Below are 115,343 nucleotides of genomic sequence, written 5' to 3' on the forward strand. Positions count from 1 at the left end.
GGCAGAAGTCACGGTTGACCAGCCTGAAGGTGTCATAAAAGACGTCGTTTACCCTGTTGTTTCTCAGAAAATGCTGCAAAATCTGGTTGATGAATTCAAAATCCTTGGGGTTAATACCGAGCAGGAAGTGCACGAATCTATGCGCTCTTCTTATGGCTCTCACTACCGACGAATGCTGATGCCAGTCTTGGATCGGCTGGAGTTTAAGTCAGGAAATACGCGGCATCGGCCGGTTATTGATGCCATTAAGGTTATTCAGGCCCATCGAGACAGCAATCAGCATTTCTATGATGTTGGTAACGTGCCCGTTGACGGCATTATCCAGAAAAAATGGCGGAATATTGTCGTTGTGAGGAGCAAGCTCGGGGAAGAGCGAATAAACCGTATCAACTATGAAATATGTGTTTTACGTGCTCTACGTAAAAGTCTGCGCAACAAAGAGATTTGGGTTGATGGTGCCGATCGTTACCGTGATCCGGCAGAGGATCTTCCTGTCGATTTTGCCACCAATCGGGAAAAGTACTATTCCATGCTGCAAGTGCCTGCTGATGCAACGATGTTTATCGACCATATCAAGGATACGATGCGTCAGTGGCTAAGCACCCTCAATAATGGCCTGACGAAAAATGCCAAACTTCGTCTCAGGGAGCAGGGCAAGAACAGGATCCATCTGACGCCACTGGACAGACAGATTGAACCTCCCAATACAGCGGCATTGAAGCGCGAGATTGCCCAACGGTGGGACGATCTGGAGTTAATCGATATTATTAAAGAAGTCGATTTACGTGAAAACTTCTCAGCGGTATTTCGAACTTCCGCCAGTCGGGAGGTTCTTGAACCGGAAATATTACAACGTCGCCTGCTGTTATGCCTTTTCGGCCTCGGTACCAATGTCGGGTTGAAGCGGGTAGCCAGCCAGCAACCCAGTGTCAATTATGACGAACTGCGTTACGTCAAACGGCGTTTCATTAAAAAAGACGCTCTACGTAGTGCGATTTCACACATTGTTAATGGAATTCTCCATATCCGCCAACCCGCTATCTGGGGGAATGCCACCACATCCTGTGCCTCGGATTCCCGGAAATTCGGCGCCTATGACCAAAATCTGATGACTGAATGGCATGCACGTTACGGCGGGCGAGGCGTGATGATTTACTGGCATGTGGATACGCACTCAACATGTATTTATTCACAACTGCGGCGCTGCTCCTCATCCGAAGTGGCCGCTATGATGGAAGATGTCTTGCGGCACTGTACTGACATGGAAATCAACCACCAGTATGTTGACAGCCATGGGCAAAGTGAGGTGGCCTTTGCGTTCAGCTATGTGCTGGGATTTGACCTGCTACCACGCCTGAAAGGTATTGCCCGGCAAAAACTGAATTTGTGCGAAAAAGAAGATGCTGTTTTGTATCCTCATTTGACGCCGATTTTAACCCGGGGGATCGACTGGGAACTCATTTCGCAGCAGTACGACGAGATAATCAAATATATGGCAGCACTCAGGGTCGGCACAGCCGAACCTGAGGCTATATTGCGGCGCTTCACCCGTAACAATGCGCAACATCCAACCTATAAAGCACTGGCTGAATTGGGTAAGGCGATTAAAACTATTTTCCTTTGCCGTTATTTGCATGATGAGTCTCTCCGCTGCGAAATTAATGCAGGTCTGAACGTTGTGGAAAACTGGAACAGTGCCAATGATTTTATTTTTTATGGCGAGCATGGTGAATTTACCAGCAATCGGACAGCAGAGCAGGAATTGTCGATGCTGTCATTGCATCTGTTGCAAATCAGTCTGGTGTATATCAATACGTTGTTGATTCAGAATATTTTGTCTGAGCCGGCTTGGCGCCAACGAATGACCGAAGAAGACTGGCGTGGACTAACGCCGTTGATATACCAACATGTTAATCCGTATGGCCGAATAGAGCTGGATATGGACCAGCGACTTGCACTGGCAGCCTGATATTGTTTAACGGGCCTGAAACTTTGAGTTGCATCGATGAGTAAAGAAAACGGTGGTTTGTGAGAATCGAATATGTCGTTTTTTGCATGACGTAGTTTCAGGGCTTAGCGATTCTCAAAATCCATTCTTGAAACTCGATTCTTAATTCCCTATGCTCCCAACGGGTTTCGGTAAAAAATCAGCAGGCAGGTGGGGGAAAAATGGAAAATAAATTGCGGTTTGAAGTACAGGAAGATTTCGGCTGTTTCGTTTACCCGGAAGAACGGTTTGCTCCTTTGCTGGATGAGTTCGATGATCTGCTTGATGCCCGTCAGTCTGGCGAGATGAATGATAAACGCTATATTGCCGAACTGAACCGTCTCATTAGGCAGGAGTCTGACCTTATTGATCTTCATGCACACCTGTCATTTGCTTTCCTGGAGCAGGATAAGCCAAAAAAAGCCCTGGATGCTGCCCTGGCCGGGCTGGCGGCAGGTAACCGGCTTATCCCAGAAAGTTTTTCAGGCGCTATTGAGTGGGGATACGTGGATAATCGCCCGTATCTTCGCGCCCTGCAGGGGGCCATGCTGGCGTATGTGCGCTTACGACGCCATAAAGATGCTGCCACGCTTATTGATAAAATGCTGGCTTATAACCCTAATGACAATCAGGGAAGTCGCTATCTGCTGGGCTCGGAAGTATTGCGCGCTGGCAACAAAGAGCGGGCGACGAATATTTTTGATGAGTACGCAGATAATTACCCTCCTTACTACTATGAGCTGGCCCTGCTTCATATTCTCAGTAAAGACTGGGTTAAAGCAGCAACAGCACTTCGACACGGATTCAGTGCGAACAGTTACATCGCCGAAATGCTTTGCGGTAATTTCCACCCACAGCCGTTAGCAATATGGCACGGGAGTAATTTCGCAGAACCAGAGATGGCGACTGACTATATCGAAATGTATGGTGAGCTGTGGTTTCGCCACCCTGAAGCGTTGGCATTTGTACGCTGGTTATTTAACCACTCCAGCATTATGACCGAACGGGCCGCGCTGATGAAATGCACTGAAGACCTTTTCAGTGAACGGGATTTTGGTGCCCGTGGGCGCATTATTGACCATCAGCAGCGGTTACTGAATGGAATTGATCATCGTCTTTCAACGGAGATCGTTAAAAAGGTTAAAAACAGGCAAGGGCAGGAAATCTGGCCGTGGATGCACGCATTCGAATGGCCTGTCGTATGATGATTGGCTACGCGCGAGTTTCCACACAGGATCAGAACCTTGATTTACAAACTGAAGCTCTGACCAGGGCCGGGTGCGAAAAAATTTATGAAGATAAAATCAGCGGTGTACGAACTGAGCGTCCGGGATTAATTCGGACGCTGGAAATGCTTCGTGAAGGCGATACGCTGGTTGTCTGGAAACTCGATCGGCTGGGACGCAGCGTAAAACAGCTTGTTGATATGGTTGGTGAGCTGCACAAACAAGGCATTCAGTTCAAAAGCCTCACGGATGCTATTGATACCGGAACACCTGCTGGGCGTTTTTTCTTCCACGTGATGGCCAGCCTTGCTGAAATGGAACGAGAGTTGATCATCGAACGTACCCGCGCCGGGCTTGATGCGGCAAAGCGACTCGGCCGTAAAGGCGGGCGAAAACCCAAAATGACCAGCAGTAAAATTGAATCGGCTAAAAAATTATTAGCCAGCGGTATCCCTCCCAGGGACGTAGCTAAAGATCTCGGCGTTTCTATTCCAACTCTGTATCGCTGGTTGCCGGCATCAAAGCATTCTTAGGTTGCATGCAGGAAATATCTGGCACTTTCACGAGGAAAAGAATGATCGACTTAACCGCAGAGCAGCACCAGTTGGCGAAGATAGTTCATGACTACGCCAGCCAATTTCCCCCGACAGAGAATGGTGACGCTCAGCTATTGCAGGGCTGTTACGACTATATGGAAGCCTTTAAACGGGTGATGGACAGCGCTTCAAAAGTCCAGATGGACTATATCTGCTTGCAATACCCTGGATATTTGCGCTTTGCAAAGTGGATGGAACGACTGGCTCAGGGGGTTGCTGATGGAGTTATTGAGGTACCGAAAGATCACTAACAACATCATATGTCATGAATTTTTTGGGTTCTGATACTCCACTTGGTTAATAAACATACACATCGTGCGATTTGGCTTCGCGGGTCGAAGTCAAATGTCGTCAAATCGCAGCTTCGCTCCCACTGGGCCATATTGGTGCGCTCTAATACGTTAAAGCGGCCAGTTTGTTGTAAGTGCGTCACCAGAATGGTTTTTGACTGGTTCCCCAAACGATCAACACCATCGGAGAATATCCCGCTCATATAGCTTGAACGGTTGTCAAATTTACCCACAGAAATAGGGTCGCGTGGGCCGTTATATTGCGTGCCGTAAGAGGCGACTTTCGCCACTTCTAACGACCGCGAGGACTCAGAGGCACACCCACTTAATAAAAATACGGTTATTAAGGTGGAGGCTAAAAATATTCTTTTCATCATAAAAGCACTATTCTCGATAAAAGATTGAACAATTATATCTGATACCCTTGGCAGACCTGTTATGGAGCACTTGGGCAGCCAAAAGACTCAGATGGTTAGTTATCCAGGCTGTTCTTTGCAGCTTGTCCTGAATCATGCCCTTCTGCAAAAGAGAGCTCAGTTTATTACCACGGGCTATTTGCAACAGTGCCGCATCAGCCCACTTATTGTGGAGCTAACCTTTACATCGACTGAGCGCTAATCGTAAACCTGCACCAATTTCAGACGGAGAACTGTCCACAGGAAGAACAACGTCCTCAATACCATCACCTTTTGTCCTTCCCCAGCCTTCCAGCTTTTCATGGCGAGTTGGCGAAATAGTGATGAATCCATTAACACAATGGATACCACAGTTTTTCATACCCTTGAACAATGCTCGTTTGGTTTTGTAGCCATATTTTTCCATCAGCATTGCTATCCAGGCAGCGTATTGCTCTTTACCTTTTTCACGATCAAAAAAGGTTCCGCATTCCTTAACTGTCAAAGTTCGGCTGTCTGACAGTGCTTGCAGGATTGTTTCACCGATACTTTGCTCATCTGCATCAGGAGGTAATAAGTGGGATGGGAAAAGGGGATCAGATGAAACCATGCCCAACCCTGATTTAGTTTCTATAAGTAAAAATTCATTAGTACTGTAGCAACCTACCCAATAATCCTGAGCTTTATTAAATTTCATTATTTCACCTGTGTCACAGTAACCTTTACACCCTGACTTTTACCGTATTCAATGGCTCTGTTGATTTCCGTCCATTGCGTTGAAGTAGTATTTGCAGGAACTGCCAACTGAATTTCTCTATTAGTAATCATTGAGGAATTAATTTCTGTCTTTGAAAGAGTGTATGTATCAAACTTCGCCGCTGCATCAATATTCCCTTTGATAGAGCTATATACTTGATTCGGGTTAGCCAGCTTCGCCATTGTCTGCGTATCCATTGATTTGGCACTCACCGCTGTTTTTGTTGATACATCGTAATAGTCAAACGTTTTGAAGTTCTGCGGCAACCGTGAACTTGCAGGAAGCACAGTACCTACATAATCCTCCCATGGCATCCCCTGTTTGATATTACCTTGCCCCCATTGTATCCCTGTTTCGGCCGCCGAGACTGTCACAGTCGCTGTATTACGCCCCATAAACGAGAGCGCCGCTTGTGTCAGATCCTTGAGTAACAGCCCACCGGAGGCCAGCAGCACCTGATTTTCTGGATCAGATACAAATGCCGAGAATTCCGCCCAGCCAGGACTGTTTGCATTAATATTCGCTAGGTCTTGCGAGTTCCAGTACTGAACATAGGCTTTTGCTTGTTCATCCCTCATGACATCAAAACCAAAAACATCGCCTACCCATTCTGGACGTTCTGTGGCTTGCAGGCCTCCGTAGGCAAGCTCTTTATCCCAACCCAGACACGTTGCTGGCTCCGTTACACATTTCGACGATTCAAGTCCGGCACCTTGTTCATCACTAATCTTCTGATATTTTGCAATGATTATTGAGCAATCTCCGCCAGAGGCTTTACACGCCAGCATTTCTTTATCGAACGTAAGAGCTTGTGTTACATTCAGATAGTTATTCTCAACCGCATTCTTCCCGGCCTGCGCTCCGGCAACCGCATCTGCGGTACTGTTGCCCGCTAATCCTCCGGCTAATCCTGCTGCCAGTGTACCCAGCGCGCTGATGGTTTGTCGCTGATCTTCGGTCAGATCATCACGTTTGATACCCGGATAAATCTGCTGGGCAATATACTCGCCCATTACGGCTCCAGACGCGCCCGCCAGCGCACTGTTGCCGTTTATCTGCGCCACGACCGCACCCAGTACCGCGTGCGCCATCAGATTGGCTTCGGTGTTGATCTTGCCGTTAGCATCGGTAGTCATATTGTGAATCACTTCCGCCAGATACGGGGCTGAGGCGCCTGCCAACGCTTTCGCCATATCGCCACCGGCCAGGCCCTGTATGGCCGCCGTTGCGGCCTGAAGACCTTGTTGCAGTGCACTGCCGGTGCCGTATTTTTGCATTTCGGCTTTGTATTCTTTTGTCTCACGCAGAGCTTTAGCATCACCTTTCAACGTCGGATTGGCCTTCAGCGCGGCTTCCAAACCAATGATATCCCCTTGCGTCCTCGCAATATCCATCGCCTGACCACCAATCTCACCAATCAACTGGGCTTCACGCAGGCGGTTTTGTTCTTTCTCTTTGTCAAATATCGGCCCGATACTGCCGTTGGCGTTGTCAGTATCCCGGCTCAGGTCATCGACGTTCTGCTGCTGTTTATCGCTGTCCCGAATGGTGATAGTGCCCTCAGATACCGCCGCCTGCGTGGTGCCCTCGGCATGTCCGTCATTGCCCAGCCCCGACAGCACCACGCCACCCAGATTACTCAACAGGTCAGACCCCACCGGGCCACCGGTGCTCAGGCTGCCGCCCTGATGTTCCGCTTTGAAATCGGCTTTATTTTCGATGTTACTGAAGCCCAACGTACCGGTATCCAGGTTGTTCTTGCTCTTGTCTGCGGTGCTGGCAATCACTGCGCCATTCAGTTGGGTGTGTTCACCGACGGTGATATCAAAGCCACCTTTGCCTGCGAAAATACCGGTCTGCTCCTGTACCGAGTCATAATTGCTGTGTAGCTTATCTTGACTCATGCTCAGGTTGGCAGAGCCACCGCCGCCGACCACCGCCATGCTGACACCGCCACTGGTACTGGTTTGCTTCGCATCATAGTTATCGCTGTCCTGCTGGCTTTGCAGCAGCAAGTCACGGCCGACATCGACCTTGACGGTTTCACCGCTGGCTTGCGCGCCTATCAGCGAAGTATCACGCCCGCTGCTGAGCGACAGCGTGCCGCCACTGTCGACCTGGGTTTCCGTCCAGGTCGTGCCGTTACCGTGTTCATTGCCCTGACCTTTGTTGGCATTGGCAAAGATGCTCAGGCCACCGCCAGCACTACCGAACCCCAGACTGACACCCACACTGCCGCCACTGCTGCTGTTGCTGCCGTCAGTTTTTTTTGTGTTAGCGGCACCCAGCAGCAATATGTCACGTGCCGCATCCAGGGTCGTATCGCCACCGGCTTTGAGCTGGCTGCCTTGCACCACGATATCGCCGCTGTTTGCTGAGTTCCCCTCACCGGTCGCGTTGATGGTCAGGTTGTTGCCCGCCGTCAGGGTTGAACCGGTCACGCTGGTCTGTGCCTGATGTTGCTGCGAGGCCGACTTTTGTGCGCCCAATGAAGCGCTGACGCCGACCATGCTGGCGGTATCGCCTCCTTGCGCCTGCACCAGTTGGCCTGCCTGCACCGCCTGCGCACCACTGAGCGCCGCTTTCACCCCTTGCAGCGCAGACAGTCGGCCATTGCTTTCTTCTCGGGCCTCTTTGGCGGTGGTGACGGCGGTATTGAGGGCGCTGCCAACCGCGCCAGACAGGGCCAGTGTCAGGCCACTCGATTTTTGCTCGACGCTGTGGGTCTGGCTGCTTTGGTTCTCAGCCGCCAAAATCGCGACATTTTTCCCGGTCAGACTGATGTCTTTACCGGCTAACACGTCAGAGCCTTGCACCGTCAGGTCTTCACCGGCGGTCATATTGACATTGCCCAGCACGCTGCCAACGGTGCTGCCCACGTTGGAAATCGATTGACCGGTATCGGTCATTTTGGTGCTGTTGCTGCCGACCGTGACCCCAATCCCGCCGGTGCTCATCAGGCCAGATTTTTTCTGCTCATACAGGTGAGACTCGCTTTCGCTCTGTTGCGCGGTGCCGACGGTAATATTCTCTTTTGCGCGCAGGTTAATATCGTTATCGGCCACCACGTTACTGCCGATGACCGCAATATTTTTGCCACTGACATCCATCGAACCCGCCGACAGCATCGAACCCACCGCCAGTGTCTGGCTAATACTGTCTTCGGTGCGGGTGGTGGTGCTGGACGCCAGATTTTTGCTGATGCCGGTATGGTTGCGCTGTTCGTCATGCTGCTCAGTCTGGGTGGTGAGGGTGATATCGCCGCCCGCCGCCAGTTTTAGCGCGCCATCGGTTTGTACGCCACTGGCGCTGATGTTGATGTCTTTTACCGCATTAAGATTGATATCGCCGGTGGCGTTTAACTGGCTGCCGCGCAGCGTTTCATCATAGAGATTGACCGAACTGGTATGGCGCTTGCTGGAAGATTCGCCGGTGACATTAAGGCTGTCGGTGGCCGCACTGAGGTTAATATTCTGCGCCTGTATATCAATGGTATTGGCATGAATATTAGCGCCGATGGCGGTCAGATTGTTGACGTTAGCGGTCAGCGCACCGCCAACATTCACCTCGCTGCCCAGATGGCGAATATGTTCGCTGGTCGCACTGCCACCGTTATAACTCGAACTTATCTGGTCACGGGCTTGGGTCGTACTGAGCAGCCAGTCGCCGCCAGTATTGACCTGCAAATCCTGACCGACAGTGAGGCCAGCACCTTGCATGATAAAGTCACGCTCAGTATTGATAACCGCGTTATTGCTGACATTGATACTCGCCAGCGGCCCCAGCACGGTTTGGGTCCGCTGGACGGCCCCATTATCACTGCTGAGTTGCTCATTGCCGGTACGCAGTATCACATCGCGGCCGCTATCCAGTTGCAGGTTAGTGGCATTTAACCGCGCGCTGGTCAGGTCAATATCGCTGTTCAACGTACTGAGCAGCATAGTATTGCCAGCCTCAAGTAAGCCGCCACGGTTATTGAGCGTAATGCCCTGCGCCATGCTGATTTGCAGGTCATTGCTGGCTTTTATCGCCCCTGAGTTATTGAAACCTTGAACATCGGTTAAGGCGATATTATTCGCGGCAATCAATGCACCGTTGGCATGCAATTCACCCGGCTTGACGCCCGCCAGATAAACCACCGGCACCAGCACGGTTTGCCCCGCCACTTCGCGGCTTTCCATCAGCACGATATTGTTGGTTAATGCCGCCATTTGTTCCGCACTGAGGTGAGTGCCAAGGGCAATATTGAACGCTTTACTGTACTCGAGGCCCGCCGCAAACAGTTGCTCGAATTGCGCCTGGGCGCTGCGGTAATCACTGGCCACCGCCTGACCGGTCAAGGCCAGAACCTGGTCCCGCACCAAACGCTGTTCATAAGCATTATCCCCCAGACGTTTGTGTATCACGTTAGGGTCACTATTTAACTGCTGGAGCACGTAGTCTGACCCGAGCCAGTTGTTTAGATTGGCAAAGGCTGGATTCGTTTCAATCAGGTACTGGCTGTTGACGGTGTAGTCAGTGCTGAACTGATACAGCCCGCCATTGGGCGGTGTCAGGGAAATGCCGTTAAACTCGATGGCAAGGTCTTTCCCGGAATTGTTGTTACCATTAGGTGGCGCAATGGTACCGGGATTAGCCCCATTGTTGATTGTGGTGCCACTTCCGCTAAGGGTTTGTGCCGTGAGGCTTGACGCATATTGGTGAGTTGTACGCTCACTGACCTCTGGCCCCCAACTTCTGCTCCACAAGCCGCCTTTATAGTTACGGTAATTCCACTGACCGCTGGAGGTGGTGCGTTCGATCAGGCGTTGTGCGCTGCCCCAGCCATCTTGTTGCACAGTGACGCCAGAGAGTGAAATCTCGCCCTGTGCGCTCACTTTACTCCAGAAGTTTTCCAGCGTGCTGACCTGTGGCGTCAGGTTCCCGCCGGCCAGCAGTTGTGCCTCTGGGCTGATTTGATCAATGCGGTTATAGGCAATAGTCGACGTATAATCGGTGCCAATATAATCGCTGTTATCTGCTCCACCATGAGGGGGTTCACTGTAGCGTCCGCCTGGAATATCAGGTTTTTCTTCTGTCCAGACCGCTGACCCATTCACGGTGTCGGCCACAACAAAGTTGCTATTGGCGGTGAGAATATGACGGCGATTGGTCAGTGTCGTGGCGTAAATCAACATATCTTTGCCGGATTCAATCAAACCGGAGATATTGAGCACCTGAGCGGCTTGTTGGTAGAGGCCATTATTGTCTAAAACACCGGCCAGAATGACGTTGCCCATGCCTAAAAGGGTGGTCGTTGGGGCCGTGTCGGTGTCAGTGATGGTATCGCTGTTTTCAATCACCGGAGCCAGTAAGGCCAGGGTGCCATTTTCATCCGTGGCACCGATCAGGGCGTTCGGGCCTGAGTTGGTGATGCGCTCACGTGCCTTGAGTGTGGCTTCGGCACCAATCAGGGTGCCGGTGTTGAACAGGGTGTTGGAGTCAGTATTAAGGCTGCCGGTGGTAAGTATTTCGCGGCTATTAATCACGGCACCCGCAGCTTTGAGGCTGGCTTGCGTCGCAATAATCGTGCCGCTATTCAGTAAGTTGCTCGAATCGGTACTGAGTTTGCCGCCCGCCAACAATTGCCCGTTATTGGTCAAATCGCCCGCTGTAGTCAAGGTGAAATCACGCCCGGCCTGAAGTGTTGAGACCGCCAGATGGCTGAAATCGCTCTGTAACTGAATGCTCAGATCCTCGCTGGCCGTTATCTTGCCCGCGTGATTGTCCAACTGACCCAGATTCAACGACACCGTGTTCGCCGCCAGTGTGCCACTCTGGTTATTGAGGGTTTGGCCTGCATGCGCGTTGGCATTGAGGGTCAGTGCGCCAAGGGATGTGATGTTGGCGCGTTGCGTGCTGATATCACCGCTGTTGGCGGTGATATTCATTTCTCTGGCTTGGGTGTAGCTGTCGGTGAGATCAACCCGGCTGCCGCTTAATGTCATGGCACCTGCGGCGAGGGTTTGCCCTTGCGCTATCAACGCCTGACGGGTGGTCACCACCAAGTCACCGGCCTCCGTCAGGCGGCCATCACTTTGTACGCCAGCGGCCAATAGACTGCTGCTGTTGCTATCCAGGCGCTGTGCATTAACTGCCACATTGCCTTTAGAGAGCAGAGTACCACCTCGGTTATCCAGATCACCGGCCAGATTCAGGTTAAAATCTGTCGTCCCCGTTTGCGCTATCACGCCGCCCACATTGGTGAGTGATTGAGCGTTCAGCGTGACTTTATCTGCAATCAGGCTGGCATTATCGTTACGTAATAGAGCGGCGGTCGAGGCTGACAGGCTCTGACTGGCGAACAGAGTTGCACCAGCAAGATCGATATCCCCACCTTGGGCGGTCAGCGTCAAATCACGGCTTTGCGTTTGGCTGCCGCTAAGATCGAGACTCTGCGCAGTGAAGTGCTGCGCCGTCCCGCTGATATTTTTTCCTTGCGCGAGTAATTTTCCGCTGGCCTCAACACGCAGTGTGCCATCGGTAATACTGCTGTTGTTAGACTTGACGCCTGCACCCAAGACCGAGTTGCGGCTGCTGTTGACTTCAGCAGCACGCAGTGAGGTATCACCCGCCGCTGCGACAGTGCCGGTGTTATTCAACTTGCCCGCGGTGGTGAGCTGGGTATTGCCCTGTGCATAGAGTACACCTGCGTTCTCTATACCGGCGGCGGTATTCACCGCCAGATGTTGAGCACTGTTGATCTGGCCGCTGTTGACCAACATGCCATCTGCCGTGATGGTGATATCACCCGCTGATGCGCCTATCTCACCGGCGTTGCGTACACCAACGCCGCTTTCCGTGCCGATCAGGCGAATTTTACCGGCGTACATGCCACCCAAATTGGCGACATCCACGGCCACAGTGGGGCGCGGGCTGCCATCGGCGGCTTTGGCATTAATGGCCTGGTGCGCGGCATCCACTTGATTGCGGCCGGTGGTGACATTCAGGTCATTGGCCCAGAGGCCCGCATTCACTTTGACGGAACGGGCAATCAGGTCAGTATGATCCTGACGACTGCTGTCCAGACCATTGCCCTGAATGATAATCTCGCCGCGCTCAACGTCGTAGCCAGTGAGTTGGCCGTTATTGAGTTGCGCCTGACCGGTGGTTAATGTCGCGCGGTTGGCGTTGATAAAGCCGCAGCCCTCACAGGTAATGCCGGCCGGGTTGGCAATCACCACCTGCGCTTTACGGCCCGCCACCTCGATATAGCCATTGAGCTTGCTTGGGTCGCGGCTGTTCACTTCGTTGAGGATAATACTGGCCTCGCCCCGCGCCAGCCACGGGTTGCCATCCACCACGCCAGCAATCTGGGTTTGGTTGGGACCGTGGCCGTTATTGAGGATCACCCCGCGATTATCGACATCAAACTGGCTGTAAACGTTACGGGAAACCCCGCCACTGCTCGGCGTTTGGATATTCACCTGTGGCGTACCGTTGGCACTGCTGATAATGGTCGGTTGCTGATTACCCGGCGCACTGCCATCGGCGACAATATTGGCCTGCACGGATAATGAGACGCAGCCCAGTGCCAATAACAGGCTGAAGCTCAATGTTGATAAGGCACTGAGACGGCGGCTCTGAGTATGACCCACACCTGACGAGGGCGACGAAGCCGCCCGACCGGAGGCGGCGATATCGGCGACCACCATCAACAAGCCACGCGCCTTGTTAAATACGATTCGGTACAGGTTCTTATTCATGGTGGCTCTCCCCCCATGTCAGGGTAGTTGTCTCCAGCCCCTTGGATGTTTTCAGTTAGAGGCGACAACTACCCTGACATGGGGGGTCAGGGTTTTAAACTCACAGAAAGTATTCGCCACGATGTCCCTGAACGCTTCCACGACGCTCTCAGCGCACTTATTGGGGAGTTTACGGATAATGACCTGCTTTGTGGCTTTGTCCACGACCGTCAGCAGGAATGACTTCTGGTCTTTGCCAAAAATCGTATCGATTTCAACATGCCCGGGAACCTGTTTGAGTTCAGCCTCAGCAGGCCTGTGCTCAATGCCAACCCTGTCCGGGATGGGCGTGCGTCCGGGCTCACCCGTATCATAGCGATAGCGTTTACCCCGGTGAGGGAGCTGAAGGTAAAGCTTACCGCCAGCCTGTCTGTCCGAACGGATATAGCGGTAGAGGGTATTTTTGCTGACGGCGATATCAAACTGGATTTTCAGTCTCCCACAGATAACCTCAGGGGAGGTATGTACAGCCAGCGCCTGCCGGAGAAAGTCTTGTGTCTGCTGGCCCAGAGGGAAACAGGCATTGTGTGCCGAGGTGGCGCCCCGCCGTTGTCTGGCTAAGGCATCAGCGCGTCTGGAGGAGTAAAGTCCGTTGAAAGCGGGGTCCGTATTACGCCTGAGCTCCCGGCTCAGCGTAGAGCGAGAGACATCCAGTTCTCTGGCAATGCAGGACTGATTAACGCCTTCAGCTTTTCGTTTTTCGATGTAAAAGCGCTCATGCTGAGTCAAATGTTTTCCCTTCATGCAACAGGGTCTCCGACAGGGTCAATACGGCTATTTTATCCGTACCTGACCGGTGGGTCACTTTGTTGCATTTCGTTTGGGAATTGGCGATGGTCTTGTTGATAAAAATAGTAGCAGTAAAAGTCATTATACTGGTGCAGGAATAAAAGTGGCTGTCGATAAGCAAGATGTCGTTGAGCACCAAAACACCCATATAAAGACGGGCACTTTCACACTCAAAAGTCATAAAGATACCCGCATGTTGGGTGCTGATGTCTCGGCAGATATCGCACTCGTTGATGTCGGTGGTGATCTCAATATAGAAAGCCGGAAAGATAAACAAGATATCACGGAGGTATTGGTCAATTTTGCCCTGAGTCATACAAATGATAAAAATAGCAGTGTGATCAGTAATCTATCGAAAATTGGCACCAAGCGCTTTGAGGGGGAAATTAAGAATGTGTTAACCAAGGGTATTAATAAAATGGGTACCGCATACAATAAAAAATTTCCGGCCAAAGATACCATGGGAGGTGTTAGTTTTAGCAAAGATAAGCAAACTGTAGCATTGCCGCCACTATCAAACAAAACTCACTCACGAAACCTCGCAGATAAGACGGCCCGTTTTCTTGGCGATAAATTTAAAACAGGATTAACCGGCCCTGCTGGATTCGCAGGCCATGCTAATTTAGATGTCAATATAGTTAAAAATGATGCCGTCGATCATCTGTCAGGTATTTTTGCGCAAAAAATCGCTGATATTAAGGTGTTAGGAAAAACGACATTGATCGCCGCTCAAATAAATAACGCGGAGAGTAAAGTTATTGCTAATATCAAAGAACTGCACGTGGGGAATATAAGTAATAGCTATCATCAGGGTGGTGGTGGTTTTAATCTTGCATCTACTATCCTGGGTGTCGCCCGTGGCACCCTCGCTGATGCAGATTCAGGGAAAAAGTTACTGATACGCGCACCCTATAATACTAACAAGAATAACAATATTCAGGGCGGAATTTTTAATTATTCAAGCGGAGAGTTTATTATGCCTGACGTCCCTGAGAGTAATTAGCGGTCGGTGATTTAATCTGCTGGCTCGTATTATAACAAAGGCACCTAAAGGTGCCTTTTCACTGATATACCCGCCGCCCTGTATTTTGCCGGGCGACGAGAATCGAGAATATAGATGTAGCTACCAATTACATCCGTTCTACCGTCTGAATACCTAAAGTATCCAGACCTTGCTTCAGTGTTTTTGCTGTCAGCATCGCCAGTTTTAGGCGGCTTTGGCGGATCTCTTCACTTTCTGCATTCAGGATCTGGCAGTGTTCGTAGAAGCTGGAGAACAAGCCTGCTAAATCATACAGGTATGAACACATCACATGTGGTGTGCCTTCACGGGCCACCGTGGTGATGACCTCTTCAAACTGCAACAGGCGGGTAGCCAGTGCTGCTTCACGGTCTTCAGTGATAACCAATGGCAATGTCAGGTTGCTTTCATCAATACCGGCACGCTTAAATACTGAAACCACGCGGGTATAAGCATATTGCATATAAGGCGCCGTGTTACCGTCCAGTGCCAGCATGTTATCCCAGTCGAAGATATAGTCAGTGGTGCGGCTCTTAGACAAGTCGGCATATTTCACCGCACCAATACCAACGGCGTCCACCACCTGCTTCAGTTCATCTGCGGGCATATCAGGATTTTTCTCGGCAATCAATTTGCCGGCACGCTCGATAGCTTCATCCAATAAATCGGCAAGCTTCACTGTACCGCCGGAGCGCGTCTTAAACGGTTTACCGTCTTTACCCAGCATCATGCCAAACATATGGTGCTCAAGGGGTACTGACTCAGGAACATAACCGGCTTTACGAACGATAGTCCAGGCCTGCATCAGATGCTGGTGCTGACGGGTATCGATGTAATACAGCACGCGGTCTGCGCCCAAGGTTTCATAGCGATATTTGGCACAAGCGATATCTGTGGTGGTGTAGAGGTAACCGCCATCCTTTTTCTGAATGATGACGCCCATTGGCTCACCATCTTTATTTTTATACTCATCCAGATACACCACGGTTGCGCCTTCGCTTTCCACCGCCAGCCCTTTGGCTTTCAGATCAGCAACAATACCCGGCAACATGGCGTTATACAGGCTTTCACCCATTACATCATCTTTGGTCAGTGTGACATTTAACCGATCGTAGGCAATCTGGTTTTGCGCCATGGTGATATCCACCAACTTGCGCCACATCTGACGGCAATACTCGTCACCGCCTTGCAGTTTCACTACATAAGCGCGGGCGCGTTGGGCAAACGCTTCATCTTCGTCATAGGTTTTCTTGGCTTGCTGATAGAAAAGCTCCAGATCCGATAAGCCCATATCACTGGCATTTTCGTTCTGCATCTTTTCCAAATAGGCAATCAACATGCCGAACTGGGTTCCCCAGTCACCCACGTGGTTAGCGCGAATAACATTGTGGCCCAGAAACTCTAAAGTGCGCACCGCTGCATCGCCGATGATGGTTGAACGCAGGTGGCCGACATGCATCTGTTTAGCCACGTTGGGTGCCGAGTAGTCAACCACGATAGTTTGCGGTTCTACCGGTGCAACACCGAGTTTCGGTGCCGTCAGCGCATGTTCTACTTTTTCTGCAACCCATTGGCGGTCCAGAAAAATATTGATAAAACCGGGGCCGGCAATCTCAACTTTGCTGGCAATGCCTGAAAGATCAAGCAGCTCGATGACTTTTTCTGCCAGTTGCCTTGGTTGCATGCCAAGTTTTTTGGCAACGGCCATTACACCATTAGCTTGATAATCGCCAAATTGAGCTTTAGCAGATTGGCGAACCTGAGCTTCGCTATCTGCTGGAGCACCTGCTGCAATCAGCGCCTGGCTGACTTTATCTGAGAGAAGAGCCTGAATATTCACCGGGTTACCTTAATTACGCACAAAAGACAGATTAATGACGCACAAGAAAATCTCTGTGCCAGTTAATTCAAACAATGCCAAAGCCTTTCACCACAAAAATGATGGGCGGCAGAGCCGTCTGGCAGAGGGTTAGTCACAAGATGGCAGGATTTATACCATATTTGACCCTCGGCGTCAGCATCAGGCCAGTGGTTGTCGCTAATCTCATGGCTAAATAGATTAACCGGTTATTTTATTAGCAATGGCGAATGCGAAAGAACAAAACGGTTAGATTAAATATGGCTGATTAGCGGTAATAACGGTAGATTATGGCCGCGTTACTGCCCGCAATAACAATTCAAAAGGAGAGCCGGATGCGTAGCCTGAAAGATATTGCCGAATTACAGGACTTATTTACTGACTTACCATGCTTTGAGCAAAAACTGGCTCGCTTCGCCACGCGATTGAATTTGGATTTAATGCAATTTAGCGCTGATCATATTTCGTTACGTTGCCACCAAGTCGAAACCGCGCAACGTTGGCGCAGTGGGTTAGCGCAGTGCGGTGATTTGATGTCCGAGACACTGATTAATGGTCGGGTGATTTACCTGTTCGACTTGGCTCAACCTCTGGTGGTCGGGCCATGGCTGATCGATTGCGTGGAATTACCCTATCCGGGGAAAACGCATTACCCCCATCAGGGATGGGAGCATATCGAGCTAGTCTTGCCAGGGGACCCACATACCTTGAGGTCACGTGCTCGTGCTTTATTGCCAGCCACATTACCGGAGGGTATCAGCGAGAAATTCAGTTCTCCACAAGGGGAACATGAGCGCTTAGCCAACCCGACACTGGCGGTGAGTGATGGTGAGATAACCATTAAGTTCCATCCCTATACTTTGCGGCAAATTATAGCCAGTGAGCGCAATATTTAACGTTAATGGGTTATTTATTTTGATAGCGACTTTCACTTATGGTTATCACTGTGACTGACATCTACTCATAGATTTAAAATGAGTGCCATAGTAAACGCTTAAGTATGTTTTATTAGTTTCTGTTTTTACTTGAGAGCGATCTTCGCTATTTATTCAACAGGTAAATTATTTAGTTCTTATTTATATGCCCGTAAGTAAGCGGGTATAAATACTGTCGCAGTGGCGTTCGTCAAACGGGAGAGAGAATGACTATATTGGAAATTTGTTGCTATAGCGTTGATTGCGCGCAGATAGCAGAAAAGGCAGGAGCCGACCGGATTGAATTGTGCTGCGGTCAGTCCGAAGGGGGCTTAACACCCAGCGTTGGTACATTAATGCAAGCCAATGAAACTGTTACTATTCCGGTGCATCCTATCGTAAGGCCTCGAGGTGGCGATTTTTGTTATAGCAATAATGATTTTGCAATCATCAAAAATGATATCGCGCGAATCCGTGATATGGGATTTGCGGGCGTAGTGGTTGGTGTACTGGATACCGACGGCCACATTGATATGCCACGGATGCGGGAGATAATGTCCATCAGTGGCCCATTGGCGGTCACTTTCCACCGGGCATTTGATATGTGCCAGAACCCAATGATTGCCTTACAGCAATTAACTGACCTGAATGTGGCGCGGATTTTAACCTCGGGCCAGCAGCCAAATGCTGAGCTGGGGTTGGCGTTATTAAAAGATTTGCTTGCTGCAACTCAGGATAAAGGGCCGGTTATCATGGCGGGCGCTGGGGTTCGTTTGACGAATATGCAAAAGTTTATTGATGCCGGTATCCGTGAGCTGCACAGCTCTGCCGGGCGGGCGGTCCCATCGACGATGAAATATCGCAAAGCGGGCGTCACTATGTGTGCTGACAGTGATGTTGATGAGTTTGCCCATTATTGTGTTGATGGTGATGTCGTTGAGGCAATGAAGAGTTTATTAGTGATGGGCCGCCCTCTTTCACAAAGTGCCTAGCTCTTTCAAGCGTGCTGCCAACCGTTGTACACTGCCCCGGCCAATTACGCCGGGGCTGCCTTATTATGGCTTACGCGCGATTAATACCGCTCGGAGGGGAGCAGGGTAGCCTTCTACCGTTTTACTCGGGTCATGTGGGTCAAGAAACTCGGCTAACGATTCGCTGGTCATCCAGTCAGTACGGCGTTGTTCATCGGTGGTGGTCAGCGCCATATCAGCGATCCTGACATCGACAAACCCACACTTTTCCAACCAGGCTTTCAATGCCGGTGCCGATGGAATGAAATATACGTTGCGCATCTGAGCGTAACGGTCACCCGGGACTAACACCTGTTGGCTATCGCCTGCAACGACTAAGGTTTCAAGTACCAGTTCACCGTCGCTGACCAACTGATTTTTGAGCTGATAAAGGTGGTCCAAAGGTGAGCGACGATGATACAGCACCCCCATCGAGAATACGGTATCAAAGGCTGCAAGTTCCGGCAGCTGTTCGATACCCAGTGGCAACACATGCGCTCGCTGATCCCCCCCTAGCAGTTTACGAATAGCTTCAAATTGGCATAAAAACAGCTGCATTGGGTCGATACCGACGGCCAGATGGGCACCTTCGCCAATCATGCGCCACAAATGATATCCACTACCACAACCGACATCCAAAATGCTACGGCCAGCCAGTGGGCTAATATGCGGTAACACCCGTTGCCATTTCCAGTCAGAACGCCATTCAGTATCAATATCCAGCCCATATAGCGAGAATGGGCCTTTGCGCCACGGCATCAGCGCACGCAACATATTCTCCATCCCTTCCCGCTGACCGGCAGAGATCGGGGGGGACATTTCGGCCCGTACACCGTCACGCAAATCCAAGGTGGTCGGTGTAAGTAACGGCAAATGCTCTACCGCATTAAACCAGGTTTTAAACTTGCCGTGTAACGACTCACGCTGCCAGGCACTGAGCTGAGCGGGCAGGGTATCTAACCATGGGCTTAACGGGCCTTTGGCAATCAGCCGGTAAAAATCGCCAAATTCAATCATTGCGCCTCTCCTGCTTTCAGGGCGATCAGAGAACCAAAGTTAAAGCATTGAAACCAGACTTCTGCGTGTTCAAAACCCGCCTGATGCAAGCGTTGTTTATGGGTTTCAACCGAGTCGGTTAACATGACGTTCTCCAGCATGCTGCGTTTCTGACTGATTTCCAGTTCGCTATAGCCATTAGCGCGCTTAAAATCGAGGTGCATATTGAACAGTAATTCGCCAATATCGTTATCTTCAAAATTGAATTTTTCGGATAACACCAGAGCACCTCCCGGGCGTAACCCTTGGTACACTTGGTTAAGTAGCCGCTGGCGATCTGCCGGTTCAAGGAATTGTAGGGTGAAGTTAAGCACCACCATGGAGGCATTTTCCAGCCGAATATCCAGAATATCGGACTCGACAACCTCCACCGGCGTTTCCGCCCGAAAAGCATCAAGATGGCGGCGACAACGTTCGACCATTGCCGGCGAGTTATCCACGGCAATAATTTTGCAACCTTCAGCCTTAATATTACGGCGCATTGACAGGGTGGCCGCACCCAGCGAGCAGCCGAGATCATAAATCTGGCTGTGAGGCTGCACAAAACGTTCCGCCAACATGCCTATCATCGAAATAATATTGGAATAACCAGGGACCGATCGCTGGATCATATCGGGGAACACTTCAGCAACTTTTTCGTCGAAGGTCCAGTCACCTAACTTGGCAATAGGGGCAGCAAATAGGCTGTCACGCAGTGGCTCGATAGCCCCAGCCGGATGGCGTTGTGCGTCGTTTTGAGATTGAGTGTCGCGATTTGGCATGACTGTCATTGGCATTAACAAGAAATTTAAGGTGCATATTATAACAGAAAACCAAACGCATTAGCGTGATAATGCGTGAGAAGAGGTCTGATAGACACAGATGAGCGTGAAGGCGGTAGTCAGCCGCCCAAACTAATAGAACTCCGGCGATGGGGACCTCGCAACGGAACAAGCGATAAGCCTATCAGGTCAGACTGAAAATCTGATCCCAAGGCAAGTAGTAAATATTAGCTATAACCATTAATACCAAAGAAACATAGGTGGCACTCATCCCGGAGCGACGCCAGCGAATTTCGCGATGGCGTAAACCATAATAATGTAGCAGGCGGCCAACTATCAGCATTAATCCACAGATATGGATCATCCACGTTTCAGCACCGTTCATCTCCATCATAATGAGCAAAATGACAGCAATAGGGATATATTCTACGGCGTTCCCATGTACCCGGATAGCGGTTTGTAATTCATAAAAACCGCCGTCGCCATAAGCTACCCGGTACTGGTTTCTCAATTTAACCACATCAAATGAAAGCTTTATCAATAACAGTGCGCCCAACACGACATAAAGCGAGCTAACCATTTTCAACTCCATTGCCCAACCATAGACTGGCGGAATAATGATAACCGCCTGTTGGGTCACTGTCGCTAGAAAAATCGATGGATTGTCATTTCTTGAGGTTCAGTTTAGTGTTTGGAAAGATGAGCTTAAAACAACGTCACTTGTTCAGGCCAGTCAGGTGCGGTTGCTAGCGTCGGTATGCGTGCTGCCAACTGTTGCCATAGCTTTTGTGCTTGCTGCGGCGAGTCACTGTTATCTGGTGTGTGAATGAATAAATAAGGCTGATATTGCTGTTCCCACTGTGGCAGCCTTTGTAACCATGGCGAAAATAGAGCCAAATTATCATCTATTTGGTCGCCACCAATAAATCGCACCAAGGGGTGACTGCCAGTGACGACGGCATGAACAGGGAGGCGGGGTTTCTTGCTTTGTGCATCCCGTACGGCCGCAGTTGCCGGTTTGGCGGCATGAATAGCGCGGCTATCTAATATTACCCGATTGATTGACCGTTGGTGCAAACCTTGATTGAGCGCCAACTCAGCAGCACCTTTGGCAAAAAACTCAGGATGACGCACTTCGACCCCATAATTGAAGCCTGCGGGCAATTTATCGAGAAATTGCCACAAATGGTTCAACGCATTAGGCCCAAATGCTGCGGGCAACTGTAACCACAACTGGCCAATGCGTTCATGCAGTGGAGCCAAACAGTGATAAAAAGCCTGTAGATCTTGCTCACATTCGCGCAAAGCCGCCTGATGGCTAATCGTCGAGGGGAATTTAAAGCAAAAGCGGAAACTGTCCGGCGTCATATCACGCCAGCGCTGTACTATTTCCAGCCGTGGCAATGCATAAAACGTGGTATTCCCTTCAACACAATTAAAGTAGCGGCTATAGTCAGCTAAATCCTTGATACCCAGCCGGTTCCAGGTTGGGTGTTGCCATTGCGGCAGTCCGATATACATATTTTACCCTTCTTACTTGGCGCTACAGCGTTGTTAGCTGCACTCATTCACCCGAATCACTGACTAATGTCAGCTCATCGGGATTCATTCATTTGCTGCCTAGCTGTAACACCAATTAATTTGGGTAAACTTTTCTTACTTGGCGCTACAGCGTTGTTAGCTGCACTCACTCACCCGAATCACTGACTAATGTCAGCTCATCGGGATTAATGAGCCTCATACTGAGGCTCACCCTGCGGGCTAGCATAAATGCTGTTCAAATCGATTCCCGACCGATTTGTCATTCATTTGCTGCCTAGCTGTAACACCAATTAATTTGGGTAAACTTTTATCACTTGGCGCTACAGCGTTGTTAGCTGCGCTGACGTTATAGCGTTACGCGTTAAGGGCCGCAAGAATTTCGCTACTGCTGCGCACGCGGGATATCCGCGGGAAAATATGGGTAAATGCGAACTGCTGCATCTCGCTGCTCGCCGTACTGCAACCATCTTCGGCAATCACCAACTCATAACCGTGCTCCCAAGCGGCACGAGCTGTTGATTCCACACCGATATTGGTGGCAATCCCCGCCAATACGATGGTCTTTATGCCGCGTCGGCGTAATTGTAAATCCAAATCTGTGCCGTAAAATGCGCCCCACTGGTGTTTAGTAATTTTGATATCTTGATCAGCCACCGCGAGTTGTTCTGGGAACGTCCACCATGAGTCTGGCAACCCACCCTCGGGGGCAGGGCTTGGCTGATCTACGGGCTGTTTTAGTGCCTCGGCGAAGGAGTCAGACCAACCCACTCGCACTAAAACCACCGGAGCACCCAGCAGGCGAAACTGCTTTGCCAATTGTGCGTTGGTGGCGATGACCTGTTCAGCCGTATAGGGGCCTTTGGCAAAAGGTAAGATCCCTTGTTGTAGGTCAATCAGTACCAGTGCGGTGGTTTTTGCATCAAGTTTCATTCTGTTACGCCTCAATATCATTATGCGAAAGTCTGGATGAGCGGTTCCACCTGCTGACCCGTTGTTGCTAGCATATGTTATCGGGCGGTCCTTGTGAGGGGATAAATTTGTTAAATGATGTGTTAAAACATCGCTGAAAGGGATTTTGTCATGCCTGAGCTGTGCGTTCGCTCTTATCTATACCATGAAATTCCTTTATAATGGCCCCCATTTTTCAAGACTCTTTAATCCAAAACACCTAAGAAAACAGTCGCACGGACAGTGCATAACGCGTGTGGCATCGGCTGAGTAAAAGGATATTGTATGCGTACTGAGTATTGCGGGCAGTTGAATCTGTCCCATGTGGGCCAAAGCGTTACACTTTGTGGTTGGGTTAACCGTCGTCGTGACCTCGGTGGTCTGATTTTTATTGATATGCGTGATCGCGAAGGCATCGTTCAGGTATTTTTCGATCCAGACCATAAAGCCGCTTTTGAACAGGCTTCAGAGTTGCGTAATGAGTTCTGTATCCAGATTACCGGCACCGTGCGTGCGCGCCCAGATAGCCAAATCAATAAAGATATGTCGACGGGGGAAGTGGAAATCTTTGCCAATGCGCTGAATATCATCAACCGTTCTGAGCCGTTGCCACTGGACTCTAATCAGACCAACACTGAAGAACAGCGTCTGAAGTATCGCTATTTGGATTTGCGTCGCCCGGAAATGGCCGACCGCCTGAAAACCCGTGCAAAAATCACCAGCTTTGTCCGTCGCTTTATGGACAGCCATGGTTTCCTCGATATTGAAACCCCAATGCTGACCAAGGCAACGCCAGAAGGTGCGCGTGACTATCTGGTGCCAAGCCGGGTACACAAAGGCAAGTTCTATGCATTGCCACAATCACCACAACTGTTTAAACAGTTGCTGATGATGTCTGGCTTTGACCGTTATTATCAGATCGTAAAATGCTTCCGTGATGAAGATTTGCGTGCTGACCGCCAGCCTGAATTCACCCAAATCGATGTTGAAACCTCTTTCATGACCGCCGATCAAGTGCGCGAAGTGATGGAGAGACTGGTGCGTGAATTGTGGCAGGAAACCAACGGTGTCGAGCTGGGTGATTTCCCGGTGATGACTTTTGCTGAAGCTATGCGTCGTTTCGGTTCTGATAAACCAGACCTGCGTAACCCAATGGAATTGGTGGATGTTGCGGATCTGGTTAAAGAGGTTGAGTTTAAAGTCTTCTCTGGCCCGGCAAATGATGTCAAAGGTCGTGTCGCTGCACTGCGTGTTCCCGGTGGCGCACAGGTTACCCGTAAGCAAATTGATGAGTACGGCCAGTTTGTCAACATCTATGGCGCGAAAGGCTTGGCATGGTTGAAAGTCAATGACCGTGCAGCCGGCGTTGAGGGTGTACAAAGCCCCATTGCGAAATTCCTCACTGCAGAGGTGCTGGAAGCCATTCTGGCTCGCACTCAGGCTGAAAGCGGCGATATCCTGTTCTTTGGTGCCGATAGCAACAAAATCGTCACTGACGCGATGGGTGCATTGCGTCTGAAAGTAGGTCGTGATCTGGAACTGACCAAACTGGGAACATGGGCGCCGCTGTGGGTGGTTGACTTCCCGATGTTTGAAGATGATAGCGAAGGCGGCCTAACGGCGATGCATCATCCGTTTACTGCACCAAAAGAGATGAGCCCAGAGCAATTGGCTGCGGCACCGACTACGGCTATCGCCAATGCGTACGATATGGTGATTAACGGTTATGAAGTAGGTGGCGGTTCCGTGCGTATTCACCGTACCGAAATGCAGCAACAGGTGTTTGGTATTCTGGGTATCAATGAACACGAGCAGCGTGAGAAATTTGGCTTCCTGCTGGACGCATTGAAATATGGCACACCACCACACGCAGGTCTGGCTTTCGGTCTGGATCGTCTGGTGATGCTGCTGACCGGTACTGATAACATTCGTGATGTCATTGCTTTCCCGAAAACCACTGCGGCGGCTTGTCTGATGACCGATGCGCCAAGCTTTGCTAATCCTGCTTCTCTGCAAGAGCTGTCAATCAGCGTAGTGGCGAAGAAAGGGGCAACAGACGTAGCGGAAGAAGAGAATAAGTAATGAATTATATATACCCAATAGATTTCAAGATGCAGGAAGGCGGCAAGCAAGAGAATCCCGGTGAGCTTACACCGGTAAGTGATTCGGATGATTGAGCGAAGCCAACACACTTGCAGTTTGAAAGATGACGGGTATAAGCGCCCAGAATCAATACTGGCGGTGATCTACGCCAGATCCAGTGGTCGGGTGTTGATGTTGCAACGGCGTGATGATCCTGATTTTTGGCAGTCGGTGACCGGCAGTCTGGAAGAGGGGGAAGCGCCGCGGCAAACCGCACAGCGCGAAGTAAAGGAAGAAGTCGGCATTGATATACTGGGTGAAAACCTTGATCTACTCGACTGCCTGCGTTGTGTGGAATTTGAACTCTTTGTGCATTTGCGCCGTCGCTATGCGCCGGGTGTTACGCGGAATAAAGAACATTGGTTCTGTCTGGCGTTACCCGAAGAGCGGGATGTGGTTATCACCGAACATCTTGCCTACCAGTGGTTAGATGCTGCAGATGCCGCAGCATTAACTAAATCCTGGAGTAATCAGCAAGCGATTGAAGAGTATGTTCTTTATTCAAGCTAGTATTTTTGGAGATACTTATTTATGGCAGGTCATAGTAAATGGGCCAACACAAAACACCGCAAAGCGGCACAGGATGCTAAGCGCGGTAAGATTTTCACTAAAATTATCCGTGAGCTGGTGACTGCGGCACGTCTGGGTGGTGGTGATCCCGGCGCAAACCCACGTTTACGTGCGGCCATCGATAAAGCGTTATCGAATAATATGACGCGTGACACCCTGAACCGCGCAATTGCCCGTGGTGTTGGTGGTGACGAAGATAACAATATGGAAACCATTATTTACGAAGGCTACGGACCTGGCGGCACTGCCGTGATGGTTGAATGTCTGAGTGATAACCGTAACCGTACCGTATCTGAAGTCCGCCATGCATTCACTAAGACCGGAGGTAATTTGGGAACCGATGGTTCTGTTTCCTATCTGTTTACCAAAAAAGGCGTCATTTCTTACGCACCAGGTCTGGCTGAAGATACCGTGATGGATGCGGCATTGGAAGCGGGTGCCGATGATATCGTGGTATATGATGACGGTGCTATTGATGTGTTCACTGCTTGGGAGTCATTGGGCGCGGTGAAAGATGCTTTGGATGCAGCGGGTCTGGTGGCTGAAGGTGCTGAAGTTGCGTTGATTCCATCAACCAAAGCGGATTTGGATGCAGAAACCGCACCAAAACTGCTGCGTTTGATCGATATGCTGGAAGATTCTGATGATGTGCAAGAGGTTTACCATAACGGTGAAATCTCTGATGAAGTGGCGGCAACATTGTAAAACAGCGTCATCTCATCCGGTTGTTCAATGAGTTATGTCATTCTCACTGGCCGCATTCTGTGGCCAGTGTTTTTAGAGGCACCCCCGGTATTGCACAGGTACGGTGCCTTTGCTCATTAATGTTACTCAACATAATATTAATGAGAAGCAATGCAGCGAATAAGGTAAAAAACTGGTATGGCGATCGTATTAGGCATCGATCCCGGTTCTCGTGTCACCGGTTATGGCGTTATTCGCCAGCAAGGCCGTCAGCTCACTTATCTGGGCAGCGGTTGTATCCGCACTGTTGTTGACGATATGCCTACTCGTCTGAAGCTAATTTATGCTGGTGTGACTGAAATTATCACTCAGTTCCAACCTGATTTTTTTGCTATTGAACAAGTGTTTATGGCGAAAAACCCGGATTCGGCGTTAAAGCTGGGGCAAGCACGCGGCGCTGCAATTGTTGCTGCGGTAAACCTGAATTTACCGGTTTCTGAATATGCAGCCCGCCAGGTAAAGCAAACTGTGGTGGGAACCGGGGCGGCAGAAAAAAGTCAGGTTCAACATATGGTGCGTTCACTGTTAAAACTGCCAGCGAATCCCCAGGCCGATGCGGCTGATGCATTAGCTATTGCGATAACCCATTGCCATCTTAGTCAAAATACCTTGCGATTGGGGAATGACCAAATGACATTGGCGCGTGGCAGAATTCGCTAACCCATTACCAGACGCGAACAGGTTAACAGTTATTGTTGGCTGGATATCCATCCAGCCTTTTTTATGCTATAAACAGCCATTATGTTTATACCCGACCGCGGGTAAACGAGGAGAGAGTCAACGTGATAGGGCGCCTCAGAGGTATCATTCTGGAAAAACAGCCACCGTTGGTGCTGTTGGAAACAAACGGTGTTGGCTATGAAGTCCAATTACCAATGACCTGCTTTTATGAGCTGCCGGACTTGGGGCAGGAAGCCATTATCTTTACCCAATTTATCGTGCGTGAAGATGCTCAGCTTTTGTATGGCTTTAATGATAAGCAGGAGCGGGCGCTGTTTCGCGAACTGATTAAAGTTAACGGTGTTGGTCCTAAACTGGCGCTGGCCATTCTCTCCGGCATGTCTGCGCAGCAATTTGTGGCCGCGGTTGAACGGGAAGACATTACCACTTTGGTTAAATTACCCGGTGTCGGCAAGAAGACGGCCGAACGGCTGGTGGTGGAAATGAAAGACCGCTTTAAAGGTCTGAATGGCGATCTGTTCAATAATACCGGCGATATTCAGTTGCCCGCCAGTTCATCGCAAACATCGGATGCCGATATTGAGGCGGAAGCTGCTTCGGCACTGGTTGCTTTGGGCTATAAACCACAGGAAGCCAGCCGTTTGGTGAGCAAAATTGCTAAACCGGGTGCTGACTGTGAAACCCTGATCCGCGACGCTCTGCGTTCCGCATTATAGAGTGAGTCATACAGGATGATTGAAGCAGACCGCCTGATATCGGCAGGTATTATCAGTGATGAAGAGAGCATTGATCGGGCTATCCGACCAAAGCTATTGGCAGAATATGTCGGGCAGCCCCACGTCCGCGAGCAAATGGAAATCTTCATTCAGGCGGCAAAACAGCGTGGCGACGCGCTTGATCATGTCCTGATTTTCGGCCCGCCAGGGCTGGGTAAAACCACATTGGCAAATATTGTTGCTAATGAGATGGGGGTGAACCTGCGAACTACCTCCGGCCCGGTCTTGGAAAAGGCCGGTGACTTAGCGGCGATGCTGACCAATCTTGAACCACACGATGTCCTGTTTATTGATGAAATCCATCGATTATCGCCGGTTGTAGAGGAGATCCTCTATCCGGCAATGGAAGATTATCAATTGGATATCATGATTGGTGAAGGCCCCGCCGCCCGTTCAATCAAACTTGATCTGCCGCCATTTACCCTGATTGGTGCCACCACTCGCGCCGGTTCATTGACCTCTCCACTGCGTGACAGGTTTGGTATTGTGCAACGCCTGGAATTTTATCAGGTGGCAGATTTAGAACATATTGTCGCGCGCAGTGCCAAGTGTATGGGGTTGGAACTGACGCCAGAAGGGGCTCATCAACTGGCGCGTCGTTCAAGAGGGACGCCACGTATCACTAACCGTCTGCTGCGCCGGGTGCGAGATTTTGCTGAGGTCAGAGCCGATGGCGCGATTAACGGCGATGTGGCGATGAAAGCGCTAGATATGCTTAATGTCGATGCCGAAGGGTTTGACTTTATGGACCGTAAGCTGTTGCTCGCCGTGATTGACAAGTTTATGGGCGGTCCGGTAGGGCTGGATAACTTGGCCGCCGCGATTGGCGAAGAGCGGGAAACGATTGAAGACGTACTGGAACCTTATTTGATCCAACAAGGTTTTATTCAACGCACACCACGTGGGCGAATTGCCACCAATCATGCTTACAAACATTTTGGGATTACCCGCGAAGAGTAAATTTTTTGATGCAGGGCTGAGCCAATGCCAGCCCTGATGGAGTGATAGTCAGGCGGTTGCTTGTTCGCCGACAGGTATGTTAATCATTCGATTAAGCCATGGAATGAGTAGCGCCATAACCAGTGCAATGGCCAGTGTGGCGATGCCAATTTTGCCAAAAACATCGGTATAGATAGGCAGTGTTTCGAGTGGGTCTGTTATCCCTTCTGGTGTCGCGGTAAAGGTGGCAACATAACCGCCAATCAGGAACGATGCGGCTTGCGTCAGGAACCACATCCCCAGAATAAAGCCCATCAGATATTGCGGTACCAGTGCCGCCACCATCGCTAAACCTAAAGCACTGATCATCAATTCCCCCAGGCTCTGGAATAAGTAAACCAGAACGATAAACCAAGGTGATGTCAGACCTTGTGCATCAGCAAACCACATCCCCGCGGCGGCCGCTGTCAGAAAACCCAGTGAACATAAAAACATACCTAAAGTAAATTTGGCCGGCATCGATAAGTCACGGTTTTTACTGCCCAGGCGGGTATAAATTGAGGCTAAAATCGGGCTGGCCACCACTACCCAGAATGGATTTAGTGCCTGGAAACTCACCGGATTGATAGTGAAACCAAGAATTTCATGATGAACATTATTGATGGCGAAGAAGTTGAGTGACGTCGGCATCTGTGCATACAGCACGTAGAAGACGATAGCTTCAATCATCAGAATAAAAGCGACATACATTTTATTGCGGCCTAATTTATCCTGCTTAAATGCTTCTTTGAAAAAGATAAATACCACAATCAACGATAAGACGATCAGCACCAGATTGGCAATCACCACATGGTTCATTAACCAAGCACAGAGACATATCATCACCGCACTACCAGCCAGTACCAGTAGCAAGTTTCGCCAATTTAACGGTTTAGCATCAGGCTCGGAACCGATATGACTCACCATATGGCGGCAGCAGAAATAGACCAACAAAGCAAAAATCAAACCAATACCGCACAAATAATAGGTCACGGTATAACCGAAGCGTTCGGCAATAACCGGAGCCAATGACAGTGAAATTAGGGAGCCGATATTGATCGACATGTAAAACAAGGTGAAGGCCCCATCAAGGCGTGGATCTTTGGGGAGATAGCATTTTGACAATAGGCTAGCCGGATTAGCTTTAAACAAACCATTACCGACAGCAATGGTCCCCAAAGCAAAGAAGATTAGATTTGGGTTATATAGTGATAAACCGGTAGCAAAGTATCCGAGAGCCAGCACGATAGCGCCTAATACCATGGTGCGTTTAGTGCCTAATAAATGGTCGCCGACATATCCACCAATCGAAATCAGGCCATAAACCAAAGCGGCAAAAGCCCCAAAAGTGACAAACGCTTGTTCCTGTGAAAACCCTAACTGCTTTACGAAGAAAACAGCAAGAATACCTTGAACACCGTAATAACCGAACCTCTCCCATAGTTCGACAAAGAAAATCATGAAGAATGGTTTGGGTTGCTGAAGTAAACCAGTGGGTGTGGATCTATCCATGAGAACCGCCTCTGCGGAATAATCATTCTGCGTAAATTGGGAGCATACAAGCCCATGCAGAAATGAAAGAGGTATCTGCATAACCATTATATTGCTCATTGATTTGAGTGATAGGCAGGGTATTACACTGCAATTTTATTGTATTTGTGGTTGATCACACTAATTAAAATATAAAATACAGAATTGATGATTGTTGGAATATTTAGCAATAGACGCTAATCGTGAACGAGGTTATTGCTATTAGTGGCGGGAGTTAATGGTTTGAGAACATTAATGGTAAGGGTGGATAGGGGGTTTATTACTCTAACCCCCCTTTAATCGAGCAATTATCCACGCGCCTTTTGTGACAGGCTGAGTACAAACATGACCGCCGCACAAAGTACCACTGAAGGCCCAGCGGGGGTGTCATAGAAAGCAGAGAATGTCAGACCACCGGTCACGGCAACAATACCGATACCGATGGCAATTCCAGCCATCTGTTCGGGGGTTCGGGCAAAACGACGAGCTGCCGCAGCAGGAATGATTAGCAGTGAGGTGATAATCAGCGCGCCAACAAACTTCATCGACAGCCCGATAGTCAGTGCGGTGACCAGCATTAGCAACATCCGTACCCGTTCTAGGTTGACCCCATCAACATGAGCCAGCTCCGGGCTAACCGTCATTGACAGCAGTGCCCGCCATTGCCAACACAGCACCGCTAACACCACAATAACACCTACGGCAATCAACCAGATATCACTCAGTGTTACGGAAAGCAGATCACCAAACAGATAGGCCATTAAATCGACCCGGACATTATGCATCAGACTCACGACCACCAGGCCCAGTGATAATGCGCTGTGAGCCATGATCCCCAGTAGCGTATCGACTGCTAACTGTGGGCGGCGTTCTAACCACACCAAAATCACGGCTAATACCATGGTCATTACAATCACGGCATAAAACGGATTCACATTTAGCAGTAAACCAAAAGCAACACCCAGTAAGGAGGCATGGGCCAGAGTATCACCAAAATAGGACATTCGACGCCAAACGACGAACGACCCCAGCGGGCCGGCCGCTGTTGCCAATAATACTCCTGCTAACCAGCCAGGTAGCAATAATTCAATCATGCCTCACGACTCCCGCTGTTCTTCAAAATAATCTTTCCGTGCAAATCGTGTCGATGATTATGGTGGTGGCGATAAACCGCTAGCTGCTCAGCGCCACGATTGCCAAACATGGCAATAAATTCAGGATGAGTGGAAACAACCTCTGGTGCACCAGAACAGCAGATATGTTGGTTAAGGCATAATACTTCATCAGTTTTGGCCATCACTAAATGCAAGTCATGGGAAACCATCATAACAGCACAGCCTAACTCTTTACGCAGTTGCTCGATTAAGTCGTATAGCGCTAATTGCCCATTAACATCAACACCTTGCGTTGGCTCATCCAGTACCAGTAACTGCGGTTTGTTCAGTAATGCACGGGCTAACAGCACGCGTTGGTTCTCACCGCCAGACAGTCTTTGCATGGGTTGGTCTAATAAATGTGCTGCATGCACACGCTTGAGTGCCGGCAGGATATCCGCCTTTTTGACACCCGGTTTCAAACGCATAAAACGGCTTACAGTGAGCGGTAATGTGGCATCCAAATGAAGTTTTTGCGGAACATAACCGATGCGTAAGCCCGGCTGACGGACAAGCGTGCCGCTGGTGGGAGGAATCAGCCCCAGTACCACGCGAACCAGCGTCGATTTACCGGCACCATTTGGCCCAAGCAGGGTGAGAATTCTTCCCGGTCGCAGTGAAAGGGAGATATCGTTCAGTACCCGCCGGCTACCAAAAGTGACGGATATATTATGTAGAGTTACCAATGTGGACATTATGATTACGTTTGCAGAACCGAGTGAATGTTATAATATTACGCTTTACCCAACAAAACGTCGAGAATTCGTATTATGTTACATAAAAAAAAATGGCTAAAGCGGGCAATGCTAGCCAGCGCAATTTTAATTGCCAACCCATTTAATATTGCCTCAGCGGCGGTCGTTACATCAGTACGGCCATTAGGTTTTATTGCCTCTGCCATTGCCGATGGGGTGTTACCAACGGAAGTATTATTGCCCGATGGTGCATCGCCACACGATTATGCGCTTCGTCCGTCGGATGTCCAGCGGTTACGCAGTGCCGAGCTGGTTATTTGGGTCGGACCAGAAATGGAAGCATTTTTAATAAAACCATTGACACAAGTTGCTGATAATAAAAAGATTGCACTGGCTGAGTTACCTTCAGTTACACCTTTATTGATCAAAGGTGACGAACATGATGAACATGAAGGTGAAACCGCAGGGCATGACCATGATCATGCTGAAGATAATCACAGTGACGAGCACCATCATGGCGAGAACAACATGCATATTTGGTTGTCGCCAACGATTGCGAAACAATCTGCAATCGCTATTCACGACAGATTATTGGAACTTATGCCACAAAATAAGGACAAATTAGATGCAAACCTGCGCCGATTCGAGGATCAACTAGCGCAAAACGAAAAAAATATTGCTACTATGTTGAAGCCTGCCCAAGGTAAGGGATATTTCGTCTTTCATGATGCCTATGGCTACTTTGAAAAACACTTTGGCTTGAGCCCGTTAGGGTATTTTACAGTCAATCCCGAAATACAGCCTGGTGCGCAGCGTTTACATCAAATTCGAACACAGTTGGTTGAGCATAAAGCGGTATGCGTTTTTGCTGAGCCACAATTCAGGCCGGCCGTCATTAATGCCGTTGCTAAAGGAACAAATGTGCGTTCAGGCACCTTGGATCCCTTGGGCAGCGGTATCGTATTAGGCAAGGACAGCTATGTGAACTTTTTGTCTCAGTTGTCGAACCAATACGTGAGCTGCCTGAAGTAAGATTAAAAGGATACTCATAAGTGCAGCAGATAGTCCGAACTATCACCTTGGCGTATAACAATCTCCCTCGACCCCACCGTATTATGCTGGGGTCGTTGACTGTAATGACACTGGCCGTAGCTGTTTGGCGGCCTTTTGTTTATCACCCCGAGCATGAACCTGTCGCTAAGAGCGTGGTATTAGATACCAGCCAAACCCGCATTTTATTACCTGAAGCCAGCGAACCCATCGATCAGCCCACGCCTGATGATGAAATTCCACAAGATGAGCTAGATGCCAAAGATGTTAGTGAAACCGGTGTTCATGAGTATGTGGTTTCAACTGGGGATACCCTGAGCAGCATTCTTACCCAGTACGGCATTGATATCTCTGATGTGTCGCTGTTGGCGACGCAAAACCGTGATCTGCGTAATCTGAAGATCGGGCAGCAAATCTCTTGGACCGTCAATGATACCGGTGATTTACAGAGCTTGACTTGGGAAGTTTCTCGTCGTGAAACGCGGACTTATGACCGTGTTGGCAATAATTTCAAAGAGACCAAAGAGCTACAAAAAGGTGAGTGGAGCAACAAGGTTCTGACGGGTCGCCTTGATGGCAGCTTTGTCACCAGCGCCAGGAAGGCAGGCTTGACGGCTTCCGAGATTCGCGCGGTCACTAAAGCATTACAGTGGCAGCTTGACTTCGCCAAACTGCGTAAAGGTGATCAATTCTCGGTTTTGATGTCACGTGAAATTCTTGATGGCCGCAGTGAGCAAAGCCAGCTGGTCGGGGTGCGTATGCGTTCCGGTGGTAAGGATTACTACGCTATCCGTGCCGATGACGGTAAATTTTATGACCGGCTTGGTTCTGGCCTGGCCCGTGGTTTCATGCGTTTCCCTACCATGAAGCAATTCCGGGTGTCGTCAAACTTTAACCCACGCCGCCTAAACCCGGTAACCGGGCGTATTGCCCCGCATAAAGGTGTGGATTTCTCTATGCCTGTCGGGACGCCAGTGCTCGCCGTCGGTGATGGTGAAGTCGTGATCGCAAAACGCAGTGGGGCTGCGGGTAACTATGTTGCTATCCGCCATGGTCGCCAATACACCACCCGTTATATGCATCTGAAAAAGTTGTTGGTCAAGCCAGGTCAAAAAGTAAAACGTGGTGATCGTATCGCATTGTCAGGTAATACTGGCCGCTCTACTGGTCCTCATTTGCACTATGAATTCTGGATGAATCAGCAAGCCGTTAATCCATTAACCGCTAAATTACCGCGCTCAGAAGGCTTGAGTGGTAAAGACCGCAGTGAATATCTGGCTATCGCCAAGCAGGTCATTCCGCAGTTACAACTGGATTAACCGCTATCCAGTAACCACTATCTACCGGAGTGTTATACCCAGACAGTGGAGTTGCAGGGGGCAGCAAACCTACGAATCCCAATGAACTTAGGTTAAGTGATTCGGGTGAGTGGGAGTAGCTAGCAACCCTGCGGCTTCAAGGATGAAGGGTATACTATTATTAGCCCACAGAATTCCAAGAGTTCCCCCATGCATAAAGATAAACATGACGCCGCTGGCTTTATTCCGGTATTTAAGAAATCTTTCCTCCACCCACGGTTTTGGGGGGTATGGTTGGGGGCCGGTTCTATGGCCGCGATGGCTTATGTGCCACCGAAATTCCGCGATCCTTTGTTAGCAGGGATTGGCCGTCTGGCGGGCAAGTTTGCCAAGAGCGCCCGTCGTCGCGCGCGGATTAATCTTCTTTATTGTATGCCAGAGCTGCCGGAAGCTGAGCGCGAACATATCATTGACCAGATGTTTGCCACTGCGGCGCAACCGTTGATGATGATGGCAGAACTGTGCTTTCGTGAACCGAAGAAAGTACTCTCTCGGGTTCATTGGCACGGTTTGGAGATTCTTGACGAGTTGCAGCAGCAGCAGCGTAATGTCATTTTGTTGGTGCCACATGCCTGGTCGATCGATATACCGGCAATGCTGCTCGCAGAACAGGGCAAACCAGTTGCCGGTATGTTCCACCATCAGCGCAATCCGCTAGTTGATTATTTATGGAATAGTGCCCGTTTGCGATTTGGTGGGCGAATTCATGCGCGTGAAAGTGGCATCAAGCCATTTATCAGTTCAGTGCGCCAGGGGTTCTGGGGCTACTATTTGCCGGATGAAGATTATGGCCCTGAGCAAAGTGAATTTGTTGATTTCTTTGCCACCTATAAGGCGACCTTGCCAGCAGTGGGGCGTTTGATGAAAGTATGTCGTGCGGCAATCGTACCGATGTTCCCAGTCTATAATTATCGCGAACACCGCCTTGATATCTATATTCGTCCACCGATGGATGATTTGGCTGATGCTGATGACGCCTATATTGCCCGCCGTATGAATGAAGAAGTTGAGTTGTTGGTCAAACCCAACCCGGAGCAATATACCTGGATTCTTAAGTTGTTGAAAACCCGTAAAGAGGGTGAGATAGAGCCTTATGTTCGTAAGGATATTTAACAGTCGCTATCGTGATTAAACATAAAAAAGCCCGCACATTTTAGTCGCGGGCTTTTGCATTTATTGGCTACAGCAAACTACTCAACACGTAGGATGCGGCTGGTATTGGTCGTACCAATAGTCCCCATCACATCGCCCTGCGTTACAATAACCAGATCACCTGAGACCAGGAAACCTTTATCTTTCAGTCGGCTGACAGCTTCACTGGCCGCCAGAACACCATCAGTATGGGTATCACAATAAACTGGCGTGACACCACGGTAGATTGCCGTCAGATTTAAAGTATGGTCATGACGCGACATCGCAAAGATAGGCAAACCGGAGCTGATACGGGACATCATCAGTGCCGTACGGCCAGATTCGGTCATGGCGATAATGGCCGTGATACCTTTCAGGTGGTTTGCTGCATACATGGTCGACATCGCGATAGCTTCTTCGACATTGTCGAATTGCACATCAAGGCGGTGTTTAGACACATTGATACTTGGGATCTTCTCCGCACCCAGACAAACTCGTGCCATAGCAGCAACAGTTTCTGCTGGATACTGACCGGCAGCGGTTTCTGCTGACAACATAACAGCGTCAGTACCATCTAGCACGGCGTTAGCAACGTCCATCACTTCCGCACGGGTTGGCATCGGGTTGGTTATCATTGACTCCATCATTTGAGTCGCGGTGATAACCGCACGGTTAAGCTGACGAGCACGGCGGATCAGTTTCTTCTGAATTCCCACCAGCTCTGGGTCACCAATTTCTACCCCCAAATCACCACGGGCAACCATCACTACATCAGAGGCCAGGATGATATCATCCATAGCTTCATCGGTTGCAACCGCTTCAGCACGCTCAACTTTTGCCACGATTTGTGCATTACAGCCAGCATCACGCGCCAAACGGCGGGCATAATGCAAATCTTCGCCAGTCCGTGGGAACGAAACAGCCAGGAAGTCCACCCCGATTTTAGCGGCGGTAATAATATCGGCTTTGTCTTTTTCTGTCAGCGCTTCTGCCGACAGACCGCCACCGAGCTTATTAATGCCCTTATTATTGGAGAGAGGGCCACCGACAGTAACTTCGGTGAACACTTTCATGCCCTGGACTTCAATGACTTTTAATTGTACCCGGCCATCATCCAGCAGCAAAATATCACCAGGAACCACATCAGCGGGTAGGCCTTTGTAATCGATACCGACTTTGTCTTTATCACCTTCGCCTTTTGCCATATTGGCATCGAGCAAGAATTTATCATGTACGTTAAGGAATACTTTGCCTTCCTTAAAAGTAGATACCCGGATTTTAGGACCTTGCAAATCGCCAAGAATAGCAACATGGCGCCCTAATCTTGCAGCGATCTCACGGACTTTATTGGCCCGCAACTCATGATCTTCGGCGCTACCATGGGAAAAATTCAGGCGGACTACGTTAGCACCAGCAGCAATAATCTTTTCCAGATTATTGTCGCGGTCGGTAGCCGGCCCCAGTGTAGTAACAATCTTGGTCCTTCTGAGCCGTCTGGACATCTCTTACTCCGTTGACTGATGAAGCATGGTGTTGTTAAAACAGCGGATAATGAATCCGATAGTAAAATGTAATTAAGATCAAATTTTACGACGACATGCGATACGATAACCCTGTTTTACCACACAGCGCCATGCATGTTATCCGCTTGCGGATGTAAAACGATTGATGCATAAATGGCCCCATCCGAGCACCACCAATACATCAATGACAACATTACAAAAGCGAGCTATTTACCCCTTATCGGTTTTGGTAACGTTTACCGCCGCCATACAAGGACTATTTTCCAATAATACGTCAAATTATTACTCCAGAAGATGCGCTAACACAAAACAAAGCGACTTCTGCCCTTGACGTTATTCACCGCTGTTGACGCGCGGCGAACCTTTATCAAAGCGCGATTCTTTCAAGGCGTCTTTCACACGTTTCAGGTTATCCCTGAATTTTGCTCCACGCCGTAGGGTAAACCCGGTTGCCAGCACATCAATTAATGTCAATTGAGCAATACGGGAGACCATCGGCATGTACATATCAGTATCTTCCGGCACATCCAGCAGCAGTGATAGTGTTGCTTCATTTGCCAGCGGTGTATCACGCGAGGTGATAGCAATCACTGTGGCATCGTTTTCACGGGCTAAGTGGGCCAACTCGACCAGGTTTTTCGTCCGGCCAGTGTGAGAGATCAATACCACTACATCACCCTCACTGGAATTCATACAACTCATACGTTGCATAACGATGTCATCGAAATAAATTACCGGAATATTGAAACGGAAAAATTTATTCATCGCATCGTGAGCAACCGCGGCAGAGGCGCCAAGGCCAAAGAACGAAATTTTCTTCGCCTGAGTCAGTAAATCTACTGCCCGATTAATGGCCGCAATATCTAAATTGTTTTTCGCCATATCCAAGCTGGCCATGGTCGATTCGAAAATTTTTGTCGTGTAAGCAGCTACACTATCATCTTCTTCGACATTGCGGTTCACATAAGGTGTGCCATTTGCCAGACTTTGCGCCAAATGCAGTTTAAAATCAGGGAAACCTTTGGTGTCCAGTCGGCGGCAAAAACGGTTAACCGTCGGTTCGCTAACGTTCGCCATTTTGGCTAGTGTCGCGATACTTGAATGGATGGCAGTTTGTGGGGAGGCGAGGATCACCTCGGCGACTTTCCTTTCTGATTTGCTCAGGAGGTCCAGACTATTTTGGATATTTTCCAGCGTATTCATATATCGAGAGTCACCCATGGGTTTTACCGATTTCATTTAAAGGAGAAATCTATGCCAGTTTAATGAAAATATACTACGAGCTGGGACCCGTTGGCAGTGGCATAGGGTGGGAAGTAAGGTTTTTTCACCAGAATATGACCTGTGTCTAATTTTCATAATGGTAAATAGTTGTCAAAAACGTCATAAAATTACATTTTAAAGTTGCACGGCCTGATTTGGCGCGGCTTGGCACCCTGATGGATGTTTTTTAACCTTTTTTGCTCTGCTTTTATCTGGGTTTACTGGCTATAGTCAAAGAGAGTACATTAGTAATGTAAGAAAATTACAAATATCCTGCAACGAGGAGAATAACATGGCGGTAACTAATACAGCCCAGGCAGCCCAGGCGTGTGATCTGGTGATTTTCGGCGCTAAGGGAGACTTGGCTCGCCGGAAACTGCTGCCTTCCCTTTACCAATTAGAGAAAGCGGGTCACATCCACCCAGATACTCGCATCATCGGCGTAGGCCGTGCCGAGTGGGACAAAGACGCGTACACAGCCGTGGTAAAGGAAGCCCTCGATACCTTTATGAAAGAGAAGATGGATGATGAATTGTGGCAAAAGCTCAGTTCTCGTCTCGACTTCTGTAATTTGGATGTCAATGACAGCAAACACTTTGCCAAATTGGGCAAGATGCTGGATCAAAAAAGTCGTACCACCATTAACTACTTTGCCATGCCGCCCGATACGTTTGGTGCAATTTGTAAAGGATTGGGCGAAGCAGGGCTGAATAAAGAGCCTGCTCGTGTGGTAATGGAAAAACCGTTAGGGAAGGATTTGGTCTCTTCTCGGGTAATTAACGATCAAGTGGCAGAATATTTCAACGAGTGTCAGGTTTACCGTATCGACCACTATTTAGGTAAAGAGACAGTACTGAACCTGTTGGCTCTGCGTTTTGCTAACTCACTGTTTGCTTCTAACTGGGATAATCGCACTATTGACCATGTGCAGATCACGGTTGCCGAAGAGGTCGGGATTGAAGGGCGCTGGGGCTATTTTGATGAAGCCGGCCAGATGCGTGACATGATCCAGAACCATCTACTGCAAATCCTGACCATGATTGCCATGTCACCGCCAGCAGATCTCAGTACTGACCGAATTCGTGATGAAAAAGTGAAAGTACTGCGATCATTGCGCCGTATCGACCACACCAATGTGCGGGAAACCACAGTACGTGGTCAGTATACCGCCGGTTTTGTCCAGGGTAATAAAGTACCCGGCTATCTGGAAGAGGAAGGGGCGAATAAGAACAGCAACACTGAAACGTTTGTTTCTATCCGTGTCGATATTGATGACTGGCGTTGGGCTGGGGTGCCGTTCTATTTGAGAACCGGCAAACGCCTGCCAACAAAATGTTCTGAAGTGGTGGTTTACTTTAAAAATCCGGCACTGAATCTGTTCCGCGAGTCTTATCAGCAATTGCCTCAAAACAAGCTGACGATCCGCTTGCAACCGGATGAAGGTATCGAGATTGAAGTGCTGAATAAAGTGCCAGGTCTGGAGCATAAACACCGTCTGCAAACCACCAAGCTGGACCTCAGCTTCTCCAAAACCTTTAACGAGCAGCATATTGCTGATGCCTACGAGCGTCTGTTGCTGGAGACCATGCGTGGTATTCAGGCACTGTTTGTGCGCCGTGATGAGGTTGAGGAAGCGTGGAAATGGGTCGATTCCATTATGGATGCATGGGCGGCTGATAATGACGCACCTAAGCCATATCAATCTGGAACCTGGGGGCCGGTGGCATCCGTTGCCATGATTACCCGCGACGGTCGTTCATGGAATGAGTTCGAATAAATATTTAGGTTATGACTATACCCTAAATAATTCGAGTTGCAGGAAGGCGGCAAGCGAGAGACAAATCGGTCGGGAAGCGATTTGAACAGTATTTATGCTAGCCCGTAGGATGAGGCTCATTAACCCCGATGAGCTTACATCAGTAAGTGATTCGGGTTATTGAGCGTAGCCAACGTACATGCAGCTTGAAGTATGACGGGTATATTCCCGATAACAGCGCCTCACCTAGGCGCAATAATAAAGAGTCGTTAGCTGGCTCGCATTGTGATTCTTTATGGCAGACAGAAGCAGGAATACATGTTCTGCCTGCCATATTTCAACTGGCACCCTCGGGTGAGTACATGCCAATCGGCATAAGTGGAGATAACAACTGATGAAAAGCTGGAAAACGAGCGCAGAACAGATCATGACCGCAGGCCCCGTGGTCCCGGTGATTGTGATTAATAAGCTCGAGCAGGCGGTACCGTTGGCAAAAGCCCTGGTGGCTGGCGGTGTTCGGGTGCTGGAAGTGACGTTGCGCACCCCTTGTGCTGTTGAGGCTATCCGTGCTATCGCAAAAGAAGTTCCTGAGGCGATTGTCGGCGCAGGTACTGTGCTCAATCCACAGCAGTTGGCTGATGTGGTTGAGGCTGGCGCGCAATTTGCTATCAGCCCAGGGCTGACTGATGAATTACTTAAGGCAGCCACTGCAGGCTCAATCCCATTAATTCCTGGGATCAGCACCGTTTCAGAACTGATGCTGGGTATGAGTTATGGCCTGCGTGAGTTTAAATTCTTCCCGGCAGAAGCTAACGGTGGTGTTAAAGCATTGCAAGCCATCGGCGGCCCATTCTCGCAAGTGCGTTTCTGCCCAACCGGCGGCATTACCCCGAATAACTACCGTGATTACCTGGCGCTGAAAAGCGTATTGTGTATTGGCGGTTCATGGTTGGTTCCGGCAGATGCGCTGGAAAAAGGGGACTACGCTCGTATTACTGAATTAGCCAAACAAGCCGTGGCGGGTGCAACAGCATAAGCTGTTCTAACCTCCTGAACTGACGAGATAATTCGCATAATCTCGTCAAACTATAAACCTCTGCCATGCAGGGGTTTTGTTTTTTTAGAACCACTAACTTATTATTTTATAATCTATTTTTTTAAACTATTTATAAAATTGATGGTTTGCTTTATAAAATTGGCTGTGGTAAAAATACAGCAGTGAATTATTCCATTTTGATGAGGGTTTTAGGCGTATCACACTAGGTTTGGCAAACAAGTATGTAGCTAAAGCATGTGTGGCTAAAAAAAGAGATATATTATGATTAAAACTAATGGAATTACTTTCAAACCTTCTACCTGTCAACTTTTCCTGTCAGCCATTCTGGCCAGTGAGCATCACTGGTGTAGCGAGCTGTAGCGTCTTTATTCTTCCATCTTAAATACCCGTCATACTTCATGCTGCATGTGCGTTGGCTGCGTTCAATCACCCGAATCACTTACTGATGTAAGCTCATCGGGGGTCTCTTGCTTAGCGCCTTCCGGCAATTCGAATTATTTAGGGTATAAAAAAGTTTATACGCCAAGTGAGTTTCTATTTCTTACGGCCTGCGCATGTCTATTCCTTGTGAATAGGGCATCAAATTAGGATAACCGTAACAAATAGACCTTAGCGTGCGTTTTACCCGTCACTTTTCAAATAGTAGGGATGTTGGCCACTTATTACTCGGCCGTCCATGGGCCTCGCCTCTTTGAGGTCGCTGCTTGCACTTTGAAATCGATAGGGTAGCTGTGTTAGGAGAAGAATGATGATTTATTGGATATTTTTAGGTTTAGCGATTGTCGCAGAAATTATCGGCACGTTATCAATGAAATATGCCAGTGTCAGTGGTGAAATGACCGGGCATATCGTGATGTATTTTATGATAACCGGTTCATACATTTTACTGGCTCTGGCAGTGAAGAAAGTCGCGCTAGGCGTGGCCTATGCCCTGTGGGAAGGGATTGGCATCCTGATTATTACTGTGTTTAGCGTGCTGTGGTTTGATGAAAGCTTATCACCACTGAAAATTGCCGGTTTAGTGACCTTGATCGGCGGCATAATGTTAGTGAAGTCAGGGACGCGTAAGCCGAAGAAACCAAGCAGACCGCACAACAATTCAGGTGAGCAGCATGCAACAGCTTGAGTTTTACCATATTGCGTTTCTGATTTTGGCTGTCATCCTGGAAATCATTGCCAATATCTTGCTGAAAATGTCAGATGGTTTTCGCCGGGTATGGTTAGGCATATTATCACTGCTGTCAGTGTTAGGGGCATTCAGTGCTTTGGCACAAGCAGTGAAAGGCATTGAATTATCAGTGGCTTATGCCTTGTGGGGCGGGTTCGGTATTGCCGCCACCGTGGCCGCAGGTTGGATTTTGTTTAATCAGCGACTGAACTATAAAGGCTGGATCGGCCTGATTTTGCTACTGGCTGGCATGGTGATGATTAAGCTGTCCTGATATCCCCTTTGTACTTGAAGCTGCAGGGGTGTTGGCTGCGCGCGCAAACCCGAATCACTTACCGGTGTAAGCTCATCGGGAATTGTTTGCTGGCAGCCTACCTGCAACTCCAATTACTTTGGGTATATCGAGTGACAGTTTTTAATCGAAGCTGATAAGCGGGGAAATGTACTGAATGGGTCCTTATTTGTTTAAAATACAAGGGGCGCGAGCCGTCAGAGTGCCCATCAGTGCAGTCGCCCCGCAGATCGCAAAATCAAATAGCCGCAATAATTTTGATTTCAACTTTGTACTTCGGATTCATCAATTTGGCTTCGACGGTACAACGCACTGGCGCATTGCCATCAACCACCCAGGCATCCCACGCCGCATTCATCGCCGCGAAGTCCGCACTGTCTGCCAGAAAAATGGTGGCATCCAAAATACGGCTTTTATCTGAACCGAGCTGATTCAACATCATATCTATTGCAGCCAGTGTGTTGGCAGTTTGCGCCGTGGCGTCTGCATCCAGATTTTCCGGTACGCTGGTGTAATAGATAGTGTTGTTAAATACCACAGCATCTGACCAACGTTTTTCTGGATTAATTCGTTCAATACTCATTTTCACTCCCTTGTGTGAATGTCAATGTCAGTTATCAGTAGTAGGGTAGCATAGCTTATGATGAGAATGTGTGGTCGCGGGGCGATAGGCTTGGCATAATCACCGCTGATTTCGCCCGGAAGAGAACGCGTGACAGACGATTTTGCAACAGATGGCGCATTAGCGCAGGCCATTACAGGTTTTAACCCCCGAGAGTCTCAGCGCCGAATGGCGGCGGCCATCAGTGAATCTATTGATGCCAAACAACAATTGGTGGTAGAGGCAGGTACCGGTACCGGTAAAACATTTGCCTATTTGGCGCCCGCACTGCGTGCTGATTGCAAAGTGATTATCTCCACAGGTTCGAAAGCGTTACAAGATCAGCTCTATTCGCGTGACTTACCCACGGTAGCGACTGCTCTCAAATACAAAGGGAAGCTGGCCTTATTAAAGGGGCGCTCAAACTATCTTTGTCTGGAACGACTTGAACAGCAATCATTGGCCGGGGGTGAATTAGCCAGTGAGACATTGGTTGATTTGGTTCGTTTGCGTGGCTGGTCAGCCGAAACCATCGATGGTGATATCAGTACCTGTGGCCAGGTGGCTGAGGATAGCTTTGTCTGGCCGTTGGTCACCAGTACCAATGATAACTGTCTGGGTAGTGATTGCCCGCTGTATAAAGATTGTTTTGTGGTCAAAGCCCGCCGTAAGGCGATGGATGCAGATATAGTGGTGGTGAACCACCATCTGTTCTTGGCGGATATGGTGGTGAAAGAGAGCGGTTTTGCCGAACTGATCCCCACCGCAGATGTGATGATTTTCGATGAAGCCCACCAGATCCCCGATATTGCCAGCCAATACTTTGGTCAGCAACTGACCAGTAGACAACTAATGGATTTGGCAAAAGATATTATTATTGCCTATCGCACCGAAGTGCGTGACTCCGCTCAATTGCAAAAAAGCGCCGACCGTCTGACGCAAAGCACGCAAGATTTCCGTCTGGTGCTCGGCGACCCGGGATATCGCGGCAATTTACGTGATGTACTGGAACAACCGGCGATTCAGCGGGCGTTGCTGTTGCTCGATGATGCGCTGGAGTTGTGTTATGACGTGATGAAGCTTTCCCTTGGCCGTTCAGCCATGCTGGATGCTGCTTTTGAACGTGCAACGGTGTATCGCAACCGCCTTAAGCGTTTAAAAGATGTCACTACACCCGGCTACAGCTATTGGTATGAGTGTAATTCACGCCATTTCGTACTGGCGTTGACACCGTTGTCGGTTTCTGATCGTTTTCGTGAGCTGATAGAAGAAAAACCGGGAAGCTGGATTTTTACCTCTGCCACACTGTCGGTTAATGATCAGTTATCACATTTCACCTCAAGGTTGGGGCTAACGAACGCCAAAACGCTACTCCTGCCCAGTCCGTTTGATTACGCCAATCAGGCATTACTCTGTGTGCCACGCAATTTGCCTTCGGCAAATGAACCTGGGGCTGCCCGTAAACTGGCGGTGATGCTAAAGCCACTGATTGATGCCAATAAAGGGCGTTGCTTCTTTTTGTGTACCTCACACCAGATGATGCGTGGTTTAGCCAAAGAGTTCCGCGCTAGCATGACGCTACCTGTTTTGGTGCAAGGCGAAACCAGCAAGGGGCAGTTGCTGGCACAGTTTGTAGCAGCAGGCAATGCACTGCTGGTGGCGACCAGCAGTTTCTGGGAAGGGGTGGATGTGCGGGGCGACGCGTTATCTTGTGTCATCATCGACAAATTGCCGTTTACCTCACCGGATGACCCTTTGTTGAAAGCCCGCATCGAAGATTGCCGTCTACGTGGTGGTGACCCGTTCAATGATGTGCAATTGCCTGATGCCGTTATTACCTTGAAACAAGGTGTGGGGCGTTTGATTCGTGACATCGACGATCGCGGCGTGCTGGTTATCTGTGATAATCGCCTGGTGATGCGCCCTTATGGCGCGATGTTCCTTAATAGTCTCCCGCCAGCACCCCGCACCCGTGATTTGGCGAAAGCCATCGCTTTTCTCAAGCAACGCGATTAAGGGAAAAGCGAGGAGGGGTGTGCTATCATGCGCGCCCTGTATTGAATTCATACTCTTTTCCTGCCGAGGTTGGCATGTCCACGCGAATTTTAGCGATCGATACCGCAACAGAAGCATGTTCTGTTGCATTGTGGAATAACGGCCAAGTTCAGGCGTTGTTTGAGCTTTGTCCACGGGAACACACCCAACGAATCTTACCGATGGTGCAGCAAGTACTGGCTGAATCAGGTTTATCACTGACGCAACTCGATGCATTGGCCTTTGGCCGTGGCCCTGGTAGCTTTACCGGTGTCCGTATTGGTATCGGTATTGGTCAGGGATTGGCTCTGGGCGCAGACTTACCAATGATAGGTATTTCCACCTTACAGACCATGGCTCAGGGGGCATTCCGTCTGACAGGCGCGTCTCGCGTATTGGCTGCGATTGATGCCCGCATGGGGGAAGTCTATTGGGGTGAGTTTGAGCGTGACGCACAAGGCGATTGGCTTGGTGAACAGACTGAGGCAGTAATGACGCCGGCACAAGTCTTGGCACACGCGCCATCACTGAGCGGCCATTGGGCCACAGTAGGCACTGGCTGGCAGACGTATCCTGATCTGGTTAGCAGCGATAACGTGGTGCTGGCTGACGGGCAGATGCTACTGCCGCAGGCAGAGGATATGTTGCCACTGGCATTATCATCATGGGCGAACGGGCGGATAGTGAGTGTGGAAAATGCCGAGCCAGTGTATCTGAGAAATGAAGTGACCTGGAAAAAACTGCCAGGCCGTTAGAACTGCACTGCGCCACGGAAATGTGAAAAATTAACGATATAGCAACTTGTCATCCTGTTTAGAGTCTAAAATATTCAGATAGCTATAGATATGATAAGGAGCAGCACACTATGGCGATAAATACGTCAACAACTCAATCTATAAAGAATAGAAGCCGTAAATGGACGTGTGGCTGGCTAGGATTGGGCGTTTTGCTTCTGTCCGGCTGTGTTACTGTCCCGCCTGCTATTCAGGGTACCACTGCGACGCCGCAGCAAAATCTTAATTTGGTTCGAACCGATCCGAAGGTCTTTATAGGCCAGGAGGCGCGTTTTGGTGGGACCGTCATCAATGTGGCCAACGAAGCGCATCGCACCCGGCTTGAAATTGCCAGCGTACCCTTAGACTCGGGTGCCAGACCTATTTTGGGGGAGCCGTCACAAGGGCGAGTGATAGCCTATGTTAATGGTTTCCTTGAGCCAGTTGATTTTCGTGGTCACCTGGTGACCGTGGTTGGGCCGATTACCGGTGTTGAAGCCGGTAAAATTGGGATGACGCCGTATGACTTTGTGGTGATAAATGCCACAGGTTACAAACGTTGGAATCTTGCACAACAAGTGATGATGCCACCGGCAATGGGCCCGTGGGGTTACCACAACCCTGGGATGTGGGGGCCGGGATGGGGTGGTTGGTACAACCCGGGACCAGCACAGATTCAAACTATTGTTACGGAGTAGGTAGTCTGACCGGTTTCAATTGCTGCCAGATGTTAGGGTGTAATGGCATGAAGGGCGCTGAATTCAGCGCCTTTTTTACGTCGATAAAACATAAAAGATTATATAATCAAAGGGTTATGGCTTTAAATGCTAAAAATCGCCTGTAATATTTTGATTTTATTGAATTTTAATGGGCGGCATTGGCTGCCTTAGTTATTTTTGAGATCTCGGCGCCAGAAAATAGTGACGTATATCCCAACCTCAAAATTGTTTGAAAGCAAACTGGTAAGCTGAGTTAAAATATTGTTAAAGTTCTGGTGTGAATTTGCGTCTTACTCTGGCGATCAATAATAATTTCAGGAGTGCTACCTTGGAAAAAGTATGGCTAAAGCGTTATCCGGCAGATGTCCCCGCAGAGATTGACCCGGATCGCTATTCTTCTTTGGTGGAAATGTTTGAGAACGCCGCACTGCGTTATGCGGACCAACCTGCGTTCATCAATATGGGGGAGGTGATGACCTTCCGTAAGTTGGAAGAGCGTAGCCGTGCTTTCGCCGCCTATCTACAGCAAGGTTTAGGGTTACAAAAAGGTGACCGTGTCGCCTTGATGATGCCCAACTTGCTGCAATATCCCATAGCTTTGTTTGGTATTTTGCGTGCGGGTATGGTGGTGGTGAATGTTAACCCGCTGTATACCCCGCGCGAGTTAGAGCATCAACTGAATGACAGCGGAGCTGTGGCAATCGTTATTGTCTCCAACTTCGCTCACACGCTGGAAAAGATCGTTTTTAAAACCCAAGTCAAACATGTCATCTTAACTCGCATGGGTGATCAGTTGTCGACGGCCAAAGGGACGCTGGTTAATTTCGTGGTGAAATACATCAAGCGACTGGTACCGAAATATTATCTACCCGATGCTATTTCGTTTCGCACTGCGCTGCAAAAAGGTCGCCGTCTGCAATATGTTAAACCGGATATTATCAATACTGACCTGGCATTTTTGCAATATACCGGAGGTACGACGGGGGTGGCGAAAGGCGCAATGCTGACACACCGCAATATGCAGTCGAACCTGGAGCAGGCGAAAGCGGCTTATGCACCTTTGCTGCAACCCGGCCACGAGCTGGTGGTCACGGCACTCCCCCTCTATCACATATTTGCTTTAACCATGAACTGCCTGCTGTTTATTGAGTTAGGTGGTCGCAGTTTATTGATAACCAATCCGCGTGATATTTCGGGAATGGTAAAAGAGCTAAGTCGCTATCCATTCACCGCCATGACGGGTGTAAATACGTTATTTAATGCTTTGTTGAATAATGAAGAGTTCACCAAGTTAGATTTCTCCACACTGCGCCTTTCTGTGGGTGGCGGCATGCCAGTGCAGAAAGCGGTTGCTGAACGATGGGAAAAACTGACTGGGAAACATCTGCTGGAAGGTTATGGTTTGACCGAGTGCTCGCCGTTAGTGACGGGTAATCCTTATGATTTGAAACACTACAGTGGCAGTATTGGTCTGCCTGTCCCTTCTACCGATGTTCGGCTGGTGGATGATGAGGGTAACGAAGTTGGATTGGGCGAACCGGGTGAACTATGGGTGCGTGGTCCGCAAGTTATGTTAGGCTATTGGCAGCGGCCAGAAGCGACGGATGAAGTGCTGAAAGACGGTTGGCTGGCAACTGGCGATATCGCAACCCTTGATGAACAAGGTTTTTTACGTATCGTTGATCGTAAAAAAGATATGATTCTGGTCTCTGGTTTCAACGTCTACCCCAATGAGATTGAAGATGTGGTAGCGTTACATCCGAAAGTGCTGGAATCTGCTGCGGTTGGCGTGCCTAATGAGGTCTCTGGCGAGACGGTAAAACTGTTTGTCGTGAAAAAAGATGCCTCACTGACACCTGAAGAGCTGCTAACCCATTGCCGCCGCTACCTTACAGGGTATAAAGTACCGAAAATAGTAGAGTTCCGCGACGAGTTGCCGAAATCGAATGTCGGCAAAATTTTACGTAGGGAACTGCGTGACGAACAAGTTAAGGCTAAAGGTAGCAACCAAGACGCAGCCTAACTTAACAGCGTCACTCAATCATCATCAACAACGCCGGTCATCGCCGGCGTTGTTGTGTTTGTCATAGACTAACGACCAAGAGAATCACGTTTTGAATTATCAGTTGATCACGACCAATAGTGCGTTGCAGCAGGTCTGCGAACAAGCCCGGACACATGCTCATGTCGCGCTGGATACGGAATTTGTCAGAACGCGCACCTACTATCCTCAGTTGGGCCTGATTCAACTGTATGACGGTGAACAACTTTCACTCATAGACCCCTTGCCCATCACTGAATGGCAACCTTTCAGTGAGCTACTGCAAGATTTGAATGTGGTGAAATATCTGCATGCTGGTAGCGAAGATCTCGAGGTGTTCTTAAATGCCTTTAGCCGGATGCCAACGCCGATGATTGATACTCAGGTATTGGCGGCATTTTCTGGCCGAACCCTGTCTTGCGGTTTTGCCATGCTGGTAAATGAGTTTGAAGGTGTTGAGCTAGATAAAAGTGAATCACGTACCGACTGGATTGCCCGTCCACTCAGTGAAAAACAGTGTGATTATGCCGCCGCTGATGTTTTCTATCTGTTACCTTTGGCAGCTAAATTAGTGGAAGCCACCGAAGCTGCTGGGCGAATGGATGCAGCGATAGATGAATGCCAACTACTGTGTCGCCGTCGCAGTGAAACACTTGACCCTGAGCTGGCCTACCGTGAGATAACCAATGCCTGGCAGTTACGTGGCCATCAGTTGGCATGTTTGCAGAAGCTGGCGGCATGGCGCTTGCGTCAGGCGCGTGAGCGTGATCTGGCGGTTAACTTTGTCGTGCGTGAAGAGAATCTGTGGCAAGTCGCCCGTTATCAGCCAACCTCGCTGGGTGAGTTAGATTCCCTTGGCCTGAGTGGGCAGGAGATTCGCTATCATGGGCGTACCTTGTTGGCGCTGGTGGCTGAGGGGAATGCTGTAACGGAAGAGCAGCTGCCGCAACCGGTAGCTAACCTGATCGACCAACCCGGCTACAAGAAAGTCTTTAAAGATATTAAAGCGTTGATCCAGTCAGTCAGTGAACGTAGTGGACTGAGTAGTGAGTTACTGGCGTCACGTCGTCAAATAAACCAATTACTCAGTTGGCATTGGAAACTAAAATCAACTGACACTCAGCCTGAATTATTAAGTGGCTGGCGGGGCGATTTGTTGTCTACGGAATTGGCTGAGATTTTGAAACAGTATTAATCGATATTCAGAGTGGGGTGGGCTTCACTCTGGGTGTTTCAATTTTAATTCATAAGTACTTTATGACTAATTGAAATAGAGATTAAGATTTTTCTTGTTTCAGTGACAGATATATTGAATAGCACAATGGGCTGGATATATATACAGTTAACTAAATGAAAGTACCCCCTGTAAATAAATACAGGGGGTAGTTATTGCGAAGAAATCATTTAGGCGTTTCTTCCGTTTCCGGTAATGTCACGTTAAGTTCAAGTACCGAAATATCATCCCCTTTCTGCTCGAATTGCACATGCAGCATCTCAGGATCGATCTGTATATATTTACAAATAACCGCCAAAATATCGCGTTTCAAGTCAGGCAAATAATGGGGCTCACTGTCCCCACGACGACGCTCAGCGACGATAATTTGCAGCCGTTCCTTGGCTATATTGGCTGTCGGTTTTTTGCGGGACAGAAAAAAGTCTAACAAAGCCATGGTTTATCCCCCAAAAAGGCGTTTCAGGAAGCCCTTCTTCTCTTCTTCGATGAAGCGGAAGGGGCGTTCTTCTCCTAGCAAACGGTCAACGGTATCGTCATAAGCTTTACCGGCATCTGACTCTTTGTCCAGAATCACTGGCTCGCCTTGGTTCGAGGCGCGCAATACAGATTGATCTTCTGGAATAACGCCAACCAGTGGGATCCTCAGAATATCGAGGACATCTTCCATGCTAAGCATATCGCCGCGATTAACACGCCCAGGATTGTAGCGGGTCAACAGCAGATGTTCTTTAATTGGATCCTGGCCATTCTCTGCGCGGCGCGACTTGGAGGACAGTATCCCGAGGATGCGGTCAGAGTCACGAACCGAGGAGACTTCAGGGTTAGTGGTAATAACGGCTTCGTCAGCAAAATAGAGCGCCATCAAAGCGCCGCTTTCGATACCCGCAGGGGAGTCGCATACCACAAACTCGAAATTCATATCGCCAAGATCGTTTAAAATCTTTTCAACACCCTCTTTGGTCAGGGCGTCTTTATCGCGCGTCTGAGAAGCCGGTAAAATGTACAGATTATCTGTACGCTTATCTTTTATTAATGCTTGGTTCAAAGTGGCATCACCTTGAATCACATTAACAAAATCATAAACTACCCGGCGTTCACATCCCATGATCAAGTCTAGATTCCGTAGGCCGATATCGAAATCGATAACGACGGTTTTTTTACCTTTTTGGGCCAAGCCGGTTGCGATAGCCGCGCTTGATGTGGTCTTGCCAACGCCCCCTTTACCCGATGTAACAACAATAATGCGTGCCATGAAATGGATTCCTTGTCAAAAGGGCTTAATTTAAAGGTTGTATAGTTAATGCGTTATCCAGCAGATGCAGACGTGCGGCCTGACCAAAATACTCACGCGGGATCTGGTCACTTAACCAGTACTGCCCCGCGATAGAGACGAGCTCAGCGCCTAAATGTGTGCAAAAAATCTGGCATTGGGCATCCCCGGATGCACCTGCTAGCGCACGGCCTCGCATCATTCCATAGATATGAATATTGCCGTCGGCAATTAATTCAGCACCGGCACTGACACTGCTGATAACAATCAAATCGCAATTACGGGCATAAATCTGTTGGCCGGAACGGACAGGTGTGTTGATGATACGTGTCTTGGTCGGCGCGTTTTCCGGCGGGCTGATAACGGGCTCGGGTGCCATTTTCTGGCCTTTACCCTCACTCAATAACGGCAAACCTGCACGTGCTATCGCCCGTTTTTGACGCTCATCCTGACAACCACTGATGCCAACAATACGCAGACCTGCTGAAGTGACAGCCTGTTGGAGATCTTTCCAGTTAGCACCGTTTGGTAACGTTGCAACGTTAATCACAACAGGGGCGTTTTTCAGGAAAGCGGGGGCTTGATCCACCTTTTCCTGCAATGCCTGACGGATTACCTCCGGTCGTGAATCGTGTAAATGAACGACCGATAGGGTAAAACTACTGCCTTTTAACTCAATTGGCGATTGTGACATCTATCCTGACTCAGTTTCAGCTACGTTTAATCCCCAAAATACCACTCGGGGTACAATATTCTGATGTTCCCAAGCATGTTATAGGTAATATAAAGATAAATCTATCCGTATCAATATATTGAAATCTTAAGGTCATAATGACTTCAATCTGACAAGAAATTACAGCATAACTTCCGCTTATTCGCTAGCCCTGACCTGCCTATATTTGGCGGTTATCACTCCCACCGTTAAATTGTGTATTTTTTCAACAAGCAAACATGCTGATGGCGGGTTTGACGTCGCCCATAAAAGTGACCATTTTTAATCAGAGATGAGTCATTTTTTTATCAGATGAAGTTGTTTTTTATAAAATAGAGTAATGACTCACCATTATTATCACTTTCAAGATGATGAAATAGAGATATTGAGTGTGGTTATTATCGACTTAGTGAAATACCTCACACTATTATTTCAGAGAAATCTCACCCAGTAATCTGTGTATCACCACATTGCCGCTGGCATGGGTAATTAAAGCTGAGTGATAAATGGCACTAATCAGTGCTATTTTTAATGATTCTATATTGAGAATGATAATCATTTTGTGATATTTTGCGGTTTCTGCATCAATCTATCTGAGGAACATCAACGATGAAAAGGAATTTCATCCCACTATCATTTATCTGTGTTATGGCTTTACCTGTTGCATTTACTGCATGGGCTGACTTTGGCTATCACGCCGAAATCCCAAAAGACAGTAAGGTTCCCACCGATTATCTTGAAAAACGTAAGGCGCTTGGATCGGTGGCGACAAGTGCTGAGTCATGGCAAAAGCAATTGGATGAGGAGAAAGCGCGGATAGATGCCGAAGCGGCAAAACGGGAAAACGAAAAGCAGGCTAAATGCCAACAGCAAGAACATTACCCAGCTCGGCGCGCCGAAAATGATAAACGTCAATATGCTGTATCTGATCCCTGTGCTAGCAGTATAGGCATCAATATCTATTGATATCCCAAGCATCTGAGCCAGGCTAGCGTGTTATAATACTATGCTAACTATACCCGTAATACTTCAAGCTGCATGTGCGTTGGCCGCCTTCTTGTAACTCGAATGATTTAGGGTATATACAGTCTCATTATTGAATTTATCAAATAGAGTCCAAACATGCTGTGTGCTATCTATAGAAGCCCGAAACGGGATCAAACCTACCTATATATTGAAAAGAAAGATGATTTTTCCAGAGTGCCGGCTGAATTACTTACCAGTTTTGGCAAGCCGCAATTTGCGATGCTGCTTTCATTAAATGAACGCAAAACGTTGGCGACAGCGGATGTCGAGAAGGTAAAAAGTGCACTCATTGAGCAGGGTTTTTATCTGCAAGTCCCACCGCCACTCGAAAGTTTGTTGAAAATGCACTTGGGCGATACTACCGTATAACGTTGATTTTCATCAAAACTGCCTACCGTGATGGCATCCATCACAACCCTAAGGTGGATGTCCATGTATCAGCCCCGGTTGATTTTATATTTCCAGCTTCCTCTCTGGTTGTTGTTTTACACAGGAATGCGTCGATGAAATTGTCAATGATTGCAGTTGCTCTGGTGACGCTCATCTCAGTGGGATGTGCCAATAAAAATGCTGCGGCCCCGATTGCGGCACCAACACCAGCAACCGCGCCACCAACCATGCTGGATTCACCACCGGCTGCGGCCAAGAACAGTACTAAAATGACATTATCCCAGCAAGGGCGTGATCCGGCGCAGTTTCCTGCTTATGTCGAACAATTAAAGGCCCAAGCTCGTGCAAAGGGGATCAGCGAGGCTACGCTTGATAAAGCGTTTGCCAATATTCATTTTGTTGACCGAGTCATTCAGTCAGACCGCAATCAGTTAGAAAAGAAAGTCACACTGGATGATTACCTGACCAGAGTTCTGACTGAGGCGAAAGTCGCGCAAGGTAAAGAGATTTATCAGCGCTATCAGCCTCAGTTATCACAAGTTACTGCGCGCTATGGTGTGCCTGAGCGTTACATCGTGGCGCTGTGGGGCATGGAAAGTGGGTTTGGCAAGTTTCAAGGTAAAGAGGATGTCATCTCTGCCTTATCAACCATGGCATTTGAAGGGCGGCGTGAGGCATTCTTCACTAAAGAGCTGATAGCTGCATTGCAAATCATTCAGCAAGGCAAAGTTGATGACCCCGAGTTGAAAGGATCATGGGCTGGTGCGATGGGGCAGAGTCAATTTATGCCTAGCTCTTTCCTGACCTATGGCGCTGACGGGGATGGCGATGGGAAAATTGATATTTGGAATAATATCGATGATGTCTTTGCTTCGACAGCTAACTATCTGTCTACTGAAGGTTGGAAACCGGGTGTTGATTGGGGCCAGGAAGCGACGCTGCCCGAAGGATTTGATATTAAGCTGGCGGGCTTAAAAGACAGCCAAGCCAAAAGCGTCGCCCAATGGCAGCAACTCGGGGTAATGGCGATACCCGGCGGTAACTTTGCCAACTCAGATCTCCGGGCTTGGGTCATCGTACCTGATGATGTGCAAGGGCGGGCGTTTCTGGTTTATGATAATTTTCGTACCATTATGCACTGGAACCGTTCTTACTATTTCGCTATTAGTATTGGTATGATGGCAGATAGCGTAAGTCAATAATGTCTGCGAACACCTAATCGTGGTATGACTTGGTTGTGTCGCTGCGGCAAGAGCCAATCAAGATGTAAATTCAGACAGGATGTTAATTCAGGAGAGGCAGTATGTATCAACATAGAGACTGGCAAGGGGCTTTGCTGGATTTTCCAGTGAGTAAAGTGGTTTGCGTTGGCAGTAACTATGCCGAACATATTAAAGAGATGGGGAGTACTGTGTCAGTTGAACCGGTGCTGTTTATTAAACCTGAAACAGCGCTATGTGATATTCGCCAGCCGGTATCGATCCCGAAAGAGTTCGGTGAGGTTCATCATGAAGTAGAATTAGCCGTTTTGATCGGTACTCCGTTAAAACAAGCCAGTGAAGACCGAGTGGCACGCGCAATCGCCGGTTACGGTGTCGCATTGGATTTGACACTGCGTGAGCTGCAATCTGGCTTGAAAAAGGCTGGTCAGCCGTGGGAGAAATCGAAAGCATTTGACGGTTCTTGCCCGATTTCCGGTTTTATACCGGTGGCGGAGTTTGGTGATGCGCAACAGGCTGACTTATCGCTTATCATTAACGATGAGGTCCGTCAGCAAGGCAACACGCGTGATATGATCACCCCCATCATTCCGCTAATCAGTTACATCAGCCGTTTCTTTACTTTGCGTGCTGGCGATATCATTCTGACGGGCACTCCACAGGGCGTCGGGCCGATGAAATCAGGCGATATGCTGAAAGTTATGCTAAATGGTAAAACGTTGAGTACCCGCATAATCTAAGAGCATCGCTGCCGCTTATGCCATCAGGCTGGGCGGCAACACTTGCATCTGACCGCCAAAGCGTCTATAACGACCCGCTCATTTATTCACACCGGATACCGATATGTCACAACTTCCTTTTTGGCAACAAAAAACACTCGCTGAAATGTCAGATAGTGAATGGGAATCACTGTGCGACGGATGCGGCCAATGTTGCTTGAATAAACTGATTGATGAGGACACGGATGAAATCTATTTCACCAATGTGGCCTGTGATCAGCTCAATCTCAAAACCTGCCAGTGCCGTAATTATGAGCGCCGCTTTGAATTAGAAGAAGACTGCATCAAGTTAACCCGAGAGAATTTGGTAACGTTTGAGTGGTTGCCACCCACCTGTGCTTATCGGATGGTGGGCGAGGGGCGTGGCCTGGCGAGTTGGCATCCACTGTTAGCCGGTTCAAAATCTGCGATGCACGGTGAGCGGATCTCGGTACGCCATATTGCCGTACGTGAGAGCGAGGTTATCGACTGGCAAGACCACATTTTGAATAAACCGCAGTGGGCCAGATAACCATTGATATATATGTAATTTATATTGAAGCCTCTCAGACAACAGATGCCTATTCAGACGCCAGATATGGCATACTAACGCCGAAATTTAACCAAGAAACTTAATAAAATGAAATATTCAACGTTGGCCGCTGTTATCATCGGCATATCTGCTACTTTAGGTAGCATTTCGCACCAGGTTCAGGCCGCTGGGGCCTCATTGATAAATCTTGATTGTAAATTGAAAGAGGGAGGCAGCCTGAACGCAGTGTTAGACGGCCCGAATCAGCAATTGACCATTGATAAATCAGTGTTCCAGTTTGTAAAAGTTAATCCAGAAGGTCAGGGCGAGGCGTTAATATTCCAAAATGCCAACAGCCAGGAGCAAGTTATTGCTTCTCTCAATATTTCCGCGCTGCCAATCCGTTTGGCGGTGGTTGATGGTGAGCAGGCTAATCAGTACATTTGTACCCATACCACAGCTTAACTAGTTTATAATCGAATTAAAATGAGGCTGCCTTATGGTGGCCTTTTTTCGTTGTATGACCATTTATGGCTGTAAATTTGATTAAACCACTGGATGGATTAGTCCTTAGTCGACGCTGAAGTTACCCACAAAGTAGTAATGTGAGTCCTCCATCTGGAGAGTTAAATAGCTTGATTGATAACACCGCGATAGTTTCTGCTTCTGCAATTATTGAGAAGGGTGCGGTGATTGGTGCGAATGTACAGATTGGTCACTTTTGTTACATTGGTTCTCAAGTCACTATTGGTTCCGGCACGGTGCTTAAATCGCATATTGTAATTAATGGTATTACCGAGCTTGGATGTGACAATAATATTGGACAATTTTCCTCTATTGGAGAGGTTAATCAGGATCTTAAGTACCAGGGGGAGCCTACCCAGGTTATCATTGGCGACCGCAATTTGATTCAGCAAAATGTCACGATACACCGTGGCACGGCTCAAGGACACGGTATAACACGTATCGGTAATGACAATAGTCTGATGAATCATGTGCATATTGGCCATGACTGCATTATCGGTAACCACTGCTTATTGGCGTCGAATGTAGGATTAGCCGGACATGTAGAGGTCGATAATTTCGCCATTATCTGCGCGGCCAGTGCTGTGCACCAGTTTTGTGTTATTGGCACCCATGCCTTGGTCAATGAAAGCGCCTGCGTGGTGCAGGATATCCCCCCTTATGTGATTGCGGGGGGTAATCGTGCCGTGCCGGTGGGTATCCGAGCAGCAGGAATGGGGGACGACTGGTTGAACAGTGATGATTGCCAAGCGGTTCAAAACGCCTATCAGCTTATTTACCATACCGGTAAGTTGGTGGCGGATGTCAGTCAGGACATTGAGGTTTTGGCCAGAGAATGGCAAATACTTCAGTCTTATAAATCTTTTTTCTCTCGCTCAGCGCGCGGGATCATCCGTTAATGCACTGTCATCCAAAAGAAATGGCACCCTGAGGTGCCATTGTCAGATAAAGATATGTTTGAAATTATCGACTAAACAGGTCACGTCTTTTCGGTTTAACGAATTGGCTGATCAGCACCAATACGCCAATCAATAAGTATGCAGCAAAGATACCGACCAACCATTGCGGCATTTCTAATGACATAAATGCCCATTGTTTTACCGAGCAATCACCACTGGCAACAAAAATAGCGGGCAGCCATTTGTCTAGTGGCAGCCATGACGGGAAGCTGACAAAGAAATCACAGGTCGTGAACGGTGAAGGATGGAGTTGCAGCATAGTGTGTACCCAGGCTAGCTGAACACCGCGCCATGCGCTGTAGATCCAGATAAAGATTGCCAGGTAGCGCAAGGGCGATTTAGGTGCAATGGCACCCAACAACGACGCACCGAGAATACCGAATAACGCAGCACGTTCGTAAATACACATTACACAAGGCTGTAACAACATCACGTGTTGAAAATAGAGTGCGACCAATTCTAGTGCAAGTGCAGTCAGGGCCATTAAAAGCCAAGCACCGCGCCCTTTAGAGCAGCGGTTAAGGAATTGCAACATATCTTTATTTTCCATGCAGTAAGCAATTGTACCGGCAGTGTAAACCAATTCATCTTTGCTGCCAGCCACCCAAAGGTAAAATTAGGCAAAAATCAGCTCTTTCTCGCGCGTGACAAGTTATCACAAGCCTGAATTTTACTTTGGGTGAGATATTTGGTTTGTTTTGCCAGCCCATAATCCCTCGAAGCTAATAACAGCCCCCGCGGCGACCAAAAGTGTAGGGCTGGCAGATACTATAATGCAAGCGATCAATGTGTGATGCTAGCTCCGGCTGCCAGATGAGGCAAACTTATCCAGCCACTTTGCATCATCCATTCGGTTATTGGCACTAATAAGTACTCCACGCCTAACAGACCGACGAGGGTCATCACAATAGTATAGGGGAGTGCCATATACACCATGCGCCCATAAGAAAGACGAATTAAAGGGGCCAGCGCGGAGGTTAGCAGGAACAGAAAAGCGGCTTGGCCGTTCGGTGTGGCAACTGAGGGGAGGTTGGTCCCGGTATTGATGGCAACAGCCAATAACTCAAATTGCTGAAGCGAAATAATACCGTGCTCAAATGCAGTGCGCGCCTCATTGATATAAACCGTACCGACAAATACATTGTCGGATACCGAAGAGAGTAAGCCATTAAACAGATAAAACAGTGATAACTGTGCTGATGGTGAAGATTGTAAAACAAACTGAATAATCGGTGAGAAGAGGCTCTGCTCAATAATGACGGCAACCACGGCAAAAAACACCGTGAGTAGGGCAGTAAAAGGCAATGCCTCCTGAAATGCCTTACCCAGTGCATGTTCATTGGTAATTCCGCAGAGGGAGGTGGCGAGTATAATCACCGATAATCCGACCAAGCCTACCTCGGCTAAATGCAGGGCCAATGCGAGCACCAACCAAACACCGATCAAGGCCTGAATCAGAAGCTTCACTTTCTCTTGCTTGCTCCGTTTCGTACTGGCTTGTTGATCATAGTCAGTCAAAACCTGACGAACGCGCTCGGGAAGCTGTGCACCATAACCAAACAGTTTAAAACGTTCTACCAGCAGACAAACCAATAATCCGCAACACAGGACGGGTAACGTCACGGGCAGCATGCGAATAAAGAAGTCGGTAAAGTTCCAACCGGCACTCTTAGCGATAATCAGGTTCTGCGGCTCGCCAACCATGGTCATTACGCCACCCAGCGCAGTACCCACACCCGCATGCATCATCAGGCTACGCAAGAAAGCGCGGAATTGCTCCAACGTTTTACGGTTTTCCTGATTATCGATCCAACTGTCGTCGGTGATATCTTTATCGGTATGGTTTGATGCAACATGATGATAGATAGTATAAAAACCAACAGAAACACTGATAACCACGGCGATTACAGTTAAGGCATCAAGGAATGCCGAAAGGAAGGCAGAGGCGACACAGAAGGCTAATGAAAGAACGATTTTTGAGCGAATGTTCAGCAGCAGTTTGGTAAATACAAACAGTAATAACTGCTTCATGAAATAGATACCTGCCACCATAAACACCAACAACAGCAGCACTTCCAGATTATTAGCAATTTCTTCTGCCACCTGATGTGGGCTGGTCATACCGATGGCAACGGCTTGAATGGCCAATAAACCCCCCGGTTGCAGTGGGTAACATTTTAGCGCCATAGCCAGTGTAAAGATAAATTCGACCACCAACATCCAGCCAGCAATAAATGGGCTGACAAAAAAGAATACCAGTGGGTTAATAATGAGAAACCCGATAATTGCCAGCTTGTACCAATCAGGTGAATTCCCCAGAAAATTCTTGAGTACAGCTTGTCTAATGGTCATATCCATTGTGAGTTACAGTCTCCTTATTAAAATTATTATGGTGCAATTACTGCCTAAAGTTACATTTTACCTTACGTCATTGCTCTAAAAGCAATACGTATAATCTGTACATCATTCCATCTGCGCAATTTTTGCAACTTTATGACTACTTTCACCATTTGTTCGGTCCTGATGCTATGTCACGATAGCGTCGTCTGGTATGATGAGCGCACTAAATTGCTGATATGTATCGCTACGGAACGTCAAAAATATGGTTATAAAGGCGCAAAGTCCTGCCGGTTTCGCGGAAGAGTATATTATTGAAAGTATTTGGAATAATCGCTTCCCTCCAGGCACTATTTTGCCCGCGGAGCGTGAACTTTCAGAGCTGATTGGAGTGACTCGCACTACATTGCGTGAAGTGTTACAACGCTTAGCCCGCGATGGCTGGCTCACTATTCAGCATGGTAAACCGACGAAAGTAAACAATTTTTGGGAAACGTCTGGTCTTAATATTCTGGAAACACTGGCGCGACTTGACCACGACAGCGTGCCACAATTGATAGACAACTTACTGGCAGTCAGAACAAATATCGCTACCATCTTCGTTCGCACGGCAATCCGTAATCATCCAGAGAAAGCACAGGAAATCCTGGCACAAGCTCAAACAGTTGATGATCACGCCGAGGCTTTCACCGCACTGGATTACGGTATTTTCCGTGGTTTGGCTTTTGCTTCGGGTAACCCTATTTATGGGTTGATCCTAAATGGCATGAAAGGGCTTTATACCCGGGTTGGGCGTTACTATTTCTCGAATCCTGAAGCCCGTAAGCTGGCACTGACTTTCTACAGCAAACTGTCAACGCTGTGTGATGAAAAAGCCCATGATCAGGTGTCAGAGTGCCTGAGAGCATACGGTAAAGAGAGTGGTGCTATTTGGCACAGCATGCAGGGCACGATGCCAAGTGATTTGGCCGAAGCACGCCGTTAGGCGAATATCGCGTAAAATTGCAACGCAAAAGGGGCATTAAATGCCCCTTTTTCATGGCAAGATGTAGCGCAATAGCTCGCGCGGTTATCCACCTCGTCTGCCCTGTGCTAGAGCTTATTGGCTCTTGGCGGCACGCTGTCGAGTAGCTCAATCGAGCCATCGTCATTCAGTTGTTCCATATGAATATCAAACCCCCATAGCCGGTGAATATGTTTCATCACTTGCTGACGGCTCTTATCCAGTGGTGCCCGATCATGAGGAATATAGCGCAGGGTCAGGGAGCGGTCTCCGCGCAGATCAACGTTCCATACCTGAATGTTTGGTTCGTGATTACTCAAGTTATATTGAGCAGACAATTCATTACGTATAGCCCGATAACCTTCTTCATTATGAATGGCTGAAATCTCCAGATAGTTATGCTTATCATCATCCAGCACGGTGAATAGCCGGAAGTCACGCATTACTTTCGGTGATAAGAACTGGCTGATGAAGCTTTCATCCTTAAAGTCGCGCATGGCAAAATGCAACGTATCCAACCAATCTTTACCGGCGATATCCGGGAACCAATAATAGTCCTCCTCCGTCGGTGATTGGCAAATACGCTTGATATCTTGGAACATGGCAAAGCCAAGGGCATACGGGTTAATACCGTTGTAATAAGGGCTGTTATACGGCGGTTGATACACAACGTTGGTGTGGCTGTGCAAGAACTCCATCATAAAGCGGTCAGTGACCTTACCCTCATCGTACAGATGGTTAAGAATGGTGTAATGCCAGAAGGTGGCCCAACCTTCATTCATCACTTGTGTCTGTTTTTGTGGATAAAAATATTGGCTGACTTTGCGGACTATTCGCAGCACTTCGCGTTGCCATGACTCCAGCAGCGGAGCATTTTTCTCCATGAAATAGAGCAGGTTCTCCTGCGGTTCACTGGGATAGCGTTGAGCCTGGGCTTGGACTTCCCCTCGAGCCTTGCGCGGTAGGGTTTTCCACAACGAGTTGACCTGACTTTGCAGATACTCCTCGCGGCTTTTCTGCCGGGCGGTTTCCTCCACTAAAGAGATCTTTTGCGGACGTTTATAGCGGTCCACCCCATAATTCATCAGGGCATGACAGGAGTCGAGTAGCCGCTCTACTTCTTCCACCCCATAACGTTCCTCGCATTCACTGATGTAATGACGAGCAAACAACAAATAATCCACTATCGAACTGGCATCGGTCCAAGCTCGAAATAAGTAATTATTCTTAAAGAAAGAGTTATGTCCATAGCAGGCGTGAGCCATGACTAAGGCTTGCATGGTAATGGTATTTTCTTCCATTAAATAAGCGATGCAAGGATTGGAGTTAATCACAATCTCGTACGCTAATCCTTGCTGACCGTGCTTATATTTTTGCTCTGTTTCGATAAATTTCTTACCAAAAGACCAATGGGTATAGTTGATAGGCATACCGATACTTGAATAGGCATCCATCATCTGTTCGGAGGTAATAACCTCTATCTGGTGGGGGTAAGTATCTAGCCGGTAATGTTTTGCCACCCGGTCTATTTGGTCCAGATAGACCTGCAACAATTCAAATGTCCAGTCTGGGCCGTCAGTCAGGCGCTTATCTTGCGCGGTTTGTTTCGGTGTTGAAGTTGTCATAGCGCATCCTCACGGTTTTATAACCCTGCAAAATACTGGTCACTTCAATAATCCTAGCTCAAGATTAACAAGTTGAGGCATGGCAAGACCTTATGTCAATGAATATCCGCCATCTTTCAAACAACAGGTAGGTTGACTGCCGGTTCGTGCCAGAATCATTGCTGTCGTATCAGTCTGTACGATTAATTGGATTTTATAGATTATTATTCTGATTTATTGACTTATTCATGGAATATAAAACTAGTAAAAGAGTCTTGTGCAACATGCCAATTATTCATGCTGCTAATTGTGGGTATTATGGCGCTTTCTCTCCTTTTAGACGTTTAATTGGGCAAAAATAGCATCTTATCGCTATTTTCCTAACGCTATTGAACTGAAAAGTAATTGCATTGTAAATTAATTGTGAATTAAGTCACGACCTGGCATTAATATGTTGGCTAGATTTTTCTGCTGAGTTAATTTTCTGTCAACAGAATATTATGCTTTAGGTGTTGTTTGGGGGGAGGAAGGTATGCGCATTGTCATTTTAGGAAGCGGTGTGGTGGGGGTAGCCAGTGCCTGGTACTTAGCCAAAGACGGGCATGATGTTACGGTGATTGACCGTCAGCAGGGGCCCGCGCAGGAAACCAGTGCCGGTAACGCAGGTCAGATATCGCCGGGATATGCGGCACCTTGGGCTGCGCCTGGGGTTCCTCTGAAAGCCATTAAATGGATGTTCCAACGCCATGCGCCGTTGGCAATCCACCTTGACGGCAGCAGCTTCCAGCTACGCTGGATGTGGCAGATGCTGAGAAACTGCGACACTTCCCACTACATGCTCAACAAAAGCCGTATGGTGCGTCTGGCAGAATACAGTCGCGACTGTTTAAAAGAGCTGCGTGAAGACACCGGTATTCAGTATGAAGGCCGTCAGGGGGGAACACTGCAACTGTTCCGTACCGAACAGCAATTTGATAACGCCGCCAAGGATATTGCGGTGTTAGATGATGCGGGGGTGCCATATTCACTGCTAACGGCTGATCAACTGGCAACAGTGGAACCGGCATTGGCGAAAGTAGCACATAAACTGACCGGTGGTTTACGTTTACCTAATGATGAAACCGGCGACTGCAAACTGTTTACTGAACGCTTAGCCCAAATGGCCGAGCGGGCTGGGGTTAAGTTTGTGTTCAATCGCTCGGTGGATAAATTGCTGGTGGACGGTGACCAAATCGCCGGTGTGCTGTGTGGCGACGATATTATTAACGCTGATGCCTATGTAGTGGCCTTCGGCGCTTACTCTACGGAGCTGTTAGCCGGGCTGGTCTCGATTCCTGTTTATCCACTAAAAGGTTATTCACTCACTATTCCTATTACAGATCCGGCCTCGGCACCTTTCTCCACCGTGCTGGATGAGACCTACAAGATTGCCATTACGCGCTTTGATGACAGGATTCGGGTTGGGGGGATGGCGGAAATCGTTGGATTTAATACTCAATTGGCACCAGCACGTCGTGAGACGCTGGAAATGGTGGTGGGTGATTTGTACCCTCATGGGGGCAATATCAGTCAGGCCACGTTCTGGACCGGGCTGCGCCCGATGACACCTGATGGTACGCCCATTGTCGGGCGAACCTCGCTTAAGAATCTCTATCTGAATACCGGCCATGGCACCTTGGGCTGGACCATGGCCTGTGGGTCGGGTCAATTATTGGCTGATATTATGTATGGACGTCGCCCAGCGATTCTGGCGGATGATTTATCTGTCGCGCGTTATAGCGCGGGCTTTCGGCCACTGAATATCACGCCTTTACACGACATTCACCCTGTGCGCTAAAAGGCGCCGATTGATCATTACAGCCCACTGGCGGGCTGTAAATAATTGAATACCGCCCAAGAAGGAAAAAGCATGCCTCGCCCGATATCCGCTACGCTTCATTTATCTGCCTTACGCCATAACCTCAGTATTGTTCGCCGTCTTGCCGGGGCCGCTAAAATTTGGTCAGTGGTAAAAGCCAATGCCTACGGCCATGGTCTGGCCCGCATTTGGCAAGGGCTGGATGCAACCGATGGTTTTGCGTTATTGGATTTAAATGAAGCGATAATGTTGCGTGAACAGGGCTGGCAAGGGCCAATTTTGCTGCTTGAGGGGTTCTTTCGTGCGCAAGATATAGTCCTGATCGACCACTACCGGTTAACCACCGTGGTACACAGTGACTGGCAGCTTGACGCCATCAAAGCGGCGCGGCTGAGCACACCACTCGATATTTATTTAAAACTTAATAGCGGCATGAATCGCTTAGGTTTTCCCATCGGGCAGGCAGAGGCCATCTGGCAATGGGCTAACAGTATAAATAACATCGGCAAGGTGACGCTAATGAGCCACTTTGCCAATGCAGATAACCATATTGGTGCCAGCGAGCAATTCACGCAGATTCAGCAGGCCAGTGGGCATCTGGTGGCTGCGCGCAGCTTTGCCAACTCGGCGGCAATATTGCGCAATCCTGAAACCCACTTTGATTGGGTGCGGCCAGGTATTATCCTCTATGGCGCGTCACCCAGTGGTGATGTAAGCGATATCGCTGGCATTGGATTGCGCCCGGTAATGGAGCTGCACAGCGAAATTATCGCCATACAGACGCTCTCAGCAGGGCACAGTGTTGGCTATGGCAGCCGCTACAGTGCCACAGGCACACAGCGCATCGGTGTCGTCGCCTGCGGTTATGCTGATGGTTATCCACGGCTGGCTCCCAGCGGCACGCCCATCAGGGTGGATGGCATACTGACTCATACGGTGGGGTCGATTTCAATGGATATGCTAACCGTAGATTTGACACCCTGTCCGCAGGCGCAAATGGGGAGTAAAGTTGAGATCTGGGGGGATAATCTTCCTATCGATGATGTGGCGGCGGCGGCAGGCACCGTGGGGTATGAGTTGATGTGTGCACTGGCGAGTCGCGTTAGCGTCATCACCGAGCGCACTTAGGTTGTTTTTAGTTTATTTTCTGCAAGTTACCACGGACATGCTTACTGGCACGGCGTGCCTGCCAAGCCAGTAGACACCCTGCCAGCATTACGATGGCGAGTGATAATTTAGGCTCAATTGGTAAGGACATTGCCAGCAAGCCTAATCCAGCTCCCCCGGCCATTTGCACAAAACCCACCAGCGCGGAGGCGACACCGGCTTCATTGGCATAGGGCTCCAATGCATAACTGGTGGCTGGCCCCATCATAAAGGCTAAACCGGCACAGGCACTGGCAACGGGTAACATATACACCAGCCAGTGTTGCTGTATTTCTGCCGACAGTTGCGTCAGACCAAATAATAACCCTAGACACCCCAGCGCCATCAACAGGCTGCCGGTCATCAGGCAGGTAGGGCGGCCGATTTTTTGGATAATACGGTTAGCAATAAAACTGACCGCCATGATCCAAAAGCCATTGGCACCGAACACCAGTGAGAACTGTAATGGACTGAGTCCTGCGCCCACCATCAATACGTTGGGTGCCAGCGAGACATAAGTTAAGGCCATGCCCATAGCGCCCGCGTTCACCAGTGCGAAAATCAGAAAACGGTCATCACGTAAGATGCGCAGATAGTTCTTTATCGGCAAGCCCTTAACGGCTTGGGTACCCGCTGGCCGTGTTTCTGGCAGGAAGATAATTATCAGAATTAATACCAGCAAGCCATATAACGCCAGGAACCAGAATGGGGCGCGCCAGCCAAAGGCTTCCGCCAATAAACCACCGAGCAAGGGGGCCAATGCGGGTACGATATTTAACGTCCCATTAAGGAAACCAAAAGCGCGCGCGGCCTCATTACCGTTGAGGCGGTCACGCACCCCACTGAATGCCACCACCGCAGTACAGCAAACAGCGACACCTTGTAACAGGCGAGAACTGACAAACATCAGCGGGCTGACTGCCAGTGCAGCCATCGCGGCCCCCAGCATGTAGAGAATAATACCGATGATGGCTATGGGTTTACGCCCATACTTATCGACTAATGGCCCAGCAATCAGCTGACCAATACCCAGTACCAGAATAAACAAGGCAATAGTGGATTGAATCAGCGACTCGCTACTGTTTAGCCCCTTGGCTATCGCGGGAATCGTGGGTAAGTAGAGGTCGATGCCCAATGGGCCGAGCAGAATCAGGCTTAACAGCAGAAAAAGAAATTTTTGCATAACAAAAAAACAACATCCAGATTGCAAAGGCGACAAGAATAAAGAATTTATCGACGAATGAAAAGGTTAGCCATAGCCAACCAAACGATAGTGACAATGTCACCTATTGGTGTTCTAAATCGACTAATAGGGTACTACAACTAATAATTAATCTCTTGTTATTGATTAGCTACTGCTACTAGTCGTGCGATGCTCTAACCACTGTTCTAGTTTCACGGCAGGTAATGCCTCGGAAAAAAGAAAACCTTGGCCTATTTGATAACCTTGGCGGCTCAATAATGTACGTTGCGCCTCGTTTTCTACCCCTTCGACAATCACTGATAGTTGCAAACTTTCACCAATACGGATCACCGCCTCACTTAACGTTCGGCTGGTTTCGTCATGCTCAAGATCATGGACAAAACTTTTATCCAGTTTGATTTCATCAAGATCCAAATGGCGCAGATAACTCAGACTGGAATAGCCGGTACCAAAGTCATCCATTGATAAACGCACGCCCAGTCGATGAATTTTTTCTATAGTGGCAAAAATCGCCGGATTATTTGCAATTAATATGTCTTCGGTGATTTCCAGCGTGAGATCCTGCGGCGGCAAGTGGTAATGCTGCAAGATATGTAAAATCATGTCCGGCAAGCCTGGATTATGGAAATTGGTCGGCGATAAGTTCACTGAAACCGAGGGCACATCAATACTCCGTAAACGCCAGTCCGCCAACTGTTGACAAGCCGTCTCAATCGCCCACAGAGCCAGTTCGTTGATCAGCCCGCACTCTTCAGCAATAGGAATAAAACGCTGTGGAGGAATGTTCCCCAGTATGGGGTGAACCCAGCGACTAAGGGCTTCCACACCATATAGGTGCCCATCTTTTAACATCACTTGTGGTTGATAAAATAACTCAAGAGACCCGATATGAAATGCATGACGCAGAGCATCTTCCATATCCTGGCGCTGTTGATTGAGATTATTCATCTCTGCACTGAAGAAATTGAAATGACCATGTCCCATATTCTTGGCTTTATGCATGGCAATGTCGGCGTGATTCATCAGCGCATCCATTTCTAAACCATTCTCAGGATACAAACTGATCCCGACACTGGCCGAAGGAATAATATTGACGTTGGCTATCTGACAGGGCTGAGACAGCAGACTGAGCATTTTCTCAACTTTCACGGTAGCCTGCTGCATGGTGCAGGGGGCTAAAATGATAATAAACTCGTCGCCCGATAAGCGGCCGATAATGTCACTTTTTGGCATGTCGTTGCGCAACCGTTGGGCAATCAAGGCAAGTAATTCATCACCGGCGGCCAGGCCGAGTGAATCATTAACTTGTTTAAAACGGTCCAGATTAATGATTAATACTGCCAGCGTGTAATCCATTTCAGCGGCAAGGGCGGATGTCTCTCGCTCTACCCTGAGCCGGGAGCTCAGGCGTAATACGGACCCCGCTTTCAACGGACTTTACTCCTCCAGACGCGCTGATGCCTTAGCCAGACAACGGCGGGGCGCCACCTCGGCACACAATGCCTGTTTCCCTCTGGGCCAGCAGACACAAGACTTTCTCCGGCAGGCGCTGGCTGTACATACCTCCCCTGAGGTTATCTGTGGGAGACTGAAAATCCAGTTTGATATCGCCGTCAGCAAAAATACCCTCTACCGCTATATCCGTTCGGACAGACAGGCTGGCGGTAAGCTTTACCTTCAGCTCCCTCACCGGGGTAAACGCTATCGCTATGATACGGGTGAGCCCGGACGCACGCCCATCCCGGACAGGGTTGGCATTGAGCACAGGCCTGCTGAGGCTGAACTCAAACAGGTTCCCGGGCATGTTGAAATCGATACGATTTTTGGCAAAGACCAGAAGTCATTCCTGCTGACGGTCGTGGACAAAGCCACAAAGCAGGTCATTATCCGTAAACTCCCCAATAAGTGCGCTGAGAGCGTCGTGGAAGCGTTCAGGGACATCGTGGCGAATACTTTCTGTGAGTTTAAAACCCTGACGGCAGATAACGGACCCGAGTTTGCGAAACATAAGGACATCACTCAGGTAACGGGCGCAAAGGTTTACTTTGCCCGGCCTTATCATTCCTGGGAGCGGGGGTTGAATGAGCATACCAACGGTCTGATACGGCGGTTTTATCCGAAAGGAACCGATTTTAATGGCGTCAGCGATGAAGATATTGCGAGACTGGAGCACATCCTCAACACTCGGGGGCGCAAATCTCTGGAATACAGCTCACCGAATGAGGTATTTTTAGAGTATCTACTCGCTGCATAACGCATGATGGTTTGTTGCGTTTCGTTCGGGAATGGGGCCTTTGCATAGCTGAGCCGCGGGTAACGCGGCAAGTTATACCGACTCAATGCTTGTGGCGGTGATGTGAATCCGGGTAATGCGGGTGAGAGTGTGCCAGTGGCTGATGTTGATGGCGATGCTTATGCGCCACACCGACTGTCACAGGGAAATCATGTGCATGTTGATGATGTGCGTCATGGTGATGTTCATGTTCATGCAGCAATTCATCATGGATATGCTGATGGGCATGCTGTTCAGTGAGATGCAATGCGATCCCTACAGCCATCAAGAGACCCGCCACGACGAGTGGTATAGTGACAGTGTCACCCATAATAACGGCCAATACAGCCCCTAAAAATGGGGCAATAGAGAAATAAGCACCAGTACGAGCAGTGCCAAGATGGCGCAGGCCGATAACAAAGAGTGCCAAACTCACGCCATAGGCAAAAAATCCTACCAGAAGGGCACCGGCCAGATTTGTCAGTGGTGGCAATGTTGCGCCGAGGACAAAAGCCAGCCCGAGATTGACGATACCGGCAACCAGTCCTTTGACTGACGCAATCCAGGTGGCATCCGTCAATGAAACCTTACGGGTCAGATTGTTATCAATCCCCCAGGCAAAGCAAGCACCCAGAATTGCCAGTGTTGGCCACCATCCGGCAAAACGCGCTTCACCCGGCCAACTTAAAATAGCTGCACCGGCCACAATCACTATCATGCCAAGAGCGATGCGACGGTCAAAATTCTCTTTAAACGCGAACCAGGCCAGTAGGGTGGTAAATACCCCTTCGGCATTAAGCAATAATGATGCGCCAGATGCAGGCATACCCGTTAGCCCTATCATCAGCAGAACCGGGGCAACAATCCCTCCAGCCGTAATGGCACCAATAAACCACCGCCGTTCGTTGCGAGGTAGGCTCACGGCTGTTGCTTGGGTGAGCAGACGATAGAGCGCCAGACCGGCACCTGAGCCAAAATAGAGCAGGCCCGCCAGTAGCCATGGACTGACCGTATTGAGTAACTGTTTTGCCAGCGGGGTTCCAGCACCAAACAGCACCGCAGCACTTAATGCGGCTAATACACCGGGCTGTCGTAATCCATCATGCCATTTCATCGATTCAACTCTGAAAATAAGGTCGTAGTGGCAATTTTAGCCCATGAAAAAGCCGGGAAACCATTCCTGTCATGGAAAAAGTTGACCGGCTAATTTTAGTATTAATTATCAACGGTTTGTTTGTGGAACAACTCACGGAATACCGGGTAGATATCTTCAGGTTCTCGGATATGTTGCATGGCAAAGTTGTCAAATTTTGCCTGTAAGTCTTCATATTCCCGCCACAGAGTCTGGTGTGCGCGCCGGGTTATCTCGATGTAGCTATAGTAACGCACCATTGGCAGGAGCTTTTGGGCCAGTAACTCATGACACAGTGGTGAATCATCGGCCCAGTTATCGCCGTCTGAGGCTTGGGCTGCATAGATATTCCACTGCGTTGGGTCGTAACGTTCCTGAACCACTTCTTCCATCAATTTCAGGGCACTGGAGACAATTGTTCCGCCGGTTTCCTGCGAATAGAAGAATTCTTGCTCATCAACTTCTTTCGCTTGAGTATGGTGACGGATATACACGACATCAACGTTTTTATAGGTACGGCTCAGGAACAGATAAAGCAGGATGTAGAAGCGCTTTGCCATGTCCTTGGTGGCCTGATCCATCGAACCTGACACATCCATCAGGCAGAACATCACCGCCTGGCTGGATGGCTCAGGACGCCGTTCATAGTTCTTATAACGTAAATCGAAGGTATCGATAAACGGAACCCGCGCGATTTTTTGCTTTAATTCAGCAATGGCTTTACGTACACGTTCTTCTTCCAGCAATTGTGCTGGTTCCGTGTTTTCCAGTACGTTCAGCGTTTCTTCCAATTCGCGTAACTCACGGCGCTTACTGGCTGTCATGGCGGTACGACGCGCCAGTGAGTTTTGCAGTGAGCGCACCACGCTGATATTGGCGGGCACGCCATTCGAGGTATAACCCGCACGATGGGTTTTGAATTCGGTCAACTGCTTATACTGATTTTTCTTCAGATTGGGCAGCGCAAGGTCTTCAAACAGTAAGTCGAGGTATTCATCTTTGGAAATCTGAAAGACAAACTCATCCTCGCCTTCACCGTCCTGACCGGCATTACCCTGACCACTGCCGCCGCCTCCACCGCCACCTTGAGGGCGCTCCACTCGGTCATTGGTGACAAAATGGTCATTGCCAGGATGTACCCGGTGGCGTAACCCACCACGGCCCTGATGGAACATCGGCTCATTGATATCATCAATAGGTATCGAAACTGACTCGCCGCTCTCAATATCAGTAACTGATCTTTTATTGATGGCATCGGCAATCGACTGTTTAATTTGCGACTTATAGCGGCGCAAAAAGCGCTGGCGATTGACCATGCTCTTATTCTTGCCGTTAAGTCGTCTGTCAATAAAGTAGCCCATATATCCCCCAAACGACTTTGTCACTGTCCCTGCATCTTTCACGCGGTAGCTGTGTTGGCTGCCATCACTCACCCCAGTCACTTAGTAGACTAAGCTCCTGGGGCTTCGTTCAGTTGCCGCCTTACTACAACGTGAAATCTATTGGGTCTATACCTACGATTCCGTAGTGAATCGGTAAATGGGTTATGACGATTTTCTCACCCGCAGATACCATTCACACAGCAAACGAACTTGCTTACGGGTATAGCCTTTCTCCATCATCCGATCGACAAAATCATCATGTTTTTTCTGCTCATCCGTTGAGGTCTTGGCATTAAAGGAGATAACCGGCAGTAACTCTTCGGTGTTAGAGAACATTTTCTTCTCGATAACCGTGCGCAGCTTCTCGTAACTGGTCCAGTTTGGATTACGGCCATTGTTATTGGCTCTGGCACGCAACACAAAATTGACGATTTCATTACGGAAATCTTTCGGGTTGCTGATACCCGCTGGCTTTTCAATTTTCTCCAGTTCAGCATTCAGTGATTCACGGTCAAACAGTTGCCCGGTGTCAGGATCACGGTACTCTTGATCCTGAATCCAGAAATCGGCGTAGATAACATAACGGTCAAAAATATTCTGACCATACTCAGAGTAAGACTCCAGATAGGCGGTTTGAATCTCTTTACCAATAAATTCAGCATATTTCGGGATTAAATAGCCTTTCAGGTGTTCGAGATATTTCTCCGCAACATCTTGTTGGAATTGTTCGCGTTCGATCTGCTGTTCCAGTACGTAGAACAGGTGCACCGGGTTAGCAGCCACCTCAGCGTGGTCGAAGTTAAATACTCTGGAGAGGATTTTAAAGGCAAAACGAGTAGAAAGGCCGTTCATACCTTCATCAACCCCAGCGTAGTCGCGATATTCCTGATAAGACTTGGCTTTGGGATCGGTATCTTTCAGGCTCTCACCGTCATACACCCGCATCTTAGAGTAAATACTGGAGTTTTCTGGCTCTTTCATCCTTGAGAGAATCGAGAAGCGTGCCAGCGTTTCCAGCGTGCCAGGTGCACAAGGCGCATGGGTCAACTCACTGTGATTTAACAGTTTGTCGTAAATCTTGATCTCTTCTGATACCCGCAGGCAATAAGGCACTTTGACAATATAAACACGGTCAAGGAATGCCTCATTATTCTTGTTATTACGGAATGTTACCCACTCGGATTCGTTAGAGTGCGCGAGAATTATACCGCTGAATGGCAGGGCGGATATCCCCTCGGTTCCGTTATAGTTCCCTTCTTGTGTCGCGGTCAGTAGTGGGTGCAGCACCTTAATTGGGGCTTTGAACATCTCGACGAATTCCATGATCCCCTGGTTAGCACGGCATAAAGCACCGGAATAACCATAAGCATCGGGATCGTTTTGGGCGTGATTTTCAAGTTTACGGATATCAACTTTACCGACCAGTGCCGAGATATCCTGGTTGTTTTCATCACCGGGTTCGGTTTTCGCTATCGCAATTTGTTCAAGGATAGAAGGCCAGACCTTGATAACTTTGAACTTGGTAATATCACCGCCAAAATCGTGCAGGCGTTTTGCCGCCCATGGCGACATAATCGTACCGAGATAGCGGCTTGGGATACTGTATTCTTTGGCCAGAATCGCCGCATCTTCCTGCGGATTGAACAGACATAACGGGTGGTCATTGACCGGGCTACGTTCACCGTTAGCACTTAAAATATAGATAGGCACCCGTTGCATCAGGGCTTTCAGTCGTTCAGCCAATGATGACTTACCACCACCCACGGGACCCAGCAAATACAGGATCTGTTTCTTCTCTTCCAGCCCTTGGGCGGCGTGTTTGAGATAGGAAACGATCTGCTCTATGGCTTCCTCCATGCCATAAAACTCTTCAAAAGCAGGGTAGCGAGCGATAACCCGATTAGAGAACAGTCGAGACATGCGGGACTCAAGCGCGGTATCGACCATGACTGGCTCACCAATAGCCATCAGCAGACGCTCAGCCGCATTAGCATACGCGCTGCGATCTTGCTGGCAGATTGTGAGGAACTCCTGGAGTGTGAACTCTTCGTCCTTGGCCGCCTCATAGCGCTGGCGATAGTGATCAAATATGTTCATAGCGATGCCCGTCCTGTTTGAATGGTTGGGAACATAAAATAGTAGTAGCGCTTTATTGGGTTAAAATTTTGAAACTACTACCTTATTGTTATGGCCGTGTCTCCTCCAAAGGTCAAGTTAAGCCAGACCACAGATTTGCCACCCCTCAAACAATAAATAACCATTATTTGGTAATTAAATCTATTTATTATTAGATTGGTAGTGTTTTGTATATGATTGCTTGAACTTATCTATTTGAATATCTCGATATTTTATTGTAATCAAATCTACGTAAACTTTTAGGTTGTCAGCCTCTTGGTTATCGGCGATAAGTTATACAAGCAATATCGATATCTGGCTGACATGTGTAAAGATTTCGCCACGGGCAACCAATTGATTTACACTAAGTTAACTAATTATTTTGTTACCAATGGGATTTAATCCGTGAAAAAACATTCTTTAAAAGCCAAGCAAATAAAAACACTGGCTGCTTTAGCAGTCGCTACGGCCGTTTGCATGCCGACGGCAATGGCAGGGACCTGGTCTTTGGGGGCTTCTGCGTTAGTCAGCCCAGACCCTTATCGGGGTAAGAATGACCGTGTCTATCCGGTACCTATCATTTCTTATGAAAGCGATAATTTCTACTTCCGTACCTTAGCTGCGGGTTATTACCTGTGGAAAGATGACAATAATCGCTTATCAATCGATGCTTATTACTTACCGCTGCACTTTACGCCAGGTGACAGTGATGATCAGCAGATGAAGCAGTTGGATAAACGCCGCAGTACCATGATGGCGGGGATGTCATATTCTCATATTGAGGATTGGGGGACGTTGCGCGCTATGTTCTCTGGCGATGTGCTGGATAATAGTGGTGGTTTTATCGGCGATTTGGCTTACCTTTACCGCTTTAACGTCGATAGCTGGACGCTGACGCCGGGGGTAGGTTTTAACTGGAACAGTGGTGATCAAAACAGTTATTACTATGGCGTGAGCGGTGCTGAATCTGCCCGTAGTGGCTTGGCGCAATACAACCCAAGTGATAGCTGGTCGCCATATCTTGAGTTGTCGGTGAACTACAACATCAATCCGAATTGGAATGCGTTCTTTACCGGCCGCTATGTGCGCCTGGCTAGTGAAGTGAAAAATAGCCCAATGGTTGATGCATCTTACAGCGGCGTGTTGTGGACTGGCGTGACCTATACTTTCCGCTAATTAATGACGCGGTAATGTTGAGCCATAAAAAATGGGGCATAGCGCCCCATTTTTGTGCCTAACGACATCTGGAACGTTAGCTATTTTTACGGCTACGGATGGTCATGGCAAGACGCGCCGGGGCGTCAAGTGTTGCCACCAACGGCTTATTCACTCGCGCTGTTTCCACGCAAACCATGGTTTTAAAACCCTCGTTTGGCATATCAACCATGCTACTAGACAACTCTGCACCTGGATTCCATGCCACTACATCACTTTGGTGATGATGATGTACTTCAATGGTGCGTTTGAGCGCCGCATCTTTTATCAAGCTATAGGCTTCGGGTTGTGTGTAGATACGGTCAGTCTGGCCGTTGAACACTAAATCGCCTTGTTGTGTGGCATCGGCAATTTTTAGCACTTTATCGAAGTATTTCTCACCCAGGCCACTGACTTTAATCTGGTCGATGTCGCCAATCTGGAAGTAAGTATGTAGCGCGGCTACTGCCTGATAATCACCGTGTGATTCCAGCTCCATTTCGCACTCATCACCTAGCTTGAAGCGGGCAATCAATGTGAAGGCATGCGGCCAGTATTTACGGGATTCATCACTGTCTTCCAGTGTGAAGGTCAGGATAACTCCATTCTCGTTTTCATCATGGGCACTGAGAGTCCATGGCAGTAGACGGGCAAAACCATGAGAAGGTTGTGCTGATGGACCAAACCAAGGCCAACAGATTGGCACGCCACCACGAATAGCGACGCCATCTTTAAACGGCGTGTTATTGCTCAGCCAAATGATAGGTTGCTCACCGCTAGGTTGATAGGCCAGCAAATGAGCGCCTTGTAGGCTTACTGCGGCACGCACCTTCGGATGAGAAACCACCACTACCGGCAATTCATCCAGTTGGCGTTGGCTGATGTAAGGCGAAATTTGTTCAACAACAGGTAGGGTGAATACTTTCTCGTTCATTCGTTTGGCCTTATGGGAAAGGGAGCAGGGATCCTTTGAATTTCAGACTCTCGATAATATCACAGGCTGTAAATCTTGTAGCAAATGGACGACACCGTAGTGGTGAATCATTGATATTGCGCAATTTATTATAGCTACAAATAAAAAAGCCACCCGAAGGTGGCTTTTGGCAGAAATCTACATCAATCCATTATTACTTGGAGATGTGAGAGATCAGGTCCAGAACTTTGTTTGAGTAGCCAGTTTCGTTATCGTACCAAGAAACCAGTTTCACAAAGTTGTCGTTCAGCGCGATACCGGCTTTAGCATCGAATACTGAAGTCAGTTTTTCGCCGTTGAAATCGGTAGAAACAACGTCGTCTTCGGTGTAGCCCAGAACGCCTTTCAGCTCGCCTTCTGAAGCCGCTTTGATAGCAGCACAGATTTCTTTGTAAGAAGCTGGTTTTTCCAGACGTGCAGTCAGGTCAACAACTGAAACGTTAGGAGTAGGAACGCGGAACGCCATACCTGTCAGTTTGCCGTTCAGTGCTGGGATAACTTTACCAACTGCTTTAGCGGCACCAGTAGAAGAAGGGATGATGTTCTGGGATGCGCCACGACCGCCGCGCCAGTCTTTATGAGACGGGCCATCAACAGTTTTCTGCGTTGCAGTAGTTGCATGCACAGTGGTCATCAACGCTTCAACGATACCGAACTTGTCGTTGATAACTTTAGCCAGTGGAGCCAGGCAGTTAGTGGTGCAAGAAGCGTTAGAAACGATTTCCTGACCCGCGTATTCTTTGTGGTTGACGCCCATAACAAACATAGGGGTGTCATCTTTAGAAGGACCAGTCAGAACCACTTTCTTAGCACCGGCAGCGATGTGCTTACGTGCTGTTTCGTCGGTCAGGAACAGGCCAGTTGCTTCAGCAACAACGTCAACGTTAACTTCGTTCCACTTCAGGTTAGCCGGATCTCTCTCTGCGGTAACACGGATGGTTTTACCGTTAACAACCAAGTGGCCGTCTTTTACTTCTACAGTACCGTCGAAACGACCGTGGGTAGAGTCGTATTTCAGCATGTACGCCATGTATTCAGCGTCCAACAGGTCGTTGATTGCAACGATTTCGATGTCAGAACGTTCCTGAGCAGCACGGAAAACAATGCGACCGATACGGCCAAAACCGTTGATACCTACTTTGATAGTCATATATTCCACCAGCTATTTGTTAGTGAATAAAAGGTTGGTTGTAAAATTACAAAAACCTTGCCGAGCGTCAAGCGGAATCGTGTCAATTATTGCTACAAATCAAACCAACGACGTTAGATCGAACATTAATCACGCGTTTCCAGATACGATTAGCCTCATTTTTATATTGGGGCGAATTATTCAGTTTAAAGTGAGAATCGGTAATATTTGCGATTTTTATCGCATTTATACCCAAAATGATTGGCGTTGCAGGTAGGCAGCTAGCGAACGAATCCCGATGAGCTTACATTAGTAAGTGATTCGGGTGAATGAGCGTAGCTAACAACCCTGCCGCGTCAAGTATAAAGGGTATATGCGGTTGTCACTTTGATGGCATACAGTTTAGGACAATTTTAACTGCTTTGTTGTTAATTTTTTGTTATTATTAAACGTTGTTTTCGTTGACTTTATTCCCTGCCAGAGAACCGCACAAATGGCTAAAGAACTGAACTCTACACCCGATATTGAGAAACTGTCCGATATTCAGCGTCATGTCACCCAGCAGCGCGGGACAGAAGCCCCGTTTAGTGGCAAATTGCTGCATAACAAACGCGATGGCATCTATGAGTGTCTGTGTTGTCATCAACCTTTGTTTATCTCAGAGTCGAAATTTGACTCTGGCTGTGGTTGGCCGAGTTTTTACCAACCTATCAAAGATGACTCTATCCGCTATATTGATGATAATTCACACAATATGATTCGAGTTGAAATTCGTTGTGGTAATTGTGATGCTCACTTAGGCCATGTTTTCCCCGATGGGCCGCAGCCTACGGGCGAGCGCTATTGCGTGAACTCGGCGTCATTGAATTTTGTTGATGACCAGAATGGCGAGCAGATTGCCGGTTGATACTCAACGATTATGCATGTTGAAAAATCGATTCAGCTTATTATTCGTTTTGCTAAGGATACTTTGATGGAGCTTGAAGACCTGATTTCAGTGATGACACCTGAAATTTATCAACGTTTGATGCAAGCGGTTGAGTTGGGTAAATGGCCGGATGGTGTGGCACTGACACCTGAGCAGAAAGAGAATAGCCTGCAAATGGTAATGCTATGGCAAGCCCGTCACAATGAGGATGCTCAGCATATGAGTATTGGCACTGATGGCCAAATTGTGATGAAAACCAAGCAAGAATTGAAACAGCAATTCAGCCAGCCAACATTGGTAAAACTGAAGCCAGAATAGGGCTGTTACCCACAAGATTTATCAAAATCAGCGGAGCCGAGTGAGGCTCCGTTGGTGCTATTTTTATTGCCAGTTATTTGCTTGCTGAATCCATTTCAGCTAGCCACTGTGCCAGTGTTTGTAAGCTTGCCCCTGCTTTATGCATCGTATTTAGGGCGTGTTGACTGTCATGCGGTTGTAGGTTGACCCCGCGACAACCGTCACTGATGACCGTTGTTTGATAACCCAGAGCTAATGCATCCAAGACGCTATATTTCACACAATAATCAGTTGCCAGCCCCACGCCAATTCCCAAACGAAATGCAACAAAGTGACCCACCGGTCAGGTACGGATAAAATAGCCGTATTGACCCTGTCGGAGACCCTGTTGCATGAAGGGAAAACATTTGACTCAGCATGAGCGCTTTTACATCGAAAAACGAAAAGCTGAAGGCGTTAATCAGTCCTGCATTGCCAGAGAACTGGATGTCTCTCGCTCTACCCTGAGCCGGGAGCTCAGGCGTAATACGGACCCCGCTTTCAACGGACTTTACTCCTCCAGACGCGCTGATGCCTTAGCCAGACAACGGCGGGGCGCCACCTCGGCACACAATGCCTGTTTCCCTCTGGGCCAGCAGACACAAGACTTTCTCCGGCAGGCGCTGGCTGTACATACCTCCCCTGAGGTTATCTCTGGGAGACTGAAAATCCAGTTTGATATCGCCGTCAGCAAAAATACCCTCTACCGCTATATCCGTTCGGACAGACAGGCTGGCGGTAAGCTTTACCTTCAGCTCCCTCACCGGGGTAAACGCTATCGCTATGATACGGGTGAGCCCGGACGCACGCCCATCCCGGACAGGGTTGGCATTGAGCACAGGCCTGCTGAGGCTGAACTCAAACAGGTTCCCGGGCATGTTGAAATCGATACGATTTTTGGCAAAGACCAGAAGTCATTCCTGCTGACGGTCGTGGACAAAGCCACAAAGCAGGTCATTATCCGTAAACTCCCCAATAAGTGCGCTGAGAGCGTCGTGGAAGCGTTCAGGGACATCGTGGCGAATACTTTCTGCGAGTTTAAAACCCTGACGGCAGATAACGGACCCGAGTTTGCGAAACATAAGGACATCACTCAGGTAACGGGCGCAAAGGTTTACTTTGCCCGGCCTTATCATTCCTGGGAGCGGGGGTTGAATGAGCATACCAACGGTCTGATACGGCGGTTTTATCCGAAAGGAACCGATTTTAATGGCGTCAGCGATGAAGATATTGCGAGACTGGAGCACATCCTCAACACTCGGGGGCGCAAATCTCTGGAATACAGCTCACCGAATGAGGTATTTTTAGAGTATCTACTCGCTGCATAACGCATGATGGTTTGTTGCGTTTCGTTCGGGAATGGGGCCCATAATGAACAAACGATCTATCCCTTGCTGCCGTAACCACTCATCCAAAGGGGTTTTTGCTCGCCGACCATTGTCAAAAAAAGCGCTGTAGCTATCAATATCAGGATCTTGGCCTTTGCGGAACGTGGCATCAATTGCGTGTTGTTTCAATTGCAGATGTAAGGCGGCCCCTGGCTCATTTTGCACACAATGCACTGGCCACCAAACTTGTGGTAACCCATCCAGCTCACCTACGGTACCCGATTCCGCATTTGAATTGACGGCAAAGCTGCGGTGCCCGGCAGGGTGCCAATCCTGGCTGGCAATAATAGGTATCTTTTTGCTAAGGCAGGCATCAATAGCTTGATTGGCAATGGCAATAACCTGATCACCCTCAGTAACAGCCAGCGCCCCTCCCGGACAAAAGTCATTTTGTAAATCAATTAAAAGCAGTGCCGCATTCATTGATATTCCACCGGATCAGTTAGTGTCAGTGAGTTCACCACGCAGGTTTTGTTGCATTAACCGGCGAATGTCTTCAGGGGTTAAAGATTGACTCAATAAATAATGTAGTTTTGTCAGTGCGGCCTCGACCGTCATATCAAAGCCACTGATAACACCGGCGTGGGCCAATGCATTACCGGTTGCATAGCCTTCCATATTGACTCTACCGGAAATACATTGTGTCAAATTCACTACCACAATACCTCGCTCGCTGGCATTTTTTAACTCATCCAGTAACTCGGCTTTTTGTGGTGCGTTTCCCACACCATAAGAACGTAAAATCAGGGCTTTAACGGGCTGCAACAGGAAGTTGCGCACCACCGCGCCGGATATCCCAGGATAAATAGTCACCACACCGATCGGTTGAGGGGTGATGTTATGGACAATCAATGGCCCATTATTGGCTGGTGACTCGACCGACACCATACGCCGAATATGAATACCAGCCTCAAGCAGTACTGACAGATTCGGGGAGGCAAAAGCATCAAAACCATCAGCATGGGCTTTAGTGGTGCGATTGCCACGGAATAATTTGTTGTTAAAGAACAGACTGACTTCATTCACTGGGTGGTTCGCGGCCAGATAGAGGGCGTTAAGCAAGTTGGTTTGCCCATCAGAGCGTAACTCTGCCAACGGGATCTGAGAGCCGGTAACAATCACTGGCTTGGCCAGATTTTCTAACATGAATGACAGGGCCGAGGCTGTAAATGCCATGGTGTCTGTGCCATGTAAAATAACAAAGCCGTCGTATAAGTCGTAGTTTTGCTCAATATCGTTGGCAATATGCTGCCAGTCCTCGGGTGTCATATCTGAGGAGTCAATTAATGGCGCATATTCATGGATAGTGAAATCAGGCATTTCGGGACGATGGAACTCAGGCATCAGCGCAAGTTGGCGTTGCAGATGGCCGGATACGGGGATGTATCCATGTTCCGAGCGCTGCATACCGATGGTACCGCCAGTATAGGCAACATAAATAGATTTCTTCTGCATAAGCATGAGGGCCTGAAAAGTAGTACTGAATAAGATGAGTGAATTATAGGGAGACTGACGAGGAAAAAAAGCCCGGCGGGTGCCGGGCGGAGTATTTTGATTAATTTTCTAGCGGACATCACCACAGGTTAGGCATAACGCATAGCGATTCTGCGGGTCATTCAATGTACTGAGTAAACTTGGCTGCTCTTTCACGGCTTGCGCCATAGCAGATAGCGGGGCAGGTATCCAAGCCTGAATGGCGGCGGGTAACATGGCCTGTACCGATGCGCTCATTTGGCCGAAAATCAAGTCACTAAGACTCGGCTCATCAACAAACCAATTCAACTGCCAGGTTTTCAGTTGTGCCAGCTCCGCGACCTTCTTCACCGCGTCATCAAAGTCACCTAACTGATCCACCAGACCGTTACTTTTAGCATCAATCCCAAGCCACACATGGCCCTGTGCGATTTGATCCACTTGTTCAGGGGTTTTATGACGTGAAGTTGCGACCAGGTCAATAAAGGTCTTGTAGCCATTTTCGATATTAATTTGCATCATCTGCGAAAACTCAGGCGGCAAGTTTTTAGTAATCGAAATATCGGCTAATGGCGACGTGGCTACGCCGTCAGTATGAACACCAATACTTTCCAATGAATTTTGGAAGGTATTAATCACGCCGAAAATACCAATCGAGCCGGTAAGGGTGCTCGGGCTGGCAACGATATAGTTAGCGGGTGTGGAGATCCAATACCCACCCGATGCCGCCATTCCCCCCATCGATACCACCAAGGGTTTATTGGCTGCGCGTAACGCCGCTAATTCTGAACGAATCAACTCAGAGGCGCTGACACTGCCCCCAGGGCTATTTACTCGCAGAATTACGGCTTTAATTTTTGGATCTAAACGCGCCTGGCGAATCTGTGCTGCCAGCGAGTCGCCACCCACGTTGCCCGGAGTTTGCGGACCATCAATGATGGCGCCGTTAGCAAAAATAACCGCTATCTGCTCGCCCTGCTGTGGTGTAGGTACCGGTTGATAGTCATAAATACTGACGTAATTAAAGTCGTTATTCTTTTTATCCCAACCAAAGGTTTTAACCAACTCGGTTTCTACCTCAGGGCGTGACGCTAATGTATCCACCAGTTTATTGTCCAGCGCATATTTTGCCGGAGAACCGCCAGCGGCTTGCAACCCACTGATAACACCCGCGGCACCTGGGAACAGTTGCTCTGGCGTTAACTGCCGGTTGGCAGCAACAGCAGTAAGATAATTTTGCCATAACCCACCAATCCAGCGGCTGTCTGCTTCACGTGCAGCCGGTGACATATCATCACGAATCATCGGTTCAACCGCGGACTTGTAGGTGCCAACCCGGAAGATATTAGTGGTGACTTTAAGTTTTTCCAGCAACGATTTGTAATAGAGGTTATTACTGGCGAAACCATGCAGATCGACCGCCCCTTGTGGCGATAGATAGATTTTATTAGCAAAGCTGGCTAAATAGTATTGGGTTTGATTATAGCTATCGCCAATTGCATAGATTGGCTTACCGCTGTCACGGAATTCCCGCAGCGCTTTACCTATATATTGCAATGAAGGTTGGTCGGCACCGGTAAAATCACTCAGTGACAGCACCAAACCGGTAATATTTTTATCGGTTTTTGCCAGACGAATAGTTTCGACAATATCAAACAGCGAGTTTTCCTGTAGGCGATTACTGGATGCCCCTAAGAACTCACGCCCCAATTGACGTAATTTATTGTTTACCGCGGGCTGATCAACCACCACGCCACTTAAATTTACCAGCAGCGCGCCTTTAACCGGTTCTGCTGGTTTACTTTGGAACTGAAGGTAAATACCCACACCGACTAAAATTAACAGTATTAAGAACAGATTAAGAATAAATTCCCTGACGAAATTAAGCAGACGCCAGGTCCACTTGAAAAAGCCAGCAATAATTCGCCACAAAGTGCGCATGTTATCTCCAACAAAACCGGGCAAGTACGGTTATCCTAATGACCTGACGAACAAATGTCAGCTTTAAATCACTGTTAAGCCTAGCCGAAAGGTCAACACTGGCAACAAAACGACAACTTATGCTACCGTGCTGAAAATGAAAATCGTTATCAGGAGAGAATGATGGATGCGTTAGAACTGTTACTTAACCGCCGTTCGGCGTCCCGTTTGACCACCCCAGCCCCAACGGGTGAGGCATTGGATCATATTATCCATGCGGGCATGCGGGCACCTGACCATGGCACATTGCAGCCATGGCGCTTTATTTTGATTGAAAATGAGGGGCTAGAACGTTTTAGTCAATTGTTACAACAAGCAGTGCAACATGATGGTGCTGATGACGCCGTATTGGAAAAAGCAAAACAAGCGCCGTTTCGTGCGCCGCTGATTATTACCGTTATTGCTCATGTCACTGAAAACCCCAAAGTGCCCAATTGGGAACAAGTGGTTTCCGCCGGTTGTGCGGTACAAGCGATGCAAATGGCCGCACTGGCTCAAGGCTTTAATGGTATCTGGCGTACCGGCTCCTGGACCCATCATCACGTGGTTCGTCAGGGGTTTGCCTGCCGTGAACAAGATGAAATAGTCGGCTTCCTTTATCTCGGCACACCACAACTGAAATCAGCGACGAAAGTGACCCCACTGGATTACACCACTTTTGTGAGCTATTTCTGATAGTTATATGGTCTATAATCAATAGGTTTCAAGGCGCCAGCGAAGCAGCAAATCGCTTGGGGCCGTCTTGAACATCACAGCTTATGCACTTTTATAGGAACTAAGCTGTGTTTTCGTCTGCTTTGTGACCAACCTATCTGCCCGACAGCGGCCTCTACTTACCAAGCCACGCCATAGGCGCTACCATAGGCAGTCTGGATACTAGGCCTACGAGCATAATTCCTCAATAAACTGCTTATTACTGACCATCACACGGGAGAGTGTTATGACACCGCCAGCGATACGTCTTACCCAATACAGCCACGGAGCGGGGTGCGGTTGCAAAATTTCGCCCAAAGTTTTGGATAAGATATTGCATACCGATCAGCAGAAGCTTCTTGACCCCCGGCTGTTGGTGGGGAATGAAACGCGTGATGATGCAGCAGTTTATGATATTGGCGGCGGTGTTGGCATCATCAGCACTACCGACTTTTTTATGCCGATCGTTGACGATCCCTTTGATTTTGGCCGAATTGCAGCCACCAATGCTATCAGTGATATCTATGCGATGGGGGGTAAACCCATTATGGCGATTGCCATCCTGGGCTGGCCGATAGATAAACTGGCACCTGAAGTTGCCCAACAGGTTATCGAGGGCGGGCGCTATGTTTGCCAGCAGGCCGGTATTTCTCTGGCAGGGGGGCATTCCATTGATGCGCCTGAGCCGATTTTCGGTCTGGCGGTCACCGGAATCGTCAGCACTGAGCAGGTTAAGAAAAACAGTGCCGCACAGGCTGGTTGTAAGCTATTTCTGACCAAACCGCTGGGTATTGGTATTCTGACGACGGCAGAAAAGAAAAGTAAGTTGCGACCTGAACATCAAGGGGTAGCAACAGAAACCATGTGTCAGTTGAATAAATCAGGGGCGGACTTTGCCAGTATTGCCGGTGTCACTGCCATGACCGATGTTACCGGGTTCGGCCTGTTAGGGCATTTAAGCGAGATTTGTCAAGGGTCTGGTGTTCAGGCCAAATTACATTTCTCGGCTATACCGCGATTACCTGCGGTTGAAGAGTATATTGCTGCGGGTTGTGTGCCGGGGGGAACTGGGCGTAATTTTGACAGTTATGGCCATCTGATCGGCGAGATGACCGAGTTACAGAAAACGTTATTGTGTGACCCACAGACTTCCGGTGGTTTGTTGTTAGCCGTATTGCCTGAAGCGGAGGCTCAGGTGCAGGCTATTGCGGCTCAGCACGGTATGACGCTCAGTTCTATTGGCGAGTTGAGCTCTGTGGATAACCGCCGGGCGTTGATTGAGATTACAGAATGACCTTTTCTTTGATGCATTTTTGCGGTGAATGATGCGACTTTTTATTGCTGAAAAACCCAGTTTGGCGCGAGCGATTGCCGATATTTTGCCAAAGCCGCATCGTCGAGGCGATGGATTTATTGCCTGTGGCAGTGATCAAATGGTGACTTGGTGTGTGGGTCACTTGCTGGAACAGGCCCAACCTGATGCTTATGACAGCCGCTATGCACGTTGGTCGTTAGCTGATTTACCTATTATTCCTGAAAAATGGCAACTACAGCCTCGGCCCTCGGTCAGTAAGCAATTGAATGTTATCAAACAACTTTTGCAACAGGCCGACGAAGTGGTGCATGCCGGTGACCCGGACCGCGAAGGGCAACTGTTGGTTGATGAAGTATTGGATTACCTCGATTTGGTGGCAGAGAAGCGGCAAAATGTCCGCCGTTGCCTGATTAACGATCTCAACCCGCAGGCAGTGGAGCGTGCGGTGGAGCGTTTGCGTTATAACCGCGAGTTTATCCCGTTATGTGTTTCGGCATTGGCCCGCGCCAGAGCCGATTGGCTATATGGCATCAATATGACCCGTGCCTATACTATTCTTGGGCGTAATGCAGGTTATGATGGTGTTTTGTCAGTAGGGCGGGTACAAACGCCGGTATTAGGCTTGGTTGTCCGCCGTGACGAAGAAATTGAAGATTTTATTCCCAAAGACTTTTTCGAAGTTAAAGCCCATATTGTCACGCCTGCGGATGAGCGTTTTATTGCCCTATGGCAGCCGAGTGATTCTTGCGAGTCATATCAGGATGAAGAAGGGCGCTTGTTGCATCGGCCACTGGCTGAACATGTGGTTAATCGCATCACGGGTCAGCCTGCATTTGTAACTTCCTATAATGATAAACGGGAATCAGAAACCGCACCGTTACCCTTTTCCCTTTCGACATTGCAGATTGAAGCTGCTAAACGCTTCGGTTTGAGCGCTCAGCAAGTTCTGGATATTTGTCAGCGTTTATATGAAACGCACAAATTGATTACGTATCCGCGTTCAGATTGCCGATACCTACCAGAAGAGCATTTCGCTGGGCGTCATTCGGTATTGAATGCCATCAGCATTCATCAGGCTGACTTATTGCCGTTGGAGGTAATGGACAGTGATCGGCGTAATCGCTGCTGGGATGACAAAAAAGTCGATGCCCACCACGCCATTATCCCAACAGCACGGGCCAGTAAGGTGAATCTAACCACTGATGAAGGCAAAGTTTACCGATTGGTAGCACAGCAGTATCTGATGCAATTTTGTCCAGATGCACAATTTCGTAAATGTGTCATTGAGCTCGATATTGCTGGCGGCAAGTTTGTCGCTAAGGCCCGTTTTCTGGCGGAGGCGGGGTGGCGTACCTTGCTTGGTAGCAAAGAGCGCGATGAAGAAAATGAAGGCTCGCCGTTGCCGGTGGTGGAGAAAGGTGCTGAATTATTGTGTGAGCGGGGTGAGGTTGTTGAACGGCAAACTCAGCCGCCACGACCATTTACCGATGCCAGTTTATTATCAGCGATGACCGGAATCGCGCGGTTTGTGCAGGATAAAGAGCTGAAAAAAGTGTTACGTGCAACAGATGGGTTGGGGACTGAGGCAACACGAGCTGGGATTATTGAGCTACTTTTCAAACGTACTTTTTTATTCAAAAAAGGGCGTTATATTCATGCAAGCCCTGCGGGAAGAGCATTGATTCACGCGCTGCCTGATATTGCTGCACGGCCCGATATGACGGCCCATTGGGAATCGACACTGACACAAATCAGTGAGAAAAATTGTCGTTATCAGGATTTCATGCAGCCACTGGTGGCAACATTGCAAGATTTAATCAGTCAGGCAAAACAAAATCGTTCACCTCAGGTTTTTCGCGGGTTGCCAGCAGCACCGTCTGGGGCGATAAAGAAACGTAAAAAAGCACCGTCCAAAACCAAGGATAATAAGTCATGAGAATATTGTTATTGCTAGGTTGTATTGGTTTTGCCTCGCTTATTTCTGCTGCGGCGATGGCCAATCGTAACAATGTCGATGTTGTTGTTCCTTTGCCACCTGAAATATGGAATAACTCATCAAATCGCAACACGAATAATAATCCGTGCACTCGCTGTTGTGTCTATCAAAATCAGAATTATTCTGAAGGTGCTGTATTGCGAGTTGAAGGTGAAGTGTTGCAGTGTGTGCGTGATAGCAGTGTGATCGGTACCAATCCATTGATTTGGAAGCGGTTGACCAGGTAACAGGCTAACGTTTCTGGGCAATAAACGCATCTAAAAGCGGAACATCGGCGGGTGCCAGAGGGTAACGGTAAGCCTCCTCTGGTGCCAACCAGACCACTGCGGAGTGACAATGCAATGCTAGCTTGCCGCTGAAACTCTCAACGAGCCAGGCATGCAATCTGATGGTCTGTTTATCTGAATCCCATTGATTGGTGGCGATATATCGGGTCACTGATGCCTCAATATTTAACTCTTCGGCCAGTTCACGTATCAGAGCCTGAGGTTGGTTCTCTCCCGCCTCAACTTTCCCTCCAGGAAACTCCCACAAACCGGCCTGATCACGGCATGAGTCCCGCTGAGCCAGCAGAATCTTACCATTTTGTTCAATAATGGCGGCGACAACATCAATCATTTTTTGTTTACCCAGCTTTGGTCGCGTATTGGTAAGTGGTAGGCCCATTTTGATAGGGCCTCCACTTATGTCATCAGAGCGCGAATTCAGACCATACTGGCGCGTGGTCTGAGGGTTTTTCCATGCCGCGAATTGCATAATCAATTCCTGTCGCAACGCAGCGGGTAGCCAGTGGCTGACTTGCCAACAATAAATCTATACGCAGGCCTCTATTCTCATCAAAACCACGGGAGCGATAATCAAACCACGAAAATTGATTGTTACACTCAGGATTAGCTGCACGGAATGTATCAACCAGCCCCCAGTTTTGTAAACGCTCCAGCCAGGCACGCTCTTCAGGCAGAAATGAACACTTACCTGTGCGCAGCCAACGTTTACGGCTCTCTTCGCCAATACCAATATCCAGGTCAGTTGGACTAATATTTAAATCCCCCATAATCAGTACCTGAGCATCTGCTGAAAGTTGTTGTTCCAGATATTGTTGTAAGTCAGCATAAAAACGCTCTTTTGCTGGGAATTTTATGGGGTGATCACGGCTTTCTCCTTGGGGGAAATAGCCATTAATAACAGTGAGAGGACCATTTGGCGTTGCAATATCAGCCATTATAATACGACGTTGAGCATCTTCTTCATCAGTAGGGAAGCCACGACGAACAGCCAATGGTTCATTTTTGGTTAACAGCGCCACACCATAATGACCTTTTTGCCCATGATAAAAAACGTGGTAACCATGCTGACTGACATCCTCAAGGGGAAACATATCATCATGTACTTTCGTTTCCTGAAGGCCGATAACCTCTGGTTGATGTTGCTCGATTATCGCCGCTAGTTGATGTGGTCGAGCACGTAGGCCATTGATATTAAAAGAGACAAACTTCATGGTTAGCACCGTTTATTCGATAAAAATGATTTCAGATATTAGCAGATACTGAATAAAAATGTAACGCACAGGTAAAGAATAAAGAAATTGGATAATACCGATTGATAACGAAAGTGAAATAAAATAATACCAATGAATTTAGTTGGTAATTCTATTTGCCATTTATAGCTATTAAAATTTAAGTCGCCATTCAGATATCTATTTATGCTTTAAATTAATTATCTGGAAGTGACCACTATTAAAATAAAACGTGAACGGTGGTTTTGTATTTGTAAATATCAATTATAAATTAAAATTATATATTTTTTGTGAATGTAGTGCAGGGTTATTAGCGGTGTAACCACCTTGAAAGTTAAAGGGTGAAAATATCGTTTTTTTATTCTTTGCAATGGAGTTATTCATTTTAACTACCAGAGCTATCCGATTCCAGCTACGTATGTTAACTGATTTTGTAACGGGGTGGATAAAAAATAGTTATTAAATATCATAGAACTACGAATGGTTGTCTGTTAGAAATATGTGTAATGTTGAGATGCTAATAGACAGAGTCTTACAGTTTTTTCGTAAAAAACGACATCAAAGTATTAATTTCTACGCAGTAATAAATTTTTATAATTTACCTTTCAATTATTTTAAATGCAATTTATATAATAAACTTATTTAATGTTGAATGTTATCTACAGCTAGCCTTGTGCATGTTGACATGCCTGTCATTTTTTCTGATAAATTTTTACGCAAAGGATTAGTGAATTATGTTTCTATCTCGAAAGCTAGAGGCTTTTATGGCCGTAGTCGAAAATGGCTCGCTGAGTAAGGCCGCAAGGGTGATGAACAGGACTACACCTCCGGTAGCAAAGTCGATCAAAGACTTTGAAAATATAATAGGGAAAAAACTTTTTAAAAGAGAGAAATTTGGTATGAGTTTAACAAGGGATGGTGAGATTTTATATAATGATCTAAAAGATTTATATCAGCAAGAAAAAGAAATCACAAAAAAACACCTTACTGGGCACGTATCGAATGTCATCAATATTTACTACGATTGGGGTAAAAGTGAGAACTTGACAAAACTCTATCGGGAGGCAGAAAAGAATAACATTCAAGCTAATATAATTAAATTTTACTATGAAAATATTGATGAAATTGGAGACTATGATGGAAATTCACTTATCCTGTCATCAGAAAAAATCTCTAGCGAAAGATTTACGTTGTTAAACGAAGTGCCAGACAGTGGTTTCGGTATCTATGGACGCAAAGATATAATAAATGAAAGTCAAGATATTATAAATATTCTCCACAAGAATGTTTGGTTGTGCAACCCGACACTATATAGAAGTGACTTTGTTAGGAATCTTGAAGAATCAGTTAAAAAACAACATGATAAAGTTAGTGTTAGGCAGGTGGATAACCTGGCTTGCTGCCTAAACTTTATTTACTCTGGTCGCTATATATGTATTACAGATTCAATAATGGATGATTTTAATGGTGATTCTAAACTGGATTTTATAAATTTAGCCAGTTTTGAAAGTGAGAATAAGTTATATTTTTATAAATCACGCTCACATTCAAGTGTATTAAATAGACTTATTGAGTACATTCATACGATGGTATAAAACTATCTAGACTATTAGCCGGTTGTATCGCTACCCTCGGCGACCTTCCCTGATGGCAATATCTTTGATTTTTATTGTTTTTATTGGATTGGAATAACTCTAGCGCCAATTCCCAAACGAAATGCAACAAAGTGACCCACCGGTCAGGTACGGATAAAATAGCCGTATTGACCCTGTCGGAGACCCTGTTGCATGAAGGGAAAACATTTGACTCAGCATGAGCGCTTTTACATCGAAAAACGAAAAGCTGAAGGCGTTAATCAGTCCTGCATTGCCAGAGAGCTCGGCGTCTCTCGCTCTACCCTGAGCCGGGAGCTCAGACGTAATACGGACCCCGCCTTCAACGGACTTTACTCCTCCAGACGCGCTGATGCCTTAGCCAGACAACGGCGGGGCGCCACCGCCAATTCCCAAACGAAATGCAACAAAGTGACCCACCGGTCAGGTACGGATAAAATAGCCGTATTGACCCTGTCGGAGACCCTGTTGCATGAAGGGAAAACATTTGACTCAGCATGAGCGCTTTTACATCGAAAAACGAAAAGCTGAAGGCGTTAATCAGTCCTGCATTGCCAGAGAACTGGATGTCTCTCGCTCTACCCTGAGCCGGGAGCTCAGGCGTAATACGGACCCCGCTTTCAACGGACTTTACTCCTCCAGACGCGCTGATGCCTTAGCCAGACAACGGCGGGGCGCCACCTCGGCACACAATGCCTGTTTCCCTCTGGGCCAGCAGACACAAGACTTTCTCCGGCAGGCGCTGGCTGTACATACCTCCCCTGAGGTTATCTCTGGGAGACTGAAAATCCAGTTTGATATCGCCGTCAGCAAAAATACCCTCTACCGCTATATCCGTTCGGACAGACAGGCTGGCGGTAAGCTTTACCTTCAGCTCCCTCACCGGGGTAAACGCTATCGCTATGATACGGGTGAGCCCGGACGCACGCCCATCCCGGACAGGGTTGGCATTGAGCACAGGCCTGCTGAGGCTGAACTCAAACAGGTTCCCGGGCATGTTGAAATCGATACGATTTTTGGCAAAGACCAGAAGTCATTCCTGCTGACGGTCGTGGACAAAGCCACAAAGCAGGTCATTATCCGTAAACTCCCCAATAAGTGCGCTGAGAGCGTCGTGGAAGCGTTCAGGGACATCGTGGCGAATACTTTCTGTGAGTTTAAAACCCTGACGGCAGATAACGGACCCGAGTTTGCGAAACATAAGGACATCACTCAGGTAACGGGCGCAAAGGTTTACTTTGCCCGGCCTTATCATTCCTGGGAGCGGGGGTTGAATGAGCATACCAACGGTCTGATACGGCGGTTTTATCCGAAAGGAACCGATTTTAATGGCGTCAGCGATGAAGATATTGCGAGACTGGAGCACATCCTCAACACTCGGGGGCGCAAATCTCTGGAATACAGCTCACCGAATGAGGTATTTTTAGAGTATCTACTCGCTGCATAACGCATGATGGTTTGTTGCGTTTCGTTCGGGAATGGGGCTATAGCATTTATGGCGACTGGAGTAAGGGTATCGCGGATGTGGTACCTTATTGATTTTGTATGAAAAGTTTAGTTTACTTATCGGATTTTAACTCATTATCTATATCCAACGTTATTGGAGTTGCTGGTAGGCAGCAAGCGAGTAAATCCCGATGAGCTTACATAGGTAAGTGATTCGGGTGAGTGAGCGTAGCTAACAACCCAGCAGCTTCAAGAACAAAGGATATAACTACAAGCGGGCCATACTGGCCAGAGGAAGAGAGAACAATGCCACATCTCGCAGAGCTGGTTGCCAAAGCTAAAGCAGCCGTAGAAGATGCCCAAGATGTTGCCGCGTTGGATTTGGTACGCGTCGAATATCTAGGTAAAAAAGGCCATTTGACCCTTCAAATGACATCACTGCGCGAGCTGCCAGCTGAAGAGCGCCCGGCAGCGGGGGCCGTTATTAATCAGGCCAAGCAGGAAGTACAAGAAGCGCTTAATGCACGTAAGGACAAGCTGGAATCAGCGGTCATGAATGCCCGATTGGCAGCCGAAACCATTGATGTCTCTCTACCGGGGCGCCGTATGGAAAATGGTGGGTTGCATCCGGTTACCCGCACTATCGATCGTATCGAAACGTTCTTTGGTGAGTTGGGCTTTTCCGTTGAGTCTGGCCCGGAAATTGAAGATGACTATCATAACTTTGATGCATTGAATATTCCGGCTCATCACCCAGCGCGTGCTGACCACGACACCTTCTGGTTTGATGCTACCCGATTGCTGCGCACCCAAACCTCGGGCGTGCAAATTCGCACCATGAAAACCCAGCAGCCACCTATTCGAATTATTGTGCCGGGCCGTGTGTATCGTAATGATTACGACCAAACGCACACTCCAATGTTCCATCAAATGGAAGGGCTGATTGTTGACCGTGATATCAGTTTCACCAATTTGAAAGGCACCTTGCATGACTTCTTGCGTAATTTCTTCGAAGAAGATTTGCAAATTCGTTTCCGCCCTTCCTATTTTCCGTTTACCGAACCGTCCGCTGAAGTGGATGTGATGGGTAAAAATGGTAAATGGCTTGAAGTGCTTGGTTGCGGCATGGTGCATCCAAATGTATTGCGAAACGTCGGTATTGATCCTGATATTTATTCAGGTTTTGCATTCGGTATGGGGATGGAACGCTTAACTATGTTGCGTTACGGCGTCACCGATTTGCGGGCATTCTTCGAAAATGATCTGCGTTTCCTCAAACAGTTTAAGTAAGGCGGGAATATCTCATGAAATTCAGTGAACTTTGGTTACGCGAATGGGTAAACCCAGCCATTAGTAGTGATGACCTGGCCCATCAAATCACTATGGCCGGTTTAGAAGTTGATGGTGTAGATGCGGTTGCGGGCGAATTCAATGGTGTCGTTGTCGGTCATGTTGTCGAATGTGGCCAACATCCCAACGCCGATAAACTGCGGGTGACCAAAATTGATGTAGGCGGTGACCGCTTATTGGATATCGTGTGTGGTGCACCGAACTGTCGTCAGGGCTTGAAAGTCGCTGTTGCGACTGTTGGTGCTGTGCTGCCGGGCGATTTCAAAATCAAAGCGGCCAAACTGCGTGGTGAACCATCAGAAGGCATGCTGTGTTCTTTCTCTGAGCTGGCTATTTCAGAAGATAGTGACGGTATTATTGAACTGCCTGCTGATGCGCCTATTGGTGTCGATCTGCGTGAATATCTGTATCTGGACGATAAAACCATTGAAATCAGTGTGACACCAAACCGTGCCGATTGCTTGGGCATTATTGGTGTCGCGCGCGATGTGGCGGTTGTGAATCAATTGCCATTAATCGAACCGGATATGAGTCCTGTTGCGGCTTCCATTACGGATACATTCCCAATCCATGTAGAAGCTCCGCAGGCTTGTCCGCGCTATCTGGGCCGAGTAGTTAAAGGGATTAACGTTAAGGCTGCGACACCATTGTGGATGCGAGAGAAACTGCGCCGCTGTGGTATTCGTTCGATTGATCCGGTGGTAGACGTTACTAACTTTGTGTTGCTGGAGTTAGGCCAGCCAATGCATGCGTTTGACCTGGACCGTATTGAAGGCGGGATTATTGTTCGCCTGGCGGCTGAAGGTGAAGAATTAACACTGCTGGATGGCACAAAAGCCAAATTGAATGCAGATACGCTGGTCATTGCTGATCAGCATAAGCCGTTGGCGATGGCCGGTATCTTTGGTGGTGAACATTCAGGTGTTAACGAAGAAACCCGCAATGTCTTGCTGGAATCCGCTTTCTTCAATCCATTAGCAATTACTGGTCGTGCGCGTCGCCACGGTTTGCATACCGATGCATCTCATCGCTATGAGCGTGGTGTCGACCCTGCGTTACAGCATAAAGCGATTGAGCGTGCGACACGTCTGCTCATTGATATCTGTGGTGGTGAAGCGGGGCCGGTAATAGACGTGACCGCGACCGCAGAATTACCAAAATGCGCCACCATCACGCTACACCGTGAGAAATTGGATCGGTTGATTGGTCATCATGTCCCTTCACAGCAGGTGAGTGACATTCTGCGCCGGCTCGGTTGTCAGGTGACTGAACTCGGTTCTGATTGGCGGGCAGTGGCGCCAAGCTGGCGTTTCGATATGGAAATCGAAGAAGATCTGGTGGAGGAAGTTGCCCGCATCTACGGTTATAACAATATCCCGGATGTGCCTATCAAAGCTGATTTGGTGATGACCAAACACCGCGAAGCTGATTTATCATTGAAGCGTGTAAAAACCGCTTTAGTCGATCGCGGCTATCAGGAAGCAATTACTTACAGTTTTGTTGACCCGAAAGTACAAGCACTTCTGCACCCACAGCAAGACGCATTAATTTTGCCAAGCCCTATCTCGATTGAGATGTCTGCGATGCGCTTATCATTGTTGACAGGTTTACTGTCAGCAGTGGTTTATAACCAGAATCGCCAGCAATCTCGCTTGCGTTTATTTGAAAGTGGGTTACGCTTTGTACCTGATAATACAGCAGATCTCGGGGTTAGACAGGATGTAATGCTAGCCGGTGTCATTGCTGGCCACCGTTTTGAAGAGCATTGGGATCTGGCGCGTCAGCCAATCGACTTCTATGATTTGAAAGGTGATCTGGAAGCAATTCTGGAACTTACCGGCAAATTATCTGATGTTCAGTTCCGTGCACAAGCACATCCTGCACTGCATCCAGGGCAGAGTGCTGCAATTTATTTAGCAGGGGAACACATTGGTTTCATTGGTGTAGTTCACCCTGAGTTGGAGCGTAAGCTGAGTCTAAATGGTCGGACTGTGGTGTTCGAAGTGCAGTGGAACAAGCTCGCAGACCGCGCTGTGCCTCAGGCCAGCGAGATTTCACGCTTCCCAGCAAACCGTCGTGACATCGCCGTTGTGGTGGCCGAAAACGTCCCCGCAGAAGATATTTTGGCGGAGTGTAAGAAAGTTGGCGCAAATCAGGTAGTTGGCGTAAACTTGTTTGATGTGTACCGTGGCAAGGGCGTAGCAGAGGGCTATAAGAGTCTGGCTATTAGTCTGGTGTTGCAGGATACCGCACGTACACTGGAAGAAGAGGAGATCGCCGCTACCGTTGCAAGATGTGTAGAGGCGTTAAAACAGCGATTCCAAGCATCCTTGAGGGATTGAACCTATGGCGCTTACTAAAGCTGAAATGTCAGAACATCTGTTTGAAAAGCTAGGGCTTAGCAAACGTGATGCCAAAGATCTGGTTGAGTTATTCTTTGAGGAAGTACGTCGTGCTCTCGAGAATGGCGAACAGGTCAAACTGTCTGGCTTTGGCAATTTTGATCTGCGAGACAAGAACCAACGTCCGGGCCGTAATCCGAAGACGGGTGAGGACATTCCTATTACGGCGCGCCGTGTGGTGACTTTCCGTCCAGGGCAAAAGCTAAAAAGCCGGGTAGAGAGTGCTACTCCAAAAGAGTAAGTATTTCCCCAAACAAAAGGCCGCGCAAGCGGCCTTTTTCTTGCCTGCACCTCATTGAGAAACATCGATTTTATTTTATAAGTGCCCACATCATGACCGCAGGTTGGGGCCATTTCCCTTTATTTGTATTTCTAGCTTAGCCTTAAGGTGGGGTCACAGAAACCAGTGGGGGTTGATTAGAAATGGAATTTTCAGCATTTAGTTTGTCTAGTCTACAACCGTTGCAAAAGCATTAATCTAGAGTAGGATTTGTCATGTTTCTGCTAATGTTCGGTGGAGTGGCACCATTCATTCTATAACATTTTTTATTAATTAAATTGTAAAGACTATATTAATCATTACGTGATAATTAATTTTTGCATCCAAATTAGATTGGCTGAGATTATATTTTCATGAAGTACTTAAGTTAGCACTCAATATTTTATTCTAAATAAATTAGACTATACTTATTGAATGCCAGTTTTATACTTATTTTTTAGGATGTAATCTAACGCAACTGATGGTTATCATAATGCATCCTTGGGCCGCCACCGCCACCGCCACCGCCATGCGGTGGGAATATACAGCAAGCTGATAATGTAGTGCTTAATAAGAGTACTATTGTCATTAACGTTATACGTTGCATTTTATTTGTCTCATCTTTTATTATCCGGCAATGCTTGGATTATAATTCAATACAATAAATGTCACTGTCAGATAAACGTTAAGATATGTTAGGAGTGGTAGTAAATGAAAATGTCCGACTTGTAAGAACTGTATGTATTGCGTAAGCAAGATGAAATGAAAATGAAAAGAGCGGATTGTCTGATAGATGGTTTTTATTTTCGCTGATATAAATTTAATAACTGTTAAATAATACATTCGGATGTATATGAAAAAATATCTGCTATTACTTGGGGTGTTGGCATTAATGCCATCGTTTGCACAGGCAGACGTATCACTTGACATCAATATACCCGGAGTCAGCTTACATCTAGGTGATCAGGACAACCGTGGCTATTACTGGGATGGTTATGATTGGCGTCCGCCACAGTGGTGGCATGAACATCGTGGTGGCCATATTGGTGACCGCAATGACCGTGGCTATTATTGGGACGGGGGGCGTTGGCAACATCCACAACCGCAGGATGGCCATAACCCGTTCCGTGGGCAGCAAGGTAGTCAACGCCATAATGAACGCAGCGATTACGGTAATTCGCCACAGCACAATAATGGCAGTGATAATAATGGACGCGGCCAGCCAGTGAATAATAGCCGACAGGGTAGTGGTGCTAAGCAAGGCGGGCCAAATAATAACGATAATCATAATGGTCAGCCACTCTATCCATCGCAAAATAAGGGCCATCGTTGACAGTAAGTAACCGATGAATGCAGGCTTTGTCGCTAAAATCATCGACAGAGTTTGCGTTCTCTTACCATAAAAAAGTCTTATTCTTCATGCAAAACTTCCCCTTATCGCGTTAACCCCCTACTATCTGTAGCCTAGCTATGGGTATCAGCCCCTAATATTTATGAGACATCTTCAGGTTAATCCTGAGGCAGCGACCGAGGATGTAATGCAGACCAGTCAGTTATTTACTGCGCTTCAACAGCGGCAACAACAACGTGATCACCGTTACCTCAAGGGATTGGTGGTGATACTTTTTTTTGCGCTGGTAGTCAGCTTGTGTGCTGGAGATGCGTGGATTTGGCCCACTCAGTGGTTTGGTGAAAGCGGGCAATTATTCGTCTGGCAGTTGCGTTTGCCCCGAGCCTTAGCCGTAATGATGGTTGGTGCAAGTCTTGCGGTTGCGGGTGCTGTAATGCAGGCATTGTTTGAAAATCCATTAGCCGAACCCGGTCTGCTGGGGGTGGCGAATGGTGCAGGTGTTGCATTAGTTATGGCGGTCTTGCTAGGGCACGGGTTATTACCGATCTGGTTTTTAAGTGGCTGTGCTATTGCTGGAGCCTTACTTATGACGGTTCTGCTGTTAGGTTTCGCTCGCCGGCGTTTGTTGACTAACGCTCGTCTGTTACTGGTTGGTGTTGCATTGGGGATCGTTTGCAGCGCGGTGATGACATGGGCTGTTTATTTCAGTACCAGCTTGGATTTACGCCAGTTGATGTATTGGATGATGGGGGGATTCAGCGGTATAGATTGGCGACAGCAGGGATTGGTCGTAGCATTGGTGCCGATCGTGGTATGGCTTTGTTGCCAGGGGCGAGTGCTCAACTTTATGTCATTGGGTGAGCAGCAAGCCAGGCAGTTGGGGATCCCACTCCATTTATGGCGGAATTTATTAGTACTGGCTATAGGATTGCTGGTAGGTATTAGTGTTGCTCTGGCTGGTGTTATCAGCTTTATTGGCCTGGTTATTCCCCATATCTTGCGATTGACCGGTTTAACTGACCAACGCCATCTACTAAGCGGATGTGCACTAGCTGGCGCTGGAATACTGTTGTTTGCGGATGTTATCGCACGTATCGCTCTATTTTCGGCTGAGCTGCCCATTGGTGTGGTAACCGCAACGTTGGGTTCGCCATTATTTATCTGGTTGCTGACACGAGTGAAAAGTGTAAAGTGATCTGCCTTACACCTATTGATACTCTTGTAAGTTCATCTGTATATCATCGCTGAATAAGGAGCCTTCCTGATGAGTAATCCAATTTATTCCATTCCTGTTAAAACCATTGAAAGTGAATCTATTCTGCTGGAAAAGTATAAAGGCTCAGTGCTGTTGGTGGTTAATGTGGCTTCTCAGTGTGGTCTGACTAAGCAGTATGAAGGGCTTGAAAACCTCTATAAAACATATCATCAGCAAGGTTTTGAAGTCTTAGGTTTTCCGAGTAATGAGTTTGCGGGGCAGGAGCCTGGCAGTGATGAAGAGATCCAAGCTTTCTGCCGTGGCACATTTGGGGTTGAATTTCCGATGTTTAGTAAAATTGAGGTCAATGGCCCGCAACGGCACCCTTTGTACCAGCAATTGATTGCGGCTAAGTCTGTTGCAATAAAACCGGAAGGGAGCGAATTTTATCAACGGTTAGCCAGTAAGGGGCGTGAGCCAAAGCAACCGGGTGATATTCTGTGGAATTTTGAGAAATTCCTGGTTAGTCGTGATGGCGAAGTTCTTGAGCGTTTTGCTCCCGATATGGCACCAGAAGATTCGATTCTAATCAGTGCAATTACTCAAGCGTTAGCCACCAAATAATTTACCGACAACAGGTTTATTTTGATGCTTTTGCAACTCAGCAATGTCCATGTCGAAACCCGCCTTGCGCCTTTTTCTGCCCAGGTGGCTGCTGGGTTGCAAATTCATTTGATAGGTCCCAATGGTGCAGGGAAAAGTACCCTGTTGGCCGCTCTGGCAGGCTTGTTGCCTGCTCGTGGTGATATTTTACTGGCCGGGCAACCACTGCCTATCTATGCAGGGCACGACTTGGCTCGTTCACGAGCCTATCTAAGTCAACAGCAATCGGCTCTGACTCTAATGCCGGTTTTCCAATATCTGGCTCTCTATCAGCCAGCCGGTGCCGCTTTGGATGCTGTAGCGACAACGATTGGTTATCTCTGTAAAAAATTACGATTAACCGATAAATTGCCAAGAATGTTATCGCAACTTTCAGGCGGCGAGTGGCAGCGTGTTCGGCTCGCGGCAGTATTCTTGCAAGTTTGGCCGGATATCAACGCTGACAGCAAGCTGTTATTGCTTGATGAACCCTATACCGGGCTTGATGTGGCGCAAAAAGTGGCACTTGATAGTCTGCTTGCTGAGTTTTGTGCGGCTGGGCGCAGTGCTATCATTAGTGCTCATGACCTTAACCACACCTTGCAACAGGCTGATCAGGTTTGGTTAATGTCTAAAGGGGACGTGCTTGCACAGGGTGGGGCTAAACAGGTAATGGAGGCAGATATTTTATCTGATGTGTTCGAAGTGGAATTTCAAATACATAGTTTTGATGGCCAGAATTGGATTATTACAAAAAGCATATGATACTTACATTTAGCTACTAAGTTTTATTGGGAGTATAAAATTAATAACCTGCATCTATAATTTGCATTAATATTTGTTATGGTGCTTATTTTTCTTTTTCTCCACAGAAGAAATCAATTAAATCATTGCGATGAAATATCCCACAGTGTTTTATGTTAATTGATTGATTTTACTATGAAAAACAATTCCTTTCTTCGTGAAATACCCTTTCTGAATATATCAGCAAAAAAACGCTATCTTAAGGTTTATTTAAGGTTAATGGACTAGAGTTGACCCTAGCAGACCACAGGTTTATCTGATGGGCGTTTAGTTTTCGTTAACTTAAGTGAGCATATAGTTGCCGACAGCTCTGGTGTCCTAAGGGATTATTCAATGCAGAATTTTTTGCCATTTTCACGTCCGTCAATCGGTACGGACGAAATTAATGCGGTCATAAATGTATTAGGCTCAGGTTGGATAACTACTGGCCCACAGAATCAACAGTTAGAAACTGATTTTTGTAAGGCATTGGGTTGCAAGCATGCTATTGCTGTCAGTTCGGCCACTGCGGGAATGCATATCACCTTGATGGCCTTGGGTATTGGCCCAGGGGATGAAGTTATTACCCCGTCTCAAACGTGGGTTTCTACTCTTAATATGATTGTGTTGCTGGGCGCTGAGCCGGTAATGATTGATGTTGATCGCGACACTTTAATGGTAAATGCTGCGGATGTTGCAGCAGCTATCACCGCAAAAACCAAAGCCATTATCCCGGTGCATTATGCCGGCGCTCCCTGTGATCTTGATGCTTTGCGTTTAATTGCTCAGCATCAAGGTATCCCATTGATTGAAGATGCGGCCCATGCTGCTGGCACCCGCTATGGTAATCAATGGATTGGCGAGAAGGGCACCGCTATTTTCTCTTTCCATGCCATTAAAAACATGACTTGTGCTGAAGGCGGCTTAATTGCCACTGATGATGATGAGCTAGCCGACAAAGTACGGCAACTTAAGTTTCATGGCTTGGGTGTGGATGCCTTTGATCGACAGCTACAAGGGCGTAGCCCACAGGCCGAAGTTATAGTGCCTGGTTATAAATATAACTTATCTGATATTCACGCAGCGATTGCGGTAGTGCAACTCAGGCGTTTACCTGAAATCAATGCTCGTCGCCAAGAATTAGTTGCCCGCTACTATAAAGCATTGAACGATTCCCCCTTGCAACCCCTGGCGGTTCCCGACTATGCCCATCTCCATGCATGGCATCTGTTTATGGTGCGTGTTGATGAAGGTCGCTGCGGAATTAGTCGCGACTCACTGATGGAGCGGTTGAAAGAGTCAGGAATTGGTACTGGTCTGCATTTTCGTGCCGCCCATACTCAAAAGTATTATCGCGAACGCTATCCACAGTTGCACTTACCCAATACCGAATGGAATTCCGCCAGATTATGCACATTGCCCCTTTTCCCCGACATGCTAGACAGTGATGTTGACCGGGTAGTTGATGCATTGGCAACTATTATAGGGCCGCACCGTGTTACAAAATGAGCAAATCAAAAAAGTATCAATAGTTATCCCTGTTTATAACGAGCAAGAGAGCTTGCCGGCATTAATAGAGAGGACGTCGGCTGCCTGTAAGTTACTCACCCAACCTTATGAAATTATTCTGGTTGATGACGGGAGTAGTGATAGTTCTGCTGAAATTTTGACAACAGCGGCGAACCTACCTGAAAACCACATAATCGCAGTTTTGCTAAATCGTAATTATGGCCAACATTCAGCCATTATGGCTGGATTCAATCAGGTTAGTGGTGATTTGATCATTACACTTGATGCTGATCTGCAAAACCCGCCGGAGGAAATCCCACGGCTGGTCGGTGTGGCAGAAGAGGGCTACGACGTCGTCGGGACTGTGCGCGCTAATCGGCAAGATTCGCTGTTTCGTAAAACAGCCTCCCGTTTGATTAATCTGATGATTCAACGTGCTACAGGTAAATCTATGGGTGACTATGGCTGCATGTTACGAGCCTACCGCCGTCATATCGTAGAAGCAATGTTACACTGTCACGAACGCAGTACCTTTATTCCCATTCTGGCAAACAGCTTTGCCCGCCGTACCACTGAAATTACAGTTCATCATGCTGAGCGCGAATTCGGTGACTCAAAATACAGCCTGATGAAGCTCATTAATCTTATGTATGACTTGATAACTTGCCTGACAACGACCCCATTACGTCTGTTAAGCCTGGTGGGCAGTGTCATTGCACTTTCTGGTTTTACTCTTGCTGTGCTGTTAGTGGTTTTGCGTTTGGTATTTGGCCCGGAATGGGCGGGCGGCGGTGTCTTTACGCTCTTTGCCGTGTTGTTCATGTTCATCGGTGCCCAATTCGTTGGTATGGGGCTACTCGGTGAATACATCGGTCGAATTTATAACGATGTGCGCGCGCGCCCACGTTATTTCATACAGAAAGTGGTCGGGGCAGAGCATACCGACAATAATCAGGAAGTAGAAAAATGAAAGCGATTGTATTTGCCTATCATGATATTGGCTGTGTAGGTCTAAAAGCACTAGTAGAAGCTGGTTACGATATTCAGGCAGTATTTACCCATACTGACGATCCTAATGAGAATCGTTTTTTCTCTTCAGTGGCCCGGGTTGCTGCTGATTTAGAACTTCCTGTATTTGCACCGGATGATGCCAATCATCCGTTATGGGTTGAGCGCATTAAGCAATTACAGCCGGATATTATTTTCTCTTTCTATTATCGCAATATGCTGTGTGATGAAATTTTGTCGTTAGCACCGCAAGGAGGATTCAATTTACACGGCTCCTTGTTGCCGAAATACCGAGGGCGTGCTCCGATTAACTGGGCGCTGGTTAATGGGGAGACCGAAACAGGTGTAACCTTGCACCAAATGGTAAAAAAAGCTGATGCAGGCCCAATTGTGGGTCAGCACAAAGTTACCATCAGCGATACAGATACTGCATTGACATTACATGCAAAAATGCGTGAAGCGTCGCAAGAGTTGTTACGTGATTTATTGCCAAAAATGAAGCGTTCTTCACTGCATCTGACACCACAAAAAGAAGCTGATGCCAGCTATTTTGGCCGTCGAACTGCTGCTGATGGAGAGGTCAATTGGCAAAAGTCAGCATCAGATATCAATAATTTAGTTCGTGCCGTGACGGAGCCTTATCCCGGTGCATTCAGCTATCTTGGACAGCGTAAACTCATCATCTGGCGTGCGCGACCGCTGAAGATGGCACACGGAAAGTTACCCGGCACCATACTCTCAATTTCACCTTTAGTTGTCGCCTGCGGTGAAGGTGCGCTGGAGATTGTTACTGGTCAGGGAGACGCTGGTTTGTATGTTCAGGGCAGTCGATTAGCCCAAGAAATGGGCATTGTCACGGATGTGCGTTTAGCTAATAGACCAAGCAATGCTTTGAAAAGACGTACCCGTGTACTGATCCTTGGTGTGAACGGCTTCATTGGTAATCACTTAACCGAACGCTTGTTGCGTGATGACCGTTACGAAGTCTATGGTCTGGATATTGGTTCTGATGCTATTAGTCGTTTCTTGGATAACCCTTTCTTCCATTTCGTGGAAGGCGACATCAGTATTCATTCCGAATGGATCGAATATCATATTAAAAAATGTGATGTCATTTTGCCGCTGGTGGCTATTGCGACGCCAATTGAATATACCCGCAATCCACTGCGTGTTTTCGAATTAGATTTTGAAGAAAATTTAAAGATTGTTCGCGATTGCGTTAAATACAATAAACGTATTGTCTTCCCATCCACTTCTGAAGTTTATGGTATGTGTGATGACAAAGAGTTTGACGAGGACAGTTCGCGACTGATTGTTGGGCCAATTAACAAACAGCGCTGGATATATTCGGTATCCAAACAATTATTGGATCGCGTTATCTGGGCTTATGGTGCGAAAGAAAATCTCAGATTCACATTGTTCCGCCCATTTAACTGGATGGGGCCACGTCTGGATAACCTTGACGCTGCTCGTATTGGCAGTTCCCGCGCCATTACACAATTGATATTAAATCTGGTTGAAGGCTCTCCTATTCAACTGGTTGATGGCGGCGCGCAAAAACGCTGTTTTACTGATATTCATGATGGCATTGAAGCGCTATTTCGCATTATTGAGAACAATGATGGCTGCTGTGATGGTCAGATAATCAATATTGGTAACCCGACGAATGAGGCTAGTATTCGCGAATTAGCGCAAATGCTGCTGAGTAGTTTTGAAAAACATCAATTACGTGGTCACTTCCCACCATTTGCTGGCTTTAAAGATATCGAAAGCAGTGCCTATTATGGTAAAGGCTACCAAGATGTCGAATATCGCACCCCCAGCATCACGAATGCGCGACGTATTTTACATTGGCAGCCAGAAATCGCTTTGCAGCAAACTGTCAGCGAAACCTTGGATTTCTTCCTTCGTGGTGCTGTACTCGAACTGGGTGAGACCCAAAAGGATGAGCATTATCTATGAAGCAAGTTGGACTAAGAATTGATGTGGATACCTACCGTGGAACAAAAGAAGGTGTGCCATCATTACTTGCTGTATTGGAACAGTATGATATCAGCGCCAGCTTTTTCTTCAGTGTTGGTCCAGATAATATGGGGCGTCACTTGTGGCGCCTTTTCCGACCTCGTTTCTTGTGGAAGATGTTGCGTTCTAATGCCGCTTCGCTTTATGGCTGGGATATCTTACTGGCCGGAACCGCCTGGCCGGGTAAAAAAATCGGTAAAGACCTTGGCTCATTAATGAAAGCCACGCTACAAGCAGGGCATGAGGTTGGTTTGCATGCATGGGATCATCAAGGCTGGCAAGCTAAGGTTGCATCGTGGTCAACACAACAGCTAACTGAGCAGGTTCAATGGGGTGTGGATGAATTACAGAACAGCATTGGGCAGCCAGTAACTTGTTCCGCCGCTGCTGGCTGGCGTGCAGACTCGCGGGTGTTAGCCATCAAGCAACCGTTCGCTTTTCGTTATAACAGTGATTGTCGTGGTACTCACCCTTTCCGCCCCCTATTACCTGATGGCAGTCTTGGCAGTGTACAAATTCCTGTTACGTTGCCAACGTACGATGAAGTCGTAGGGAGTGAAGTGCGGGCTGAGGATTTTAATAATTTCATCATTGAAGCTATTTTGCGTGATAGAGGTGTCTCGGTTTATACCATTCATGCTGAAGTTGAAGGGATGTCTCAGGCAGTAATGTTTGAGCAATTATTAGTCCAGGCCAAAAAACAAGGTATCCAGTTTTGCCCGCTTCGAGAGTTATTACCCGATGATTTAGATTTATTGCCGATAGGGACAGTCGAGCGTACCACCTTTCCTGGCCGAGAGGGTTGGTTAGGGTGTCAGACAAAAATTAAGGATGTCGGATGAAACTGTTAAAAGGAGGCGGGGCAGCACTGTTGGCGTTGTTTTTTGCTTTGCTATACCTATTGCCAATCAATAGTCGTTTACTGTGGCAACCTGACGAAACTCGCTACGCTGAGATTAGTCGGGAAATGTTGCAACGTGGTGATTGGGTTGTGCCGCATTTTCTGGGGATCCGCTATTTCGAAAAGCCTATCGCTGGATATTGGTTTAATAATATTAGCCAGTGGATATTTGGTGACACTAATTTTGCCGTCCGATTTGGTTCCATTTTTAGTACCGCGCTGAGTGCAATATTAGTCTATTGGTTAGCGACTTTATTGTGGCGTAACCGCTCTACATCGGTACTGGCGACACTAATTTATCTCTCCATGTTGTTGGTATTTAGTATCGGCTCCTATGCGGTATTGGACCCGATGATTTCATTATGGCTAACCGCTTCAATGGTCTGTTTTTATCTCACATTGCGGGCCGAAACTTTGGCGCAGAAGGTTGGGGCTTACCTTTTGCTCGGCCTTGCCTGTGGCATGGGCTTTATGACTAAAGGTTTTCTGGCGTTGGCCGTGCCGGTTATTTCGGTATTGCCTATTGTCATACAGCAAAAGCGAATAAAAGAACTCATCATTTTTGGCCCGATAGCGATATTGGGTGCGGTAATCTTGAGCTTGCCGTGGGCATTGGCCATCGCGCAACGTGAACCCGATTTCTGGCATTACTTCTTTTGGGTTGAACATATTCAGAGATTCGCTGAAAAAGATGCTCAACATAAAGCCCCCATTTGGTATTACCTGCCTATTCTTTGCATCGGTGTATTGCCGTGGTTGGGGTTATTACCGGGAGCGTTACTTAAAGGGTGGCGTGAACGGGTGGCAAAACCAGAGCTGTTCTTTTTGCTCAGTTGGGTCGTCATGCCGTTGTTATTCTTCAGTGTGGCTAAAGGAAAACTCCCAACGTATATCTTGCCATGTATGGCTCCACTATCTTTACTGATGGCGGCATATGCAACAGATTGCGCCAGTAACATGCGTATGCGCGCGCTGAAAATAAATGGTGCAATAAATCTTATTTTTGGATTAGTTTGCGCGCTGGCGGTGTTAGTTATTGGTTTGAATTTGGTAGGGCACTTGGTCGCCTATGGGCCACAAGAGCAGCAGAAAGTAGTGTTGGGGATAGTCGCCTTTACTGGATGGGGGTTGGTGGGGCTGATTACATTGTATAATAACGCCCGTTATTGGCGTTGGGCTGCCGCCTGTCCATTATTGTTGGTTTTGCTGGTGGGTTACCTGATTCCTCAACAGGTTATTGATTCCAAACAGCCGCAAAATTTTATTCAGAATAATTTTGATGCGTTGAGCAGCAGCCGCTATGTGCTTACCGACAGTGTGGGTGTAGCGGCAGGGTTAGCCTGGCAACTGAAACGTAGCGATATACTGATGTTCAGCGAAAAGGGCGAGCTGTCTTATGGGCTGAACTATGCTGACAGTAAAGATAAATACATTAGCAATAAAGATTTTAGTGAATGGTTGGCTCATGCAAGGCAGCAAGGTGACGTGTCGTTAGTTGTGCAATTATCTCGCGGTGAGGACATCTCTACCCATTATCCGGTAGCCGACAAGGTTAATTTAATGAATCGTTTGGCACTTTTGTGGTACCAAAAGACACCATGACAAATTATTTGCTATTGATAGTTGTCAGTTTATTGACCTGTGCGGGGCAACTGTGTCAGAAGCAAGCTGCACAATGTTGGGGGCAATCTGGTGAAAAACGGCTTGCGCCCACACTGCGTTGGCTTGCTATCGCAGTGATATTGCTGGGCTTAGGAATGGTGCTGTGGTTGCGTTTATTGCAACATCTGCCTTTGAGTGTGGCTTATCCGCTATTAAGCTTTAACTTTGTGTTGGTGACCTTGGCCGCGCAGTTGTTTTATGGAGAAAAGACAACTTCTCGCCATTGGTTGGGTGTTGCTGCCATTATGTTTGGCATCCTTTTGATTAGTTGGCATTTATGAAAGGTTACCTGTGGGGAATAGGCAGTGTGGTGTTAGTGACCATGGCCCAACTCATGTTGAAGTGGGGGATGATGCATACTCCATTAATATCGTTGGCAGATATTGATGGTCAGTTTTTAGCACATCATCTGACACAATTAATGGCGGTAACTTTCGGGCTAGCCGGCTATGCAGTATCCATGTTGTGCTGGTTTTTTGCCTTAAGGTATTTGCCACTCAATCGAGCCTATCCATTACTGAGTCTTAGTTATGCGCTGGTCTATTTAGCCGCTGTATTGCTACCCTGGTTCAATGAGTCGGCGACGTTACTAAAAACGTTAGGGGCGGGGTTTATCCTACTGGGGATATGGCTGATTCATACCAAACCCATAAAAAGTGATTAAATCTATTATCTCATTCATATAACTTGTTTTTTCCAGACTCGATAGCTAAATTAGCTCTACTGGTACCTCTCGCTGGCCAGATATAGCGCCGAATAGCTTGCTGTGCGGTGGATTGGCTAAGCCTTACTCTGGTGATATCTCGATGCGGATGCGTTTCTGGATCTTTTTGGTCAGTATGATTCTTGCTGGTTGTAGCAGCCATGCTCCAACACCGAGTGGTCACTTATCAGATTCTATTGTGGTAGTCGCTAAACTGAATGAACAACTGCGTCAATGGGAAGGAACGCCATACCGTAATGGTGGGCTGGATCAAAGTGGTGTTGATTGTTCAGGGTTTGTTTACCGCACATTCCGTGATCGTTTTGATATGCAATTACCCCGAACAACAGCAGCGCAGACCACCTTAGGCACTAAAGTCTCTCGTGATGAACTCATGCCTGGCGACTTGGTGTTTTTCAAAACTGGCAGTGGACAAAATGGGCTGCATGTCGGTATTTACGATACTAATGATGAATTTATTCATGCCTCAACGAGTAAAGGTGTGATCCGTTCATCGTTGGAAAATGTTTACTGGAAACGTGTGTACTGGCAAGCGCGTCGCATTTGATGCATTTTCGATATAGTTCTTAATCAATACAGAATGAATCCTCGAACCTAAAGATATCGGCGTTGGTTATGTTATCTTAATAGCTGCTTATTTTGGTTCGGAGCCGCGTTTATGTCATCCCTTCGCTTACTCATTTCTGATTCTTATGACCCCTGGTTTAATCTGGCGGTAGAAGAGTGCATTTTCCGTCAGATGTCCCCGGATCAGCGAGTGCTATTTTTGTGGCGTAATGCTGACACCGTGGTGATAGGCCGTGCTCAGAATCCATGGAAAGAGTGTAATACGCGCCAAATGGAGCAAGATGGCGTGAAGCTGGCTCGGCGCAGCAGTGGCGGCGGGGCGGTATTTCATGATTTGGGCAATACCTGTTTCACCTTTATGGCGGGTAAACCTGAATATGATAAAACGGTCTCCACTCAAATTATTCTTACTGCGTTAGCCTCGCTCGGAATTCAGGCCACCGCTTCAGGTCGTAATGATTTGGTGGTTAAGAACGGTGATGATGAGCGCAAAGTTTCGGGCTCGGCGTATAAAGAGACCAAAGATCGTGGTTTTCATCATGGCACATTGTTATTGAGTGCGGATCTGAGTCGTTTGGCCGATTACCTTAATCCTGATCCGAAAAAATTGCAGGCCAAAGGGATTACATCAGTGCGCTCCCGAGTCACCAATCTGGTGGAGCTATTACCGGGAATTGAGCATCAACAGATTTGTGTCGCCATTGAGCAGGCTTTTTTCGATTATTATAATGAAAAGGTGCTGGCGGAAAGAATCTCCCCACAAGCATTGCCCGACCTACCTGGTTTTACCGAACAATTTGCGAAACAGAGTAGCTGGGAATGGAATTTCGGTCAGGCCCCCGCCTTTAGCCACTTAGTCGATACCCGTTTTATTTGGGGCGGAATTGAACTGCATTTTGATGTATTACAGGGTGCCATCGCTCGCTGCCAAATCTTTACGGATAGTTTGAATCCTGCTCCGCTGGAAGCTTTGGCTGAGCGGCTACAAGGGACGGTGTATCGTCCCGAGGCTATTAACGTTGTTTGTCAGCAATTAAGCGATGATTTTCCTGAGTCACATGCTGAGCTGTTGCAAGTTAGTCACTGGCTGGCTGAGGTATTACGCTGATGACCCCTTTTAACTTCATTCAATCAGATAGCGCTTCAAAATCTGAGAATACGCCTCAATTTAATAATAGCTACGGGCAGCAATTGAGCGGTTTTTATACTCACTTGCAACCAACGCCGTTAAAGGGGGCACGCTTGCTGTACCACAGTTCCCCGTTAGCGCTGGAGCTTGGGCTGGATGAGAGTTGGTTTAGTTTGCCGAAAGCCAGCGTATGGGCAGGAGAGGCTTTGCTACCAGGTATGGAGCCGCTGGCACAAGTATATAGTGGCCACCAGTTCGGCGTATGGGCAGGGCAACTCGGGGATGGCCGTGGGATTTTGCTCGGGGAACAACAACTCAGTGACGGCCGCAGTATGGATTGGCATTTGAAAGGCGCAGGGTTAACCCCTTATTCCCGCATGGGAGATGGGCGGGCCGTTTTGCGCTCAGTCGTCCGGGAGTTTTTAGCCTCCGAAGCATTGCACCATCTAGGAATACCTACCAGCCGTGCACTGACCATTGTTACCAGCGAACATCCTGTTTATCGTGAGCAACCAGAGCGTGGGGCGATGTTATTACGCGTGGCTGAAAGTCATGTTCGTTTTGGCCATTTCGAACACTTCTATTATCGACAGCAGCCTGCACAGGTCAGACAGTTGGCTGATTATGTTATTGCTCGTCACTGGCCGCAATGGGCCGGTCAACCGGAAAGTTACCTGTTGTGGTTTACTGATGTGGTAAAACGCACGGCACGTTTAATCGCTCATTGGCAAACGGTCGGTTTTGCTCATGGTGTGATGAATACCGATAATATGTCGATTCTTGGTATTACCATGGACTATGGTCCATTTGGTTTTCTTGATGACTATGTACCGGGATATATTTGCAATCACTCTGATCATCAGGGGCGTTATGCTTTCGATAATCAGCCAGCGGTCGCACTATGGAATCTGCATCGGTTGGGGCAGGCGTTGTCCGGCTTAATGTCGGTGGAGCAGCTACAGTTGGCACTAGAGGCTTATGAGCCAGAGTTAATGGCAGCTTATGGCCAACAGATGCGCGCTAAACTAGGTTTTGTCGAAAACAGCAGCCAGGATAACGAGTTACTGACAGGATTATTGAGTTTGATGATTCAAGAGGGGCGAGATTATACCCGTACATTCCGCTTGTTGAGCCTGGTTGAAATGCATTCGGCGCAATCGCCACTACGTGATGATTTTATCGATAGAGCCGGTTTTGACGGTTGGTACCACCGTTATCGTACACGTTTGCAACAAGAGCCGATTGACGATGTTCAGCGTCAGCAATTGATGAAAGCGGTTAACCCGAAATATATATTGCGTAACTACTTGGCACAGCAAGTGATTGATCACGCTGAAAAGGATGATATTCAACCTCTACAGCGGTTGCATCAGGCATTACAACATCCTTTCGCAGAGCAACCTGAATTTGATGACTTGGCGGCATTACCTCCTGACTGGGGGAAACATCTGGAAATCTCCTGTTCCAGTTAGTTGGTTGCATATCCAACGTATTCAGTGACTCGGGTGAGTAACAACCGCTAACTTAGCTGTGGCTTCAAGGATGAAAGGTATTTCAATCACTCCTACTCGTCGCTAACAGAAGACATTTTTACCGGCTGGACTCCCCGGCACTCCGCAACTGTTGTAGAACTTGGGGTGTTTGCAGGCCAAAACTCAGTAATGCCCTATCATCAATGACCAGTAATCGTTGCTTTTTACCCGCAGGAGTCAGAGCTACTCCCGGTAAGCGCCATATATTATCAATGCCACCCAGTGATTTAACGCTATATGACGTAACAATCAGCAGGTCAGGAGCACTGGCGATAATCCCTTCTTGTGATAAAGGGCGATAGCCGCTGAATTTTTGCATGGTGTTGTTCAGGCCTGAAAGGCGAAATAAGCTATCCGCAGCAGTATTTTTACCCGCAGCCAGCGGCGGTAACCCCGCGTGGCTTAGGATAAATAGAACCTTTACCGGCAATGGTGTGGAATCTATCATTGCTAGCTGTTGCTGGTAGTGATTGATCAGTTGTCGGCCTTTCTGTTGCTGATTAACTGAGGTGGCAATCAACTGAATTTTAGTTACCACTGTTTGTGGCGAGCTGTCCGCGGGAATAAGTATGACCTTTACCCCATAGTCAGTGATTTGCTTCAGCGCTCGTGACGCTGAAGCCTGCTTACGACATAACACCAACGTAGGTTGTAACGCGAGAATGCCTTCGGCATTGAGTTGTCGCAAGTAACCCACGTCGGGTAAGGTTTTCAATTCACTGGGGTGCTGGCTGGCACTATCCCTGGCCACCATGTTGGCACCTACGCCTAATGCGTAGGTGATTTCAGAGATATCACTACCGAGTGTGATAATGCGTTGGCTGGCAATGCCACTGATTGGAATTATAAGGGCAATAAATATTAGCCATTTATTCATCAGCGGAGCCTATGGCAGTCAATTCGGCCAGTTGCTGATGCCAGTGGTGCTGCTCTGGTTGGCCTTCGCTACGTTGCCCAAATAATTGCAGAATATGATTACCTTGAGTATCCAGCAGCTCCAGACTTGAGATGTAACCCTCTTTGGTCGGTTTGCGTGTTACCCAACTTTCTGCAATGGCATTCTCATGCAGGTGCAAAGCAAAACGGCGGTTAAGCACACTGATCCAATGAGGCGGCGGTGTTTGCTTCCCCTGACAGGCAATAAATTGTTCTATCACGCCAGTGAAGATCTGCATACACCCGGTGTTACCGACAAAGATCATCACTTCATTCTGGCAAGCCTGTGCCGCATATAAAATTTGCCTTAATGCTTTATTATCAACCGGATAAGCCAGATCATCACCGACAGACCGGAAGGCTTGCCGGCGGGTGATTTTATTGCGTTTGAGTAGCATAAAGAACTGATGGATATCGTTCATCTTGCGCCATTCATTATCTATCGCAGCGTTATCAATGGCTGTCTCTTGAGTTAACGCCTTTTCTGCGGGGGAGAACACCAACCGCGCATTGGTTTCACAGCGATACTTTTCTACCAACTGCTGCCATGCGTTAAGGTCTGTTTCTTCGGTACAGTAGATTTGATGGATTGCCTTGCCTTGCAGATTACAGCAGTGAATGCTCAGTTGCTTACCCTGTGGTGTCTCCTCACTCAGGCTAAAAATGCTGTCCCATTGGCGGAAAAACAGCCTTAAATCCAGCGCGCGTGGATTAAGAACCAAGCCCAGGTGACCGTGCAAGCGTAAATTCTGGTACTCACCCCAATGCTCATGTATTGCATAATCGTTACGGGTGATCGATTTAGTGACACCGACACTGGCTAACTCAGTCAGCAGTCTATCGGCACTGATATCCAGGCGTTCTGCATCCTGTCCTACCCGCGCATAAAATAGCTCGGCTTCACTGATATTCATCATGAGGGCAATATCGTGTAGAGGCTTGCTGGGGTGTTGCTGCCGAATGTTGAGATAGTGTTGGTAATGTGACATTTCCATGAGTCGCTTCCTTGTGATTACCACTGATAGCTGATTAACAGTTTGGCATTACGCCCATCCCGCGGGATTGCTTGCGGTGAGTAGTACTCCTTATTAAACGCATTACCCAATACTGCGGTGGTGGTGAGGCCATTCAAGCTGCCAGCCCCACGGTAGCTTAGGTAAAAGTCATGGACCGCATAACCAGCTTGCGGCGCATAGGAACGGCGTGACGACGTTTTGGCATCGTTATTTTTCATAAACTTGGTGTTTTCTGCCATTGTCAGGATCCAGCCAGTGCTAAAACCACTGTTGGCAATAGGGATATTAAGCCTGCTGGTGACGGTATCTGGATTGATACTGTTAATAAATTGGCGGGTGTCGAGATTAATAGCACGAGTGCGGTTATAGGCCAGCGCCCAGTCAATCCATTGATTCTGGTAATCCAATGACACATCCCAACCCCAGCTTTTACTGCGCGGGATATTGATGTAGCCGGAGTAATTTTTACCAAAAAATTCGGTGTGGACTTCACTGGTGATGCGGTTTTTGGCATCAATATTAAAGTAGCTGGCTTTGAATTCAATCAAATCATCATTGGACAATAATTGTTCAAAGTTCAAACCAAAACCAGCCTCACGAGTGACGTTGCTTTCGGGTTTTAGGTTTGGATTGGGTCGCCAGCGATTGGTAAAAGGCCCCATAGAGAAATGAATCGAATCATTATAAAGCTCAGTCAGCGTTGGGGTACGGAACGCTTGGCTGTAGGCACTAAACAACATCAGCCAATCGGTGGGCTTGAGGGTAACGGCACCTCGAGTTGACCCGTTTTTAGCTTCTCTATCAGCAAAACCGGCGCGGCTGTTGTGATAACGATCAAAACGGCTGCCTAGCAGCAAGGTAACGGGTAAATCACGCAGCGTAACTTCATCTTGCAACCAACCGGAGGAAAATTTGATTTCAGACGGGGGGAAACTACGAATAACACCGACTGGAACTTGCTCTTGATGGTAGGTTTCAATGCCATAAGTGAATAAATTTGCAGCCGGGCTGTGAGTAAATAGCAGGCTGCTATTTTCCAGCTTTAAACCACGGGTGATCTGTTTTCGGCGGCCTGAGCCTTCGCGATTGACGTCATCGCTAATATTGATCTCGGAATAGTAGAGTTGGCTGGTGGCATCCAATCAAGGTGTTGTGGTTGCAGGCGGTAGGTTAACTCGGCATCACGTTGAAGGGTGGAACGATTCATCATTGGATTTTTATTAAATTTTAAGTCAGGCGTACTAAGATTAGCCATGCGCGGTTCTAGTGCTTGGTTATTGTAATAACGCAGGGCGGTGGTTAACGATTGGCTGTCAGAAAGATAGGCGGTGCCCTTAAACATCAAGCTGTTAATCGTTTCATCATTCGGCGCTTCATTACCGTTGCCGTGGTAAATATTGCCGACCTTACGTTTACTTAGCGCGATAATGCCATCAAGACTCTCTGTACGGCCAAACATGGACACCCCAGAGCCGATACTGTGATAACCCGTGGCGCCAAAGCCACTGACTCGGAAACCAAGATTTTGGCCCTCAGCCAGCAAGTCGGCCGCATCAACGGTCTGGTAAGCAATCACCCCGCCCATGGCACCACTGCCAAACCTTGATGTTGATGGGCTACGAATGATGCTGACCTGCTTTATCAGGGCCGGATCAAGGAAAGTACCACTGATATTGGCCCCCGTGATGCCCTGACGAATACCATCAATGAGCACCAGCACACCATACTGATCATAGCCTCTGATATTAACGTTCTGTCCATTGGTGCGCCCAACACCGCTAACACTCACACCGGGTACTTTTTGCAGCATTTCTGCGGCGGTGGTAGCAGTTTGTTTGTCTGGTAATGCAGCATCAATGACGGTGATTGTGCCGGGGGTGTTGAAACTGTCAGTCGCCGGTTGAGTTCCGGTAACAATAAGGGTGTGATTCTTACTGGCAGGTGCCGAATGAGCTGTTGCCAGCGGGGATAACGCCACGGTTATTGCCAGACTGCATAAAGACAAACGAAAAAAACGAAGCATAAGCAACTCTCCCTATGTTATTAAACATAATCAATAAGTTGCTGGCTGCCTGAGTATTCAATATAAGGTGGCTGGCGTAGTGGATATTTTTTGCAAATAGGATCGAGTGACTAAAAATTATTTAGTCAGTATTAGTTTTCCTGCTTTGGTTTGGCGCAAATAATAGAACTGCCCTTGGTGATTGATCACCACGACATCATGTTGACCAAGCAGTTGTCCGCTATTAATACAGGATAATTGCAACACCGCAGGAGATGGGGTTGGTGTGCAATTTACGGCTTGATTAGGATAGGTGCCCTTGCGCATAAGAAGTATTCTTTAGAGTATCCAGTTAAGTGATAATCATTATCATCTTCATCTGTGGATGGTTTCAATAACAATCTCTATTACTTTTTATGTTAATTCCTTTATTTTGCTTAGTAATTAATATTTTGGATAGATAGTTTAGAATTGATTTGTAAAAAGGGAGCTTGAGCGGAATGAGGGGGCGTGGACCATTTAATCCAGTGATAGAACAGAGTCAATGTGGCGTGTTAACCCATTCTATCACTGTGTGTTAATTAAAACCGGCTGCTGACAGCAATGGCCAATAAGTTCAATAACTGTTCAGTATCGGCCCAATTCAGGCAAGGGTCGGTAATGGACTGTCCATAGATCAAGGGCTGACCCGCAACAATTTTCTGCGAGCCCTCAATCAGGAAGC

General features: G+C 48.0%; 99 protein-coding genes and 5 pseudogenes (2 of these 104 cut by a window edge). 64 read left to right on the forward strand and 40 right to left on the reverse strand.

Annotated elements, in window-relative coordinates:
• The 4 genes from ACWJJO_RS10100 to ACWJJO_RS10115 form a co-directional block, all read left to right on the forward strand.
• Window positions 1–1,969, forward strand: the 3' portion of a protein-coding gene (locus ACWJJO_RS10100) for a Tn3 family transposase (protein ID WP_481090987.1). 968 nt of this gene lie to the left of the window's left edge; 1,969 of the gene's 2,937 nt are visible here — the last part of the coding sequence; its start codon lies beyond the left edge, outside the window; its stop codon occupies window positions 1,967–1,969.
• A gap of 200 nt (window positions 1,970–2,169) precedes the next feature.
• Entirely contained in the window at window positions 2,170–3,192 is a 1,023-nt protein-coding gene (locus ACWJJO_RS10105) for a tetratricopeptide repeat protein (RefSeq protein WP_481090988.1), read from the forward strand.
• Window positions 3,189–3,746, forward strand: coding sequence for a recombinase family protein (locus ACWJJO_RS10110; RefSeq protein ID WP_481091578.1), 558 nt, complete (start codon window positions 3,189–3,191; stop codon window positions 3,744–3,746). Before ACWJJO_RS10105 ends, ACWJJO_RS10110 begins: the two co-directional genes overlap by 4 nt.
• A 41-nt stretch (window positions 3,747–3,787) precedes the next feature.
• Window positions 3,788–4,060: an arylsulfatase regulator gene (locus ACWJJO_RS10115; RefSeq protein WP_481090989.1), complete on the forward strand. Its 273-nt coding sequence runs from the start codon at window positions 3,788–3,790 to the stop codon at window positions 4,058–4,060.
• A gap of 122 nt (window positions 4,061–4,182) precedes the next feature.
• Here the strand turns inward: ACWJJO_RS10115 and ACWJJO_RS10120 are convergent.
• From ACWJJO_RS10120 to ACWJJO_RS10135, 4 genes and pseudogenes are all read right to left on the reverse strand, one after another.
• Window positions 4,183–4,476: pseudogene (locus ACWJJO_RS10120) on the reverse strand (CsgG/HfaB family protein); the annotation flags it as partial.
• A gap of 214 nt (window positions 4,477–4,690) precedes the next feature.
• Window positions 4,691–5,191: a contact-dependent growth inhibition system immunity protein gene (locus ACWJJO_RS10125; protein ID WP_481090990.1), complete on the reverse strand. Its 501-nt coding sequence runs from the start codon at window positions 5,189–5,191 to the stop codon at window positions 4,691–4,693.
• Window positions 5,191–12,996, reverse strand: a complete 7,806-nt coding sequence (locus ACWJJO_RS10130; RefSeq protein ID WP_481090991.1) for a hemagglutinin repeat-containing protein — start codon at window positions 12,994–12,996, stop codon at window positions 5,191–5,193. Before ACWJJO_RS10130 ends, ACWJJO_RS10125 begins: the two co-directional genes overlap by 1 nt.
• Window positions 12,997–13,047: 51 nt before the next feature.
• A complete protein-coding gene (locus ACWJJO_RS10135; protein WP_481090992.1) occupies window positions 13,048–13,779 on the reverse strand; it encodes an IS30 family transposase in 732 nt (243 codons plus the stop codon).
• A 52-nt stretch (window positions 13,780–13,831) separates the two neighbouring features.
• Here ACWJJO_RS10135 and ACWJJO_RS10140 point away from each other — a divergent pair, with 52 nt between their 5' ends.
• Window positions 13,832–14,827, forward strand: coding sequence for a hemagglutinin repeat-containing protein (locus tag ACWJJO_RS10140; RefSeq protein WP_481090993.1), 996 nt, complete (start codon window positions 13,832–13,834; stop codon window positions 14,825–14,827).
• 127 nt (window positions 14,828–14,954) lie between these two features.
• On the opposite strand, the gene argS is transcribed toward ACWJJO_RS10140, so the two are convergent.
• Window positions 14,955–16,685 carry an arginine--tRNA ligase gene (gene argS / locus ACWJJO_RS10145; protein ID WP_083159009.1) on the reverse strand — a complete coding sequence of 577 codons (1,731 nt, stop codon included), beginning with the start codon at window positions 16,683–16,685 and terminating at the stop codon, window positions 14,955–14,957.
• 353 nt (window positions 16,686–17,038) lie between these two features.
• On the opposite strand from argS, the gene ACWJJO_RS10150 reads away from it, so the two are divergent.
• Window positions 17,039–17,599, forward strand: coding sequence for a VOC family protein (locus tag ACWJJO_RS10150; RefSeq protein ID WP_083159008.1), 561 nt, complete (start codon window positions 17,039–17,041; stop codon window positions 17,597–17,599).
• A gap of 245 nt (window positions 17,600–17,844) precedes the next feature.
• Window positions 17,845–18,609 carry a copper homeostasis protein CutC gene (gene cutC, locus ACWJJO_RS10155; protein WP_083159007.1) on the forward strand — a complete coding sequence of 255 codons (765 nt, stop codon included), beginning with the start codon at window positions 17,845–17,847 and terminating at the stop codon, window positions 18,607–18,609.
• A gap of 63 nt (window positions 18,610–18,672) precedes the next feature.
• On the opposite strand, the gene cmoB is transcribed toward cutC, so the two are convergent.
• The 5 genes from cmoB to ACWJJO_RS10180 form a co-directional block, all read right to left on the reverse strand.
• A complete protein-coding gene (gene cmoB, locus ACWJJO_RS10160; protein ID WP_420073092.1) occupies window positions 18,673–19,644 on the reverse strand; it encodes a tRNA 5-methoxyuridine(34)/uridine 5-oxyacetic acid(34) synthase CmoB in 972 nt (323 codons plus the stop codon).
• Window positions 19,641–20,444 (reverse strand): carboxy-S-adenosyl-L-methionine synthase CmoA, encoded by an 804-nt coding sequence (cmoA, locus tag ACWJJO_RS10165; protein ID WP_102970419.1) that lies wholly within the window; start codon window positions 20,442–20,444, stop codon window positions 19,641–19,643. The genes cmoB and cmoA overlap by 4 nt, the downstream gene beginning before the upstream one ends.
• A 184-nt stretch (window positions 20,445–20,628) precedes the next feature.
• Window positions 20,629–21,024: an MAPEG family protein gene (locus ACWJJO_RS10170; protein ID WP_083163679.1), complete on the reverse strand. Its 396-nt coding sequence runs from the start codon at window positions 21,022–21,024 to the stop codon at window positions 20,629–20,631.
• Between the two features lie 125 nt (window positions 21,025–21,149).
• Complete coding sequence (locus ACWJJO_RS10175) at window positions 21,150–21,965, reverse strand: DUF72 domain-containing protein (protein ID WP_083159006.1); 816 nt, start codon at window positions 21,963–21,965, stop codon at window positions 21,150–21,152.
• A 375-nt stretch (window positions 21,966–22,340) separates the two neighbouring features.
• Window positions 22,341–22,916 carry a hydrolase gene (locus ACWJJO_RS10180; protein ID WP_372558917.1) on the reverse strand — a complete coding sequence of 192 codons (576 nt, stop codon included), beginning with the start codon at window positions 22,914–22,916 and terminating at the stop codon, window positions 22,341–22,343.
• Between the two features lie 303 nt (window positions 22,917–23,219).
• Here ACWJJO_RS10180 and aspS point away from each other — a divergent pair, with 303 nt between their 5' ends.
• The 6 genes from aspS (at window position 23,220) to ruvB (ending at window position 28,807) form a co-directional block, all read left to right on the forward strand.
• Entirely contained in the window at window positions 23,220–25,016 is a 1,797-nt protein-coding gene (gene aspS, locus ACWJJO_RS10185) for an aspartate--tRNA ligase (RefSeq protein WP_083159004.1), read from the forward strand.
• A gap of 87 nt (window positions 25,017–25,103) precedes the next feature.
• Entirely contained in the window at window positions 25,104–25,586 is a 483-nt protein-coding gene (gene nudB / locus ACWJJO_RS10190) for a dihydroneopterin triphosphate diphosphatase (protein ID WP_102970418.1), read from the forward strand.
• Window positions 25,587–25,607: 21 nt separating this feature from the next.
• On the forward strand, window positions 25,608–26,351 hold the full coding sequence (locus tag ACWJJO_RS10195; RefSeq protein ID WP_083159003.1) for a YebC/PmpR family DNA-binding transcriptional regulator: 744 nt from the start codon (window positions 25,608–25,610) through the stop codon (window positions 26,349–26,351).
• 177 nt (window positions 26,352–26,528) lie between these two features.
• Window positions 26,529–27,050: a crossover junction endodeoxyribonuclease RuvC gene (gene ruvC / locus ACWJJO_RS10200; protein ID WP_005185237.1), complete on the forward strand. Its 522-nt coding sequence runs from the start codon at window positions 26,529–26,531 to the stop codon at window positions 27,048–27,050.
• 122 nt (window positions 27,051–27,172) lie between these two features.
• Window positions 27,173–27,787: a Holliday junction branch migration protein RuvA gene (ruvA, locus tag ACWJJO_RS10205; RefSeq protein WP_083159002.1), complete on the forward strand. Its 615-nt coding sequence runs from the start codon at window positions 27,173–27,175 to the stop codon at window positions 27,785–27,787.
• Between the two features lie 15 nt (window positions 27,788–27,802).
• Window positions 27,803–28,807, forward strand: a complete 1,005-nt coding sequence (ruvB, locus tag ACWJJO_RS10210) for a Holliday junction branch migration DNA helicase RuvB (RefSeq protein ID WP_083159001.1) — start codon at window positions 27,803–27,805, stop codon at window positions 28,805–28,807.
• A gap of 48 nt (window positions 28,808–28,855) precedes the next feature.
• Here the strand turns inward: ruvB and dtpB are convergent, their stop codons facing one another.
• From dtpB to znuC, 3 genes are all read right to left on the reverse strand, one after another.
• Entirely contained in the window at window positions 28,856–30,337 is a 1,482-nt protein-coding gene (dtpB, locus tag ACWJJO_RS10215) for a dipeptide/tripeptide permease DtpB (protein WP_083159000.1), read from the reverse strand.
• A gap of 326 nt (window positions 30,338–30,663) precedes the next feature.
• Complete coding sequence (gene znuB, locus ACWJJO_RS10220) at window positions 30,664–31,449, reverse strand: zinc ABC transporter permease subunit ZnuB (RefSeq protein ID WP_083158999.1); 786 nt, start codon at window positions 31,447–31,449, stop codon at window positions 30,664–30,666.
• Window positions 31,446–32,204: a zinc ABC transporter ATP-binding protein ZnuC gene (znuC, locus tag ACWJJO_RS10225; RefSeq protein ID WP_083158998.1), complete on the reverse strand. Its 759-nt coding sequence runs from the start codon at window positions 32,202–32,204 to the stop codon at window positions 31,446–31,448. Before znuC ends, znuB begins: the two co-directional genes overlap by 4 nt.
• Before the next feature lie 75 nt (window positions 32,205–32,279).
• Between znuC and znuA the strand changes: the two genes are divergently transcribed.
• The 3 genes from znuA to lpxM all read left to right on the forward strand — a co-directional run bounded on the left by znuA (window position 32,280) and on the right by lpxM (window position 35,725).
• Window positions 32,280–33,236, forward strand: coding sequence for a zinc ABC transporter substrate-binding protein ZnuA (gene znuA, locus ACWJJO_RS10230; protein ID WP_481090994.1), 957 nt, complete (start codon window positions 32,280–32,282; stop codon window positions 33,234–33,236).
• A gap of 20 nt (window positions 33,237–33,256) precedes the next feature.
• Window positions 33,257–34,573 (forward strand): murein DD-endopeptidase MepM, encoded by a 1,317-nt coding sequence (gene mepM / locus ACWJJO_RS10235; protein ID WP_102970417.1) that lies wholly within the window; start codon window positions 33,257–33,259, stop codon window positions 34,571–34,573.
• A 189-nt stretch (window positions 34,574–34,762) separates the two neighbouring features.
• Complete coding sequence (lpxM, locus tag ACWJJO_RS10240) at window positions 34,763–35,725, forward strand: lauroyl-Kdo(2)-lipid IV(A) myristoyltransferase (RefSeq protein WP_083158996.1); 963 nt, start codon at window positions 34,763–34,765, stop codon at window positions 35,723–35,725.
• Between the two features lie 77 nt (window positions 35,726–35,802).
• On the opposite strand, the gene pyk is transcribed toward lpxM, so the two are convergent.
• A complete protein-coding gene (gene pyk / locus ACWJJO_RS10245; protein WP_083158995.1) occupies window positions 35,803–37,245 on the reverse strand; it encodes a pyruvate kinase in 1,443 nt (480 codons plus the stop codon).
• A gap of 354 nt (window positions 37,246–37,599) precedes the next feature.
• The gene (locus tag ACWJJO_RS10250) at window positions 37,600–38,469 is read right to left on the reverse strand and encodes a MurR/RpiR family transcriptional regulator (RefSeq protein WP_083158994.1); all 870 of its coding nucleotides are present in this window, start codon (window positions 38,467–38,469) and stop codon (window positions 37,600–37,602) included.
• Between the two features lie 352 nt (window positions 38,470–38,821).
• Here ACWJJO_RS10250 and zwf point away from each other — a divergent pair, with 352 nt between their 5' ends.
• From zwf to mdtI, 4 genes are all read left to right on the forward strand, one after another.
• Window positions 38,822–40,306 (forward strand): glucose-6-phosphate dehydrogenase, encoded by a 1,485-nt coding sequence (zwf, locus tag ACWJJO_RS10255; protein ID WP_372569131.1) that lies wholly within the window; start codon window positions 38,822–38,824, stop codon window positions 40,304–40,306.
• A gap of 373 nt (window positions 40,307–40,679) precedes the next feature.
• Window positions 40,680–41,321, forward strand: coding sequence for a bifunctional 4-hydroxy-2-oxoglutarate aldolase/2-dehydro-3-deoxy-phosphogluconate aldolase (locus tag ACWJJO_RS10260; RefSeq protein ID WP_083158992.1), 642 nt, complete (start codon window positions 40,680–40,682; stop codon window positions 41,319–41,321).
• A 769-nt stretch (window positions 41,322–42,090) separates the two neighbouring features.
• Window positions 42,091–42,468 carry a multidrug/spermidine efflux SMR transporter subunit MdtJ gene (gene mdtJ, locus ACWJJO_RS10265; protein WP_372569879.1) on the forward strand — a complete coding sequence of 126 codons (378 nt, stop codon included), beginning with the start codon at window positions 42,091–42,093 and terminating at the stop codon, window positions 42,466–42,468.
• The gene (gene mdtI, locus ACWJJO_RS10270) at window positions 42,455–42,784 is read left to right on the forward strand and encodes a multidrug/spermidine efflux SMR transporter subunit MdtI (RefSeq protein ID WP_005163022.1); all 330 of its coding nucleotides are present in this window, start codon (window positions 42,455–42,457) and stop codon (window positions 42,782–42,784) included. The genes mdtJ and mdtI overlap by 14 nt, the downstream gene beginning before the upstream one ends.
• A gap of 256 nt (window positions 42,785–43,040) precedes the next feature.
• Here mdtI and ACWJJO_RS10275 read toward each other — a convergent pair whose 3' ends face one another.
• Window positions 43,041–43,385, reverse strand: a complete 345-nt coding sequence (locus ACWJJO_RS10275) for a RidA family protein (RefSeq protein WP_083158990.1) — start codon at window positions 43,383–43,385, stop codon at window positions 43,041–43,043.
• Between the two features lie 129 nt (window positions 43,386–43,514).
• On the opposite strand from ACWJJO_RS10275, the gene yoaA reads away from it, so the two are divergent.
• From yoaA to rnd, 5 genes are all read left to right on the forward strand, one after another.
• A complete protein-coding gene (gene yoaA, locus ACWJJO_RS10280) occupies window positions 43,515–45,419 on the forward strand; it encodes a DNA repair helicase YoaA (protein WP_481090995.1) in 1,905 nt (634 codons plus the stop codon).
• 74 nt (window positions 45,420–45,493) lie between these two features.
• Window positions 45,494–46,192, forward strand: coding sequence for a tRNA (adenosine(37)-N6)-threonylcarbamoyltransferase complex dimerization subunit type 1 TsaB (tsaB, locus tag ACWJJO_RS10285; RefSeq protein WP_481090996.1), 699 nt, complete (start codon window positions 45,494–45,496; stop codon window positions 46,190–46,192).
• A gap of 110 nt (window positions 46,193–46,302) precedes the next feature.
• Window positions 46,303–46,908: a Slp family lipoprotein gene (locus tag ACWJJO_RS10290; protein ID WP_372569132.1), complete on the forward strand. Its 606-nt coding sequence runs from the start codon at window positions 46,303–46,305 to the stop codon at window positions 46,906–46,908.
• A gap of 349 nt (window positions 46,909–47,257) precedes the next feature.
• Window positions 47,258–48,952 carry a long-chain-fatty-acid--CoA ligase FadD gene (fadD, locus tag ACWJJO_RS10295; protein WP_083158988.1) on the forward strand — a complete coding sequence of 565 codons (1,695 nt, stop codon included), beginning with the start codon at window positions 47,258–47,260 and terminating at the stop codon, window positions 48,950–48,952.
• A gap of 91 nt (window positions 48,953–49,043) precedes the next feature.
• Window positions 49,044–50,165, forward strand: coding sequence for a ribonuclease D (gene rnd, locus ACWJJO_RS10300; RefSeq protein WP_083158987.1), 1,122 nt, complete (start codon window positions 49,044–49,046; stop codon window positions 50,163–50,165).
• Between the two features lie 205 nt (window positions 50,166–50,370).
• Here the strand turns inward: rnd and minE are convergent, their stop codons facing one another.
• Genes minE through minC form a run of 3 tightly spaced genes read right to left on the reverse strand, consistent with a single transcriptional unit; the run spans window position 50,371 to window position 52,168 of the window.
• Window positions 50,371–50,640: a cell division topological specificity factor MinE gene (gene minE / locus ACWJJO_RS10305; RefSeq protein ID WP_002211180.1), complete on the reverse strand. Its 270-nt coding sequence runs from the start codon at window positions 50,638–50,640 to the stop codon at window positions 50,371–50,373.
• A gap of 3 nt (window positions 50,641–50,643) precedes the next feature.
• On the reverse strand, window positions 50,644–51,456 hold the full coding sequence (gene minD, locus ACWJJO_RS10310) for a septum site-determining protein MinD (protein ID WP_005190923.1): 813 nt from the start codon (window positions 51,454–51,456) through the stop codon (window positions 50,644–50,646).
• Between the two features lie 25 nt (window positions 51,457–51,481).
• Window positions 51,482–52,168, reverse strand: a complete 687-nt coding sequence (minC, locus tag ACWJJO_RS10315) for a septum site-determining protein MinC (protein ID WP_083158986.1) — start codon at window positions 52,166–52,168, stop codon at window positions 51,482–51,484.
• 627 nt (window positions 52,169–52,795) lie between these two features.
• Between minC and ACWJJO_RS10320 the strand changes: the two genes are divergently transcribed.
• The 7 genes from ACWJJO_RS10320 (at window position 52,796) to lpxA (ending at window position 57,536) form a co-directional block, all read left to right on the forward strand.
• On the forward strand, window positions 52,796–53,152 hold the full coding sequence (locus ACWJJO_RS10320; protein ID WP_193784668.1) for a hypothetical protein: 357 nt from the start codon (window positions 52,796–52,798) through the stop codon (window positions 53,150–53,152).
• A 156-nt stretch (window positions 53,153–53,308) separates the two neighbouring features.
• Complete coding sequence (locus ACWJJO_RS10325) at window positions 53,309–53,581, forward strand: YcgL domain-containing protein (RefSeq protein ID WP_083158984.1); 273 nt, start codon at window positions 53,309–53,311, stop codon at window positions 53,579–53,581.
• A 134-nt stretch (window positions 53,582–53,715) separates the two neighbouring features.
• Window positions 53,716–54,804, forward strand: coding sequence for a lytic murein transglycosylase (locus ACWJJO_RS10330; RefSeq protein ID WP_193784667.1), 1,089 nt, complete (start codon window positions 53,716–53,718; stop codon window positions 54,802–54,804).
• A 101-nt stretch (window positions 54,805–54,905) separates the two neighbouring features.
• The gene (locus ACWJJO_RS10335) at window positions 54,906–55,562 is read left to right on the forward strand and encodes a fumarylacetoacetate hydrolase family protein (protein ID WP_083158983.1); all 657 of its coding nucleotides are present in this window, start codon (window positions 54,906–54,908) and stop codon (window positions 55,560–55,562) included.
• Between the two features lie 103 nt (window positions 55,563–55,665).
• Window positions 55,666–56,112 (forward strand): YcgN family cysteine cluster protein, encoded by a 447-nt coding sequence (locus tag ACWJJO_RS10340; protein WP_005190942.1) that lies wholly within the window; start codon window positions 55,666–55,668, stop codon window positions 56,110–56,112.
• A 108-nt stretch (window positions 56,113–56,220) separates the two neighbouring features.
• Complete coding sequence (locus ACWJJO_RS10345; protein WP_481090997.1) at window positions 56,221–56,577, forward strand: hypothetical protein; 357 nt, start codon at window positions 56,221–56,223, stop codon at window positions 56,575–56,577.
• 170 nt (window positions 56,578–56,747) lie between these two features.
• On the forward strand, window positions 56,748–57,536 hold the full coding sequence (gene lpxA / locus ACWJJO_RS10350; protein ID WP_083158981.1) for an acyl-ACP--UDP-N-acetylglucosamine O-acyltransferase: 789 nt from the start codon (window positions 56,748–56,750) through the stop codon (window positions 57,534–57,536).
• Between the two features lie 64 nt (window positions 57,537–57,600).
• Here the strand turns inward: lpxA and dsbB are convergent, their stop codons facing one another.
• Window positions 57,601–58,131 (reverse strand): disulfide bond formation protein DsbB, encoded by a 531-nt coding sequence (gene dsbB, locus ACWJJO_RS10355; RefSeq protein ID WP_032907594.1) that lies wholly within the window; start codon window positions 58,129–58,131, stop codon window positions 57,601–57,603.
• A 248-nt stretch (window positions 58,132–58,379) separates the two neighbouring features.
• The gene (nhaB, locus tag ACWJJO_RS10360; RefSeq protein ID WP_481090998.1) at window positions 58,380–59,954 is read right to left on the reverse strand and encodes a sodium/proton antiporter NhaB; all 1,575 of its coding nucleotides are present in this window, start codon (window positions 59,952–59,954) and stop codon (window positions 58,380–58,382) included.
• Between the two features lie 244 nt (window positions 59,955–60,198).
• Between nhaB and fadR the strand changes: the two genes are divergently transcribed.
• The gene (gene fadR, locus ACWJJO_RS10365) at window positions 60,199–60,918 is read left to right on the forward strand and encodes a fatty acid metabolism transcriptional regulator FadR (RefSeq protein ID WP_083158979.1); all 720 of its coding nucleotides are present in this window, start codon (window positions 60,199–60,201) and stop codon (window positions 60,916–60,918) included.
• A gap of 107 nt (window positions 60,919–61,025) precedes the next feature.
• On the opposite strand, the gene ACWJJO_RS10370 is transcribed toward fadR, so the two are convergent.
• The gene (locus ACWJJO_RS10370) at window positions 61,026–62,561 is read right to left on the reverse strand and encodes a SpoVR family protein (RefSeq protein WP_481090999.1); all 1,536 of its coding nucleotides are present in this window, start codon (window positions 62,559–62,561) and stop codon (window positions 61,026–61,028) included.
• Window positions 62,562–63,072: 511 nt separating this feature from the next.
• Here ACWJJO_RS10370 and ACWJJO_RS10375 point away from each other — a divergent pair.
• Window positions 63,073–64,377 (forward strand): D-amino acid dehydrogenase, encoded by a 1,305-nt coding sequence (locus ACWJJO_RS10375; RefSeq protein ID WP_083158977.1) that lies wholly within the window; start codon window positions 63,073–63,075, stop codon window positions 64,375–64,377.
• 72 nt (window positions 64,378–64,449) lie between these two features.
• A complete protein-coding gene (dadX, locus tag ACWJJO_RS10380) occupies window positions 64,450–65,526 on the forward strand; it encodes a catabolic alanine racemase DadX (protein ID WP_372569135.1) in 1,077 nt (358 codons plus the stop codon).
• A gap of 7 nt (window positions 65,527–65,533) precedes the next feature.
• Here dadX and ACWJJO_RS10385 read toward each other — a convergent pair whose 3' ends face one another.
• Together ACWJJO_RS10385 and ACWJJO_RS10390 are read right to left on the reverse strand one after the other, a co-directional pair.
• Window positions 65,534–66,727, reverse strand: coding sequence for a Bcr/CflA family efflux MFS transporter (locus ACWJJO_RS10385; RefSeq protein ID WP_083158975.1), 1,194 nt, complete (start codon window positions 66,725–66,727; stop codon window positions 65,534–65,536).
• 165 nt (window positions 66,728–66,892) lie between these two features.
• Window positions 66,893–68,131, reverse strand: a pseudogene (locus ACWJJO_RS10390) (putative bifunctional diguanylate cyclase/phosphodiesterase); the annotation flags it as partial.
• Window positions 68,132–68,138: 7 nt separating this feature from the next.
• On the opposite strand from ACWJJO_RS10390, the gene ACWJJO_RS10395 reads away from it, so the two are divergent.
• A complete protein-coding gene (locus tag ACWJJO_RS10395) occupies window positions 68,139–69,002 on the forward strand; it encodes an IS30 family transposase (RefSeq protein ID WP_481091579.1) in 864 nt (287 codons plus the stop codon).
• An 82-nt stretch (window positions 69,003–69,084) separates the two neighbouring features.
• Here the strand turns inward: ACWJJO_RS10395 and ACWJJO_RS10400 are convergent, their stop codons facing one another.
• The 3 genes from ACWJJO_RS10400 to yeaG all read right to left on the reverse strand — a co-directional run bounded on the left by ACWJJO_RS10400 (window position 69,085) and on the right by yeaG (window position 73,631).
• The gene (locus tag ACWJJO_RS10400; RefSeq protein WP_481091000.1) at window positions 69,085–70,134 is read right to left on the reverse strand and encodes a DMT family transporter; all 1,050 of its coding nucleotides are present in this window, start codon (window positions 70,132–70,134) and stop codon (window positions 69,085–69,087) included.
• A 101-nt stretch (window positions 70,135–70,235) separates the two neighbouring features.
• On the reverse strand, window positions 70,236–71,513 hold the full coding sequence (locus ACWJJO_RS10405) for a YeaH/YhbH family protein (RefSeq protein ID WP_083163664.1): 1,278 nt from the start codon (window positions 71,511–71,513) through the stop codon (window positions 70,236–70,238).
• Between the two features lie 183 nt (window positions 71,514–71,696).
• The gene (gene yeaG, locus ACWJJO_RS10410; protein ID WP_083158970.1) at window positions 71,697–73,631 is read right to left on the reverse strand and encodes a protein kinase YeaG; all 1,935 of its coding nucleotides are present in this window, start codon (window positions 73,629–73,631) and stop codon (window positions 71,697–71,699) included.
• Window positions 73,632–74,054: 423 nt separating this feature from the next.
• Between yeaG and ACWJJO_RS10415 the strand changes: the two genes are divergently transcribed.
• Window positions 74,055–74,825: a MipA/OmpV family protein gene (locus tag ACWJJO_RS10415; protein WP_372558945.1), complete on the forward strand. Its 771-nt coding sequence runs from the start codon at window positions 74,055–74,057 to the stop codon at window positions 74,823–74,825.
• Window positions 74,826–74,901: 76 nt separating this feature from the next.
• Here ACWJJO_RS10415 and ACWJJO_RS10420 read toward each other — a convergent pair whose 3' ends face one another.
• Window positions 74,902–75,777, reverse strand: coding sequence for a D-hexose-6-phosphate mutarotase (locus ACWJJO_RS10420; protein ID WP_083158968.1), 876 nt, complete (start codon window positions 75,775–75,777; stop codon window positions 74,902–74,904).
• Between the two features lie 193 nt (window positions 75,778–75,970).
• A complete protein-coding gene (gapA, locus tag ACWJJO_RS10425) occupies window positions 75,971–76,966 on the reverse strand; it encodes a glyceraldehyde-3-phosphate dehydrogenase (protein ID WP_032819960.1) in 996 nt (331 codons plus the stop codon).
• A 472-nt stretch (window positions 76,967–77,438) separates the two neighbouring features.
• Here gapA and msrB point away from each other — a divergent pair, with 472 nt between their 5' ends.
• Both msrB and ACWJJO_RS10435 read left to right on the forward strand, forming a co-directional pair.
• Window positions 77,439–77,852, forward strand: a complete 414-nt coding sequence (gene msrB, locus ACWJJO_RS10430) for a peptide-methionine (R)-S-oxide reductase MsrB (RefSeq protein ID WP_083158967.1) — start codon at window positions 77,439–77,441, stop codon at window positions 77,850–77,852.
• Window positions 77,853–77,918: 66 nt separating this feature from the next.
• Window positions 77,919–78,191, forward strand: a complete 273-nt coding sequence (locus ACWJJO_RS10435) for a YeaC family protein (protein WP_083163662.1) — start codon at window positions 77,919–77,921, stop codon at window positions 78,189–78,191.
• Window positions 78,192–78,264: 73 nt separating this feature from the next.
• Here ACWJJO_RS10435 and ACWJJO_RS10440 read toward each other — a convergent pair.
• Window positions 78,265–78,474, reverse strand: a pseudogene (locus ACWJJO_RS10440) (isochorismatase family protein); the annotation flags it as partial.
• A gap of 88 nt (window positions 78,475–78,562) precedes the next feature.
• Between ACWJJO_RS10440 and ACWJJO_RS10445 the strand changes: the two are divergent.
• Entirely contained in the window at window positions 78,563–79,537 is a 975-nt protein-coding gene (locus ACWJJO_RS10445) for an IS30 family transposase (protein ID WP_481091001.1), read from the forward strand.
• Window positions 79,538–79,573: 36 nt separating this feature from the next.
• On the opposite strand, the pseudogene pncA reads toward ACWJJO_RS10445, so the two are convergent.
• The 3 genes and pseudogenes from pncA to sppA form a co-directional block, all read right to left on the reverse strand.
• Window positions 79,574–80,020: pseudogene (gene pncA, locus ACWJJO_RS10450) on the reverse strand (bifunctional nicotinamidase/pyrazinamidase); the annotation flags it as partial.
• A 15-nt stretch (window positions 80,021–80,035) separates the two neighbouring features.
• Window positions 80,036–81,052 carry an asparaginase gene (gene ansA / locus ACWJJO_RS10455; RefSeq protein ID WP_083158965.1) on the reverse strand — a complete coding sequence of 339 codons (1,017 nt, stop codon included), beginning with the start codon at window positions 81,050–81,052 and terminating at the stop codon, window positions 80,036–80,038.
• A 108-nt stretch (window positions 81,053–81,160) separates the two neighbouring features.
• Entirely contained in the window at window positions 81,161–83,011 is a 1,851-nt protein-coding gene (gene sppA, locus ACWJJO_RS10460; RefSeq protein WP_083158964.1) for a signal peptide peptidase SppA, read from the reverse strand.
• A 162-nt stretch (window positions 83,012–83,173) separates the two neighbouring features.
• Between sppA and ACWJJO_RS10465 the strand changes: the two genes are divergently transcribed.
• The 4 genes from ACWJJO_RS10465 (at window position 83,174) to ACWJJO_RS10480 (ending at window position 87,281) form a co-directional block, all read left to right on the forward strand.
• Entirely contained in the window at window positions 83,174–83,725 is a 552-nt protein-coding gene (locus ACWJJO_RS10465; protein ID WP_083158963.1) for an NAD(P)H nitroreductase, read from the forward strand.
• A gap of 265 nt (window positions 83,726–83,990) precedes the next feature.
• Complete coding sequence (gene selD, locus ACWJJO_RS10470) at window positions 83,991–85,037, forward strand: selenide, water dikinase SelD (RefSeq protein ID WP_083158962.1); 1,047 nt, start codon at window positions 83,991–83,993, stop codon at window positions 85,035–85,037.
• A 31-nt stretch (window positions 85,038–85,068) separates the two neighbouring features.
• Window positions 85,069–86,994: a DNA topoisomerase III gene (locus tag ACWJJO_RS10475; protein WP_193784666.1), complete on the forward strand. Its 1,926-nt coding sequence runs from the start codon at window positions 85,069–85,071 to the stop codon at window positions 86,992–86,994.
• Window positions 86,991–87,281 (forward strand): DUF1496 domain-containing protein, encoded by a 291-nt coding sequence (locus ACWJJO_RS10480; protein WP_083158960.1) that lies wholly within the window; start codon window positions 86,991–86,993, stop codon window positions 87,279–87,281. Before ACWJJO_RS10475 ends, ACWJJO_RS10480 begins: the two co-directional genes overlap by 4 nt.
• A 4-nt stretch (window positions 87,282–87,285) precedes the next feature.
• Here ACWJJO_RS10480 and ACWJJO_RS10485 read toward each other — a convergent pair whose 3' ends face one another.
• Together ACWJJO_RS10485 and xthA are read right to left on the reverse strand one after the other, a co-directional pair.
• Window positions 87,286–87,672, reverse strand: coding sequence for a pyrimidine (deoxy)nucleoside triphosphate diphosphatase (locus ACWJJO_RS10485; RefSeq protein ID WP_083163659.1), 387 nt, complete (start codon window positions 87,670–87,672; stop codon window positions 87,286–87,288).
• Window positions 87,673–87,745: 73 nt separating this feature from the next.
• Window positions 87,746–88,552, reverse strand: a complete 807-nt coding sequence (gene xthA / locus ACWJJO_RS10490; protein WP_083158959.1) for an exodeoxyribonuclease III — start codon at window positions 88,550–88,552, stop codon at window positions 87,746–87,748.
• 752 nt (window positions 88,553–89,304) lie between these two features.
• Between xthA and ACWJJO_RS10495 the strand changes: the two genes are divergently transcribed.
• The 20 genes from ACWJJO_RS10495 to ACWJJO_RS10590 all read left to right on the forward strand — a co-directional run bounded on the left by ACWJJO_RS10495 (window position 89,305) and on the right by ACWJJO_RS10590 (window position 110,605).
• Window positions 89,305–90,165 carry a LysR family transcriptional regulator gene (locus tag ACWJJO_RS10495; RefSeq protein WP_372569139.1) on the forward strand — a complete coding sequence of 287 codons (861 nt, stop codon included), beginning with the start codon at window positions 89,305–89,307 and terminating at the stop codon, window positions 90,163–90,165.
• Window positions 90,166–90,357: 192 nt separating this feature from the next.
• Entirely contained in the window at window positions 90,358–90,684 is a 327-nt protein-coding gene (locus ACWJJO_RS10500) for a helix-turn-helix domain-containing protein (RefSeq protein ID WP_481091002.1), read from the forward strand.
• Window positions 90,656–91,630 carry an IS30 family transposase gene (locus tag ACWJJO_RS10505; RefSeq protein WP_481091001.1) on the forward strand — a complete coding sequence of 325 codons (975 nt, stop codon included), beginning with the start codon at window positions 90,656–90,658 and terminating at the stop codon, window positions 91,628–91,630. Before ACWJJO_RS10500 ends, ACWJJO_RS10505 begins: the two co-directional genes overlap by 29 nt.
• A 305-nt stretch (window positions 91,631–91,935) precedes the next feature.
• Window positions 91,936–92,919, forward strand: a complete 984-nt coding sequence (pheS, locus tag ACWJJO_RS10510; RefSeq protein WP_083158696.1) for a phenylalanine--tRNA ligase subunit alpha — start codon at window positions 91,936–91,938, stop codon at window positions 92,917–92,919.
• 14 nt (window positions 92,920–92,933) lie between these two features.
• On the forward strand, window positions 92,934–95,321 hold the full coding sequence (pheT, locus tag ACWJJO_RS10515) for a phenylalanine--tRNA ligase subunit beta (RefSeq protein ID WP_442847798.1): 2,388 nt from the start codon (window positions 92,934–92,936) through the stop codon (window positions 95,319–95,321).
• Between the two features lie 4 nt (window positions 95,322–95,325).
• Window positions 95,326–95,622 carry an integration host factor subunit alpha gene (ihfA, locus tag ACWJJO_RS10520; protein ID WP_002211830.1) on the forward strand — a complete coding sequence of 99 codons (297 nt, stop codon included), beginning with the start codon at window positions 95,326–95,328 and terminating at the stop codon, window positions 95,620–95,622.
• A gap of 871 nt (window positions 95,623–96,493) precedes the next feature.
• Window positions 96,494–96,973, forward strand: coding sequence for a DUF2502 domain-containing protein (locus ACWJJO_RS10525; protein WP_420073407.1), 480 nt, complete (start codon window positions 96,494–96,496; stop codon window positions 96,971–96,973).
• A gap of 205 nt (window positions 96,974–97,178) precedes the next feature.
• On the forward strand, window positions 97,179–98,186 hold the full coding sequence (btuC, locus tag ACWJJO_RS10530) for a vitamin B12 ABC transporter permease BtuC (RefSeq protein WP_083158699.1): 1,008 nt from the start codon (window positions 97,179–97,181) through the stop codon (window positions 98,184–98,186).
• Window positions 98,187–98,255: 69 nt separating this feature from the next.
• On the forward strand, window positions 98,256–98,810 hold the full coding sequence (locus tag ACWJJO_RS10535; protein WP_083158700.1) for a glutathione peroxidase: 555 nt from the start codon (window positions 98,256–98,258) through the stop codon (window positions 98,808–98,810).
• Window positions 98,811–98,834: 24 nt separating this feature from the next.
• On the forward strand, window positions 98,835–99,593 hold the full coding sequence (btuD, locus tag ACWJJO_RS10540) for a vitamin B12 ABC transporter ATP-binding protein BtuD (RefSeq protein ID WP_481091003.1): 759 nt from the start codon (window positions 98,835–98,837) through the stop codon (window positions 99,591–99,593).
• 372 nt (window positions 99,594–99,965) lie between these two features.
• A complete protein-coding gene (gene arnB / locus ACWJJO_RS10545) occupies window positions 99,966–101,120 on the forward strand; it encodes a UDP-4-amino-4-deoxy-L-arabinose aminotransferase (RefSeq protein ID WP_083158702.1) in 1,155 nt (384 codons plus the stop codon).
• Complete coding sequence (arnC, locus tag ACWJJO_RS10550; RefSeq protein ID WP_083158703.1) at window positions 101,107–102,090, forward strand: undecaprenyl-phosphate 4-deoxy-4-formamido-L-arabinose transferase; 984 nt, start codon at window positions 101,107–101,109, stop codon at window positions 102,088–102,090. Before arnB ends, arnC begins: the two co-directional genes overlap by 14 nt.
• The gene (arnA, locus tag ACWJJO_RS10555; protein WP_083158704.1) at window positions 102,087–104,090 is read left to right on the forward strand and encodes a bifunctional UDP-4-amino-4-deoxy-L-arabinose formyltransferase/UDP-glucuronic acid oxidase ArnA; all 2,004 of its coding nucleotides are present in this window, start codon (window positions 102,087–102,089) and stop codon (window positions 104,088–104,090) included. The genes arnC and arnA overlap by 4 nt, the downstream gene beginning before the upstream one ends.
• Window positions 104,087–104,992, forward strand: coding sequence for a 4-deoxy-4-formamido-L-arabinose-phosphoundecaprenol deformylase (gene arnD / locus ACWJJO_RS10560; RefSeq protein WP_083158705.1), 906 nt, complete (start codon window positions 104,087–104,089; stop codon window positions 104,990–104,992). The genes arnA and arnD overlap by 4 nt, the downstream gene beginning before the upstream one ends.
• Window positions 104,989–106,653, forward strand: a complete 1,665-nt coding sequence (gene arnT / locus ACWJJO_RS10565; protein ID WP_102970401.1) for a lipid IV(A) 4-amino-4-deoxy-L-arabinosyltransferase — start codon at window positions 104,989–104,991, stop codon at window positions 106,651–106,653. Before arnD ends, arnT begins: the two co-directional genes overlap by 4 nt.
• Complete coding sequence (arnE, locus tag ACWJJO_RS10570) at window positions 106,650–106,994, forward strand: 4-amino-4-deoxy-L-arabinose-phosphoundecaprenol flippase subunit ArnE (protein WP_083158706.1); 345 nt, start codon at window positions 106,650–106,652, stop codon at window positions 106,992–106,994. Before arnT ends, arnE begins: the two co-directional genes overlap by 4 nt.
• Complete coding sequence (gene arnF, locus ACWJJO_RS10575) at window positions 106,991–107,377, forward strand: 4-amino-4-deoxy-L-arabinose-phosphoundecaprenol flippase subunit ArnF (protein WP_420073409.1); 387 nt, start codon at window positions 106,991–106,993, stop codon at window positions 107,375–107,377. The genes arnE and arnF overlap by 4 nt, the downstream gene beginning before the upstream one ends.
• A 142-nt stretch (window positions 107,378–107,519) precedes the next feature.
• Window positions 107,520–107,984 carry an NlpC/P60 family protein gene (locus tag ACWJJO_RS10580; RefSeq protein WP_083158708.1) on the forward strand — a complete coding sequence of 155 codons (465 nt, stop codon included), beginning with the start codon at window positions 107,520–107,522 and terminating at the stop codon, window positions 107,982–107,984.
• A gap of 111 nt (window positions 107,985–108,095) precedes the next feature.
• Window positions 108,096–109,112: a lipoate--protein ligase gene (gene lplA / locus ACWJJO_RS10585; protein ID WP_372569235.1), complete on the forward strand. Its 1,017-nt coding sequence runs from the start codon at window positions 108,096–108,098 to the stop codon at window positions 109,110–109,112.
• Complete coding sequence (locus ACWJJO_RS10590) at window positions 109,112–110,605, forward strand: protein adenylyltransferase SelO (RefSeq protein ID WP_481091004.1); 1,494 nt, start codon at window positions 109,112–109,114, stop codon at window positions 110,603–110,605. Before lplA ends, ACWJJO_RS10590 begins: the two co-directional genes overlap by 1 nt.
• Window positions 110,606–110,723: 118 nt before the next feature.
• Here the strand turns inward: ACWJJO_RS10590 and ACWJJO_RS10595 are convergent, their stop codons facing one another.
• The 5 genes and pseudogenes from ACWJJO_RS10595 to ACWJJO_RS10615 all read right to left on the reverse strand — a co-directional run.
• Window positions 110,724–111,542: a heme/hemin ABC transporter substrate-binding protein gene (locus tag ACWJJO_RS10595; protein WP_481091005.1), complete on the reverse strand. Its 819-nt coding sequence runs from the start codon at window positions 111,540–111,542 to the stop codon at window positions 110,724–110,726.
• On the reverse strand, window positions 111,535–112,596 hold the full coding sequence (locus ACWJJO_RS10600) for a hemin-degrading factor (RefSeq protein ID WP_481091006.1): 1,062 nt from the start codon (window positions 112,594–112,596) through the stop codon (window positions 111,535–111,537). Before ACWJJO_RS10600 ends, ACWJJO_RS10595 begins: the two co-directional genes overlap by 8 nt.
• A gap of 17 nt (window positions 112,597–112,613) precedes the next feature.
• Window positions 112,614–114,640: pseudogene (locus ACWJJO_RS10605) on the reverse strand (TonB-dependent hemoglobin/transferrin/lactoferrin family receptor).
• A 117-nt stretch (window positions 114,641–114,757) separates the two neighbouring features.
• Complete coding sequence (gene hemP, locus ACWJJO_RS10610; protein ID WP_083158714.1) at window positions 114,758–114,946, reverse strand: hemin uptake protein HemP; 189 nt, start codon at window positions 114,944–114,946, stop codon at window positions 114,758–114,760.
• Window positions 114,947–115,200: 254 nt separating this feature from the next.
• On the reverse strand, window positions 115,201–115,343 hold the end of the coding sequence (locus tag ACWJJO_RS10615) for a 3-deoxy-7-phosphoheptulonate synthase (RefSeq protein ID WP_083158715.1). The gene runs 904 nt beyond the window's last position; only the last 143 of its 1,047 coding nucleotides appear in the window; its start codon lies beyond the right edge, outside the window; its stop codon occupies window positions 115,201–115,203.

The organism is Yersinia antarctica (assembly GCF_056636475.1).

Excerpts from the sequence above, each read along its gene's own strand:
- ACWJJO_RS10135 (WP_481090992.1), bottom strand. The coding sequence starts at position 13,779 with ATGAAGGGAAAACATTTGACTCAGCATGAGCGCTTTTACATCGAAAAA.
- cmoB (WP_420073092.1), bottom strand. The coding sequence starts at position 19,644 with ATGATTGAATTTGGCGATTTTTACCGGCTGATTGCCAAAGGCCCGTTA.
- lpxM (WP_083158996.1), top strand. The coding sequence starts at position 34,763 with ATGCATAAAGATAAACATGACGCCGCTGGCTTTATTCCGGTATTTAAG.
- ACWJJO_RS10505 (WP_481091001.1), top strand. The coding sequence starts at position 90,656 with ATGAAGGGAAAACATTTGACTCAGCATGAGCGCTTTTACATCGAAAAA.
- ansA (WP_083158965.1), bottom strand. The coding sequence starts at position 81,052 with ATGCAGAAGAAATCTATTTATGTTGCCTATACTGGCGGTACCATCGGT.
- ACWJJO_RS10130 (WP_481090991.1), bottom strand. The coding sequence starts at position 12,996 with ATGAATAAGAACCTGTACCGAATCGTATTTAACAAGGCGCGTGGCTTG.
- ACWJJO_RS10320 (WP_193784668.1), top strand. The coding sequence starts at position 52,796 with ATGAAAAGGAATTTCATCCCACTATCATTTATCTGTGTTATGGCTTTA.
- ACWJJO_RS10170 (WP_083163679.1), bottom strand. The coding sequence starts at position 21,024 with ATGGTTAGCTCGCTTTATGTCGTGTTGGGCGCACTGTTATTGATAAAG.
- ACWJJO_RS10180 (WP_372558917.1), bottom strand. The coding sequence starts at position 22,916 with ATGAAACTTGATGCAAAAACCACCGCACTGGTACTGATTGACCTACAA.
- btuC (WP_083158699.1), top strand. The coding sequence starts at position 97,179 with ATGCAGACCAGTCAGTTATTTACTGCGCTTCAACAGCGGCAACAACAA.
- ACWJJO_RS10370 (WP_481090999.1), bottom strand. The coding sequence starts at position 62,561 with ATGACAACTTCAACACCGAAACAAACCGCGCAAGATAAGCGCCTGACT.
- ACWJJO_RS10105 (WP_481090988.1), top strand. The coding sequence starts at position 2,170 with ATGGAAAATAAATTGCGGTTTGAAGTACAGGAAGATTTCGGCTGTTTC.
- arnD (WP_083158705.1), top strand. The coding sequence starts at position 104,087 with ATGAAGCAAGTTGGACTAAGAATTGATGTGGATACCTACCGTGGAACA.
- xthA (WP_083158959.1), bottom strand. The coding sequence starts at position 88,552 with ATGAAGTTTGTCTCTTTTAATATCAATGGCCTACGTGCTCGACCACAT.
- ACWJJO_RS10495 (WP_372569139.1), top strand. The coding sequence starts at position 89,305 with ATGTTTCTATCTCGAAAGCTAGAGGCTTTTATGGCCGTAGTCGAAAAT.
- gapA (WP_032819960.1), bottom strand. The coding sequence starts at position 76,966 with ATGACTATCAAAGTAGGTATCAACGGTTTTGGCCGTATCGGTCGCATT.
- znuC (WP_083158998.1), bottom strand. The coding sequence starts at position 32,204 with ATGTCCACATTGGTAACTCTACATAATATATCCGTCACTTTTGGTAGC.
- ACWJJO_RS10150 (WP_083159008.1), top strand. The coding sequence starts at position 17,039 with ATGCGTAGCCTGAAAGATATTGCCGAATTACAGGACTTATTTACTGAC.
- ACWJJO_RS10340 (WP_005190942.1), top strand. The coding sequence starts at position 55,666 with ATGTCACAACTTCCTTTTTGGCAACAAAAAACACTCGCTGAAATGTCA.
- msrB (WP_083158967.1), top strand. The coding sequence starts at position 77,439 with ATGGCTAAAGAACTGAACTCTACACCCGATATTGAGAAACTGTCCGAT.
- ACWJJO_RS10525 (WP_420073407.1), top strand. The coding sequence starts at position 96,494 with ATGAAAAAATATCTGCTATTACTTGGGGTGTTGGCATTAATGCCATCG.
- ACWJJO_RS10175 (WP_083159006.1), bottom strand. The coding sequence starts at position 21,965 with ATGTATATCGGACTGCCGCAATGGCAACACCCAACCTGGAACCGGCTG.
- ACWJJO_RS10195 (WP_083159003.1), top strand. The coding sequence starts at position 25,608 with ATGGCAGGTCATAGTAAATGGGCCAACACAAAACACCGCAAAGCGGCA.
- arnT (WP_102970401.1), top strand. The coding sequence starts at position 104,989 with ATGAAACTGTTAAAAGGAGGCGGGGCAGCACTGTTGGCGTTGTTTTTT.
- ACWJJO_RS10385 (WP_083158975.1), bottom strand. The coding sequence starts at position 66,727 with ATGCAAAAATTTCTTTTTCTGCTGTTAAGCCTGATTCTGCTCGGCCCA.
- ACWJJO_RS10420 (WP_083158968.1), bottom strand. The coding sequence starts at position 75,777 with ATGAACGAGAAAGTATTCACCCTACCTGTTGTTGAACAAATTTCGCCT.
- ACWJJO_RS10325 (WP_083158984.1), top strand. The coding sequence starts at position 53,309 with ATGCTGTGTGCTATCTATAGAAGCCCGAAACGGGATCAAACCTACCTA.
- minD (WP_005190923.1), bottom strand. The coding sequence starts at position 51,456 with ATGGCACGCATTATTGTTGTTACATCGGGTAAAGGGGGCGTTGGCAAG.
- ACWJJO_RS10260 (WP_083158992.1), top strand. The coding sequence starts at position 40,680 with ATGAAAAGCTGGAAAACGAGCGCAGAACAGATCATGACCGCAGGCCCC.
- ACWJJO_RS10465 (WP_083158963.1), top strand. The coding sequence starts at position 83,174 with ATGGATGCGTTAGAACTGTTACTTAACCGCCGTTCGGCGTCCCGTTTG.
- lplA (WP_372569235.1), top strand. The coding sequence starts at position 108,096 with ATGTCATCCCTTCGCTTACTCATTTCTGATTCTTATGACCCCTGGTTT.
- ACWJJO_RS10290 (WP_372569132.1), top strand. The coding sequence starts at position 46,303 with ATGGCGATAAATACGTCAACAACTCAATCTATAAAGAATAGAAGCCGT.
- arnB (WP_083158702.1), top strand. The coding sequence starts at position 99,966 with ATGCAGAATTTTTTGCCATTTTCACGTCCGTCAATCGGTACGGACGAA.
- nudB (WP_102970418.1), top strand. The coding sequence starts at position 25,104 with ATGATTGAGCGAAGCCAACACACTTGCAGTTTGAAAGATGACGGGTAT.
- minE (WP_002211180.1), bottom strand. The coding sequence starts at position 50,640 with ATGGCTTTGTTAGACTTTTTTCTGTCCCGCAAAAAACCGACAGCCAAT.
- sppA (WP_083158964.1), bottom strand. The coding sequence starts at position 83,011 with ATGCGCACTTTGTGGCGAATTATTGCTGGCTTTTTCAAGTGGACCTGG.
- ACWJJO_RS10330 (WP_193784667.1), top strand. The coding sequence starts at position 53,716 with ATGAAATTGTCAATGATTGCAGTTGCTCTGGTGACGCTCATCTCAGTG.
- nhaB (WP_481090998.1), bottom strand. The coding sequence starts at position 59,954 with ATGGATATGACCATTAGACAAGCTGTACTCAAGAATTTTCTGGGGAAT.
- dsbB (WP_032907594.1), bottom strand. The coding sequence starts at position 58,131 with ATGTTGCAATTCCTTAACCGCTGCTCTAAAGGGCGCGGTGCTTGGCTT.
- ACWJJO_RS10345 (WP_481090997.1), top strand. The coding sequence starts at position 56,221 with ATGAAATATTCAACGTTGGCCGCTGTTATCATCGGCATATCTGCTACT.
- ACWJJO_RS10405 (WP_083163664.1), bottom strand. The coding sequence starts at position 71,513 with ATGGGCTACTTTATTGACAGACGACTTAACGGCAAGAATAAGAGCATG.
- ACWJJO_RS10485 (WP_083163659.1), bottom strand. The coding sequence starts at position 87,672 with ATGATTGATGTTGTCGCCGCCATTATTGAACAAAATGGTAAGATTCTG.
- pheT (WP_442847798.1), top strand. The coding sequence starts at position 92,934 with ATGAAATTCAGTGAACTTTGGTTACGCGAATGGGTAAACCCAGCCATT.
- znuB (WP_083158999.1), bottom strand. The coding sequence starts at position 31,449 with ATGATTGAATTATTGCTACCTGGCTGGTTAGCAGGAGTATTATTGGCA.
- ACWJJO_RS10590 (WP_481091004.1), top strand. The coding sequence starts at position 109,112 with ATGACCCCTTTTAACTTCATTCAATCAGATAGCGCTTCAAAATCTGAG.
- selD (WP_083158962.1), top strand. The coding sequence starts at position 83,991 with ATGACACCGCCAGCGATACGTCTTACCCAATACAGCCACGGAGCGGGG.
- yeaG (WP_083158970.1), bottom strand. The coding sequence starts at position 73,631 with ATGAACATATTTGATCACTATCGCCAGCGCTATGAGGCGGCCAAGGAC.
- mdtI (WP_005163022.1), top strand. The coding sequence starts at position 42,455 with ATGCAACAGCTTGAGTTTTACCATATTGCGTTTCTGATTTTGGCTGTC.
- arnE (WP_083158706.1), top strand. The coding sequence starts at position 106,650 with ATGACAAATTATTTGCTATTGATAGTTGTCAGTTTATTGACCTGTGCG.
- dtpB (WP_083159000.1), bottom strand. The coding sequence starts at position 30,337 with ATGGATAGATCCACACCCACTGGTTTACTTCAGCAACCCAAACCATTC.
- hemP (WP_083158714.1), bottom strand. The coding sequence starts at position 114,946 with ATGCGCAAGGGCACCTATCCTAATCAAGCCGTAAATTGCACACCAACC.
- mdtJ (WP_372569879.1), top strand. The coding sequence starts at position 42,091 with ATGATTTATTGGATATTTTTAGGTTTAGCGATTGTCGCAGAAATTATC.
- ACWJJO_RS10125 (WP_481090990.1), bottom strand. The coding sequence starts at position 5,191 with ATGAAATTTAATAAAGCTCAGGATTATTGGGTAGGTTGCTACAGTACT.
- ACWJJO_RS10335 (WP_083158983.1), top strand. The coding sequence starts at position 54,906 with ATGTATCAACATAGAGACTGGCAAGGGGCTTTGCTGGATTTTCCAGTG.
- ACWJJO_RS10250 (WP_083158994.1), bottom strand. The coding sequence starts at position 38,469 with ATGAATACGCTGGAAAATATCCAAAATAGTCTGGACCTCCTGAGCAAA.
- arnF (WP_420073409.1), top strand. The coding sequence starts at position 106,991 with ATGAAAGGTTACCTGTGGGGAATAGGCAGTGTGGTGTTAGTGACCATG.
- ACWJJO_RS10115 (WP_481090989.1), top strand. The coding sequence starts at position 3,788 with ATGATCGACTTAACCGCAGAGCAGCACCAGTTGGCGAAGATAGTTCAT.
- ACWJJO_RS10445 (WP_481091001.1), top strand. The coding sequence starts at position 78,563 with ATGAAGGGAAAACATTTGACTCAGCATGAGCGCTTTTACATCGAAAAA.
- tsaB (WP_481090996.1), top strand. The coding sequence starts at position 45,494 with ATGTCCACGCGAATTTTAGCGATCGATACCGCAACAGAAGCATGTTCT.
- dadX (WP_372569135.1), top strand. The coding sequence starts at position 64,450 with ATGCCTCGCCCGATATCCGCTACGCTTCATTTATCTGCCTTACGCCAT.
- ACWJJO_RS10435 (WP_083163662.1), top strand. The coding sequence starts at position 77,919 with ATGGAGCTTGAAGACCTGATTTCAGTGATGACACCTGAAATTTATCAA.
- ACWJJO_RS10275 (WP_083158990.1), bottom strand. The coding sequence starts at position 43,385 with ATGAGTATTGAACGAATTAATCCAGAAAAACGTTGGTCAGATGCTGTG.
- pyk (WP_083158995.1), bottom strand. The coding sequence starts at position 37,245 with ATGTCCAGACGGCTCAGAAGGACCAAGATTGTTACTACACTGGGGCCG.
- ACWJJO_RS10580 (WP_083158708.1), top strand. The coding sequence starts at position 107,520 with ATGCGGATGCGTTTCTGGATCTTTTTGGTCAGTATGATTCTTGCTGGT.
- btuD (WP_481091003.1), top strand. The coding sequence starts at position 98,835 with ATGCTTTTGCAACTCAGCAATGTCCATGTCGAAACCCGCCTTGCGCCT.
- ruvC (WP_005185237.1), top strand. The coding sequence starts at position 26,529 with ATGGCGATCGTATTAGGCATCGATCCCGGTTCTCGTGTCACCGGTTAT.
- cmoA (WP_102970419.1), bottom strand. The coding sequence starts at position 20,444 with ATGCCAAATCGCGACACTCAATCTCAAAACGACGCACAACGCCATCCG.
- pheS (WP_083158696.1), top strand. The coding sequence starts at position 91,936 with ATGCCACATCTCGCAGAGCTGGTTGCCAAAGCTAAAGCAGCCGTAGAA.
- fadR (WP_083158979.1), top strand. The coding sequence starts at position 60,199 with ATGGTTATAAAGGCGCAAAGTCCTGCCGGTTTCGCGGAAGAGTATATT.
- ACWJJO_RS10600 (WP_481091006.1), bottom strand. The coding sequence starts at position 112,596 with ATGGAAATGTCACATTACCAACACTATCTCAACATTCGGCAGCAACAC.
- ACWJJO_RS10375 (WP_083158977.1), top strand. The coding sequence starts at position 63,073 with ATGCGCATTGTCATTTTAGGAAGCGGTGTGGTGGGGGTAGCCAGTGCC.
- znuA (WP_481090994.1), top strand. The coding sequence starts at position 32,280 with ATGTTACATAAAAAAAAATGGCTAAAGCGGGCAATGCTAGCCAGCGCA.
- aspS (WP_083159004.1), top strand. The coding sequence starts at position 23,220 with ATGCGTACTGAGTATTGCGGGCAGTTGAATCTGTCCCATGTGGGCCAA.
- ACWJJO_RS10110 (WP_481091578.1), top strand. The coding sequence starts at position 3,189 with ATGATGATTGGCTACGCGCGAGTTTCCACACAGGATCAGAACCTTGAT.
- zwf (WP_372569131.1), top strand. The coding sequence starts at position 38,822 with ATGGCGGTAACTAATACAGCCCAGGCAGCCCAGGCGTGTGATCTGGTG.
- minC (WP_083158986.1), bottom strand. The coding sequence starts at position 52,168 with ATGTCACAATCGCCAATTGAGTTAAAAGGCAGTAGTTTTACCCTATCG.
- ihfA (WP_002211830.1), top strand. The coding sequence starts at position 95,326 with ATGGCGCTTACTAAAGCTGAAATGTCAGAACATCTGTTTGAAAAGCTA.
- cutC (WP_083159007.1), top strand. The coding sequence starts at position 17,845 with ATGACTATATTGGAAATTTGTTGCTATAGCGTTGATTGCGCGCAGATA.
- ACWJJO_RS10535 (WP_083158700.1), top strand. The coding sequence starts at position 98,256 with ATGAGTAATCCAATTTATTCCATTCCTGTTAAAACCATTGAAAGTGAA.
- ACWJJO_RS10400 (WP_481091000.1), bottom strand. The coding sequence starts at position 70,134 with ATGAAATGGCATGATGGATTACGACAGCCCGGTGTATTAGCCGCATTA.
- ACWJJO_RS10500 (WP_481091002.1), top strand. The coding sequence starts at position 90,358 with ATGAAGGGAAAACATTTGACTCAGCATGAGCGCTTTTACATCGAAAAA.
- ACWJJO_RS10595 (WP_481091005.1), bottom strand. The coding sequence starts at position 111,542 with ATGAATAAATGGCTAATATTTATTGCCCTTATAATTCCAATCAGTGGC.
- ACWJJO_RS10475 (WP_193784666.1), top strand. The coding sequence starts at position 85,069 with ATGCGACTTTTTATTGCTGAAAAACCCAGTTTGGCGCGAGCGATTGCC.
- ruvB (WP_083159001.1), top strand. The coding sequence starts at position 27,803 with ATGATTGAAGCAGACCGCCTGATATCGGCAGGTATTATCAGTGATGAA.
- ACWJJO_RS10480 (WP_083158960.1), top strand. The coding sequence starts at position 86,991 with ATGAGAATATTGTTATTGCTAGGTTGTATTGGTTTTGCCTCGCTTATT.
- arnA (WP_083158704.1), top strand. The coding sequence starts at position 102,087 with ATGAAAGCGATTGTATTTGCCTATCATGATATTGGCTGTGTAGGTCTA.